The organism is Streptomyces sp. NRRL WC-3742, from assembly GCF_000720635.1.
Taxonomy (GTDB): Bacteria; Actinomycetota; Actinomycetes; order Streptomycetales; family Streptomycetaceae; genus Kitasatospora.
The window spans coordinates 1-82,153 of sequence record NZ_JOCF01000029.1; the positions used below are offsets into that span (position 1 = coordinate 1).

Annotated in this window: 69 protein-coding genes, 1 tRNA gene and 2 riboswitches; of the genes, 45 read left to right on the plus strand and 25 right to left on the minus strand. The window is 72.7% G+C overall.

Features of this window, described 5'->3' with window-relative positions; genetic code table 11:
- Nucleotides 1-46: 46 nt before the first annotated feature.
- The 4 genes from IH61_RS0117385 to IH61_RS0117400 form a co-directional block, all read right to left on the minus strand.
- Nucleotides 47-1,702, minus strand: a complete 1,656-nt coding sequence (locus IH61_RS0117385) for a dipeptide ABC transporter ATP-binding protein (protein ID WP_234327219.1) — start codon at nucleotides 1,700-1,702, stop codon at nucleotides 47-49.
- A 102-nt stretch (nucleotides 1,703-1,804) separates the two neighbouring features.
- The gene (locus IH61_RS0117390; protein WP_031070662.1) at nucleotides 1,805-2,797 is read right to left on the minus strand and encodes an ABC transporter permease; all 993 of its coding nucleotides are present in this window, start codon (nucleotides 2,795-2,797) and stop codon (nucleotides 1,805-1,807) included.
- A 176-nt stretch (nucleotides 2,798-2,973) separates the two neighbouring features.
- On the minus strand, nucleotides 2,974-4,722 hold the full coding sequence (locus tag IH61_RS0117395; protein WP_031070663.1) for an ABC transporter substrate-binding protein: 1,749 nt from the start codon (nucleotides 4,720-4,722) through the stop codon (nucleotides 2,974-2,976).
- A gap of 106 nt (nucleotides 4,723-4,828) precedes the next feature.
- The gene (locus IH61_RS0117400) at nucleotides 4,829-5,824 is read right to left on the minus strand and encodes an ABC transporter permease (RefSeq protein WP_031070664.1); all 996 of its coding nucleotides are present in this window, start codon (nucleotides 5,822-5,824) and stop codon (nucleotides 4,829-4,831) included.
- Between the two features lie 326 nt (nucleotides 5,825-6,150).
- A riboswitch (ZMP/ZTP riboswitch) is annotated at nucleotides 6,151-6,249 on the plus strand.
- Between the two features lie 20 nt (nucleotides 6,250-6,269).
- On the opposite strand from IH61_RS0117400, the gene IH61_RS0117405 reads away from it, so the two are divergent.
- Nucleotides 6,270-7,742, plus strand: coding sequence for a glycine hydroxymethyltransferase (locus IH61_RS0117405; protein ID WP_031070667.1), 1,473 nt, complete (start codon nucleotides 6,270-6,272; stop codon nucleotides 7,740-7,742).
- 130 nt (nucleotides 7,743-7,872) lie between these two features.
- On the opposite strand, the gene IH61_RS0117410 is transcribed toward IH61_RS0117405, so the two are convergent.
- The 3 genes from IH61_RS0117410 to IH61_RS0117420 all read right to left on the minus strand — a co-directional run bounded on the left by IH61_RS0117410 (nucleotide 7,873) and on the right by IH61_RS0117420 (nucleotide 11,527).
- Complete coding sequence (locus IH61_RS0117410; protein ID WP_051837289.1) at nucleotides 7,873-9,318, minus strand: aldehyde dehydrogenase family protein; 1,446 nt, start codon at nucleotides 9,316-9,318, stop codon at nucleotides 7,873-7,875.
- 176 nt (nucleotides 9,319-9,494) lie between these two features.
- Nucleotides 9,495-11,177: an APC family permease gene (locus IH61_RS0117415; RefSeq protein ID WP_031070670.1), complete on the minus strand. Its 1,683-nt coding sequence runs from the start codon at nucleotides 11,175-11,177 to the stop codon at nucleotides 9,495-9,497.
- Nucleotides 11,178-11,442: 265 nt separating this feature from the next.
- Nucleotides 11,443-11,527 (minus strand) — tRNA-Leu (locus IH61_RS0117420).
- A 286-nt stretch (nucleotides 11,528-11,813) separates the two neighbouring features.
- On the opposite strand from IH61_RS0117420, the gene IH61_RS0117425 reads away from it, so the two are divergent.
- Nucleotides 11,814-12,398 (plus strand): ATP-binding protein, encoded by a 585-nt coding sequence (locus IH61_RS0117425; protein ID WP_324607604.1) that lies wholly within the window; start codon nucleotides 11,814-11,816, stop codon nucleotides 12,396-12,398.
- Between the two features lie 65 nt (nucleotides 12,399-12,463).
- Here the strand turns inward: IH61_RS0117425 and idi are convergent, their stop codons facing one another.
- The gene (gene idi, locus IH61_RS0117430; RefSeq protein WP_078911177.1) at nucleotides 12,464-13,108 is read right to left on the minus strand and encodes an isopentenyl-diphosphate Delta-isomerase; all 645 of its coding nucleotides are present in this window, start codon (nucleotides 13,106-13,108) and stop codon (nucleotides 12,464-12,466) included.
- A 543-nt stretch (nucleotides 13,109-13,651) separates the two neighbouring features.
- Here idi and IH61_RS0117435 point away from each other — a divergent pair.
- From IH61_RS0117435 to IH61_RS0117505, 15 genes are all read left to right on the plus strand, one after another.
- A complete protein-coding gene (locus IH61_RS0117435) occupies nucleotides 13,652-14,407 on the plus strand; it encodes a sugar phosphate nucleotidyltransferase (protein ID WP_031070676.1) in 756 nt (251 codons plus the stop codon).
- Nucleotides 14,395-15,456: an iron-containing alcohol dehydrogenase family protein gene (locus tag IH61_RS0117440; RefSeq protein ID WP_031070679.1), complete on the plus strand. Its 1,062-nt coding sequence runs from the start codon at nucleotides 14,395-14,397 to the stop codon at nucleotides 15,454-15,456. Before IH61_RS0117435 ends, IH61_RS0117440 begins: the two co-directional genes overlap by 13 nt.
- A gap of 91 nt (nucleotides 15,457-15,547) precedes the next feature.
- The gene (locus IH61_RS0117445) at nucleotides 15,548-16,285 is read left to right on the plus strand and encodes a CDP-alcohol phosphatidyltransferase family protein (RefSeq protein ID WP_199823339.1); all 738 of its coding nucleotides are present in this window, start codon (nucleotides 15,548-15,550) and stop codon (nucleotides 16,283-16,285) included.
- A complete protein-coding gene (locus tag IH61_RS0117450; RefSeq protein ID WP_031070683.1) occupies nucleotides 16,282-17,181 on the plus strand; it encodes a glycosyltransferase family 2 protein in 900 nt (299 codons plus the stop codon). Before IH61_RS0117445 ends, IH61_RS0117450 begins: the two co-directional genes overlap by 4 nt.
- A gap of 147 nt (nucleotides 17,182-17,328) precedes the next feature.
- Complete coding sequence (locus IH61_RS0117455) at nucleotides 17,329-18,270, plus strand: ABC transporter permease (RefSeq protein ID WP_031070685.1); 942 nt, start codon at nucleotides 17,329-17,331, stop codon at nucleotides 18,268-18,270.
- Nucleotides 18,263-19,072 (plus strand): ABC transporter ATP-binding protein, encoded by an 810-nt coding sequence (locus tag IH61_RS0117460; protein WP_234327220.1) that lies wholly within the window; start codon nucleotides 18,263-18,265, stop codon nucleotides 19,070-19,072. The genes IH61_RS0117455 and IH61_RS0117460 overlap by 8 nt, the downstream gene beginning before the upstream one ends.
- A gap of 247 nt (nucleotides 19,073-19,319) precedes the next feature.
- A complete protein-coding gene (gene hpnC / locus IH61_RS0117465) occupies nucleotides 19,320-20,309 on the plus strand; it encodes a squalene synthase HpnC (protein ID WP_078911178.1) in 990 nt (329 codons plus the stop codon).
- Nucleotides 20,310-20,350: 41 nt separating this feature from the next.
- Complete coding sequence (gene hpnD, locus IH61_RS0117470) at nucleotides 20,351-21,208, plus strand: presqualene diphosphate synthase HpnD (RefSeq protein WP_078911186.1); 858 nt, start codon at nucleotides 20,351-20,353, stop codon at nucleotides 21,206-21,208.
- A 142-nt stretch (nucleotides 21,209-21,350) separates the two neighbouring features.
- Nucleotides 21,351-22,784 carry a hydroxysqualene dehydroxylase HpnE gene (gene hpnE / locus IH61_RS0117475; RefSeq protein WP_051837292.1) on the plus strand — a complete coding sequence of 478 codons (1,434 nt, stop codon included), beginning with the start codon at nucleotides 21,351-21,353 and terminating at the stop codon, nucleotides 22,782-22,784.
- A 239-nt stretch (nucleotides 22,785-23,023) separates the two neighbouring features.
- Complete coding sequence (locus IH61_RS0117480; RefSeq protein ID WP_051837312.1) at nucleotides 23,024-24,112, plus strand: polyprenyl synthetase family protein; 1,089 nt, start codon at nucleotides 23,024-23,026, stop codon at nucleotides 24,110-24,112.
- A 7-nt stretch (nucleotides 24,113-24,119) separates the two neighbouring features.
- Nucleotides 24,120-26,177, plus strand: coding sequence for a squalene--hopene cyclase (shc, locus tag IH61_RS0117485; protein WP_234327221.1), 2,058 nt, complete (start codon nucleotides 24,120-24,122; stop codon nucleotides 26,175-26,177).
- Nucleotides 26,174-26,854, plus strand: coding sequence for a hypothetical protein (locus IH61_RS0117490; RefSeq protein ID WP_051837294.1), 681 nt, complete (start codon nucleotides 26,174-26,176; stop codon nucleotides 26,852-26,854). Before shc ends, IH61_RS0117490 begins: the two co-directional genes overlap by 4 nt.
- A 2-nt stretch (nucleotides 26,855-26,856) precedes the next feature.
- Nucleotides 26,857-27,885: an adenosyl-hopene transferase HpnH gene (hpnH, locus tag IH61_RS0117495; RefSeq protein WP_031070700.1), complete on the plus strand. Its 1,029-nt coding sequence runs from the start codon at nucleotides 26,857-26,859 to the stop codon at nucleotides 27,883-27,885.
- A gap of 111 nt (nucleotides 27,886-27,996) precedes the next feature.
- Nucleotides 27,997-29,907, plus strand: coding sequence for a 1-deoxy-D-xylulose-5-phosphate synthase (dxs, locus tag IH61_RS0117500; RefSeq protein WP_031070702.1), 1,911 nt, complete (start codon nucleotides 27,997-27,999; stop codon nucleotides 29,905-29,907).
- Nucleotides 29,897-31,330 (plus strand): aspartate aminotransferase family protein, encoded by a 1,434-nt coding sequence (locus IH61_RS0117505; RefSeq protein WP_051837296.1) that lies wholly within the window; start codon nucleotides 29,897-29,899, stop codon nucleotides 31,328-31,330. Before dxs ends, IH61_RS0117505 begins: the two co-directional genes overlap by 11 nt.
- Nucleotides 31,331-31,407: 77 nt before the next feature.
- Here the strand turns inward: IH61_RS0117505 and IH61_RS0117510 are convergent, their stop codons facing one another.
- A complete protein-coding gene (locus IH61_RS0117510) occupies nucleotides 31,408-31,680 on the minus strand; it encodes a DUF6343 family protein (RefSeq protein ID WP_031070706.1) in 273 nt (90 codons plus the stop codon).
- 77 nt (nucleotides 31,681-31,757) lie between these two features.
- Between IH61_RS0117510 and IH61_RS0117515 the strand changes: the two genes are divergently transcribed.
- A complete protein-coding gene (locus tag IH61_RS0117515; protein WP_031070707.1) occupies nucleotides 31,758-31,937 on the plus strand; it encodes a hypothetical protein in 180 nt (59 codons plus the stop codon).
- A gap of 21 nt (nucleotides 31,938-31,958) precedes the next feature.
- Here IH61_RS0117515 and IH61_RS0117520 read toward each other — a convergent pair whose 3' ends face one another.
- Nucleotides 31,959-32,639 (minus strand): phosphatase PAP2 family protein, encoded by a 681-nt coding sequence (locus IH61_RS0117520; RefSeq protein WP_051837298.1) that lies wholly within the window; start codon nucleotides 32,637-32,639, stop codon nucleotides 31,959-31,961.
- A gap of 245 nt (nucleotides 32,640-32,884) precedes the next feature.
- A complete protein-coding gene (fabG, locus tag IH61_RS0117525) occupies nucleotides 32,885-33,652 on the minus strand; it encodes a 3-oxoacyl-ACP reductase FabG (protein WP_031070712.1) in 768 nt (255 codons plus the stop codon).
- Between the two features lie 470 nt (nucleotides 33,653-34,122).
- Here fabG and IH61_RS46985 point away from each other — a divergent pair, with 470 nt between their 5' ends.
- Nucleotides 34,123-34,923 carry a MarR family winged helix-turn-helix transcriptional regulator gene (locus IH61_RS46985; RefSeq protein WP_234327222.1) on the plus strand — a complete coding sequence of 267 codons (801 nt, stop codon included), beginning with the start codon at nucleotides 34,123-34,125 and terminating at the stop codon, nucleotides 34,921-34,923.
- A gap of 285 nt (nucleotides 34,924-35,208) precedes the next feature.
- On the opposite strand, the gene IH61_RS0117540 is transcribed toward IH61_RS46985, so the two are convergent.
- Nucleotides 35,209-36,075 (minus strand): aldo/keto reductase, encoded by an 867-nt coding sequence (locus IH61_RS0117540; RefSeq protein ID WP_031070715.1) that lies wholly within the window; start codon nucleotides 36,073-36,075, stop codon nucleotides 35,209-35,211.
- 450 nt (nucleotides 36,076-36,525) lie between these two features.
- Here IH61_RS0117540 and IH61_RS45990 point away from each other — a divergent pair, with 450 nt between their 5' ends.
- From IH61_RS45990 to IH61_RS0117600, 12 genes are all read left to right on the plus strand, one after another.
- A complete protein-coding gene (locus tag IH61_RS45990) occupies nucleotides 36,526-38,316 on the plus strand; it encodes an ABC transporter transmembrane domain-containing protein (protein WP_063763216.1) in 1,791 nt (596 codons plus the stop codon).
- On the plus strand, nucleotides 38,313-40,085 hold the full coding sequence (locus IH61_RS45995; RefSeq protein ID WP_031070797.1) for an ABC transporter ATP-binding protein: 1,773 nt from the start codon (nucleotides 38,313-38,315) through the stop codon (nucleotides 40,083-40,085). The genes IH61_RS45990 and IH61_RS45995 overlap by 4 nt, the downstream gene beginning before the upstream one ends.
- Before the next feature lie 185 nt (nucleotides 40,086-40,270).
- A complete protein-coding gene (locus tag IH61_RS0117555) occupies nucleotides 40,271-40,516 on the plus strand; it encodes a lipopolysaccharide assembly protein LapA domain-containing protein (RefSeq protein WP_031070717.1) in 246 nt (81 codons plus the stop codon).
- 47 nt (nucleotides 40,517-40,563) lie between these two features.
- Nucleotides 40,564-41,292: an amino acid ABC transporter ATP-binding protein gene (locus tag IH61_RS0117560; RefSeq protein WP_031070719.1), complete on the plus strand. Its 729-nt coding sequence runs from the start codon at nucleotides 40,564-40,566 to the stop codon at nucleotides 41,290-41,292.
- 10 nt (nucleotides 41,293-41,302) lie between these two features.
- Nucleotides 41,303-42,229 (plus strand): glutamate ABC transporter substrate-binding protein, encoded by a 927-nt coding sequence (locus tag IH61_RS0117565; protein WP_031070721.1) that lies wholly within the window; start codon nucleotides 41,303-41,305, stop codon nucleotides 42,227-42,229.
- Nucleotides 42,230-42,241: 12 nt separating this feature from the next.
- Nucleotides 42,242-42,886, plus strand: coding sequence for an amino acid ABC transporter permease (locus IH61_RS0117570; protein WP_031070723.1), 645 nt, complete (start codon nucleotides 42,242-42,244; stop codon nucleotides 42,884-42,886).
- Entirely contained in the window at nucleotides 42,883-43,752 is an 870-nt protein-coding gene (locus IH61_RS0117575; protein ID WP_037972938.1) for an amino acid ABC transporter permease, read from the plus strand. Before IH61_RS0117570 ends, IH61_RS0117575 begins: the two co-directional genes overlap by 4 nt.
- Nucleotides 43,753-43,899: 147 nt before the next feature.
- Nucleotides 43,900-44,805 (plus strand): LysR family transcriptional regulator, encoded by a 906-nt coding sequence (locus IH61_RS0117580; protein ID WP_031070727.1) that lies wholly within the window; start codon nucleotides 43,900-43,902, stop codon nucleotides 44,803-44,805.
- 89 nt (nucleotides 44,806-44,894) lie between these two features.
- A complete protein-coding gene (locus IH61_RS0117585) occupies nucleotides 44,895-45,500 on the plus strand; it encodes a cysteine dioxygenase family protein (protein ID WP_078911179.1) in 606 nt (201 codons plus the stop codon).
- An 86-nt stretch (nucleotides 45,501-45,586) separates the two neighbouring features.
- Nucleotides 45,587-46,603, plus strand: coding sequence for a YeiH family protein (locus IH61_RS0117590; RefSeq protein ID WP_037972949.1), 1,017 nt, complete (start codon nucleotides 45,587-45,589; stop codon nucleotides 46,601-46,603).
- A gap of 146 nt (nucleotides 46,604-46,749) precedes the next feature.
- Nucleotides 46,750-47,481, plus strand: coding sequence for a spermidine synthase (locus tag IH61_RS0117595; protein ID WP_031070732.1), 732 nt, complete (start codon nucleotides 46,750-46,752; stop codon nucleotides 47,479-47,481).
- A gap of 33 nt (nucleotides 47,482-47,514) precedes the next feature.
- Nucleotides 47,515-48,549, plus strand: coding sequence for a TetR/AcrR family transcriptional regulator C-terminal domain-containing protein (locus tag IH61_RS0117600; protein ID WP_078911180.1), 1,035 nt, complete (start codon nucleotides 47,515-47,517; stop codon nucleotides 48,547-48,549).
- A 129-nt stretch (nucleotides 48,550-48,678) separates the two neighbouring features.
- Here the strand turns inward: IH61_RS0117600 and IH61_RS42935 are convergent, their stop codons facing one another.
- The 3 genes from IH61_RS42935 to IH61_RS0117615 all read right to left on the minus strand — a co-directional run bounded on the left by IH61_RS42935 (nucleotide 48,679) and on the right by IH61_RS0117615 (nucleotide 52,079).
- Complete coding sequence (locus IH61_RS42935; RefSeq protein ID WP_031070736.1) at nucleotides 48,679-50,493, minus strand: hypothetical protein; 1,815 nt, start codon at nucleotides 50,491-50,493, stop codon at nucleotides 48,679-48,681.
- A 147-nt stretch (nucleotides 50,494-50,640) separates the two neighbouring features.
- Nucleotides 50,641-51,492: a TetR/AcrR family transcriptional regulator gene (locus tag IH61_RS0117610; RefSeq protein WP_078911181.1), complete on the minus strand. Its 852-nt coding sequence runs from the start codon at nucleotides 51,490-51,492 to the stop codon at nucleotides 50,641-50,643.
- Between the two features lie 77 nt (nucleotides 51,493-51,569).
- Nucleotides 51,570-52,079: an NUDIX hydrolase gene (locus tag IH61_RS0117615; RefSeq protein WP_031070741.1), complete on the minus strand. Its 510-nt coding sequence runs from the start codon at nucleotides 52,077-52,079 to the stop codon at nucleotides 51,570-51,572.
- Between the two features lie 91 nt (nucleotides 52,080-52,170).
- On the opposite strand from IH61_RS0117615, the gene IH61_RS0117620 reads away from it, so the two are divergent.
- A complete protein-coding gene (locus IH61_RS0117620) occupies nucleotides 52,171-53,373 on the plus strand; it encodes a serine hydrolase domain-containing protein (protein ID WP_031070743.1) in 1,203 nt (400 codons plus the stop codon).
- Nucleotides 53,374-53,531: 158 nt separating this feature from the next.
- On the opposite strand, the gene IH61_RS0117625 is transcribed toward IH61_RS0117620, so the two are convergent.
- Nucleotides 53,532-55,055 carry an aldehyde dehydrogenase family protein gene (locus IH61_RS0117625; protein WP_031070745.1) on the minus strand — a complete coding sequence of 508 codons (1,524 nt, stop codon included), beginning with the start codon at nucleotides 55,053-55,055 and terminating at the stop codon, nucleotides 53,532-53,534.
- A 254-nt stretch (nucleotides 55,056-55,309) separates the two neighbouring features.
- Nucleotides 55,310-56,257 (minus strand): terpene synthase family protein, encoded by a 948-nt coding sequence (locus tag IH61_RS0117630; RefSeq protein WP_051837300.1) that lies wholly within the window; start codon nucleotides 56,255-56,257, stop codon nucleotides 55,310-55,312.
- 310 nt (nucleotides 56,258-56,567) lie between these two features.
- Here IH61_RS0117630 and IH61_RS0117635 point away from each other — a divergent pair, with 310 nt between their 5' ends.
- The 7 genes from IH61_RS0117635 (at nucleotide 56,568) to IH61_RS0117665 (ending at nucleotide 67,370) form a co-directional block, all read left to right on the plus strand.
- Nucleotides 56,568-59,570 carry an ATP-binding protein gene (locus IH61_RS0117635; protein WP_051837302.1) on the plus strand — a complete coding sequence of 1,001 codons (3,003 nt, stop codon included), beginning with the start codon at nucleotides 56,568-56,570 and terminating at the stop codon, nucleotides 59,568-59,570.
- A 172-nt stretch (nucleotides 59,571-59,742) separates the two neighbouring features.
- Entirely contained in the window at nucleotides 59,743-60,861 is a 1,119-nt protein-coding gene (locus tag IH61_RS0117640) for an aldose epimerase family protein (RefSeq protein ID WP_078911185.1), read from the plus strand.
- A gap of 330 nt (nucleotides 60,862-61,191) precedes the next feature.
- Nucleotides 61,192-62,469 (plus strand): extracellular solute-binding protein, encoded by a 1,278-nt coding sequence (locus IH61_RS0117645; protein ID WP_031070754.1) that lies wholly within the window; start codon nucleotides 61,192-61,194, stop codon nucleotides 62,467-62,469.
- Nucleotides 62,470-62,548: 79 nt separating this feature from the next.
- Nucleotides 62,549-63,550: a carbohydrate ABC transporter permease gene (locus IH61_RS0117650; protein ID WP_031070756.1), complete on the plus strand. Its 1,002-nt coding sequence runs from the start codon at nucleotides 62,549-62,551 to the stop codon at nucleotides 63,548-63,550.
- 61 nt (nucleotides 63,551-63,611) lie between these two features.
- Nucleotides 63,612-64,517 (plus strand): sugar ABC transporter permease, encoded by a 906-nt coding sequence (locus IH61_RS0117655; RefSeq protein ID WP_031070758.1) that lies wholly within the window; start codon nucleotides 63,612-63,614, stop codon nucleotides 64,515-64,517.
- Between the two features lie 107 nt (nucleotides 64,518-64,624).
- Nucleotides 64,625-66,325 carry a glycoside hydrolase family 13 protein gene (locus IH61_RS0117660; RefSeq protein ID WP_031070760.1) on the plus strand — a complete coding sequence of 567 codons (1,701 nt, stop codon included), beginning with the start codon at nucleotides 64,625-64,627 and terminating at the stop codon, nucleotides 66,323-66,325.
- Nucleotides 66,326-66,350: 25 nt separating this feature from the next.
- Nucleotides 66,351-67,370, plus strand: a complete 1,020-nt coding sequence (locus tag IH61_RS0117665; protein ID WP_031070762.1) for a LacI family DNA-binding transcriptional regulator — start codon at nucleotides 66,351-66,353, stop codon at nucleotides 67,368-67,370.
- Nucleotides 67,371-67,464: 94 nt separating this feature from the next.
- Here the strand turns inward: IH61_RS0117665 and IH61_RS0117670 are convergent, their stop codons facing one another.
- The 3 genes from IH61_RS0117670 to IH61_RS0117685 all read right to left on the minus strand — a co-directional run bounded on the left by IH61_RS0117670 (nucleotide 67,465) and on the right by IH61_RS0117685 (nucleotide 70,726).
- Nucleotides 67,465-67,671, minus strand: a complete 207-nt coding sequence (locus tag IH61_RS0117670) for a hypothetical protein (protein WP_031070764.1) — start codon at nucleotides 67,669-67,671, stop codon at nucleotides 67,465-67,467.
- Between the two features lie 168 nt (nucleotides 67,672-67,839).
- On the minus strand, nucleotides 67,840-69,120 hold the full coding sequence (locus IH61_RS49960) for a transglycosylase family protein (RefSeq protein WP_063763217.1): 1,281 nt from the start codon (nucleotides 69,118-69,120) through the stop codon (nucleotides 67,840-67,842).
- 7 nt (nucleotides 69,121-69,127) lie between these two features.
- A riboswitch (cyclic di-AMP (ydaO/yuaA leader) is annotated at nucleotides 69,128-69,293 on the minus strand.
- A 500-nt stretch (nucleotides 69,294-69,793) separates the two neighbouring features.
- Nucleotides 69,794-70,726, minus strand: a complete 933-nt coding sequence (locus IH61_RS0117685; RefSeq protein WP_234327223.1) for a hypothetical protein — start codon at nucleotides 70,724-70,726, stop codon at nucleotides 69,794-69,796.
- A gap of 569 nt (nucleotides 70,727-71,295) precedes the next feature.
- Between IH61_RS0117685 and IH61_RS0117690 the strand changes: the two genes are divergently transcribed.
- A complete protein-coding gene (locus IH61_RS0117690; RefSeq protein WP_031070771.1) occupies nucleotides 71,296-71,559 on the plus strand; it encodes a DUF397 domain-containing protein in 264 nt (87 codons plus the stop codon).
- Nucleotides 71,560-71,893: 334 nt separating this feature from the next.
- On the opposite strand, the gene IH61_RS0117695 is transcribed toward IH61_RS0117690, so the two are convergent.
- Entirely contained in the window at nucleotides 71,894-72,415 is a 522-nt protein-coding gene (locus tag IH61_RS0117695) for an ATP-binding protein (protein ID WP_037972959.1), read from the minus strand.
- A gap of 421 nt (nucleotides 72,416-72,836) precedes the next feature.
- Between IH61_RS0117695 and IH61_RS0117700 the strand changes: the two genes are divergently transcribed.
- Nucleotides 72,837-73,703: a helix-turn-helix domain-containing protein gene (locus IH61_RS0117700; protein WP_031070776.1), complete on the plus strand. Its 867-nt coding sequence runs from the start codon at nucleotides 72,837-72,839 to the stop codon at nucleotides 73,701-73,703.
- A 41-nt stretch (nucleotides 73,704-73,744) separates the two neighbouring features.
- On the opposite strand, the gene IH61_RS0117705 is transcribed toward IH61_RS0117700, so the two are convergent.
- Together IH61_RS0117705 and IH61_RS0117710 are read right to left on the minus strand one after the other, a co-directional pair.
- Entirely contained in the window at nucleotides 73,745-74,350 is a 606-nt protein-coding gene (locus IH61_RS0117705) for a TetR/AcrR family transcriptional regulator (RefSeq protein WP_234327224.1), read from the minus strand.
- Between the two features lie 281 nt (nucleotides 74,351-74,631).
- A complete protein-coding gene (locus IH61_RS0117710) occupies nucleotides 74,632-76,164 on the minus strand; it encodes an MFS transporter (RefSeq protein ID WP_031070779.1) in 1,533 nt (510 codons plus the stop codon).
- An 87-nt stretch (nucleotides 76,165-76,251) separates the two neighbouring features.
- Here IH61_RS0117710 and IH61_RS0117715 point away from each other — a divergent pair, with 87 nt between their 5' ends.
- A complete protein-coding gene (locus IH61_RS0117715; protein ID WP_234327225.1) occupies nucleotides 76,252-76,692 on the plus strand; it encodes a MarR family transcriptional regulator in 441 nt (146 codons plus the stop codon).
- A gap of 39 nt (nucleotides 76,693-76,731) precedes the next feature.
- Here the strand turns inward: IH61_RS0117715 and IH61_RS0117720 are convergent, their stop codons facing one another.
- Both IH61_RS0117720 and IH61_RS0117725 read right to left on the minus strand, forming a co-directional pair.
- Complete coding sequence (locus IH61_RS0117720) at nucleotides 76,732-77,679, minus strand: M56 family metallopeptidase (RefSeq protein WP_031070784.1); 948 nt, start codon at nucleotides 77,677-77,679, stop codon at nucleotides 76,732-76,734.
- Nucleotides 77,680-77,884: 205 nt separating this feature from the next.
- Nucleotides 77,885-78,436, minus strand: coding sequence for a DUF5134 domain-containing protein (locus IH61_RS0117725; protein ID WP_031070786.1), 552 nt, complete (start codon nucleotides 78,434-78,436; stop codon nucleotides 77,885-77,887).
- Nucleotides 78,437-78,772: 336 nt separating this feature from the next.
- On the opposite strand from IH61_RS0117725, the gene IH61_RS0117730 reads away from it, so the two are divergent.
- The 3 genes from IH61_RS0117730 to IH61_RS0117740 are packed head-to-tail and all read left to right on the plus strand — an operon-like array spanning nucleotide 78,773 to nucleotide 82,001.
- On the plus strand, nucleotides 78,773-80,173 hold the full coding sequence (locus IH61_RS0117730; RefSeq protein WP_031070789.1) for a DUF6421 family protein: 1,401 nt from the start codon (nucleotides 78,773-78,775) through the stop codon (nucleotides 80,171-80,173).
- The gene (locus IH61_RS0117735; RefSeq protein ID WP_031070790.1) at nucleotides 80,170-80,928 is read left to right on the plus strand and encodes an SDR family NAD(P)-dependent oxidoreductase; all 759 of its coding nucleotides are present in this window, start codon (nucleotides 80,170-80,172) and stop codon (nucleotides 80,926-80,928) included. The genes IH61_RS0117730 and IH61_RS0117735 overlap by 4 nt, the downstream gene beginning before the upstream one ends.
- Nucleotides 80,925-82,001 (plus strand): threonine aldolase family protein, encoded by a 1,077-nt coding sequence (locus IH61_RS0117740; protein ID WP_031070792.1) that lies wholly within the window; start codon nucleotides 80,925-80,927, stop codon nucleotides 81,999-82,001. Before IH61_RS0117735 ends, IH61_RS0117740 begins: the two co-directional genes overlap by 4 nt.
- The last annotated feature ends 152 nt before the right edge of the window (nucleotides 82,002-82,153 follow it).

An 82,153-nucleotide genomic window follows, 5' to 3' on the forward strand; every position in this document is an offset into this window, starting at 1 on the left:
GCCCGGCCCCGCCCGGCCCCGCCCGGCCCCGCCCCGCCCGCGCGGCTCAGTGCGCGGCCGCCGCCAGCAGCTCCCGGGTGTACGCCGTGTGCGGCGCCGCGAACAGCCGGTCCCGGTCCGTCGACTCGACCAGGCGCCCCCGGTGCATCACCGCCACCCGGTCGCAGAAGTGCCGCACCACCGCCAGGTCGTGCGAGACGAACAGGAAGGCCACGTCCAGCCGTTCGCGCAGCTCCATCAGCAGGTTGAGCACCTGTGCCTGCACCGACACGTCCAGCGCGGAGACCGGCTCGTCCGCGATGATCAGCCGCGGCTCGGGCGCCAGCGCCCGGGCGATGCCGATCCGCTGGCGCTGCCCGCCGGAGAACTCGTGCGGGTAGCGGTCCAGGTGGTCGGGGGAGAGCCCGACCCGCTCGAGCAGCTCCGCCGCCCGCTCCCGCCGCCCGGCCGCGTCGAGCGGGGTGTGCAGTCGTAGCGGGGTGTCCAGCGTCCGGCCGATGGTGCGGCGCGGGTTGAGCGAGGCGTACGGGTCCTGGAAGACCAGCTGGATCTCGCGGCTGAGCCGGCGGCGCAGCTCGCGGTCCGGTCGGGTGACGTCCAGCCCGTCGTAGCGCACCCGCCCGCTCGTGGGCGCCTGCAGCCCGGCCAGGACCCGCGCGGTGGTGGACTTCCCGGAGCCGGACTCGCCGACCAGCCCGAGCGTCTCCCCGGGCGCGATCCGCAGCCCGACGCCGTCCACCGCCCGTACGGGCTCGGCGCGCAGCGAGGGAAGGCGCCGCCGCCCGGGGAAGTGCACGGACAGGTCCTCCACCTCCACCAGCCACCGCCCGTCCGGTCCGGGCGGCGCCACGGCCTCCCGCACCCGGAAGCGCGCCGCAGGTGACGGTGCGTCAACTGTCGGCAGCACACTGCCTGGTACGGAGTCCAGGCGCAGCGCCGCGCCCACCAGCGCCCGGGTGTACGGCTCGCGCGGTGCGGCCAGCAGCTCGGCGGTGGGCGCGGACTCGACCTGCGAGCCGCCGCGCATCACCAGCGTCCGGTCCGTCCGGCCGGCGACCACGCCCAGGTCGTGGCTGACCAGCAGGACGGCCGTCCCGTGCTCGCGCCGCAACTCCTCCAGCAGGTCGAGGACCTGCCGCTGCACCCGGGCGTCGAGGGCGGTGGTCGGCTCGTCCGCGATCAGCAGCCTCGGGTCGTTCATCAGCGCCATGGCGATCATCACCCGCTGGCGCATGCCGCCCGAGAACCGGTGCGGGTGGTCGCCGGCCCGGGCGGTGGCGATGCCGACGCGGTCGAGCATGGCCGCCGCCCGCCGCCGGGCCTCGGCGCGCGAGGAGCGTGGATGGTGCAGCCGGTACATCTCGGCGAGTTGGGCGCCGACGCCGTGGAACGGGCTGAGCGAGGTCAGCGCGTCCTGGAAGACCAGCGCCGCCCGCCCCCCGCGCACCTCGCGCAGCGCGGACTCCCCGGCATCGACCAACTCCCGCCCGTCCAGGCGGATCGAGCCGGTGACGGTGGTGGTGCGCGGATCGTGCAGGCCGAGCACGGCCAGCCCGACGGTGGACTTGCCCGAGCCCGACTCCCCGACCAGGCCCAGGACTTCACCCGGTGCGAGGTCGAAGGAGATGCCCCGTACGGCGGCCACGGGCGCACCGCCGCGCGGATCGGCGAAGCTCACCGTCAGGTCCCGCACGCTCAGCACCGGCTCCGAACCCGAGCCTGTACTGAAGCCCGAACCCGAACCCGAACCCGAACCCGAACGACTCCCCAACAGATCAAGCGACTTCATCGAGATCGACTCCCCTCAGCTCAGGCGGATGCGCGGATCGAGCCAGGCCACCGCCAGGTCGGCCAGCGCGACGAACAGCACCATGAAGCAGGCGGCCAGCAGCACCGCGCCGACCACGGCCGGGAGGTCCTGCCCCTCCACGGCCTCGGCGGCGAACCGCCCGACCCCGTTCAGCCCGAACACCGTCTCGGTGATCACGGCCCCGCCCAGCAGCACCCCGGCCTCCAGCCCGAGCAGCTGCACCAGCGGCCCGGCCGCCCCGCGCGAGGTGTACTTGAGGTGGGCGCGCAGCCGTCCGAGCCCCTTGGCCCGCGCGGTGCGCACGTACTCCTCGTTCATGGTCTCCAGCAGCTGCGCCCGTGAAAGCCGCGCGAACACCGCCGAGTTGACGAACCCGAGCACCAGCCAGGGCAGCAGCATCCCGCCCGCCCAGGCCCCGAGGTCCTCGGCCGGCGGGGTGTACGAGGGCAGCGGCAGCAGGCCCGTGGAGTACACCAGCGCCCACTGGGCGACGTACCCGAGGAAGTAGATCTGCACGCTGGCCCCGACCAGGGTGAAGCCGGCGAGCAGCCGGTCCGTGCGCCGGCCGTGGCGCAGCGCGGAGACGAACCCGGTGCCCAGGCCCAGCACCACCAGCACGGCGAGCGCCCCGGCGGTCAGCGAGAGGGTGACGGGCAGGTGGTCGGCCAGTGCCTCGGTGACGGGCTGGTGCAGCCGGTAGGAGTAGCCCAGGCACGGCGCGTCGCAGTGGATGACCGAGCCGTCGACGTCGCCGATGTCCCGCCCGGCGACGACCCCGCTCAGGTAGTCGGTGTACTGGGTGAGCAGCGGCTGGTCCAGGCCCATGCTCTGGCGCACCGCCGCGACCTGTCCGGCGTCGCAGCGCGGGCCGCAGGCGGCGCGGGCGGGGTCGGCGGGCGCGGCGTAGAAGAGGGCGAAGGCGGCGGCGGAGACCGCGACCAGGACGGCGAGTGCCTGGAGGACGCGCCGCAGGGCGAAGGAGAGCATGGCCGATCCGGGGGTCGACGAGACGGGGGCTGAGGACGAGCGCCAGGAGGAGCGCCAAGGGGAGCGCAAGGACGAGCGCCAGGAGGAGCGCCAAGAGGAGCGCCAAGGGGACCGCCAGGAGGAGCGCCCCGCCCCCGCGCCGGGAACACCGGACGCGGGAGCGGGCGAAGGGCACCTCAGGACTTCAGGTACAGCCAGCTCAGCCCGATCGTCCCGTAGATCGGGTGGATGAACGCCCCGCCCACGTTGGCGCCGCGCAGCTGGTTGACGGTCGGGTACGCGTACGGCAGCACCGGCACGTCCTTCATGACCGTCCGCTCCAGCGCGTACAGCTCCTTGGCCTTGGCGCGCGGCTCGCCGATCCGGTTGATCCGGTCGATCTCCTTGTCCACCTCGGGGTTGCGGTAGCGCGCCGCGTTGAGGTCGGCGCCGGCGCGGCCGTCGAAGGAGAAGGGGATCAGGGTGGAGGGCGTCGGCCAGTCGACGGAGGAGGTCTCCTCGAACAGGTCGTACGGCGAGTCGGCGCGGTGGACCTCGTCCAGGAAGGACTTGGGATCGATCGGCTTGGGGACGACCGTGATGCCCGCCTTGCCGAAGCCGTCCACGAGCACCTGCGCGACGCGCTGCCCGTTCGGCGTGTTCTTGTACCCGTACGTCAGGCTCGCGGGCGCCTGCTTGGCCTTGGCGAGTTCGGCCCTGGCGGCCTCCGGGTCGCCCTCGGGCCTGGCGGGGTACAGGTCGTACTTCTGCCAGTCGATGAGCGCGGGCGAGCTGAGGGTGGTGGCCAGTTCGCCGGTGCGGGAGCCGCCCTGGACCTGCCGGGCCTGCTGGCGCGGGTAGGCCAGGTGGAGGGCCTTGCGCACGGCGACGTCGGACACCCGCTCGTTGTTGACGACCAGCTGGGTGACGAAGGCGCCCTGGCGGCCGGAGACGACGAGCTCCTTGGCCTTCGGGTCGGTGTCGGCGCTCTGGTACAGCTCGGGGGAGAGGGTGTCGGCGGCGGTGGTGGCGTCGGCGCCGCCGTCGCGTCCGGACAGGATCTGCTGGTTGATGCTCAGCGTCTCCTTGCCGTAGGTGAAGACGAACCTGTCCGGGTACTGGTTGCGGATCGGGTCGGTCTCGGCCTTCCACGCCGGGTTGCGCTCGAGCACCATCCGGGTGTTCTGCACGTGCTCGGCGATCCGGTACGGGCCGGTGGCGAACGGAAGCCGGTCGTAGTCGGTGCCGGTGTCCTTGTCCCGGCGCACCGGGGCGGAGGAGGACTGCGCGGCCATGTACGGCACGTCGGCCTGCGGCTGCGGGAAGTGGAAGACGACGGTGCGCTCGTCCGGCGTCTCGATCGCGGCGAGGTCGCCGGACTGCGGGCCCGCGTACTTGGCGACCGCCGCCTCGTAGCCGGCCTCTCCGGTGAGCCACTGCGGCCAGTACGGCGGGCCGACCTCGTAGCCCTTGCCGAAGGTGCGCTCGATGCCGTACTTGACGTCCTGGGCGGTGATCGGTTTGCCGTCCTCCCAGGCGACGCCCTGCTTGAGCCTGTACGTCCAGGTGCGCCCGCCGTCGGCCGAGGTGCCGGTGTCGGTGGCGAGGTCGCCGACCAGCTTGGCCTTGCCGTCGACGACCTGGTACTGGGTCAGCTGGCGCCCCCAGAGCAGGGAGGCGCTGTAGGTGGCGCCCGCGTAGACCTTCTGCGGGTCCAGGTGGCGGAACTCGGTGGCGTTGTACACGTTGACCGTGCCGCCCGACCGGGCTCCGGCCACGGCCGGGGCGGGGCCCGCGCTCTCCTTCTCGGTGCCGAGCGCGGCGGTCAGCGGCGAGGTCTCCTTGGCCTGGGCGCCGCCCGAGCCGCTGTTGCTCGCGCCGGCCGAGCAGGAGGTCGCCAGCAGGGCGGTGGCGATGACGGCGAGCGACGGTTTGGTCCAGCGCATGGCGAATCTCTCCTCGGCCCCGGCGGATCGCGCCGGGGGTCTACTGAAGGAAGGGCGGAACGAGGGGTGGAACGAGGGGTGGAACGAGGGACGGAACGAAGGCGATTCAGCGGCCGCCGGCACGCGGATCGAGCACGTCCCGGACGGCGTCGCCGAGCAGGTTGAAGGCGAGGACGAAGACCAGCAGCGCCACGCCGGGGAAGACCATGTACGTCGGGTCGGCCTGGAAGACCTCCGAGCCGCGGGCGATCATCCGCCCCCAGTCCGGCACCGGCTCGGTGACGCCGACGCCGAGGAAGGACAGCGCGGCCTCGGAGGCCACGAAGGTCGGCACGGCCATGGTCGCGTGCACCAGCAGCTGCGAGCGGACGTTCGGCAGCAGTTCGCGCACGACGAGGTGGTAGCGGCCCGCCCCCTGCGCCCGGGCGGACTGCACGAAATCCCTTTCCCGGAGCGACCGGACGGTGGCCCGCAGGGAAAGCGCGAGCGGAATCCAGCCGAACGCGGAGAAGACGAGAATCAGCACCAGGAACTGCATCCATTCCGGCTCCGCGCTGCCCGGATCGACCAGCCGTGACTGGATGACCGGGCTGAGCGCCAGCAGCAGGAGCAGGGTGGGAAAGGCGAGCAGCACATTGGCCAGGAATCCGAACAGCCGGTCCGCGATCCCGCCGAGGTAGCCGATCGCGACGCCCGCGAGCACCCCGATCGAGGTGGTCACGACGGCGGCGGCGCCCGCGATCAGCAGCGAGGTGCGGATGCCGTACAGCAGCTGGGTGAGGACGTCCCGCCCGAGCCCGGGCTCGAGGCCGAACCAGAACTCGCCCGAGATCCCGCCGTTGGCGGCCATCGGCAGCCCGCCGTCACTGAGCAGGCCGGGGGTGTTCTGGCCGTAGTGCTCGAGCGGGTTCCTGCCGTAGAGCGAGGCGACGAGCGGGGCCGCCGCGGCGAGCAGCAGGAACAGCAGGACGACGGCGAGGGCGGCGGCGCCGACCCGGTCGCGCAGCAGCCGGCGCAGCAGGCCCGGCGCGGCGGACGCGGCGGGCGCGGAGGCCGGGGCGGGGGGCGTGGTGGGATCTGGGACGGTGTCGACCACTGCCATGAGAGGCGTACTCCCCGAATTCTCGGCCGCCCCATGGGTGAGGGTGCGCTGATGGGCATTTCCGGTGGGGGCTTCTGGGGTTTTCCCGTCGGCCTCACGGGCCACATCAGATCGGATACATCGGATGCCAGGCAAATCCCTCCGAGGTGGTCGGAGGGAATTCCTGCCGCATTGTTTCGGGAAATGTGGCGGCTTCGTTTCGCCGCAACACCGCCGATACGGGAGGACATCCAGGGAACATCCAAGGAACGGACATAAGCCCCGAATCCCCCTCCCGTCCCGCATTCTGAGACCTCCGCCACAGCCCCCGCCGGATTGGTACGATCCCGGTGGGCCGCGACTGGCGCGCACGGATGGAATCGACCATCGGGAAGCGGCCCCGTGAATCCTCACGCCTGAAGTTGCCGAGCGCCTGGGCCGCCCGCATCGCCGTCAGGAGACCGCCATGGCCCAGCAATCCCCGCTTCCCGCCCCGCACACCGCCGCCGGCCCGGCCGCCAACACCGCCTTCCGCAACGCCCTCGACGTCGTCGCCGAGGTCGAGCCGCGCATCGCGGCCGCCATCGGCCGGGAGATCGAGGACCAGCGCGCCTCCCTCAAGCTCATCGCCAGCGAGAACTACGCCTCCCCGGCCGTCCTGCTCGCCATGGGCAACTGGCTCAGCGACAAGTACGCCGAGGGCACCGCCGGCCGCCGCTTCTACGCCGGCTGCCGCAACGTCGACACCGTCGAGACGATCGCCGCCGAGCACGCCCGCGAACTCTTCGGCGCCGACCACGCCTACGTCCAGCCGCACTCCGGCATCGACGCCAACCTCACCGCCTTCTGGGCCGTCCTCTCCCAGCGCGTCGAGAGCCCCGCCCTGGAGCGGGCGAAGGTCCGCAACGTCAACGACCTCACCGAGGCGGACTGGGCGCAGCTGCGCCAGGAGCTCGGCAACCAGCGCATGCTCGGCATGTCCCTGGACACCGGCGGCCACCTCACCCACGGCTTCCGCCCCAACATCTCGGGCAAGATGTTCGAGCAGCGCAGCTACGGCACCGACCCGGCCACCGGCCTGATCGACTACGACGCCCTGCGCGAGAGCGCCCGCGAGTTCCGCCCGCTCATCCTGGTCGCCGGCTACTCCGCCTACCCGCGCCGGGTGGACTTCGCGAAGATGCGCGAGATCGCGGACGAGGTCGGCGCGACCCTCATGGTCGACATGGCGCACTTCGCGGGCCTGGTCGCGGGCAAGGTGTTCACCGGCGACTACGACCCGGTCCCGCACGCCCACATCGTCACCACGACCACCCACAAGTCCCTGCGCGGCCCGCGTGGCGGCATGGTGCTGAGCACCGCCGAGCTGGCCGAACACGTGGACCGCGGCTGCCCGTTGGTGCTGGGCGGCCCGCTCTCCCACGTGATGGCCGCCAAGGCGGTCGCCTTCGCCGAGGCCCGCCGTCCCGAGTTCCGGGCGTACGCGCAGGCCGTGGTGGACAACGCCCGGGCGCTCGCCGAGGGCCTGCTGAGCCGCGGCACCGCGCTGGTGACCGGCGGCACCGACAACCACCTCGTGCTCGCCGACGTCTCCGGCCACGGCCTGACGGGCCGTCAGGCCGAGGCGGCGCTGCTGGACTCGGGCATCGTCACCAACCGCAACTCCGTGCCGCAGGACCCGAACGGCGCCTGGTACACCTCGGGCGTGCGCCTGGGCACCCCGGCGCTGACCACCCGGGGCCTGGGCGCCACCGAGATGGACGAGATCGCGGGCCTCATCGACACCGTCCTTCGCGCCGCCACCCCGACCACCACCGCCAACGGCGCTGCCTCCAAGGCGGGTTACACCCTGGAGGCGACCGTCAGCGAGGGCGTCGCCAAGCGCGCCGCCGACCTGCTCGCGCCCTTCCCGCTCTACCCGGGCGTCGACCTGGCCTGACCGGCCCGGGAGCCTGAGTCACAGGGGGTCTGACCGACCCAGGAGCCTGAGTCACAGGGGTCTCGACCCAGGAGCCTGACGGGCCCAGGAAGCCGGGGCGGGAGATGAACCCGCCCCGGCCCCAACCCCCTCAGTACTGCAGCGACTTGTAGGTGAGGAACTCCTCCAGCCCGTGCCGCCCCAGCTCCCGCCCGAGGCCCGAGCTCTTGTAACCCCCGAACGGCGCCAGCGGGTTGAAGCGCCCGCCGTTGAGGTCCACCTGCCCGGTGTCGAGCCGGCGGGCGAAGGCGGCGGCGGTCTCGGTGTCGGCGGCCCAGACGCCCCCGGCCAGGCCGTACGGCGTGCCGTTGGCGAGTTCGGCGGCGTGGTCCTTGTCCCGGTAGGGCAGGACGACCAGGACGGGCCCGAAGATCTCCTCCTGGGCGACGGTCATCTCCGGTGTCACGTCGGCGAGTACGGTCGGGCGGACGTAGTAGCCGGTGGGCAGGCCCTCGACGGGTTCGGAGCCGCCGACGACCAGCCGGGCGCCCTCGGCCAGCGCGCCGTCGAGGTACCTGCGCACCCGCGCCAGCTGCTCGGCGTTGACCAGCGGCCCTATCCGGGTCCGCGGGTCGGCCGGGTCGCCCGGCACGTACTTGGCGCACGCCTCGGCGGCGAGTTCCACCGCCTCCTCGTACCGGTCCTCGTGCACCAGCAGCCGCGTCCACGCGCTGCACGTCTGGCCGGAGTTGGCGAACACGTTGGCGACGTTGACGTTCACCGCGCGCGCCAGGTCCGCGCCCGGCAGCACCACGTTGGCGGACTTGCCGCCCAGCTCCAGGGCGACGCGCTTGAGGGCGCGCCCGGCCGTCGCGGCCACTTCCCGGCCGACGCCGGTGGAGCCGGTGAAGGAGACCAGGTCGACTCCCGGGTGCGCGATCAGCGCCGCCCCGGCCTCCGTGCCGGTGCCCGTCACCAGGTTGAACACCCCGGCGGGGAAGCCCGCCTCGTGCACCAGCCGGGCGAACAGCCGGGCCACCAGCGGGGTGTCCTCGGCGGGCTTGAGCACCACCGGGCAGCCGGCCGCCAGCGCCGGGACGACCTTGGCCACGATCTGGTGCAGCGGGTAGTTCCACGGCGTGATCGCCGCGACGACCCCGGCCGGCTCGGCGAGCACCACCGAGTTGCCGATCCGCTCCTCGAAGGGGTGCTCGGCCAGCAGCGCCAGGTAGGACCCGGCCACGGTCAGCGGCAGCCCGGCGTGGACGGCCGCGGCGAAACCGACCGGGGCGCCGAGTTCGGCGACGACCGTCGCGGTGATCTCCTCCTGCGCGGCGGCGAGCCCGTCCCGCAGCCGGGTCAGCGGGGCGAGCCGTTCCTCCCGCGCGGTGGCGCCCCAGGCCCGTGCCGCCCGGCGGGCCGCGGCCACCGCGGCGTCCACGTCGGCGGCCCCGCCGGCCGGCACGCTCGCGAGCACCTGCTCGGTGGCCGGGTTCAGCACGGTGATCGCCCCGGCGTCCCGGGAGGGCCGCCAGGCACCGTCGATGTACTGGTCGCCGTGCTCCGCGTACCCGGCGTGCTCCGCGTGCTGCTGCACCGCTGGTCCTCTCGTCCGATCAGCCGTCTCTTCAACTACCGCTGCTGGTTGACGGCCAGTCAAGGCGCCCGGGGCCGGTGCGCGCAAGGGTCGATGTCCGAGCGCCGGGTACGCGAAAGGGCCGGTCGGCCCCTGACAGTGCAGGGGCCGACCGGCCCTTCTCACGTACCCGGGTGTCAGCTCCGCTGCGAAGCCGCGCCCGCGCCCGCGCCCACGACCGCGTCGACCGGGGCCGCCTCGGCCGCCTCGGCGGCCTGAGCCTCCTCGATCTCCCGGCGCACCTCGGCCAGCGAGGGGTTCGCCCAGGCGCTGGCGACGCCCCAGTAGTAGAACGCCAGGCCGATGCCGGCCACGATCAGCATGTCCCAGCCCTCGGGCAGGCGCCCGTTGCCGCCGAAGTCCTTGCTGCCGGCCCAGGAGACGCCGGCCATGACGAACAGGTAGGCCACCATCCAGGCGCCGGCCTTGAGGTGCGGCTTGAGCTCGGCGAGCGGCTTGCGCAGCTCGTACCAGGCCCAGATCGGCACGCCGGCGGCCATCAGCAGGATGACCTTGCCGGTGAGCGGCCAGCGGGCCCAGTAGAGCACCAGCGAGCCGAAGACCATGGCGACGGGCGCGATCACCGGCATGGCCCGCAGCTTCACCGGCCGGGGCAGGTCGGGCGCGAGGCGGCGCAGCGACATCACGGCGACGGGGCCGGTGATGTACGAGATGACGGTGGCCACCGAGACGATCTCGGCGAGCGAGCCCCAGCCGCGGAAGACGGCGAGGAAGCCGAAGGCGACGACCAGGTTGAGCACCAGCGCGGGGCGCGGGATGCCGGTCTTGGCGTCGACCCGGCCGAAGAGCTTGGGCAGGTGGCCGTTCTCCTGCACGCCGTGGATCATGCGCGAGGTGGTGGCGGCGTAGATCATGCCGGTGCCGGAGGGCGAGATGAACGCGTCCGCGTAGAGCAGGATCGCCAGCCAGTTGATGCCCCAGGCGATGGCCAGGTCGGCCAGCGGCGAGGTGTAGGACAGGCTGCTCCAGCCGCCCGAGAGGTCCGCGGCGGGGATCGCGCCGAGGAAGGCGATCTGCAGCGCCACGTAGATGACCAGGGCGATGAGGATCGAGCCGATGACGGCCTTCGGCAGGGACTTGCCGGGGTTGCGGGCCTCGCCGGCCATGTTCAGCGGGGACTGGAAGCCGTTGAAGGCCCAGACGATGCCGGAGACGGCGACGGCGGTGAACACCGCGCTCCAGCCGTTCGGCGCGAAGCCGCCGTGGTCGGTGAAGTGGGCGGTGTCGAAGTGGGCGAGCAGCAGCGCGCCGGCGGTCAGCGTCGGCACGACGACCTTGAAGACGGTGATCGCGGTGTTGGTCTTGGCGAACAGCGTGATCGCGAACCAGTTCAGCGCGAAGTAGACGAGCAGCAGCACGCTGGCCAGCCCGACCCCGCTGAGGGTCAGCTCCTTGCCGTCGTACAGCCCCTTGGCCCAGCCGAAGTCCCAGGAGCTCATGTACTGGACGGAGGCGGTGGCCTCGCCGGGGATCACCGAGACGATGGCGATCCAGTTGGCCCAGGCGGCCAGGTAGCCCGCCAGCGAGCCGTGCGAGTACTGGCCGTAGCGGACCATGCCGCCGGCCTTGGGGAACATCGAGCCGAGCTCGCTGTAGGTGAGCGCGATGGTCAGTGCCACCGCGGCCCCGATGACCCAGGCGAGGATCGACGCGGGGCCGGCCAGCTTGGCGGCGCGCTCGGCGCCGAAGAGCCACCCCGACCCGATGATCGACCCGAGCCCGACGGCCGTGAGGCTGATCGTGCCGAGGGACCGGCGGTAGTTCTTGTGTGACGCCGTCGACGTGTCGGGCTCACTCAACGTATCGGTCCCCTCGCTCGTGGTCCATCGGGTGGAGTCGTTTTTCTACGGATTTGCCCGCCTGTTCGGGGCAAACGGAAAGCAGCCTATGGGCCGAAATCGGGCGAATACCTCATGGGAAGCTCAAACGGCTCGATCGTTGCCATCTCGTGTCCGAACTTTTCGAACGACGAAGCGGCCCGGTGCGCGGTAGGTCACGGGGCTGCGGCGGGAAACGAAAAATTCCCCGTGGATTCCTTGGGGGATTCCACGGGGAATTCGGCTGTGTCCGAGGGGGGACTTGAACCCCCACGCCCGATAAAGGGCACTAGCACCTCAAGCTAGCGCGTCTGCCATTCCGCCACCCGGACGGGGTGTGTGCTTCGGGGACTTTCTGTTCGCCCCCTCGGCGACAGAGAGAACATTACCAGGGTTCCGGAGTGGTCCTCACCAGCGTTTCCGCCGGTGGGGACGGTCGGGGCGCCCGGGGTGGGTGGGACGGCTCGCGAACGTGCTCGAAAACGGGCCGAAGCGGTGCGGAGCGCGAAGCAAGCGGTCGACTTCAGTGGTGCGCGCGATCGGTTCCGGACACAACCGGTCCGACACGGGCAACTTGTCGCCGGTGCCACGGCTGCGGGGGCCGCTCTCCTAGCCTCTGTGCACCAAGGGCGCCCCGAGTGGAACGCCTGGTTCCCGGACGGTTCCCGGGTCGCGGACGAAGGGCGGCTGGACGTGGAGCAGATCAGCGGGGCGGCGAAGGCCGAGCCGAGACCCGGCGGCCGGCGCCGCGCGCCCGCCGGGCCGTCCGGACCGGTCGAGGGAGTCTGGCGCTTCCCGGTGCCCGCCGAGCAGGCGTCGGTGCCGCTCACGCGCCACGCCGTACGGGACCGGCTGCTCGCCCAGGGCATGACGGGGGTGCGCTACCAGGAGCTGGTGGACGACCTGCTGCTGATCGTCTCGGAGCTGGTGGGCAACGCGGTGACGCACGCCGCCGAGATGACCCCCCAGGTCACCACCGAGCTGAGCGTGCGCCGGGGCTGGGTACGGGTCTCCGTCGAGGACGGTGACCCGCACCACCCCAAGGCGCAGGAGAGCGACACCGGCCGCACCGGCGGGCGGGGCCTGCTGCTGGTCAAGAGCGTGACCCTGCAGGCCGGCGGGGTCTGCGACGTGGAGCGGACGGGGGAGGGCGGCAAGGTGATCTGGGCCTCGCTGCCCGTCCCCCCGGAGCCCGAGGACTGACGGGCGGCCTGGCGGACGGGCTCACGGACGGCTGGCGGACGGCGTCGGACGACCTGCCGGACGACCTACCAGTCCCGCCCGGCGATCTCCCGGATGCCCGGCAGCGCCGCCTCGAAGACCGTCTCGAACCACACCGAGAACGGCCGCTCGGCCCGCAGCTCCCGCAGCTCCTGCGCGGTCACGAAGGCGAAGTCGTCCACCTCGTCCGGGTCCGGCACCACCGGCGCGGTGACCAGCCCGACGAACAGGTGGTTCCACTCCCGCTCGATCAGCCCGGACGCCTCGTCCGGCAGGTCGTAGCGCACCGTGCCGGCCTCGCACAGCAGCGCCGGCGCGACGCCCAGCTCCTCGGCGGTGCGGCGCGCGGCGGCGACGAAGGGCGGCTCGTCCGGGTACGGGTGGCCGCAGCAGGTGTTCGACCAGACGCCGGGGGAGTGGTACTTGCCCAGCGCCCGGCGCTGGAGCAGCAGCCGGCCCTGGCGGTCGAACAGGAACACCGAGAACGCCCGGTGCAGCCGGCCCGGCTGCTGGTGGGCCCAGAGCTTCTCGCCGGTGCCGATCGTGACGCCCTCGTCGTCGACGAGCTCCAGCAGGATCTCGGTGCCCGCACCTGAGGTGGCAGCCACCGAGACATCGGTCTCCACGTCGAGACCGGTGTCGATCTCCGCTGCGAAGTGCGTCGGGTCGGTCGGCAGACTCTGGGGGGGCATGGGGCCTCTTTCGGGAGCGGGACCAGGAGCGGGACCAAGCGGAACGCGCCCGGCGGACCGGCCGGGCGCGGCGGACGCGGCGGGGGGTGCCGGCGCCGTCACCGGGGGTCAAGTGTGCCGTATGGGTGGTGCCCGGCACCGGCCACACGCACAATCGGGCGGATCATGACCCGGAGGAGTTTCGGTCCGTGCAGAGACGGGCGGAACCTTCCCCCGAACGCCGGATTTCCTTCGAAGATCCATACGATTAACGTTCGAATTCCGTTCGGGCCGCCGCCCTGCCGCCGCCCTGCCACCGCCCCGCCGCCGACCCGGAATCGCCCCGCTGCCGACCCGTCGCCCGCCCGTCGCCGGCGCCCCGCCCGCCCGTCGCGACGCCCCCGGCCGCGTTCCGGCCGGTCGCCCGGGTCGCCTACCATCGCATACGACGCGGTGACCGCATCCGCGCCCGTACGGGCGCGCCGCCGCCCGGTCGGGCGAAGCGGCACCGGTGTCCCTCGGCACACCCCCCTGTGCACCGCACGACGGATCAGGAGACCCCGCATGATCGGCCTCGTTCTCGCAGCCGGCGCCGGCCGCCGGCTGCGCCCGTACACCGACGCCCTGCCCAAGGCGCTGGTGCCGGTCGACGGGGAGCGGACCGTCCTGGACCTCACCCTGCGCAACTTCGCCGAGGTCGGCCTGCGCGAGGCCGCGATCGTCGTCGGCTACCGCAAGGAGGCCGTGTACGACCGCAAGGACGCCCTCGAGGCGAAGTACGGCGTCAAGCTCCACCTGGTCGAGAACGACAAGGCCGAGGAGTGGAACAACGCCTACTCCCTCTGGTGCGCCCGCGAGCTGTTCGCCGAGGGCCTCCTGCTCGCCAACGGCGACACCGTCCACCCCGCCTCCGTCCAGCGGACCATGCTCGAGGGCAACCGCCGGCTGGAGGAGGCCGGCCGCGCCCCCGGCATCCTGCTCGCCCTCGACACGGTGAAGAAGCTCGCCGACGAGGAGATGAAGGTCGTCGTCGACCCGGCCGCCGGCATGCGCCGCATCACCAAGCTGATGGACCCGGCCGAGGCCACTGGCGAGTACATCGGCGTCACCGTGATCAACCCCTCCGCCGCCGCCGACCTCACCGACGCGCTGCGCGCCACCTACGAGCGCGACCCGCAGCTGTACTACGAGGACGGCTACCAGGAGATGGTGAACCGGGGCCTGCGCATCGACGTGCAGCCCATCGGCGAGGTCTCCTGGGTCGAGGTCGACAACCACGACGACCTGGCGAAGGCGCGGGAGATCGCGTGCCGGTACTGACCCGACTCGTCCCGTCGCCGCTCTTCGTCGAGATCCGCCCGGGCGCCCTGGACGCGCTCGGCGGCATCCTCGCCGACCAGAGGCTGTCGGCCTTGGGCCGGATCGCGGTGGCGATCAGCAACGGCTCCGGCACGGCCATGCGCCGCCGCCTGGAGCCGGCCCTGCCCGGCGCCGACTGGTACAACGTGGACGACGGCAGCCTCGACAGCGCCGTCAGCCTGGCCGAGTCGATGCGCGGCGGCCACTACGACGCGATCGTGGGCCTGGGCGGCGGCAAGATCATCGACGCCGCCAAGTACGCCGCCGCCCGCGTGGGCCTGCCGATCGTCGCCGTGGCCACCAACCTGGCCCACGACGGCATCTGCTCGCCCGTCTCCACCCTCGACAACGACGCCGGCCGCGGCTCCTACGGGGTGCCCAGCCCGATCGGCATCGTCGTCGACCTCGACGTGATCCGGCAGGCGCCGCAGCGCTTCGTCGCGGCCGGCATAGGGGACGTCGTCTCCAACATCTCCGCCTGCGCCGACTGGGAGTTGTCACACGCCGTCACCGGCGAGCCGGTGGACGGACTGGCGGTGGCGATGGCCCGCTCGGCCGGCGAGAACCTCCTGCGGCACCCGGGGAGCACGCAGGACCAGGACCTCCTGACGGCCCTGGCCGAAGCCCTGGTACTGTCCGGCATCGCGATGAACATCGCTGGCAGCACCCGGCCTTCCTCGGGCGCCTGTCACGAGATCTCGCATGCCCTGGACGTGCTGCACCCCAAGCGCTCCGCCCAGCACGGCGAACAGGTCGGCCTCGGCGCGGCGTTCGCCAGCTTCCTGCGGGGCGAACGCGAGCTGTCCGGTCTGATCGTGGAACGCCTGGCGCGCCACGGCCTGCCGGTGACCGCAGCTCAAATCGGCTTCACGGATGCGGAGTTCACCGAAGCGGTGCACTACGCTCCGAACACCCGACCGGGGCGCTTCACCATCCTGGAACACCTCGACCTCTCCCCCTCCGCGATCAGGGACGCGTACGCCGACTATGTCCAAGCCGTCAACAGCTGACCCCTCCACCGCGGGCGCCGCACCGCCCCCGGTCGACCTGACCCGCCGGCCCTCGATCGAGGAGCTGCGCGCGGTGATCCACCCGGAGGGCATGCTCCAGCGCCGCAGCGCCGAGCACTGGGCCGGGCGCCTCTACATGCGGAAGATCTCGCTGCGGATCACCCGCGTGCTCTCCACCATGACGGCGATCACGCCCAACGGCCTGACCTACCTGATGATGCTCACCGGCGTCCTCGCCGGCGCGGCCCTCGTCCTGCCGGGCCTGACCGGCGCGATCCTGGGCGCCCTGCTGATCCAGGTCTACCTGCTGCTGGACTGCGTGGACGGGGAGGTGGCCCGCTGGCGCCGCCAGACCTCGCTCACCGGCGTCTACCTCGACCGCGTCGGCCACTACATGTCCGAGGCGGCCCTGCTGACGGGCCTGGGCCTGCGCGCCACCGACCTGTTCCACCGCGAGGGCGCCGGCTCCCACTGGGAGTGGGCCTTCCTCGGCACCCTGGCCGCCCTCGGCGCGATCCTCATCAAGTCCGAGACGGACCTGGTGGACGTGGCCCGCGCCCGCAGCGGCCTGACGGCCGTCGAGGACAGCGCCTCCGTGCCCCGCTCGGCCTCGGTCGCCCGGGCCCGCCGCGCCGCCGCCTTCCTCAAGTTCCACCGCCTGGTCGGCGCCGTCGAGGCGTCGCTGCTCATCCTGGCCGCCGGCGTCGCCGACGCCGTCCACGGCGGGCTGCTGTTCACCCGCCTCGCGGTCGTGGTCCTGGCGGCGATCGCCATGCTCCAGACCGTGCTGCACCTGCTGAGCATCGTCCTCTCGAGCAGGCTGCGATGAGCGCCCCGGCCACTGCGGACGCCTTCCGCCTCGGCGCCGTGATCATCACGATGGGCAACCGGCCCGCCGAGCTCAACGCCCTGATCGAGTCCGTCCGCGCCCAGGAGGGCCCGGCCGTCGAACTGGCCGTCGTCGCCAACGGCGCCCCGCTGCCCCCGCTGCCCGAGGGCGTGCGCACCGTCGAGCTGCCCGAGAACCTCGGCATCCCCGGCGGACGCAACGTGGGCATCGAGCTGTTCGGCCCCGACGGCCGGGACGTCGACGCCGTCCTCTTCCTGGACGACGACGGGCACCTGCCGCGCACCGACTCGGCCCGCCTACTGCGCGAGGCGTTCACCGCCGACCCGGAGCTGGGCATCGTCTCCTTCCGGATCGCCGACCCGGACACCGGCGTCACCCAGCGCCGCCACGTCCCCCGGCTGCGCGCCAGCGACCCGCTGCGCTCCTCCCGGGTGACGACCTTCCTCGGCGGCGCCAGCGCCGTGCGCTGCAAGGTGTTCGAGAACGCCGGGCAGCTGCCCGGCGAGTTCTTCTACGCCCACGAGGAGACCGACCTCGCCTGGCGCGCGCTGGACGCCGGCTGGGCCATCGACTACCGGGCGGACGTCGTCCTGCACCACCCGACGACCTCCCCCGCCCGGCACGCCACGTACTTCCACAACGTGGCCCGCAACAGGGTCTGGCTCGCGAGGCGGAACCTTCCGGCCCTGTTGGTGCCTCTCTATCTGGGAACCTGGTTCCTGCTGACCCTGGCCCGACGCCCCTCCCCGGAGGCGCTGAAGGCTTGGTGGGGCGGATTCCGGGCGGGCTGGCGCGAACCCGGTGGTCCCCGTCGGCCCATGCGATGGCGTACCGTTTGGCGACTGACCAGGCTGGGACGCCCTCCGGTCATCTGATCCATCCGTGATCGGACGACCGATCGCCACGGCCGGTGGCCCCCCGCCGGCCCTTCTCTCCCGTGATCCCAGTGGATCCCCATCGGCGCAAGGCCGGCGGACCCCCGCCGACCGGCCGCCCCGACCGATCCCGCGTGAAGGACGAATGTGTCGACAGTGAGTGAACCCGTCAGCCTCTCAGCCCCCACGGGGGCGGACGCGGGATTGACCCCCAAGCAGCTTGCGGACAAGTACGGACTGTCGGTGAGCGGCGCCCGTCCCGGCCTGATCGCCTACACCAGGCAGCTGTGGGCCCGGCGCCACTTCATCTGGGCCTTCGCCACCGCCCGACTGGTGGCCCAGTACACGGACGCCAAGCTCGGCCAGCTGTGGCAGGTCGTCACCCCGCTCCTCAACTGCGGCGTGTTCTACCTGGTCTTCGGCGTCATCCTGGCGAACAAGCGCGGCTTCCCGGGCAACACCTACATCGCGTGGCTGTGCATCGGAGTCTTCGTCTTCCAGTTCACCCAGAACGCGGTGCAGTCCGGCACCCGGGCGATCTCCGACAACCTCGGCCTGATCCGGGCGCTGCACTTCCCGCGCGCCAGCCTGCCGATCGCCTTCACGGTCATCCAGCTCCAGCAGCTGCTGATCTCGATGGTGGTGCTGGTCGTCACCGTGCTGTCCGCCGGGATCGCCCCGGGCCGGACCTGGCTGCTGATCATCCCCGCGCTGATCCTGCAGACCCTGTTCAACACCGGCGTCTCCCTGGTGTTCGCCCGGATCGGCGCCAGGACCAGCGACATCTCCCAGCTGATCCCGTTCGTGATGCGCGCCTGGATGTTCCTGTCCGGCGTCATGTTCCCCATCCAGGACAAGAGCGAGCACTGGGCGCCGATCATCCAGAAGATCGTGGCCGCCAACCCGGCCTCGGTCTACATGGACCTGCTGCGCCACGCGTTCGCGCCGGTCATCTACGACAAGCACCAGAGCGCCCACCAGGAGCTCCCGCCGCATCTGTGGGCCTACGGCCTCGTGTGGGGCGTCGGGATGTTCGTCGTCGGATACGTCTTCTTCTGGAAGGCCGAGGAGGAGTACGGCCGTGGCTGACACCGACCTGAGCAAGCGCGACGCCGTCCCGGCGGTGGACATCGCCCGCGAACCCACCGTCGTCGTCGACGACGTGCACATCGTCTACCGGGTGCACGGCGCCGGCTCCGGCAAGGGCAGCGCCACCTCGGCCCTGAGCCGCATCATCAGCCGCAGGCGCGCCGCCGGCGTGCGCGAGGTGCACGCCGTGCGCGGCGTCAGCTTCACCGCCTACAAGGGCGAGGCGATCGGCCTGATCGGCTCCAACGGCTCCGGCAAGTCGACCATGCTGTCCGCCATCGCCGGCCTGCTGCCCACCGAGAAGGGCGGCATCTACACCAACGGCCAGCCCTCGCTGCTGGGCGTCAACGCGGCGCTGATGAACGAGCTGACCGGCGAGCGCAACGTCATCCTCGGCTGCCTGGCCATGGGCATGTCCCCGGCCGAGGTCCGCTCCCGCTACCAGGACATCGTCGACTTCTCCGGCATCAACGACAAGGGGGACTTCATCTCCCTGCCGATGCGCACCTACTCCTCCGGCATGGGCGCCCGCCTGCGGTTCTCCATCGCCGCCGCCAAGACCCACGACGTGCTGCTGATCGACGAGGCCCTCGCCACCGGCGACCAGGCGTTCCAGCAGCGCAGCAAGAAGCGGATCGAGGAGCTGCGCGCCTCCGCCGGTACCGTCTTCCTGGTCAGCCACGACAACAACTCGATCCGCGAGGTCTGCGAGCGCACGATCTGGATCGAGCACGGCGAGCTGGTCATGGACGGCCCCACCGACGAGGTCGTCGGCCGCTACGAGCGCGGCGAGCGCCCGTAGCCCCGCGCAACCCCGCCCTGACCAGGGGCCGGTCCCGGAAACCCTCCGGGACCGGCCCCTGGTCGTTGTGCCCCCGCCCGTTGTGCCCCCGCCCGTACCTCCGGCGGGGTGAGCGCCACCGTGCGCCGGGCGGGGCGCCCTTTCTCCGCGCGCCCCGGGGTGCGAGGCTCGTGTGTCGGACGTGGCGCCCGCGCTCGGACGCGTGTCCGAGTCGGACCGCTCATACCGAGCGGTGTAGAACGGGGGAGTGACAGCAGTGTCGGCTTCGGCCCAGCCCAGTGAAACCCCGCAGACCCCGCCCACGGGCCAGACCCTGGCGAAGGCGGCGGCCGAGAACTTCCCGGTCGCCCCGTTCTTCCTGCCCGGGGCCTGGCGCGACGACCTGATGGCGGTCTACGGCTTCGCCCGGCTGGTCGACGACGCCGGCGACGGCGACCTCGCCGACCCGGGCGCCACCGCCGCCCTCCTCGGAGCCGCCCAGGCACCCCCCGCCACCCCTTCGGCCCAGTCCGGCCCGCCGAGTCCGGCCGAGACCGCCTTCCGGCTCTCCCTGCTCGACGCGCTCGAGCGCGACCTCGACCGGGTCTTCGAGTCCGCCCTGCACCCCGCGGGCGCCGAACGGCCCCTCCACCCGCTGATGGCCGGCCTCGTCCCCGTCGTCGACCGGCACGCGCTCACCCCCGAGCCGTTCCGCCGTCTGATCGAGGCCAACCGGGTGGACCAGACCACCTCCCGCTACGCCACCTACGACGACCTGGCCGGTTACTGCACCCTCTCCGCCGACCCGGTCGGCCGCCTCGTCCTGGCCATCGCCGGATTCTCCACCCCCGAGCGCATCGCCCTCTCCGACGCGATCTGCACCGCCCTCCAGCTGGCCGAGCACCTGCAGGACGTGGCCGAGGACCTCGCCGCGGGCCGGATCTACCTGCCCCAGGAGGACCTCGAGCGCTTCGGCGTCACCGAGGAGGACCTCGCGGCCCCCTCCGCGAACGGGGCCGTGCGGGAACTGATCGCCTTCGAGACCGAACGGGCCCGCACCCTGCTCGACCGGGGCGCACCATTGGTAGGTACGGTTCGGGGGAGGCTTCGACTGCTCCTCGCGGGATTCACCGCAGGCGGCTACGCGGCCCTGGCGGCCGTCGAGGACGCCGGGTACGACGTGCTCGCCCGGCAGGCGAAGCCGGACAAGCGCCGCCTCGCAGCGAAGGCGGCGGCAATCTTCGCGAAGGGAAGGTGAACGCCCGCGTGGCGGCATCACCACTGGCGTCGGCCCAGGTCATGGCGGCATACCGGTACTGCGAGGCGGTGACCGGCCTGCAGGCGCGCAACTTCAGCTACGGCATCCGGCTGCTGCCCGAGCCCAAGCGGCTGGCCATGTCGGCCCTGTACGCGCTCGCCCGTCGGGTGGACGACATCGGCGACGGGGACCTTCCGGCCGACCGCAAGGCCGAGGCGCTGCTGCGTACCCGGGAACTGGTCGACGAGGTCCGCGCCGGGACGGTCGCCGAGGACGACACCGACCCGATCAAGGTCGCCCTGGCCGACACGGCCCGGCGCTTCCCGATCCCGCTCGGCGGCTTCGACGAGCTGATCGACGGCGTCGAGATGGACCTCAAGGGCGCCGAGTACCAGACGTACGAGGAGCTCAAGGTCTACTGCCGCTGCGTGGCCGGTGCCATCGGCCGGCTCTCGCTCGGCGTCTACGGCTGCGAGGACTTCGAGCGCGGCGGGCACTACGCCGACACCCTGGGCCTGGCCCTGCAGCTCACCAACATCCTGCGCGACCTGCGCGAGGACGCCCTCACCGGCCGCACCTACCTGCCCACCGAGGACCTCGTCCGGTTCGGCTGCGAGCAGGGCTTCGCCCTGGCCAAGCCGCCCGTCGGCGCGGACTTCACGGGCCTGGTCGCCTTCGAGGCCGCCCGCGCCCAGGCCGCCTTCGAGGAGGGCCTGCGGCTGCTGCCGATGCTCGACCGCCGCAGCCGCGCCTGCACCGCCGCGATGGCCGGGATCTACCACCGGCTGCTCGGCCGGATCGCCGCGGACCCCGAGTCGGTGCTGCGCGGGCGGGTCTCCCTGCCCGGCTGGGAGAAGGCGTACGTGGCGCTTTCCGGGCTCGCCGGGGGGCGTTCTTGATTCTCACCGCACTTCTGTCACGCTGTGTCAGCGGGGAATCACATCCGGGCAGAGCCCTGGCGGACAGGGCCGTGCCGACCACACGCGTGCCGACCGGGGCGACCGCCCCGGGGCGGTCCACCGACTTCGAGGGGGAGGACCGATGACCGGGCGAGCCGCTGCCGCACGCCCGGCCGTCGTGGTGGTCGGCGGGGGCCTCGCGGGCATCACCGCGGCGCTGCGCCTGGCCGAGGCCGACCGGCGGGTCACCCTCGTCGAGGGCCGGCCCCGGCTCGGTGGCCTGGCCTTCTCCTTCAAGCGCGGCGAGCTGACCGTCGACAACGGCCAGCACGTCTACCTGCGCTGCTGCACCGCCTACCGGGGCCTGCTGGAACGCCTCGGCGCGGCCCGGCTCACCCGTCTGCAGGAACGCCTCGACGTCCCCGTCCTGTCCGTCACCGGCCCCGAGGGCGCGCCCGTGCGCACCCTCGGCCGGCTGCGCAGGGCCGCCCTGCCCGTCCCGCTGCACCTGGCGGGCAGCCTCGCCCGCTACCCGCACCTGTCGCCCGCCGACCGGGCCCGGGTGGTGCGCGGCGCGCTCGCCCTCAAGGGCCTGGACCTGGACGACCCGGCGCTGGACGACATCTCCTTCGGCGACTGGCTGCGCCGCCACGGGCAGAACGCCGCCACCACGGCCGCCCTGTGGGACCTCGTGGGCGTGGCCACCCTCAACGCCAGGGCCGACCAGGTCTCCCTGGCGCTGGCCGCGATGGTGTTCAAGACGGGCCTGCTCTCCGACCCGGGCGCCTCCGACATCGGTATCGCCGCCGTCCCGCTCGGCGAGATCCACCACGACCGGGCGCTGGAGGAGCTGGAGCGGGCCGGCGTGAAGGTGCTGCTGCGCGCCCGCGTGGCGGAGCTCAAGCCCGGCGCCCCCCAGCACGCCCTGCGCCTGGAGGACGGCGAACTGCTCACCGCCGACACCGTCGTCCTCGCCGGCGCCCAGGACAGCGCGGCCGCCCTGCTGCCGCCGAAGGCCGTCCCCAACCAGGAGCGGCTGGCCGGGTTCGGCACCGCGCCGATCCTCAACGTGCACGTGGTCTACGACCGCACGCTGATGCGTCAGCCCTTCTTCGCCGCCCTCGGCTCGCCCGTCCAGTGGGTCTTCGACCGCACCGCGCACTCGGGCCTGGCCGGCACCGAACTGGGCCGGGCCCACCCCGGCGCCCAGTACCTGGCGCTGTCGCAGTCCGCCGTCCAGGACGAGATCGACCTGCCGGTGGCCGAACTGCGCCGGCGCTACCTGCCCGAGCTGGCCCGGCTGCTGCCGGCCGCCGCCGGGGCCGAGGTGCTGGACTTCTTCGTCACCCGCGAGCGCACCGCCACCTTCGACCCGGCCCCGGGCACCGCGGCGCTGCGCCCCGGGGCCCGCACCGAGGTGCCGGGCCTGCTGCTCGCCGGCGCGTGGACGGCCACCCGCTGGCCCGCGACGATGGAGGGTGCGGTGCGCAGCGGCCACGCCGCCGCCGACGCGGCGCTCGCGGCCGAGGGCGCCCGGGTGCCGGTGGACGCCGGTGACGGAAGGTGGCCCCGGTGACGGCCGGCCCCCTCGCCGGGGACCCTGCCAGAGCCAGGGGCCCGCGCACCGGCGACGACCCGGGCAGTACCGGCCGTACCGACACCGTTCGGCCCGACACGATCCGCGCCGCGATCCGCACCGCGATCCGCACTGACACGATCCGTACTGACACGATCCGCACCGACACCGGCCGCGCCGAGAACGCCGCCATCCGGCCGCCAGGGGCGGCTCGGCAGGACGAGGGAGAGGGAACGCACGTGGAGTCTCGTACCGGTTTCGCCGACTCAGGCACGGCGCACGCCGAACCGGTCTCCGTGCCGGAGCTGCTCGCCCGCAGCCGTACGCTCTGCGGCCCGCTGCTGCGCGGCGCGGTCGCCCGTTTGGCCGCACCGATGGACACCGTCGCGGCGTACCACTTCGGCTGGATCGACCGGGACGGCACGCCGGTGGAGGGGGACGGCGGCAAGGCCGTGCGCCCGGCCCTGGCCCTGCTGTCGGCGCGGGCCGCGGGCGCCGACGCGGAGGCCGGGGTGCCCGGGGGCGTCGCAATTGAACTGGTGCACAACTTTTCCCTGCTCCATGATGATCTGATGGACGGTGACGAGACCCGACGGCACCGGGCCACCGCCTGGACGGTCTTCGGTCCGGCCCAGGCGATCCTGGTCGGCGACGCCCTGGCGACGCTCGGCACGGAGGTGCTGCTCGACGCCGGTGAGACCGGCGGCGCCAGCCCCGCCGACGCCGCGCGGGCCGTCCGGCTGCTCACCACGGCCACCCGCCGCCTGATCGACGGCCAGGCCATGGACGTCTCCTTCGAACAGCGCGACAGCGTCACGGTCGCGGAGTGCCTCGAGATGGAGGGGGGCAAGACCGCCGCCCTGCTGGCCGCCGCCTCGGCGATCGGCGCCGTCCTGGCCGGGGCGGACGACGAGGTCTCCGACGCGCTCCAGCGCTACGGCCACCACCTGGGCCTGGCCTTCCAGGCGGTGGACGACCTGCTCGGGATCTGGGGCGCCACCGAGGTCACCGGCAAGCCGCACTGGGGCGACCTGCGCCAGCGCAAGAAGTCCCTGCCGGTCGCCGCGGCGCTGGCCGAGGGCGGTGCGGCCTCGCGCCGCCTCGCCGGGGAACTGGCCGACCCGAAGGGCCGCGGCGAGGAGAGCGAGTCCGAGCTCGCCGCCCGGGCCGCCCTCATCGAGGCCGCCGGCGGCCGGGCCTGGACGCAGGAAGAGGCCCGACGCCAGCACACGACTGCCCTCGCCGCCCTGGACGAGGTGCCCATGACCGACGAGGTGCGCGAGCACTTCGTCGCACTCGCCGAATTCGTGGTGGTACGAGAGAGGTGACGTTACGTTGACAGCAACCGCGGACGGCCGGCTCGACCCTGAGTACGATTCCGAGCCGGTCGCGGTGGGCGACCGCCCTGCCGCCCTGCTGGGCGCGGGGCGGTGGCAGCCCGAGGACGCCGGCCCGGCGCGGCCGGCGGGCGAGGGCCAGGGCCAGGGACCGGCCGACGCGCGCGAGGCCCTGGCCCGCGCCACCGCCCACCTGCTCTCGCTCCAGTCCCCCGAGGGCTGGTGGAAGGGCGACCTCGAGACCAACGTCACGATGGACGCCGAGGACTTACTGCTCAGGCAGTTCCTCGGCATCCGGACCGAGGAGCAGACCGCCGCCACCGCCGAGTGGATCCGCTCCCAGCAGCGCGAGGACGGCACCTGGGCCACCTTCCACGGCGGCCCGGCCGAACTGTCCACCACCGTCGAGGCGTACGTCGCCCTCAAACTCGCCGGGGACGACCCGAACGCCCCGCACATGCTGGCCGCCGCCCGCCACATCCGCTCCGCCGGGGGCATCGCGGCCGCCCGGGTGTTCACCCGGATCTGGCTCGCGCTGTTCGGCTGGTGGCCCTGGGAGCGGCTGCCCGAGATGCCGCCCGAGATCATCTTCCTGCCCAAGTGGCTGCCGCTGAACATCTACGCCTTCGGCTGCTGGGCCCGTCAGACCATCGTCCCGCTCACCGTCGTCTCCTCCCACCGGCCCGTACGCCCGGCGCCCTTCGCCCTGACCGAGCTGCACACCGACCCGGCCGACCCCTACCCGACCCGGCCGCTCGCCCCCGCCACCAGCTGGGACGGCCTCTTCGAGCGCCTGGACAGGGTGCTCCACGCCTACCACCACCGGGCCTTCCGCCCGCTGCGCAAGCTCGCCGTCACCCAAGCCTGCCGCTGGATCGTCGAGCGGCAGGAGGCGGACGGCTGCTGGGGCGGCATCCAGCCCCCGGCCGTCTACTCGCTGATCGCCCTGCACCTGGAGGGCTACGAGCTGGACCACCCGGTGATGAAGGCGGGCCTCGCCTCCTTCGACCGCTTCACCGTGCACACCGAGGACGGCATGCGCTGGATGGAGGCGTGCCAGTCCCCGGTCTGGGACACCTGCCTGGCCACCATCGCCCTGGTCGACGCGGGCCTTCCGCGCGACCACCCGGCGCTGGTCGCGGCCGCCGACTGGATGCTCGACGAGGAGATCACCTCCCGAGGCGACTGGTCCGTGAAGCGGCCGGGCCTGCCGGCGGGAGGCTGGGCCTTCGAGTTCGAGAACGACACCTATCCCGACATCGACGACACCGCCGAGGTGGTGCTCGCCCTGCGCCGGGTCGGCCACCCGGAACCGGCCCGGCTGGACGCGGCCGTGGACCGCGCCGTGCTGTGGAACCTCGGCATGCAGTCCAAGAACGGCGCCTGGGGCGCCTTCGACGTCGACAACACCAGCAAGCTGCCCAACCGGCTGCCGTTCTGCGACTTCGGCGAGGTGGTCGACCCGCCCTCCGCCGACGTCACCGCCCACGTGGTGGAGATGCTCGCCGAGACGGGCCTCGCGGCGGACCGGCGCACCCGGCGCGGCATCGAGTGGCTGCTGCGCAACCAGGAGGCGGACGGCTCCTGGTTCGGCCGCTGGGGCACCAACTACATCTACGGCACCGGCTCGGTGCTGCCCGCCCTCGCCGCGGCCGGCGTCCCCGACGAGCACCCGGCCGTGCGGCGCGCCGTGCGCTGGCTGGAGGACCGCCAGAACGCGGACGGCGGCTGGGGCGAGGACATGCGCTCCTACGAGGACCCGGCGCAGTGGGCCGGGCGCGGCGACTCCACCGCCTCGCAGACCGCCTGGGCGCTGATGGCGCTCCTCGCGGCCGGCGAGGGCCCGCGCGGCCGGGCCAACCCGGCCGTGGAGCGCGGCGTGGCCTGGCTGGTGCGCACCCAGCTGCCCGAGGGCACCTGGGACGAGCCGCAGTTCACCGGCACCGGGTTCCCGTGGGACTTCTCCATCAACTACCACCTCTACCGGCTGGTCTTCCCGGTGACCGCGCTCGGCCGCTACCTGGACGCCGCCCCGGCGATCGGAGCGTCACGGTGACCTGCGCGCCCCTGCTGGTCCTCTGCGCCCTCGGCCCCGAGGTCTGGGCCCTGCGCGGCGGCGACTGGCGGGGCGCGGCCGGCGGGCCGCCGGTGCTGGTGCGCACCGGCGTCGGCCGGCGCCGGGCGGCCCTGACGGTGCGCCGGCTTCTCGGCTCGGCGCCCACCGGGTACGGCGCCGTGGTCGTGGCCGGCTTCGGCGCGGCCGTCGGCCCCGGGATCCGGCCCGGGGACGTCGTGGTCGCCGACGGCGTGCGCGACGCGGAGGGCCACCACCACCGCGTCGACTCCGGCCCGGAGCTGGCCCGCGCGCTCAAGGAGTGCGGGATCGTCGCCCACACCGGGGTGCACCACACCGCCGACCACGTGGTGCGCGGCCTGGAGCGGCGGGCCCTGCACGTCCAGGGCGCGCTGGCCGTCGACATGGAGGCGTCCGGCGTCCTGGCCGCTCTGGCCGAGGTGCGCCCGGCGCTGCCGACGGCCGTCCTGCGGGTGGTGGTGGACACCCCCGAGCACGAACTGCTGCGGCCCGGCACCCTGCCGGCCGGGGTACGGGCCTGGCGGACGCTGCGGGCCACCGTGCCCGCCATCGTCGACTGGTACCGGCCCGGTCCCGGGCCCGGCCCCGCTGACCTGAACCACCCGACATCCTCGACGCTCAGCCAGGAGGCGAGCTAGCCATGGCCATGCCGTTGCGCCAGACCGTGCGGGTCGGCACCTACCTCATGCAGCAGAAGCTGCTCAAACGGCGCGACAAGTTCCCGCTGATCGTCGAGCTGGAACCGCTGTTCGCCTGCAACCTCGCCTGCGAGGGCTGCGGCAAGATCCAGCACCCCGCGGGCGTCCTCAAGCAGCGGATGCCCGTCGCCCAGGCGGTCGGAGCCGTCCTGGAGTCGGGCGCGCCGATGGTCTCCATCGCCGGCGGCGAGCCGCTGATGCACCCCCAGATCGACGAGATCGTGCGCCAGCTCGTCGAGCGCCGCAAGTACGTCTTCCTCTGCACCAACGCCCTGCTGCTGCGCAAGAAGATCGACAAGTTCAAGCCCTCGCCGTACTTCACCTTCGCCGTGCACATCGACGGCCTGCGCGAGCGCCACGACGAGTCGGTGGCCAAGGAGGGCGTCTTCGACGAGGCGGTGGCCGCGATCAAGGAGGCCAAGCGGCGCGGCTTCCGGGTCACCACCAACAGCACCTTCTTCAACACCGACACCCCTCAGACCGTCGTCGAGGTGCTGGACTACCTCAACGACGAGCTCAAGGTCGACGAGATGATGATCTCCCCGGCCTACGCCTACGAGAAGGCCCCCGACCAGGAGCACTTCCTCGGCGTCGAGCAGACCCGCGAGCTGTTCCGCACAGCCTTCGCCGGCGGCAACCGGCGGCGCTGGCGGCTCAACCACAGCCCGCTGTTCCTCGACTTCCTCGAGGGCAAGAAGGACTTCGAGTGCACCCCCTGGGGCATCCCCAACTACTCGCTGTTCGGCTGGCAGCGCCCCTGCTACCTGATGGCGGACGGCTACGTGCCGACCTACCGCGAACTGGTGGAGGACACCGACTGGAGCAAGTACGGCCGCGGCAAGGACCCGCGCTGCGCCAACTGCATGGCGCACTGCGGCTACGAGCCCACCGCCGTCCTCGCCACCATGGGCTCGCTGCGCGAGTCGCTGCGCGCCATCACCGAGACGGTGAACGCGGGCAAAGGCCGCTGAGAACGACCAGTCCGGCCCGGGCGGCCTGCCCGGGCCGGCCCCGCCCCCGCCCGGCCCGGCACCTGCCGGCGGGGGCCACCACCGCACCACAGAACGTCGTGAGGTGTACCCATGTCTCTGCTCTCCCGCGTCACCTCCCCGGCCGAGCTGCGCCGGCTCCCGGCGGCCGAACTCCCGCTGCTCGCCCAGGAGATCCGCGACTTCCTGATCGACGCCGTCACCCGCACCGGCGGCCACCTCGGCCCCAACCTCGGCGTGGTCGAGCTCACCATCGCCCTGCACCGGGTCTTCGACTCACCCCGTGACCGGATCGTCTTCGACACCGGCCACCAGAGCTACGTCCACAAACTCCTCACCGGGCGCCAGGACTTCACCAGGCTGAGGATGAAGGGCGGCCTGTCCGGCTACCCCTCCCGGGCCGAGTCCGAGCACGACCTCGTCGAGAACTCCCACGCCTCCACCGCCCTCTCCTACGCCGACGGCCTCGCCAAGGCGGCGCAGCTGCGCGGCGAGCACGACCGCCGCACCGTCGCCGTCATCGGCGACGGCGCGCTCACCGGCGGGCTCGCCTGGGAGGCGCTCAACAACATCGCCGAAGCGGATGACCGGCCGCTGGTCATCGTCGTCAACGACAACGAGCGCTCCTACGCGAGGACCATCGGGGGCCTCGCCCACCACCTCGCCACCCTGCGCACCACCCAGGGCTACGAACGCTTCCTCGCCCTCGGCAAGGGGGCGCTCCAGCGCACCCCGCTCGTCGGCCAGCCGATCTTCGACGCGCTGCACGGCGCCAAGAAGGGCTTCAAGGACGCCTTCGCCCCGCAGGGCATGTTCGAGGACCTCGGCCTCAAGTACCTCGGGCCCATCGACGGGCACGACCTGGGCGCGGTCGAGCAGGCGCTCCGACAGGCCAAGGGGTTCGGCGGCCCCGTCATCGTCCACTGCCTCACGGTCAAGGGCCGCGGCTACCGGCCCGCCGAACAGGACGAGGCCGACCGCTTCCACGCCGTCAACCCGATCGACCCCTACACCTGCCTGCCGATCTCGCCCAGCGCCGGCGTCTCCTGGACCTCCGTCTTCGGCGAGGAACTGCTCGCCCTCGGCGGCGAGCGGCCCGACCTGGTGGCGATCACCGCCGCGATGCTCCAGCCCGTCGGCCTCGCGCCCTTCGCCAAGGCGTACCCGGCGCGCACCTTCGACGTCGGCATCGCCGAGCAGCACGCCGTCACCAGCGCCGCGGGCCTGGCCACCGGTGGGCTGCACCCGGTGGTCGCGGTGTACGCCACCTTCCTCAACCGGGCCTTCGACCAGGTCCTGATGGACGTGGCCCTGCACCGGCTCGGCGTCACCTTCGTCCTGGACCGCGCCGGGGTCACCGGCCCGGACGGCGCCTCCCACCACGGCATGTGGGACATGTCGATCCTCCAGGTCGTCCCGGGCCTGCGCCTGGCCGCGCCCCGGGACGCCGAGCAGCTGCGCGCCCAGCTGCGCGAGGCCGTCGCCGTCGAGGACGCGCCCACGGTGATCCGCTTCCCCAAGGGCGCCATCGGCCCCTCCGTCCCCGCGACCGAGCGCATCGGCGGGGTGGACGTGCTGCTGCGCACCGGGCCGCTGCCGGAGATCCTCCTGGTCGCCGTCGGTACCACCGCGCCCGCCTGCCTGGACGCCGCCCGGCTGCTGCTCGCCGAGGGCTTCACCGCCACCGTCGTCGACCCGCGCTGGGTCAAGCCCGTGGACCCGGCGCTGCCCCGGCTCGCCGCCGCCCACCGGCTGGTGGTCACCGTCGAGGACAACGGCCGCACCGGCGGCGTCGGCGCGGCCGTCGCCCAGGCGCTGCGCGACGCCGACGTGGACGTGCCCGTCCGAGTGCTCGGGCTGCCGCAGGAGTTCCACGGCCACGCCTCGCGCGGGGAGATCCTCGAGGAGGCCGGCCTGACCGGCACCGGCGTCGCGGCCCAGAGCGCCGTCTTCGCCAAGAACCTGCTGCCGACCCGAGGAGCGAACCCGCGCCATGCCGGCTGACCCCGACCGCCCCGACGCCGACCGCCCCGACCCCGACCGGCCTGCCTTCGACCTCGCGGCACTCCTCGCCGAACGCGGGGGCGAGCGCTACGAGTTGAACAGCCGCTACCTCAACCCGCAGCTGTCGCGGATGCTGCACACCATCGGCTTCGACAAGTTCTACGAGCGCGCCGAGGGCCCGTACTTCTACGACGCCGAGGGCCACCAGTACCTCGACATGCTGGCCGGCTTCGGGATCTTCGCCCTCGGCCGCCACCACCCCGTGGTGCGCGCGGCCGTCCAGCAGGTCATGGACCTCGACCTGCCGGACCTCGTGCGCTTCGACTGCTCGCCACTCGCCGGGCTGCTGGCCGAGAAGCTGCTCTCCTACGCCCCCGGGCTGGACCGGGTGTTCTTCGGCAACAGCGGCACCGAGGCGGTGGAGACGGCGCTCAAGTTCGCCCGCTACGCCACCGGGCGGGGGCGCGTCCTCTACGCCGACCACGCCTTCCACGGGCTGACCACCGGCTCGCTGTCCGTCAACGGGGAGAAGGGCTTCCGCAAGGGCTTCGACCCGCTGTTGCCGGACACCGCCATCCCGCTGGGCGACATCGGGGCGCTGGCCAAGGAGCTGAAGCGCGGCGACGTCGCGGCCCTGATCGTCGAGCCCATCCAGGGCAAGGGCGTGCTCGCGCCCCCGCCGGGCTGGCTGCGCGCCGCGCAGGCGCTGCTGCACGAGCACCGGGCGCTGCTCATCTGCGACGAGGTCCAGACCGGGATCGGGCGCACCGGCGAGTTCTTCGCCTACCAGCACGAGGACGGGGTGTTGCCCGACCTGGTCTGCGCGGCCAAGGCGCTCTCCGGCGGGTACGTGCCCATCGGCGCGACGCTGGGCAAGAGCTGGATCTTCGAGAAGGTGTACTCCTCGATGGACCGGGTGCTGGTGCACTCCACCAGCTTCGGGGCCAACAACCAGGCCATGGCGGCGGGGCTCGCGACGCTCGCGGTCATGGAGGACGAGCGGGTCGTGGACAACGCCCGCAAGGTGGGCGACCAGTTCCGGGAGCGGCTGGCCGCGCTCGTGGACCGGTACGAGATGCTGGCCGAGGTGCGCGGGCGCGGTCTGATGATCGGCATCGAGTTCGGCAGGCCCAAGTCGCTCAAGCTGCGCACCGGCTGGACGGCCCTGCAGGCGGCGCGCAAGGGGCTGTTCGCCCAGATGGTCGTCGTGCCGCTGCTCCAGCGCCACCGCATCCTGACCCAGGTGTCCGGCGACCACCTGGAGGTGATCAAGCTGATCCCGCCGCTGATCATCACCGAACGGGACGTGGACCGCTTCGTGGACGCCTTCACCGACATCATGGACGACGCCCACCGGGGCAGCGGGCTGATGTGGGACTTCGGGCGGACGCTGGTGAAGCAGTCGCTCGGCAACCGGCCGTGACGATGCCGGGCGTGGGAGGCCGGGCGGGCCGGCTTCCCACGCCGTGGGAGACACCGCGTTCGGGCGCGGGCGCCGGGTCAGAGTTCCGTGCGGCGGCGGCGGATCACCACCGCGAGGTCGACCGCGGCGAACACCGTCAGCAGGCCGCAGGCCACCGCGAAACCGATCAGGGTGCCGCGGCTCGGCGCTCCGAAGGCGGGGGAGGCGGCCGCCCACAGCGCGAAGCCCGCGGTGGCGAGGGCGAACAGCGGGGTGAAGGTCAGCGAGAGCAGGTAGCGAAGCTTGAGGTCGCTGCGGGCGCTGGCCGGTTCGGTGCCGCTGCGCCAGCGCCTCGGGGTGGTGGTGCGCATGGCCTGGCACCTCCGGACCGCGCGGGTGGGGGCTACGATTCCAGCGTACGTCCGGGCAGCGGGGCCGGGGAGGGTCGATGGATGCCGAGCGGTACGCGGGGATGACGGTCGAGCGGGCCCGGGAGGCCGCCGGGCGGGACGGCTGGGCGGTGGTGCGGGAGCTGGGGCCGCAGGAGCGGATCACCCTGGAGTACCGCGAGGGGCGGCTCAACCTGGTGGTGGACGGCGGCCTGGTGCAGCGCTCCTGGGAGGGCTAGGGCGCCCCGGGCCCTCGGTGCTCAGCGGCCCGGGAGACGGGAGAGCCGCTGTTCGGCGGCGGTGACCAGGGGCTCCAGCAGCGGCAGCGAGAGCAGCACCAGGGCCCCGGCGGCCCAGCCGGCCAGCACGTCGGTGACCCAGTGGGTGCCCAGGTAGACGGTGGTCAGGCCGATCGAGCAGGCGGTGGCGGCGGCGATCACCGCGCCGGTGCGCCGCCAGCGCCCGGCCAGGTAGGCGAGCACGCCCCAGGTGACCACGGCGTTGGCGGTGTGGCCGGAGGGGAAGATGGTGCCGCCGGAGAACAGCTCGGGGGAGCCCACGTACTGGGCGTAGTGGGGGCCGAGGCGGCCGGTGACGATCTTGACCGCGCCGACCGTGACGTTGAGCAGCAGCAGGGCGACGGCCATCACCAGCAGCGGGCGCAGCCGCCCGATCCGGTGGGCGCGCCAGGCCAGCCAGGCGAAGGCGGCGATCGCGGAGGGGCCGCGCTGGCCGGCGACCACCCAGGTGTCGAGCAGCGGCTCCAGGCGGGGCCAGCGCTGGTAGGGGCGCAGCAGCCGCACCGACCAGTCGAGGTCGACGAGCGAGGTGTTGAGCGCCACCCCGGCCAGCACCAGCAGGTAGACCGCGACGGTGGCGGCGAGCAGGGCGGCCTGGCGGCGGCTGGGAGGAAAAGGCGCACGGGTACTTCTGGCTTGCACGGGGGTGACCTTACCCAGGCGGGCGGGGCCCTTTCGGGGGGAATTGTCATTTTCCCGGGAAATCGACAATCGGCCCGCGCGGGGTGTGGCCCGGGGAGTGATTTCCCGGTTTCCGCCATCGAATATCCGTGCCGTTCTCGAATGGTGATGCAAAAGCCCCGGTAAAGGAAACGGAGTGGGCGGCCGGTGCGACCGGCTTCCCACTCCGTGGTAACCCTGTGTGGGTTCCGTGCTCAGGCGAAGCCCTAGTCGAGGGGACCGCCCGCCACGTAGATCACCTGGCCGGAGACGAAACCGGCGCCCTCGCTCGCCAGGAAGGAGATGGTGTGGGCCACGTCCTCAGGCAGACCGACCCTCTGGACCGGGATCTGAGAGGCGGCGGCCCGCTTGAAGTCTTCGAAGTCCATGCCGACGCGGGCGGCGGTGGCGGCCGTCATGTCCGTGGCGATGAAGCCGGGGGCGACGGCGTTGGCCGTGACGCCGAACTTGCCCAGCTCGATGGCCAAAGTCTTGGTGAAGCCCTGCAGGCCCGCCTTGGCGGCCGAGTAGTTGGCCTGGCCGCGGTTGCCCTGGGCCGAGGAGGAGGACAGGTTGACGACGCGGCCGAAACCGGCGTCCACCATGTGCTTCTGCACGGCACGGGTCATCAGGAACGCGCCGCGCAGGTGGACGTTCATGACCGTGTCCCAGTCGGACTCGGACATCTTGAAGAGCAGGTTGTCGCGCAGGACCCCGGCGTTGTTCACCAGCACGACGGGGGCGCCGAGCTCGGCCGCGACGCGGTCGACGGCGGCCTGGACCTGGTCGGCGTCGGAGACGTCGGCGCCGACGGCCAGGGCCCGGCCGCCGGCGGCGGTGATCCGGTCGACGGTGTCCTTGCAGGCGCTCTCGTCCAGGTCCAGCACGGCGACGGCGTAGCCGTCCTCGGCCAGGCGTACGGCGGTGGCGGCGCCGAGGCCGCGGGCGGCGCCGGTGACGACGGCGACCCGGGGGGCGGTGCTCTGCTCGGTCATGCTCGCTCTCGTCTCTCTCGGGGGTGTCTCCGGGGGAGTCCCCCGGGGAGGGTGGCCACACCTTACCGGCGGGTAGGGAGGGCGGCCAGGGTGGAGAGCCCCAGGTGTGACGGTCGGTAAGGACCGACCGGTCGGCTTTCTGCTGAATCCGGGTTACCGGGGGCGAGTCGGAGCGCGTAAATATGCCAATGTTGCCGAACCTGCGTCTACTATCCGCCCCTGCCTGCCAGCAAGGCCCTGCCGTTTGTATAGTGTCCGCCAGCAGCCACCGGCTGCACGGCTGGAGCGCCCTCCCTCATAGCTGGACGCCCACTCGCCGTAACTGCCCCACCCGGGTGTCCCACACACACCGGGTGTGACATCGGGACGGATACATGGTGCTGGGGGAGATCCCGACAACCCGCGTGTCCGCGCGACTGCAGCAGTCGCCCGGACACCTCATTCGTGTTGCTCAACAGGTCCACACGCGGTTGTGGTCCGAGCACGTCGGAGCCGATCTCACGGCTCCGCAGTTCGCCGTACTGCTGGTGCTCGCCCTGGAACCGGGCGCGGACCAGCGGACCGTCGGCGAGCGTGCCTCGCTCGACAAGGCGACGATGGCCGAGATGGTCGCGCGGCTGGTCAGGCGCGGTCTGGTGCTGCGCAGGCGGGACCCGGCCGACGGCCGACGCAAGTTGCTCGCTCTCTCGCAGAGCGGCGCCCAGGCGGTGCGCGAGGCCACCGGAGGAGTGGTCCGCGTGCAGCGCGTCCTGTTCGAGCCGCTTTCGGCGGAGGAGCAGGTCGAGATCGTGCGGGTGATGGCCAAGATAGCCAGGCTTGAACCCGCCGCGGTCGCCGTCTTCACGGACGCGCGGCCGATACTGGACGCCCAGCGGGCGATCGGCTACCTCATCAGGGTCGGTCAGCAGGTGCACACCAAGCTCTGGTCCGAGCACGTCGGGGCCGAGCTGACGGCACCGCAGTACGCGGTGCTGGACGCCCTGGAACAGGAACCGGGCGCCGACCAGCGCACGGTCGGCGAGCTGGCCTCGCTGGACAAGGCCACCATGGCCGAGATGGTCAGCCGGCTGGTGCGCCGCGGTCTGGTGCAGCGTCGGCGTGACCCCTCGGACGGGCGGCGCAACCTGCTCTCGCTCTCACCGGCGGGACAGGACCTGCTCCACCGCTCGGCCGCCGGCGTGGCCGAGGTCCAGCGGCTGCTGCTCGCCCCGCTGGACGAGGACGAGCACGCGACGGCGCTGGCCCTGATCGCCAAGGCGGCCAGGATTTAGCGGTCGTCCCCGAAATCACAGCCAAAACGATTCGCCAACGTAGTGGAGAGTTCCGATCGTTCGGGAATCTTTCGTGGGCGACCGTGGCGGCCGTGGTGACTGCGGGTGTCGTTCGGCCGCCGTGACGCGATCACGGCGGCCGTGCGGTCACGCACGCGGTCGGCCGTCGCGGCCTGCTCGCGGCGGCCCGTGACACACCGAGGACCGCCCACCCCGCGACGGGGTGGGCGGTCCTCGGCATGAGGGCGTGGCGGCCGCTCAGGCCCGGGTGGGCCCGATCGGGCGTCAGTTCCAGTCGAAGCCCTGCGGGTCCGGCCCGATCCGCTTGCCGGTGGCCACGCCGGCGATCGCGGCGAGGTCCTCGGCGTCCAGCTCGAAGCCGGCGACGTCCAGGTTCTCCCGGATGCGGGAGGGGGTGACCGACTTCGGGATGGCGATCACGCCGCTCTGCAGGTGCCAGCGCAGCACCACCTGGGCGACCGTGCGGCCGTGCTTCTCGGCGATCTTCACCAGCGCCGGCTCGGCGAGCAGTTCGCCGCCCTGGCCCAGCGGGCTCCACGCCTCGGTGGCGATGCCGTGCTCGGCGTGGAAGGCGCGCAGCTCCTCCTGCGGGAAGTACGGGTGCAGCTCGACCTGGTTCAGCGCCGGGACGACGGAGGACTCGTCCAGCAGGCGGGTCAGCTGCTCGGTGCCGAAGTTGGAGACGCCGATGGAGGTGGCCCGGCCGTCCGCCTTGATCTGCTCCAGGGCCTTCCAGACGTTGGCGTAGGTGCCGTGCATCGGGCGCGGCCAGTGGATCAGGTACAGGTCGACGTGGTCGAGGCCGAGCTTCTCGAGCGAGGCGTCGAACTCGCGCAGCACCGCGTCGCGGCCCTGCTCGCCCGACCAGTCGCGGGTGCCGGAGTTCCACAGCTTGGTGGTGATGTACAGGTCGGCGCGGGAGACGGTGCCGTCGGCCAGGGCTTCGGTGACGGCGCGGCCGGTGCCCGTCTCGTTCTCGTAGACGGCGGCGGTGTCGATGGAGCGGTAGCCCGCCTCGATCGCCGTGCGGACGGCGGCGGTGGCCTCCGCGTCCGGGACCTGCCAGACGCCGAAGCCGAGCTGCGGGATCCGAGTGCCGTCGTTGAGGGTGATGCCGGGGATGGTGCTCACGGGGAAGCAGTGCCCTTCTGGGGGTGTCCGGTGGTGCGCGCTCGGTGGTGCGTGCGGATTCCATCGGGGGCAACTGGTGTTCCCCCGGGATTGTTCCCGCCGTTCGAGGGAATCTGCTTCGGCCCGTCAGGCTCTTGACCTGCGCATGAAGGGACCGCGTCGGGGCCCCGAATCGCCGGAGGAACTTCCGGTGCGTGGCCGGTGGGGCGGAAGTGCTGTGTGGGTTTGGTGTCGATGGGTGGGAATAACCCCTTGCACTGCTCACAATGCGATTGGCAGTCTCGCGGCCACAGCCTCCTGAGACCCGGGCCCCTTCGCGCCCTGCCCATGCTCACCCGGTGCCCCACCCCGGGATCGATGACGCGCGCCCGCCGCCCCACGCGTTCGGCCGCCGTCCGCAGCTCTCACGACAGAGCTCCCGTACATCCCAACCTTCCGCATCGGAGTGCCATGTTGCTCACCTCCCTGCCATCGGCCGATCCCGGCCCACCCGACCTGAGCTCGCCCGCCGCCTTCCTGCGCCGCCTCAGGCACGGCCAGCGGCGCGGGCAGACGCTCGCCACCTGCTGGGCCCTGCTGGAGATGGGCGGCAAGGCGTCGCTGCCGGTCCCGCTCGGGCTCGGCGTCCAGGCCGCCGCCGAGGGCGACACGGCCGGGATCTGGCGGGCCGCGGGCCTCGTGCTCCTGCTCGCCGTCCTCGGCGCCGCCGGAGCCGTCCTGCTGCACCGTCAGGCCATCTGGAACTGGATCGACGCCGCCTGCCAGGTGCGGCAGTTGGTGGCCCGCCGGGCCTCCGCCCTCGGCGCCGGGCTCTCCCGCCGGATCGCCACCGGGGAGGCCGTCGCCGTCGGCGGCGGGGACGTCGAACGGATCGCCTGGTACGTCGAGCTGGTCGCCCGGGTGCGGGGCGCGGTGATCACCTGGCTGGCCGTCAGTACCACCGTGCTCGTGGTCGAACCCGGCCTGGGCGTCTGGGTGTTGCTCGGGGTGCCGGTGCTGGCCGTCTCCATGTGGCCGCTGATCGGCCCCTTCGAGCGGCGCTACGAGCGCCAGCGCGCCTACGGCGGCCGGGCCACCGAACTGGCCGCCGACACCGTGGCCGGCCTGCGCGTGCTGCGCGGCATCGGCGGCGAGGAGCTGTTCCTGCAGCGCTACCGCGCCGCCTCCCAGGAGGTGCGCGCCGCGGCCGTCCGCTCCGCCCGCTTCTCCTCCCTGATGCAGGCTCAGCAGGTGCTGCTGCCGGGCCTGTTCGTGGTCGGCGTCACCTGGTACGGCGCCCGGCTGGTGGCCGACGGGGAGCTGGCCGTCGGCACCCTGATCGCCGTCTACGGCGCCACCGCCTACCTGGCGGCCCCGCTGCGCATCCTCGGCGAGGCCGCCCACGCCTGGAGCGTGGCCCGGGTCTCCGCCGGACGGGCCGTGCGGGTGCTCTCGCTCAGGCGGACCGGCAGCCCGGGCGACGCCGTGCTGATACGGCCCGAGAAGGGCGACCTGCACGACCCGGAGACCGGACTCACCGCCCGGGCGGGGGAGTTGACTGCCGTGGTCTGCGGGGACCCGGACTTCGCCGGCGTCCTCGCCGAGCGCCTCGGCGGGCACGTCCCCCTCGGCGAGGGCGAGACGCCCCCGCCCTCCGTACGGCTCGGCGGGACGGACCTGGACGCGGTGCCGCTCGCCGAGGCCAGGGAGGCGGTGCTGGTGCAGGACAAGGAGCCGGTGCTGCTCTCCGGCACGCTGGGCGAGCTGTTCGACATCCCCTCCTCGGGGCGGGTGCCGGTGGCCGAGGCCCTGGCCGCCACCCGCTGCGACGACGTCCTGCACGCCCTCGCGGCCGCGGGCGCCGTCCGCGACGGGGACGCCATGGGCGCCCGGATCGCCGAGCGCGGGCGCTCGCTGTCGGGCGGGCAGCGCCAGCGGCTCGCCCTGGCGCGCTCGGTGCTGGCCGACCCGCCGGTGCTCGTCCTGGACGAGCCCACCAGCGCGGTGGACGCCCACACCGAGTCGCGGATCGCCGCCGGGCTGCGCGGCGTGCGAGCCGGGCGCACCACCGTGGTGTTCGCCACCAGCCCGCTGCTGCTCGACCAGGCGGACCGGGTGGTGCTGCTGCGCGGCGGCCGGGCCGTCGCCGCGGGGCGCCACGGCGAGCTGATGCGGGCGGAGCCCGCCTACCGGGCGGTGGTCGCCCGGGACGAGGAACCGGCGCCGGCGAACGGCGCGCGGACCGTGAGGAGGACGTCGTGAAGCCGCCGCTGAGGCACGACCGGGAGCCGGCCACCACCCTGCCGGTCGGCTCCCCGGCCGCCGTGCGCGGGTACCTGCGGGTGCTCACCAGGCGCCACCGCCTGGGGTTCTCCGCCGTGGTGGGGCTGCACTCGGTCGCCACCCTGGCCGGGCTCGTCGGCCCCTGGGTGCTCGGCACCCTGGTCGAGTCCCTGGCCGCCGGCACCACCGAGGCGGCCATCTCCTCGGCCGTCGGCTGGTACCTGGCCGCGCTGCTGGTGCAGGCCGCGTTCACCGGGTGGTCGCGCATGCGCGGCGCCGTCCTCGGCGAGCGGGTGCTCGCCGACCTGCGGGAGGACTTCCTGGTCCGCTCGGTCACCCTGCCCACCGGCGTGCTGGAGCGGGCCGGCACCGGGGACCTCGTCTCCCGGGGCACCACCGACATCGACCGGCTGGACAAGTCCGTCCGCGAGGCCCTGCCCGAACTGGCCGTCGCGCTCGTCTCCCTGCTGCTCCTGCTGGGCGCGCTGCTGGTCACCGCCCCGCCGCTGGCGCTCACCGCGCTCACGGGCCTGCCGCTGCTCGTCCTCGTCACCCGGTGGTACTTCCGGCGCGCGCCGCAGTCCTACCGCAGCGAGTCGGCCGCGCACGCCGAGGTGAGCAACGTCCTCGTCGAGACGGTGGACGCCGGGCGCACCGTCGAGGCGCTGCGCCTGGGCGACCGCCGCGTACGGCTGATGGACCGCAAGCTCGGCGAGTGGGTCGCCTGGGAGCGGTACACGCTGTGGCTGCGCTCGGTCTGGTTCCCGAGCATCGACGCGGTCTACGCCTCGGCGCTGCTGGCCACCCTCGTGCTGGGCGCCCTGTTCACCCTGCGCGGCTGGATCACCGTGGGCCAGCTGACCTCCGGCGTGCTCTACGTCCAGATGCTGACCGGCCCGGTGGACCTGATCCTGCGCTGGCTCGACGAACTGCAGATCGGGCAGGCGTCGCTGGCCCGGCTGGTGGGCGTGCAGGAGGTGCCCGAGCACGAGGGGGACGAGAACCTGCACCCGGACGGCCGCAGGGTCGAGGCCCGGGACGTGCGGTTCGGCTACCGCGAGGGCGTCGACGTGCTGCACGGGATCTCCCTGGACGTCGCGCCGGGCAGTCGCGTCGCCCTGGTGGGCCCCTCCGGCGCGGGCAAGTCCACCCTCGGCCGGCTGCTGGCCGGGATCTACGCCCCCGGCCGGGGCAGTGTGACGCTCGGCGGCGCGCCGCTGGCCGGCATGCCGGCCGAGCGGGTGCGCGCCGAGGTCGCCCTCGTCAACCAGGAGCACCACGTGTTCGTCGGCACCCTGCGGGACAACCTGCGCCTGGCCGCGCCGGGGGCCGACGACACCGAGCTGCGTGCGGCGCTCGACGCGGTGGACGCCGGCGACTGGGCGCAGGCGCTGCCGAAGGGCCTGGACACCGAGGTCGGCTCCGGAGGCGCCTCGCTGACGCCGCCGCAGGCGCAGCAGCTCGCCCTGGCCCGGCTGGTGCTGGCCGATCCGCACACCCTCGTGCTGGACGAGGCCACCTCGCTGCTGGACCCGCGGGCCGCCCGCCACCTGGAGCGCTCGCTCTCCAAGGTGCTGGAGGGGCGCACCGTCATCGCCATCGCCCACCGGCTGCACACCGCGCACGACGCGGACGTGATCGCGGTGGTCGAGGCCGGGCGGATCAGCGAGTACGGCAGCCACGCGGAGCTGGTCGCGGCCGGCGGCCCGTACGCGGCGCTGTGGCGCTCCTGGCGGGACGAGGGGTAGGACCGGGGTCCCGCGGACGGTGCGGCGTCCGCGGAGTTCGTCCCTCGCACGGATTTCAAACCTGCGCATCTCAAACCTGCGCGTCTCAAACCTGAGCGGGGCCGGATTGCCCCGTGCGGGTTACACCTCGGCCCCGGAGGGCGCGTAATCGGGCAAAACGTGGGCAAGGCCCGCAGACTGCTCCGGTGACCAAGATTTCAGACGGTTCGTCCGGTTCCCAGCGCAGCGAGATCGGCGGGATCCCCACCCGGTGGATCGGGATCGGCGTGATCGTGATCCTCGCCGTGTGGTTCCTGTTCGCCAACCTCGACAAGGTGAAGATCCAGTTCTGGGTGTTCACCGTGACGGCGCCGCTGTGGATCGCGCTGCTGGCCACCCTGGTCGCCGGCGCCGCACTGGGCTGGCTGCTGAAGGGGCGGCGCAACCGGTGACCACGGACCCCGGGCCGGCCGCGGCCGGCGCCTCCGCCTTCACCCCGCTGATCGAACTGCGGGGCGTCAACAAGCACTTCGGGGACCTGCACGTGCTGCAGGACATCGAGCTGACCGTGGGCCGCGGCGAGGTCGTCGTCGTCATCGGCCCCTCCGGCTCCGGCAAGTCCACGCTGTGCCGGGCGATCAACCGCCTGGAGCCGATCGAGCGGGGCACCATCCTGATCGACGGCGAGCCGCTGCCCGAGGAGGGCAAGGGGCTGGCGAAGCTGCGCGCCGAGGTCGGCATGGTCTTCCAGTCCTTCAACCTGTTCGCGCACAAGACCGTGCTGCAGAACGTCTCGCTCGCCCAGATCAAGGTGCGCGGGCGGGCCAGGGCCGAGGCGGACACCAAGTCCCGCGCCCTGCTGGAGCGGGTGGGCCTGGCCTCGCAGGCCGACAAGTACCCGGCGCAGCTGTCCGGCGGCCAGCAGCAGCGCGTGGCGATCGCCCGGGCGCTGGCGATGGACCCCAAGGCGCTGCTGTTCGACGAGCCCACCTCGGCCCTCGACCCCGAGATGATCAACGAGGTGCTGGACGTCATGCGCCAACTCGCCCACGAGGGCATGACGATGGTCGTGGTGACCCACGAGATGGGCTTCGCCCGGGCCTCCGCGAACCGGGTGGTGTTCATGGCGGACGGCCGGATCGTCGAGGACCGCGCCCCGGAGGACTTCTTCGGCGCCCCGGAGAGCGAACGCGCCCGGGACTTCCTGTCCAAGATCCTGAAGCACTGAGGCGGGCGCCGTGAACCGTACGAGGACGCCCTCGCGCGCCCGCGCGCTCGCCGCCGCCCTGCTGGCCACCTCGCTGGTCGCCGCACTGGCGGCCGGCTGCGGCAAGGCCGGCACCCCGCCGCCCAAGGGCCCGCAGCCCAGCGCCCTGCCCACCTACCAGGTGCAGGACGCGGCGAGGATCACCGGATCCTCGACGCTGGACGCCGCGCGGAGCCGGGGCCACCTGGTGGTCGGGGCCAAGGAGGACCAGCCGTACCTGGGCCAGAAGAACCCGGCCACCGGCGTGTACTCCGGGTTCGACATCGAGATCGCCAAGATGCTCGCCGCCTCGCTCGGCTTCCCGCCCGACAAGGTGCAGTTCAGGACCATCGCCTCGGCCAACCGCGAGACCGCGCTGCAGAACGGCCAGGTGGACTACTACGTCGGCACGTACACCATCAACGACAACCGCAAGAAGCTGGTCGGCTTCGCCGGTCCGTACTTCGTCGCCGGGCAGTCGCTGCTGGTGCGCAAGAACGACAAGGCCATCCACGGGCCGCAGGACCTGAACGGCAAGAAGGTGTGCTCGGCCGCCGGGTCCACGCCCTACCAGCGCATCAAGTCGACCTACCCCGAGGCGCACCTGATCGGCTACGACACCTACTCGGCCTGCGTGGACAACCTGATCACCGACCAGGTCGACGCCGTCACCACCGACAACGCGATCCTGCTCGGCTACGCCGCCAAGGCGCCGGACGAGCTCAAGGTCGTCGGGCCGCTGTTCTCCTCCGAGCCGTACGGCGTCGGGACCCCGAAGAACGACACCGTGCTCCGCGGGGCCCTGAACGACGCGCTGGCCGCGCACGAGCAGAACGGCGACTGGAAGAAGGCGTTCGACGCCACCCTCGGACTGTCGGGGGAACCCGCGCCCAACCCGCCGCAGATCAACCGGTACTGAGAGGGCCGCTCCGTGAAAACGCTGACCGACAACTGGTCGACCTACTGGGACGGCTTCCTCGGCACGCTCTCGCTCTTCGCGGTGAGCGGCGTGCTGTCGCTGGTGCTCGGCGTGCTGATCGCGGGCTTCCGGGTCTCGCCGGTGCGCCCGCTGCGGCTCTTCGGGACGGTCTGGGTGACCGTCCTGCGCAACACCCCGCTGACCCTGCTGTTCTTCATCGTGGTGCTGGGCCTGCCGAGGTTCCACATCACGCTGCCCTTCTACACCTTCGCGGTGCTGGCGCTGGGCTGCTACACCTCGGCCTTCGTCTGCGAGGCGATGCGCTCGGGCATCAACACCGTGCCCACCGGGCAGGGCGAGGCGGCGCGCAGCCTCGGCATGAACTTCGGCCAGACGATGGGCCTGGTGGTGCTGCCGCAGGCGTACCGCTCGGTCGTGGCGCCGATCGGCAGCGTGATGATCGCCCTGGCGAAGAACACCGCGATCGCCGGCTCGTTCAGCGTCACCGAACTGCTGGGCAGCTACCGGACGATCAACGAGCTGGGCTACAGCATCATCTGGACCTTCTTCTGGATCGCCGTCGGCTACCTGGTCATCACCCTGGCCGTCAGCGCCGTCTTCAACCTGCTGGAACGACGAGTGGCGGTGTCCCGATGACGGTCGAATCCTCGGCGCTGTACGACATCCCCGGCCCGAAGGCGCTGGCCCGCCACCGGCTGTACGGCGGGATCGCGCTGCTGCTGATCGCGGCGCTGATCGGCTGGGTCGTCTACATGCTGTTCCACACCCACCAGTTCACGTACGCCAAGTGGGAGCCCTTCGAGTACCGGGGCGTGCAGGACCTCCTGCTGCGCGGGCTCGGCAACACCCTGCAGGCGTTCGGCTGGACGGTGCTGTTCGCGCTGCCCTTCGGCGCGCTGTTCGCGGCCGGGCGGCTGTCCGACCACCGGGTGGTGCGCTGGTTCTCCGGGCTGGTGGTGGAGTTCTTCCGGGCCATGCCGCTGCTGGTGATGATCTTCTTCGTGTTCGTGGCGCTCAAGGTGCAGCCGCTGTGGGCGCTGGTGGCGGGCCTGGTCCTCTACAACGGCTCGGTGCTGGCCGAGGTGTTCCGGGCCGGAGTGCTCGCCGTGCCCAAGGGGCAGCGGGAGGCCGCGTTCGCGCTGGGCATGCGCAAGACGCAGGTGATGACGTACGTGCTGGTGCCGCAGGCCAACCGGGCGATGCTGCCGGCGATCATCAGCCAGCTGGTGGTGGCGCTCAAGGACACCTCGCTCGGGTTCCTCATCACCTACGAGGAGTTCCTGCACGCGGGCAAGCTGATCGCCACCAACCTGGACTACGACCTGCCGTTCATCCCGGTGGTGATCGTGATCGCGCCGATCTACATCGGCATGTGTCTGCTGCTGTCCTGGCTCGCCCGGTGGGTCGAGCGGCGCAGCCGGCGCAGCCCGAGCATGAAGGGCGGGGCGCCGGTGGTGAAGGCCGGGGTCGCGATGGGGCTGCCGCCCTCGGCGCAGCTGTGAGGCCGGTCCTGGTGGATATGGTTCGCGGCTGAACCATAGGTGCGGGTGGGGTCGGGGCGGCCACCTCCAAATTCCTCTTATGATTGCCCGGGCCGGCCGGTCGCGGGGACCGGCCGTGGACGACCGGGCGGAGGGGCCATGGAGCCGGTGTTCGACTCGCGGCACATCAGGACGTTCCACGAGGTGGTCCGCGCCGGCTCGTACTCGGCCGCCGCCCGGGAACTCGGCTACACCCAGCCCGCCATCACCCAGCAGATGAAGGCCCTCGAACGTACCGTCGGCGTACCGCTGTTCACCCGCGCCGGACGCGGACTGCGGCTCACGGAGGCCGGCGAGGCCCTCTCCCGGCACGCCGAGGTCATCCTCGGCAGCCTCTCCGCCGCCCAGCAGCAGCTCGCCGCCCTCGCCCGGCTGCGCGCCGGGCGGGTGCGGGTCTGCGCCTTCCCCAGCGCCAACGCCACCCTCATACCCGAGGCCATGGCCCGCCTCCTCTCCGAGCACCCCGGGGTGCGCGTCGAACTCCTGGAGGCCGAGCCGCCCGACTCCGTCCAGCGGCTGCTGCGCGGGGAGTGCGACATCGCCCTCGCCTTCCGCTACGCCGGGGCGCCCGGCGAGGTGCCCGAGGGCCTGGACGAGATCCCGCTGATGGAGGACCTGCTCACCGTGCTGCTCCCCGTCGGGCACCCGCTGGGGCGACGGCACGCCGTACGGCTGGCGGACCTCGACGGCGAGCGGTGGATCGCCGGCTGCCCGCGCTGCCGGGCCAACCTGCTGCACGTCTGCGCGGAGGAGGGCTTCGCGCCCGACATCGTCTTCTCCACCGACGACAACCTCGCCGTGCAGAGCCTGGTCGCCGCCGGGGTCGGCATCGCGCTGATGCCCGCGCTGGTGCTCTCCTTCATGTGCCACCGCAAGGTCACCGGGCGGGCCGTCGAGCCGCACCTGCGGCGGCAGGTGAGCGCGTACGTGCTGCGCGAGCACCGGCGCATCCCCGCCACCGCCCTGGTGCTGGACCACCTGCGGCGGGCGGCGGCCAGCCGGGTCGGGTGCTGAAGCCTCGCCGCGACCCATAAGCGGCGATGGGGGTTCGGCTTAGAAACCCTCCTTGGACGTGATAGGTCGGCCAGGCCGAACCTGCTCGCATGACACCCTCAGCGATCGCCGGCAGCGACCGGCTCACCGAGCGGATGACCGAGCAGACGACCGAGCGGATGACCGCGCTCATCGGCGAGATCCGTGCCGTGGTGGACCGGGGCCTGCCACCGGAACTCACCGCGTACCTCGTCGGCGAACGCCTCGCCCCCCACCTGCGCGCCGAGGCGGACGGGCCCGGCGCGCTGCTCACCCCCGCCCAGTGCGAGGGCGACCCGCAGCGCTACCGCCAGCACGTCCTGCACGCCGAGGAGGACGGCAGCTTCTCCGTCGTCGCCCTGGTGTGGCTGCCCGGGCAGCAGACCCCGATCCACGACCACGTCTCCTGGTGCGTGGCCGGCGTCCACCGCGGCCAGGAGAGCGAGACCCGCTACCGGCTGGTCTCCGACGGCCGCACCGCCCGGCTCGTCGAGACCGAGCACGTGGCCGGCCCCACCGGGACGGTCGCGGCCTTCGCCCCGCCCGGGGACATCCACCTGGTCCGCAACGCCTGCACCACCACCGCCATCTCCATCCACGTGTACGGCGCCGACGTCTCCCGGCTCGGCACCAGCATCCGGCGGGTCTACCGGCTGCCCGCCGACCAGGGCCGGTGAGGAGCGGCGTGGCGCCCGGACAAGCACTGGCCGCACCCACCCGGCGCCTCGCGCGCACCCGCGCCCGGGCCCGGTTCCTGCCGCCGATGCGCGGGGACGCGCCCGGCCTGCTGCTCGCCGCGCTCGGGGTCGCCGCCGCGCTCGGCGTCCACGCCGCGGTACCCGCGGTGCCCAAGCTCACCGCCGCCGTCGTGCTCGGCATGGCGGCCGCGCACCTGCCCGGGCTGCGCCCGGTCGTCAAGGGGGTGGCGCGGCCCGGGCTGTCCACGGCCGGCAAGCGGCTGATGCGGATCGGGATCGTGCTGCTCGGGCTCAAGCTCAGCCTCGGGGACGTCCTGGGCCTCGGCTGGACGACCGTCGCCATGGTGCTCGCCGTCGTCGCGGCCACCTTCGCGGGCACCCTCTGGCTCGGGCGGCGCCTCGGGCTGCCCGGGGACCAACCGCTGCTCGTCGCCACCGGGTACTCGATCTGCGGGGCCTCGGCGATCGGCGCGGTCAGCCAGGCGGCGGGCAGCGACGAGGAGGACGTCGCCGCGTCCGTCGCGCTCGTCACCCTCTGCGGGACGCTGGCGATCGCCGTGCTGCCGCTGCTCCAGCACCCGCTGGGGCTCGGGGAGACGGAGTTCGGGCGCTGGGTCGGCGCGAGCGTGCACGACGTGGGGCAGGTGGTCGCCACCGCGCAGACCGGCGGGGCCGGGGCGCTGCGGGAGGCGGTGCTCGTCAAGCTGATGCGGGTGGTGCTGCTGGCGCCGCTGGTCGCGGGCGTGGCCGTGGCGGTGCGGCGGGGCGTGCGGGCGCGGGGCTCCCGGGAGGCGGGGGAGGAGGGGGAGGCCAAGGGCGGCCAGCCGCCGATCCTGCCGCTGTTCGTGGCCGGGTTCCTGGCGATGATCGTGCTGCGGACCACCGGGGTGCTGCCCGAGCGGGCGCTCGGGCTGGCCGGGGACGCGCAGGAACTGCTGCTGGCCGCCGCGCTCTTCGGGCTCGGCAGCGCCGTGCACCTGCCGACCATGGCCCGCACCGGCGGGCGGATCGCGCTGCTGGGGCTCGGCTCCTGGGTGGTCGTCGCGGGCGTCTCGTACGCGGGGGTGCTGCTCACCACCTAGGCCCGGACAGGGCCTGGTAGCCGGGGCGGCGTGCTCCTCGGCCGGGCTCCGCTATTGTCGGGCGGGTACCCGGTGTCGGGCGGGGTCCGCGTGCGTGATCCGTCCGGTCGGGACGGCCCTGCACCCGAGTTCGTCGAGGAAAACGGATGAGCACCGCACTGCCCGAACGGGACGGCCACGCGGCCGTCGTCACGCTCGACCGGCGGGAGGGACCGTACGGCGAGGTGGTGTTGCGGCAGCGCGGGCAGGACTTCGAGATCATCGCCAACGGCTGCTTCCTGATGGACACGGCGGACGGGCGCTCCGAGCGGCTGCTGATCCAGGCGGCGCTGGACGAGCTGGACCGCACCGGTGCGGTCTCCGCCTCTGCTTCCGCCTCCGCCGGGGGCCCGTCGGTGCTGATCGGGGGGCTGGGCGTCGGCTTCTCGCTCGCGTACGCGGCCGCCGAGCCGCGGTGGGGGCGCATCGCCGTCGTCGAGCGCGAGACGGCGATCATCGACTGGCACCGCGGGGGGCCGCTCGGCGCCTTCTCCGCGGGCGCGCTGGAGGACACGCGGGTCGAGGTGCTGCACACCGACCTGCTGGAGTACCTGGCGGCCGCCGACGGAGAGCGCTACGACGCGCTGTGCCTGGACATCGACAACGGGCCTGACTGGACGGTCACCGAGTCCAACGACGGGCTCTACGGGGCGGACGGGCTCGCCGTGCTCTGGCACCGGCTGCGGGCGGGCGGGGTGCTGGCGGTGTGGAGCGCGCAGCCGTCCTCGGCGTTCGAGGAGGCGCTGCGGGCGGCCGGGTTCTCGGACGTGGTGACGCACGAGATCCCGGTGAGCCGGGGTGTGCCGGACGTGGTGCACCTGGCGCGGCGGGCGGGCTGAGGGCCGACTCGGCCGTGAGGGCGGGGAGTTGAGGTGACGGAGTCGGGCTCGGCGGGATCGGCGGGTTCATCGGGATCGTCGGGATCGCCCTCGGAGAGGATCGCGGCCGAGCTGCGACGGCGGATCGCCGCGGGGGAGCTGGCGCCGGGGGCACGGGTGCCGTCCACGCGGCGGATCACCCAGGAGTGGGGCGTGGCGATGGCCACCGCGACCAAGGTCCTCAACCGGCTGCGGGAGGAGGGGCTGGTCCGGGCCGTACCCGGGGTCGGGACGGTGGTGGCCGGGCAGGCCCGACGGCCCGGCGCAGCGACGCCGAAGCGGAAGCCGGCTCCGGCCGCCGCCGTGAAGGCCGAAGCCGGTGCGCGGCGCGGGGGAGGGGACGGGGAGCTCGGGTCCGAGCGGATCGTCCTGGCGGCGCTCCGGCTGGCGGACACCGAGGGGCTGGCGGCGCTGTCGATGCGCCGGATCGCGACCGAGCTGGACGTGCCGACGATGTCGCTCTACCGCCATGTGCCCGGCAAGGACGAGCTGTTGAGGCTGATGACGGGCGTCTGCTTCGCCGAGCAGCCGCTGCCCGCCCCGCCGCCGCCCGGGCAGTGGCGGGAGGGCCTGGAGGCGGTCGCCCGGCTCCAGTGGGCGATCTACCGGCGACACCCGTGGCTGGCGTCCACGATGTCCTTCACCCGGCCGGTGCTGGTGGCGGACGCGGCGCTGCACACCGAGCGGTCGTTGGCCGTGCTGGCGGGGCTGGGGCTGAGCGGGGAGGAGATGGCCCATGCGGCCGTCACCCTGGCGGCCTTCGCCTGTGGGCTGGCCGTCCACTTCGAGCGCGAGGTGCAGGCGGAGCAGGACAGCGGGATGTCGGCGGACGAGTGGATGGACGGCCAGCACGGCGGCGCGGACCACACCGAGCTGATGTCGGACGCGGAGCGGTTCCCGATGTTCGAGTCGCTCCACCGGGGGCCGGAGATCGACATGAGCCTGAACGCGCTGTTCGAATTCGGGCTGGTGCGGATGCTGGACGGGATCGGGGCGTTGGTCGAGCGCCGGGGTGGGGCGGAGGGCTGACGGAAGTCGGCGGACAGAATTCGGCGAACAGAATTCACTGAACATGGTTCAGCGAACAGATGACGGCTGACAGATGATGAAATCTGTCAGCCGTCATCTGTTCGCTGTGATGTGTTCGCGCGCCCGGGCTCAGCCGAACGGGCGGTGCTCCGGTTCCTGGTCGGCCTCGGGCGCCTCCTCGGGCTCCGGGGCCGCGGTGGACTTGGCAGGCATGCTCTCCGGGGAGAACGGGTTGAAGTCCGGCGGAGGGATCATCACCGGGGTGCCCTTGCGCGGCGGCGCGTCCTCGGAAGCCTGTGCGACGGGTTCGGCCTGGGCCGGGACGAGCGGCGGGGTGGAGGGCGGTGGCGGGACGGCCGGGCCGTCGGCGGCGATCCTCGTGCCGAACGGGTCGGGCTTCTGCTCGGCCGCCACCGTCGTGCCGAACGGGTCCGGCGCGGAGGTCGCCGCCACGGCCGCCGGAGCGGCTGCGGTGGTGGCGGTCGGCAGGCTCTCGGGGGCGAAGGGGTTGAAGTCCGGCGGAGGGATCATCACCGGGGTGCCCCTGAGCGCGGGATCCCGCTCGGCGGCCTCCTCGGCCGTCTCCTCGGTCGCGTCCGCAGCCGTCTCCGCGGCCTTCCCCTCCTCGGCGATCGGCGCGAAGGGGTTGAAGTCCACGGGCGGGACGCGCACCGGGGTGCCGCGCAGGTGGACCGGCAGCTCTTCGGGCTCCCCGGCCGGCACGGGCACCTCCACCGGAGCCTCGACCGGAACCGGAACCGGTGCCACGGCGACCGCCCCCGCCACCGGCACCCCGTCCCAGCCGAACTGAACGCTCTTCAGCAGCTCCGCGAACGCCTCCGTGTACAGGTCCCAGTCCTCCGGCTGCGCCGTCGACAGCTGCACGCACAGCACCGTCCCGCCGTCCGGCAGCGGCACGAACGCCTGGACGGCGGAGGTGACCACCCAGCGCCGCTGCCCGTCCCCGGCCAGCGGTCCGGGCACCGGGACGGTCCGCCCCTCGACCAGGACGGCGGCCGGTCCGGCGGGCAGCAGCACCGTCCACACCTCCGCGTGCCGCCGTACGGTGGCCAGTTCGGTGGCGAGTTCGGTGATCGGCAGCGGGTGCCGGGCGAGGGAGACGACGAGCGCCGCGTCCGTGCGGCGGCCCTCGGACTCCAGGGCGCAGACGCCCGCGTACACCGTGCCGGAGTCCTGCAGCACGTCGGTGAGGGTGGCGCAGATCACGGCGAAGTCGCGGCGCTGCTCGCGGCCGGCGGCGCTGAACAACTCCTCGGTGACCTCGGCCAGATGGCCCGTCAGCTCCGCGGCGGCCGCGAGGGTGGCCGGGTCGGTGCCGTCCGCGTCGGCGGGCTGCGCGGGCACCGTACGGGCGGTGACCCCGGCGGGGCCGCCGGGGGAGGTCAGCGGGTGGAAGCCGGGCGGGACGACGAGGCGGACCTCGGTGCCCGCGCCGGTGGGCAGTTCGACCGGCTGGCGGGTCTGCTGACCGGCCGCCAGCGCTGCCAGCGCGGGGGCGAAGGGCGGGCGCAGCTTGGCGTCCGCGTACTCGCCGTTGACGGGCAGGTGGAACAGCGCGGCCGAGGTGGTGCCCCGGTCGGCGATGGCACCGCGGACGGCTCCGCCGCCGTAGCGGGTGTGCAGGGCGGTGGTCACCCGGTCGGCGAGCCGGGCACCGGTGCCCGGGCGGGCGGTGCCGGCGGTGACGACCGTGCCGAGCCCGTGCAGGGCGGTGTGCACCGGGCCGTTGGGTGCCAGTGGCAGCCCGAACAGGGCCTCGGCGTCGGGGTGTTGCGCCGTGCGCGGGGCGCTCAACGAGGCCGCCGGGTGGCGGGAGGCGTGTTCGTCGAAGAGGGCGTCGGTGAGCGTGCCGAGGGTCGCGCAGACCTGCTCGGCCGCGGCGAAGGGGTTGGCCTCCGCACTGAACTGGACGTCCTGGGTCACCTGGTGAGCCCCCCGCTCTGCTCCGTGCCGTCGGTGGTTCGGTCGTTCGAGTGGGATGCGGCCCGTCGTCCGATCCCCGCCCATTCCTATCAGAGCGCGCTGCTCCGGCAGAACCGGTGGATCACCCGATGGTGGATCATGCGGGGGTCAGGCGGAGCCGGTCGTGGCCTGGGTGGACGGTTCGCCGTCGGCAGCGGTGTCGGCAGCGCCATCGGCACCGGGTTCGGCGGTGGCGAGGGCCGTGACGGCCTCGACGATGCCGGGGACGGCGAGGAGCGCGGCGAGGTCGCGCACCAGCCGTCCGGTGGGCCCGTCGGGGCGCTCGTCGGCGAAGAAGCCGGCCAGTTCGGCGGCGAGCGCGGGCTCCCGGGCGGCGGTGAGGGTGAGGGAGGCGACGAACTCCTGCACCAGGTGCAGCTGCAGTTCCTCCAGCGGCAGCGACCGCTCGCCCAGCCACTCCAGCGAGGTGATCTCGGCGTTGGCGATCCAGGCCCGGACGGTCAGCCGCAGGCCGGGGCTCGGCGCGGGGATCGCCAGGTGGGTGAGGATCTGGTCGTGCGCGGCCCGGCGGACCTCGTCGATGACCGCCGAGGTGCCGGGGCTGGCCGCGACCGAGCCGCCGCGCAGCAGCGCCGCGAAGCCGGGCCCGTGGCTCTGCACGAAGTCCAGGTAGCGGCCCATGACCCGGTACAGCCGCTCCGACAGCGGCCCTTCCATCGGCTCCTCGAACCGCGCGGAGAGCTCCCGCCCGGCCCGGCGCAGGGACTCCTCGTACAGGGCCTGCTTGCCGGGGAAGTAGTGGTAGACCAGCGGCCGGGAGGCGCCCGCGGCGGCGGCGATGTCGTCGATCGACACCTCCTCGGGCGCCCTCCTGCTGAACAGCTCCAGCGCGACGGCGATCAGCTGCTCGCGCCGCTCGTCCACGCTGAGGCGCCGGCGCGGCCGGTCGGCGGTCCGGTCGGCGCGGTCGGCCGTCGTCGACGGCGTACGGGAGGCCATGCGCGCCACCCTATAAGGCCGCGCGTTCGAACCCGCCGTCGCAGGCGCTTCCCAGCCGCTCGCCTGAGGGGCGCCCCTCAGGCGGCCCGGAGCTCCAGGTAGCGCCGGTACGCCTCCAGGCCGTCGGGCACGAAGGTCTCCCGGGCGAGGAGGCCGTCCAGCTCCTCCGGCGTGAGCCAGGTGTGCCAGGCCACCTCGGACTCCTGCGGGTGGACGGGGCCGTCCCACTCGGCCTCGTACATGTCGCACCACCAGGAGAGCTTCTCCTCCCGGTACAGGAACTTGAACAGGTGCCTCGGCGCGATGCCGCTCACCCCCAGCTCCTCCTCGGCCTCGCGCACGGACGCCTCGGCGTACGTCTCCCCGGTGCCGACCACGCCGCCGACGAACATGTCGTAGGCGCCGGGGGCGAACAGCTTGGTGTCGGTGCGGCGGTGGACGAAGATCCGGCCGGCGGGGTCGCGGACGAGGACGAAGACGCACCGGTGGGTCAGGCCCAGCCGGTACACCTCCCCGCGCGGGGAGGTGCCGAGGACCCGGTCCTGCTCGTCGACGACGTCCAGCACTTCTTCGGAAGGGTTGCTCATGGGGGACACGTTAGGGTTTCGGGGGCCCGATCAGTATGAAGATACGAAGAGCGGGATGTCATGGCGGAATCCGAGGGTAGGGCGGCGCGCGGTGGTGCAGATCTGGGGTGACACGGCCGAGGGCTTCGAGCCCGTACGGGAGGCGTTCGCGCGCAACTTCGCCGCGTACGGCGAGCTCGGCGCCGCCTTCGCGCTCTACGTGCACGGCCGCAAGGTGGTCGACCTGTGGGGCGGCGACGCCCGGCCCGAGGTCGGCAGCCGGCCCGCGCCCTCGGCGCCGTGGACGGCGGACACCGCCCAGGTGCTGCGTTCCGTCACGAAGGGACTGACGGCCACCGCCGCCCTGCTGCTCGCCGAGCGCGGGAAGCTGGACCTGGACGCGCCCGTCACCAGGTACTGGCCCGAGTACGCGGCCGCGGGCAAGGGCGCGACCACGGTGAGCCACCTGCTCTCGCACCAGGCCGGGGTGCCGGCGCTGGACGTGCCGCTGCGCCTGGAGGACGTGCTGACCTGGGAGCCCGCGGCGGCCGCCGTCGCCGCGCAGGCGCCCGCCTGGGAGCCCGGCACCGCGCACGGCTACCACCCGTACACCTTCGGCTGGCTGGTCGGCGAGGTGGTGCGCCGGGTGAGCGGCCGCACCCTCGGGCAGTACTTCGCCGAGGAGATCGCCCGCCCGCTCGGGCTGGACCTGTGGATCGGGCTCCCGGCCGAGGCGGCGCCGAGGGTCGGCCGGCTGGTCGACCTGCCCGCCCCCGAGGCGGCCCGGACGGGGCCGACCGGGCTGCGGCTGCGCCCCAAGCAGAGCGTCCGGGACGCCTACCGGGACCCGGCCTCGCTGACGGCCCGCTCCTTCGCCTCGGTGCGCGCCCGGGTGGACCTCAACGACCCGGCGGTGCAGGCCGCCGAGATCCCCGGCGCGGGAGGCATCGGCACGGCTCGCTCGCTCGCCCGCTTCTACGCGGCGCTGATCGGCGCGGACGGCTCGGCGGCGCCGCTGCTCGGGGACGAGGTGCTCAAGCGCGCGCTCGGGCCGGTGGTCAGCGGACCGGACCGGGTGCTGATCGTCAACTCCACGTTCGGGCTGGGCTTCTGGCGCCACGGCCCGACCGCACCGATGACCTCCCCGGCGGCCTTCGGCCACCCGGGCAGCGGCGGTTCGCTGGGCTTCGCCGACCCGGACCTGGGGGTGGGCTTCGGCTACGTCACCAACGGCATGCAACCGGGCGTCACCGGGGACCTGCGCTCGCGCAGCCTGATCCGCGCCGTCCGCTCCTGTCTCGGGCTCGACCGGTAGGGCGGGCCGGCGGCGCGTCGGCGGCACATCTGAGCGCCTGCCCGATTCCTGTGCTTTGATCCCGAAAGCGGGCGATTCGCCCGACGAGCCCGCCGCGGGGAGTGGCGATGGAGCGGGAGACCAGACAGGTCTCCCGCTCCACTCACGTCATGCGGCGCCTAGAACAGGCCCGTCGGGTCCGCGGAGTAGCTCACCAGCAGGTTCTTGGTCTGCTGGTAGTGCTCCAGCAGCGCCTTGTGGGTCTCGCGGCCGATGCCGGAGTTCTTGTAGCCGCCGAAGGCCGCGTGGGCCGGGTAGGCGTGGTAGCAGTTCGTCCACACCCGGCCGGCCTGGATGGCCCGCCCGGCCCGGTGGGCGGCGTTGACGTCCCGCGTCCACACGCCCGCGCCGAGCCCGTACTGGGTGTCGTTGGCCAGCGCGACGCCCTCCTCGAAGCCGTCGAAGCGGGTGACGGAGACGACCGGGCCGAAGATCTCCTCCTGGAAGACCCGCATGCTGTTGACACCTTCGAAGACGGTCGGCGTCACGTAGTACCCGCCCGCCAGCGCGCCGCCGAGGTCGGCGCGCTCGCCGCCCGCCAGCACCTTGGCGCCCTCGGCCTGCCCGATCTCGAAGTAGGAGAGGATCTTCTTCAGCTGCTCCACGCTGACCTGGGCGCCGATCTGGGTGTCGGTGTCCAGCGGGTTGCCCTGGCGCAGGGAGCGCACCTTGGCGAGGCCGTCGCCCAGCAGCCGCTCGTAGACGGGGGTTTCGATCAGCGCCCGGCTCGGGCAGGTGCAGACCTCGCCCTGGTTGAGGGCGAACATCGCGAAGCCCTCGACGGACTTGGCGTAGAAGGCGTCGTCCTCGGCGGCCACGTCGGCGAAGAACAGGTTGGGGCTCTTGCCGCCCAGCTCCAGGGTGGCCGGGATCAGGTTCTCGGCGGCGGCGCGGGCGATGAGGCGCCCGGTGGAGGTCTCGCCGGTGAAGGCGAGCTTGCGCACCCGGGGGCTTGCGGCCAGCGGGGCGCCGGCCTCCTCGCCGAAGCCGGTGACGATGTTGACCACGCCGGGCGGCAGCAGGTCGGCGGTCAGCTCGGCGAGCAGCAGCACGGAGGCGGGGGTCTGCTCGGCGGGCTTGAGCACCACCGCGTTGCCGGCCGCGAGGGCGGGGGCGAGCTTCCAGATCGCCATCAGGATCGGGAAGTTCCACGGGATGATCTGGCCGACCACGCCCAGCGGCTCGTGGAAGTGGTAGGCGACGGTGTCCTCGTCCAGCTGGGACAGGCCGCCCTCCTGGGCGCGCAGCGCGCCGGCGAAGTAGCGCAGGTGGTCGACGGCCAGCGGCAGGTCGGCGGCCAGCGTCTCGCGCACCGGCTTGCCGTTCTCCCAGCTCTCCGCGACGGCCAGTTGCTCGAGGTTGGCCTCGATCCGGTCGGCGACGCGCAGCAGCACCTGGGCCCGCTCGGCGGCGGGGGTGCGGCCCCAGGCGGGGGCGGCGGCGTGGGCGGCGTCGAGGGCGGCCTCGATGTCCTCGGCGGTGCCGCGGGCGACCTCGGTGAAGACCTCGCCGGTGACGGGCGTCGGGTCGCCGAAGTACTCGCCGCGCACGGGCGGGCGCCACTCGCCGCCGATCCAGTGCTCGTAGCGGGGGCGGTAGGCGACGATGCTGTCGGGCGCGCCGGGGGGCTGGTAGACCGTCATGCTCTGGTGTCTCCTCGCGACGTCGGGCGCCGCCGGTGGCCGCGAGGGCCCGGCGGCGCGCCGGACCGCGCCCGGTGGGGCGGTCCGGCGGGAGGGTACGGGCTCGTGCGGCGAGCCCTTGGACACGCGTGCGGGTCGGGCACCCCGTGGGGGCGTCCACCGTCGAGCACGATAGCCGCCGGGCGCCCGCGCGGCTACGGTCCGTACCTCTCCTCCGTACGGACGGTGCGCGTTCGGGCCGTCCCCGGGGGGCCTCAGGCGGCCTGGTAGCGGCCGGTGCGGGCCTCCCAGCTGAGGTAGCCGGCGAGCCAGGTGATCAGTCCGTCCGCGTACCGCTGGGCGACGGCGCGCTCGATCCGCGAGAGGCCCAACTCGGTGTAGACGTCGGGCAGGGACTCGTGCAGCGAGCCGCAGCGCCCGATCATCAGCTGGGCCTCCTCCAGGACCAGCGCGCACGCCTCCTCGGCCGAGCAGTGGCGCTCGCGCTGGACGATCATCACGAGGTTGTACACGTCGCCGCGCGGGGCCTCCAGCGGGAAGGAGCGCACGTCGTTGCTCAGCGAGGGTATGTCGGCGGCCAGTTGGCGCAGCTGGCGCAGGACGGGGTGGTGCAGCACGGCGGCGGGGACCTCGAAGCGGCCGAGGCGCTCGACCATGTCGAAGACCGTCTCCATCGCGGCGGTGCCCCGGCGCAGCACCAGGTAACCGTCCCTGTCCGGCGGGCGGTTGGAGATGCGGCCGGCGGCCTCGGCGGGGTGGCTGGCGAAGTACCACTCCCAGTTGTAGGCGGCGCGGGCCTGCCAGCGGGCGGACATGCCCTGGACGCTGCGGCTCCACAGGTCGGCGAAGGCGGTCTCGGCGGCGGAGGACTGCTCGGGCGTGGCGCCGTGCAGGATGGCGATGAGCCGTTCGCAGATCGGTGCGACCTCGCTGGGGCGTCTGCCGAGCGGGCCGTCGAACTGGTCGTCGAAGAGGAAGTAGAAGCCCATGAGGTCGGCTCCCAGCGCGATGTCGTCCGGGCCGGCGTCGGGGTAGCCGAGCGCGGCCAGGTCGACGACCTCCCAATGGGCGTAGCCGGGGTGGTCGGCGTCGGGGAGCAGGGGGTGGCGGGTCAGCCAGTCCCGGTGCAGCCCTGCGGCGTAGGGACCGTGCAGGCTGCGGCGGTACGGGAACGGAATCTGAAGTGAGGTGTCGTCAGACATCGGACTCCCGGTGCGGCGGATGGTGGGGGTGGTGGGTGTTCGGGCACTGAGGGTGGGGGAGTTGACGGTGCGGGCGCCTTCGGGGGAGGGTGGGTGTACAAGATCATCCGCACCTCGTGGGCCGCAGGGTATCGGATGCAATGATCGGACGTTAGGGATATAGGGCAAATGCCCCTGGCAAGCCGTTCGAACCCTCCCCGTCCGTCCCAGCCTGCGCGAATGCCCCACGGCGGACCGTACGCAGCGCTAACCTCTGCTGCACGAGCAGTGATGGAACTGTGAGGCGAACGGGCGAGGCGGAGGCGCGACGGTGACCGAGCAGGACAACGAACTCCGGACGGGGACCGCTCCCGGCCAAGGGGGCGACGCCACCGCGCCACGCGTCAGGCTCCGCGACCGCGACTCCGAACTGCGCTCCGTGGACGCCGCCGTGGACCGGCTCTGCCGTGAATTCGCCGCCGGCGGCACCGAGATCGGCGACCTGCTCGCCTTCACCGGACGCCCCGGCATCGGCAAGACCAGCCTGCTGCACGAGGTCCGACGCATCGCCAGGCTCCACGAGGGCGCCACCGTGCTGTTCGCCCGCGGCGGCGAGCGCCAGTTCAAGGAGCCCTACCACGTCCTGCGCCAGCTCCTCCAGCCCGTCCTGACCACCCTCGCGGACGACGAGTTCCGCCAGGTCATGGGCACCTGGGAGGAGGTCGTCGGACCGGCCATGGGCCTCAAGCAGCCCAAGGCCGGCGCCCGCCGCCTCGACCCCCAGGGCGTGCGCGACGGCCTCGACTACGTCATCACCCAGCTCGCCCCGCGCCGCGCCCCCATGGTGATGATCGTCGACGACCTGCACTGGGCCGACGCCGAATCCCTCGCCTGGCTCACCAAGTTCGCCGTCCGCTCCGGCGAACTGCCCGTCCTGCTCGTCTTCGCCTTCCGCGAGGACGAGAACGACTGGCCCGGCGAGACCCAGCAGCTGCGCCGCGAGGTCACGGGCCTGCGCGGGCGCAAGCACGAGCTCAACCGCCTCAACCTCGGCTCCGTCACCGACATGATCCGCTCCGAACTCGGCGACAAGGCCGAGGACGCCTTCTGCTACGAGTTCTGGAACGTCGTCAACGGCAACCCCTACGAGGTCGTCGCCCTCCTCGACCAGGTCCGCGACCAGGACCTCGAACCCGTCGAGGAGAACTCCCGCCAACTGCGCGAACTCGCCGTCGACGCCACCGGGATGACCCTCAAGTCCTGGCTCGACCGCCTCGGCGCCGCCACCCTGCGCTTCGCCTGGGCCTGCGCCATGCTCGGCACCGACGTGCGCGTCGACCTCGCCACCCGCATCTCCACCCTCAGCACCGAGGGCGCCCGCGAGGCCATCAAGCAGCTGCGCAAACAGCGCGTCCTCATCCAGAGCCCCAACGGCACCCTGGAGTTCGTCCACCCGCTGATCGCCAGCTCCATCTACAACACCATGCCCGACGCCACCCGCCTGGGCATGCACGGCATCGCCGCCGCCGAGATCGAGAACGCCGGACTCGGCCTGCTCGCCGCCTCCCGCCACCTCGTCGAGACCCACTCCGGCGAGGGCGACGACCGCATCGTCAAGAAACTGCGCCGCGCCGCCGTCGAACACCAGCTCATCGGCGCCCCCGAGGCCGCCCAGCGCTGCCTGCACCGCGCCCTCAACGAGCCGCCCGCCGACGAGATCAAGGCCGAGGTGCTGTACGAGCTCGGCTGCTCCGCCCTGCTCACCGACCCCGTCGCCACCGTCAACCAGCTCAAGCTCGCCCTCGACCCCGACGAGGGCCCGCTGCGCCCCGAACTGCGCGTCGACGCCACCTTCCGCCTCTCCGAGGTGCTCGCCCACAGCGGCGAACTCGGCCAGGCCGCCCTGGTCTGCCAGCAGGAGGCCGAGGTCACCCGCGACCCGGCCGGGCGCCAGCGGCTGCTGGCCGCCTCCTTCATGTGGCACGCCTTCCGCAAGTCCGAGACCGACGGCCCCGGCCGCTCCCAGCGCCTGGAGCAGATGTGCCGCGGACTGAGGGGCCGGGACGCCTCCGACCGGGCCGTCCTCGCGATGCGCGCCTGGGACCTCACCCTGCGCGGCGAACCCTCCGTCGACGCGCTCGCCCTCGCCGACGAGGTCCTCGACGGCGGCCGCCTGCCCAAGGGCCTCGGCTGGACCGACACCGCCTGGGGCTTCGAACTGCCCGCCATGCTCGGCCTCACCTACATCTACAACGACCGCATCGCCCAGGCCGAACGGCTGGCCGCCGACGCCATCATCCAGTTCGAGATCGCCGGCTGGAGCGGCGCCCACCGCGGCTTCGCCTACTTCCTCATGGGCCTGGCCCGCTTCCGCCGGGGCCTGCTCGCCGAGGCCGAGGACTTCCTGCGCCGCGCGCTGCGCATCTCCAACCGGATCGGCGAGCGCCTGCCACTGGCCTGGGACGCCGTCGGCGTCCTGGTGGACACCCTCATCGCCCGCGGCCGGATCGCCGAGGCGTCGGAGCTGGCGGAAGGCTTCGGCTTCCACCCGCCCTACCACGACACCGCGATGGTCCTGCCCGACGCCGCCTCGCTGTACGGCAAGCTGCTCGTCGCCAAGGAGCGCTACGCGGGCGCGGCCGCCGCCCTCACCGAGGCGGGCGGCCAGCTGGAGGTACGCGGCTGGCGCAACACCGTCTGGGCGCCCTGGGCCGGGCACCTCGCCGTCGCGATCGCCGACGACGAGCCCGAGCGCGCCCGCACGTACGCCCAGAAGGCCGTCGCGGACGCCCGTAAGTTCGGCACCGCCTCGGCGATCGGCACCGCGCTGCGGCTGCACGCCGCCATCGAGGACGGCCAGACGGCCGTCGACCTGCTGGAGAAGGCGGTGGGCCACCTCGGGCAGTCCCCGGCCGGCTACGAGCACGCCGTCGCGCTGGTCGACCTCGGCGCCGCGCTGCGCCGCGTCGGCCGCCTGGAGGACGCCCAGGAGTACCTGTACCAGGGCATCGAGCTGGCCCAGCACTGCTCGGCGGAGGGCCTCGTCGACCGGGCCCGGCGCGAGCTGGCCAACTACGGCCTGCGGCCCAACCGGCTCGGGCCGCGCGACCTCGGCGAGACCCTGGAGACGCTCAGCAACCCGGAGTGGGAGGTCGCCAAGCTGGTGGTGCAGGGCGTGCCGCCGCAGCGGATCGCCGACGAGCTGGGCGTCTCCCTGAGCCTGGTCAACCGCCGCCTCGCCGCCGTCTACCGCAAGGCGGGCAGCGGGCCGGACGGCCTCGCCTCGGCACTGGGCCTGCCCCAGCAGCACCGCCGCGAGGACGGGCAGGGCTGACGCCGCCTACGCGGGAGGACGGGCAGGGCTGACGCCCCCCACACGCGAGGGCGGATGGTGGTGACCGGGCGGCGCGCGAGTGCACGGAAGCGCCCCCGCGACCGCCGCGATCGCTAGGCTGCCGCAGGGACGGGGCGCGACGCGTCCGTCGAGGAACGAGGAGGAGCAGGCCATGGCCACCAGCGCCACCAGCGTGCGGCACGAACCCCTGACCCCCTCGGGCGCGGGCGCCGCGATCGAACGCTGGACGCTCACCGCCGGCCCGTACGAGGCGAGCGTGCTCACCCTCGGCGCCACCCTGCACACCCTCACCGCCCCGGACCGCTCCGGCGACAGCGCCCAACTGCTCCTCTCCACCGACGAGCTGGCGAAGATCCTCGGCCCCGCCCGGCACTACGGCACGATCGTGGGCCGCTACGCCAACCGGATCGACCGCAGCTCCGTCACCATCGACGGCGAGGAGCACCCGCTCGCCCCCACCGGCGGCGGCGTCACGATCCACGGCGGCCCGGACGGCTTCGCCAACCGGATCTGGCGCGCCGAGCCCGTCGACGGCGGGGTGCGGCTGCGGCTGCACAGCCCCGACGGCGACCAGGGCTTCCCCGGCGCGATGGACGTCACCGTCACCTACACCCTGAGCGCCCTGAGTGCCCCGGGCACACCGGGCACACCGGACGCACCGGACGCCCCGGGAGCCGGGGCCGAACTGGCCATCGACTACCACGCCGTGACCAGCAGGCCCACCGTGGTCAACCTCACCAACCACGCCTACGTCAACCTCGCCGGCGAGGGCCGCGGCGACGTCCTCGGCCACCTGCTCACCCTGGACGCCGACGCCTACACCCCCGTCGACGAGCGGCAGATCCCCTACGGGCGGATCGAGCCCGTGGCCGGCACGCCCTTCGACTTCACCACCGCCACCCCGATCGGCAAGTCCGTGCACGAGGACCACCCGCAGCTGGCCGGGCCCGGCGGCTACGACCACAACTGGGTGCTGCGCCCCCGCCCGGCCGACGGAAGCCCGGCGCGGGCCGCCCTGCTGGAGGACCCGGCCAGTGGCCGCACCCTGGAGGTGCTGACCACCGAGCCGGGCGTGCAGGTGTACACGGCGAACACCTTCCAGGGCGCCGTCACGGGCGCGAGCGGCACCGCGTACGGGCCGTTCGCCGGGATCGCGCTGGAGACCCAGCACTTCCCGGACTCCCCGCACCACCCGGAGTTCCCCTCCACCGTGCTGCGGCCGGGGGAGGAGTTCCGCTCGAGGACCGTGCTGCGGCTGGGCGTCAACTAGACCGTGTCTTTCGGCTGACGCCGGGCGGGCGCCCTTGCAGGGCTTGCAGCCACGCAGGGTGGCACGGCCGGGCCCGAGGAGCCGGGGGAAATCGGACGAACCGGGGCGCTTCGCCCTGCCGTCAACTACCGTGCGGCAACGTCCAGGACACGCGGCTGTAACGATCCCCGTTTCTTGCAGAAACTTGCTGCAAGGACTTTCCGTCGATCTTTCGCCGCTGTTAACTTCCTTCCCGAGCCCGACGACAGCTTCGGTGCGGTCGGACGAGGCAGCCCATTATGCGCCTGCCTCCGAACCATCTCGGGCACCCCCACCCTCCAAGGAGTTCTCATGCGGCGTGGCATCGCGGCCTCTGCCCTCGTTGTGGCCCTCGCGGTCTCGATGGCTGCCTGTGGCAGCAGCGGCTCCAGCTCCGACGGCAAGGCCGACGGGCCGGTCACCCTCACGTACTGGGACACCTCGAACGCCACCAACGAGGCGCCGAACTACAAGGAACTGGTCAAGAAGTTCGAAGCGGCCAACCCGAACGTCAAGGTCGACTTCGTCAACGTCCCCTTCGACCAGGCCCAGAACAAGCTCCAGACCGCCATGGGGGCCAAGGGCGCTCCGGACGTGTTCCGCTCCGAGGTCGGCTGGACCGCCGCCTTCGCCAAGGCCGGCTTCCTCGAGCCGCTCGACGGCACCCCGGCGGCCGCCGACACCGCCGCCTTCCAGCCCAGCCTCGTCCAGCAGGCCAAGTACCAGGGCAAGCTCTACGGCGTCCCGCTGGTCACCGACACCCTCGGCCTGATGTACAACAAGGACCTCTTCGCCAAGGCCGGCATCACCGAGGCGCCCAAGACCTGGGACGAGCTCAAGACCGACGCCGCCGCCGTCAAGGAGAAGGCCGGCGTCGACGGCTTCTGGATGAAGGCCGCGGACGGCTACTACGCGATGCCGTTCCTGTTCGGCGAGGGCACCGACACCGTCGACGCCCCCGGCAAGAAGATCACCGTCACCTCGCCCGAGGCCGTCAAGGCCGTCGAGACGTACAAGACGATGTTCACCGCGCCCGGCACCGCCAAGGCCGACGTCACCACCGACGCCTACGCCCACATGATGGACGCCTTCAACAGCGGCAAGGTCGCCGCGATCATCCAGGGCCCCTGGGAGATCACCAACGTCTACAAGGGCTCCGCCTTCGCCGACAAGAAGAACCTCGGCATCGCCGCCGTCCCCGGCGGCTCCGCCGGCAAGTCCGGCGCCCCCACCGGCGGCCACAACATCTCCGTCTACGCCGGCGCCGACAAGGCCCACAAGGCCGCCGCCGAGAAGTTCGCCGCCTTCATGACCTCCGCGGAGAGCCAGGCGTTCATCGCGCAGAAGAACTCCACCCTGCCGACCCGCTCCGACGCCTTCACCGCCGAGGTCAAGGCCGACCCGGGCATCGCCGGCTTCCAGGCCATCCTCCCCAGCGCCAAGCCGCGCCCCGAACTGCCCGAGTACAGCTCGCTGTTCTCCTCCCTCGGTGACAACCTCGGCAAGGCCACCCAGGGCACCGGCACCCAGGACGCCCTGAACACCGTCGCCACCGACTACGCCAAGCTCCTGCCGGGCTTCGCCAAGTAGTCCCCCGAGCCCGGTCCGCCACCACCACGGCGGGCCGGGCCCTTCGGCAACCCCGAGAACTCCCCGAGAAGGTGTGAAGATGTCAGTCGCCGTGCAGGGCGCCGCCGGCAAGGGCAGCCGGGACCGCGAGCAGCGCCCCGGCCCGTGGGAACGCCTCAAGCGCTCCTACGCCAAGAACTGGTACGCCTACGCGATGACCGCCCCGGTCGTCCTGGTGCTCGGCGTCCTGGTGCTCTACCCCCTCGGCGAGGGCCTCTGGCTCACCCTCACCGACGCCAACAGCCTCAACATCGCCCGCACCATCGGCGTCAACGAGATCCCGGCCAGCTACGAGTACGTCGGCTTCCACAACTACGCCGACATCCTCTGGGGCCCCGGCTCCTACGACCGCTTCTGGTCCCACTTCGTGTGGACCATCGCCTGGACGGCGATCTGCGTCCTCCTCCACTACACCCTCGGCCTCGGCCTCGCCCTGCTGCTCAACAAGAAGCTGCGCGGCCGCTCCGTCTACCGGCTGCTGCTCATCCTGCCCTGGGCCGTGCCCACCTTCGTCACCGTCTTCTCCTGGCGCCTGATGCTCGCCGACGGAGGCGTCGTCAACGGCCTGCTCGGCGCCCTGCACCTGCCCGAGCCCGGCTGGCTCACCGACCCGTGGGCGCAGAAGGCCGCCGCCATCCTGGTCAACACCTGGGCCGGCGTGCCGTTCATGATGATCTCCCTGCTCGGCGGCCTGCAGTCGATCCCCGCCGAGCTGTACGAGGCCGCCGAGATGGACGGCGCCACGCCCTGGCAGCGCTTCCGCCACGTCACCCTGCCCGGCCTGCGCTCCGTCTCCTCCACCGTCGTCCTGCTCGGCGTGATCTGGACGTTCAACCAGTTCAACGTCATCTTCCTGCTGTTCGGCTCCGGCGCCCCCGACGCCCAGCTGCTCGTCACCTGGGCCTACCGCCTCGGCTTCGGCCAGATCCCCCGGGACTACGCGCAGTCCGCCGCGTACGGCGTGATCCTGCTGTCCATCCTGATCGTCTTCACCGCCTTCTACCGGCGCTGGCTCGCCCGCAACGAACAGGCCAACGGCTGAGCCGCCGGACCGAGTCGACCACACGAAGGCACACGAAGGCAGACGAAGGCAGGTAACGCCCATGACCACCACCACCGAACTCCCCGCCCCCGCACCGGCGAAGGCCCCGGCCACCCGGCCCGCCGGGCACCGCCGGCGCGGCGAGAGCAGCCCCCTGGCCCGCGCCCTCTCCCACGGCGTCCTGATCACCGCCGGACTGATCGCGCTCTTCCCGGTGGCGTGGATCCTGTTCGTCTCCCTCGGCCCGGACAAGAACGACTACCTCCACCCGGGCAAGATCCTCGACAAGATCACCTTCGCCAACTACCAGCACGTGCTGTTCGACACCGACTTCTTCACCTGGTTCGGCAACGCCCTGCTGGTCTCCGGCGTCACCACCGTCTTCGGCGTCCTGCTCGCCGCCACCACCGGCTACGCCGTCTCCCGGATGAAGTTCCCCGGACACCGGCCCCTGATGTGGTCGCTGCTGCTCACCCAGATGTTCCCCATCGCCGTGCTCATCGTGCCGATGTACACGATGCTCTCCTCGCTCGGCCTGCTGGACAGCTACCTGGGCCTGATCCTGGTCTACTCGACCACCACCGTGCCCTACTGCGCCTGGCTGCTGAAGGGCTACTTCGACACCATCCCGGTGGAGATCGACGAGGCCGGCCGCGTCGACGGACTCACCCCCTTCGGCACCTTCTGGCGCCTGGTGCTGCCCCTGGCCCGCCCGGGCCTGGCGGTCGCCGCGTTCTACTCCTTCCTCACCTACTGGGCCGAGGTGCCCTTCGCCTCCACCTTCATGCTCAGCTCCGACAAGTACACGCTGGCCGTGGGCCTGCAGACCTTCGTCAGCGAGCACGACGCCCAGTGGAACCTGATGGCCGCGACCGCCGTGCTGATCGCCATCCCCTCCGCCGCCTTCTTCTACCTGGTGCAGCGCCACCTCGTCACCGGCCTGACCGCCGGCGCCGCCAAGTCGTGACGCACCGAGTCGTGACGCAGCAAGTCGTTACGCACCGAGCCGTTACGCACCGAGTCGCGACGAACCCGCACGCCCAGCACTCCTCCGATCCCCGAGGGATACCGTCCATGACCCAGAACCTGGCCGACACCTCCCGGCCCGCCGCCGACGCGACCGCTCACGAGGCGAACGCCGGCGCGCCCAGAGGCTGGTGGCGGGACGCGGTCATCTACCAGGTGTACCCGCGCAGCTTCGCCGACTCCAACGGCGACGGCATGGGCGACCTGCCCGGCGTCCGCAGCCGCCTGCCCTACCTGCGCGACCTCGGCGTGGACGCCGTCTGGCTCTCGCCGTTCTACGCCTCCCCGCAGGCGGACGCCGGCTACGACGTCGCCGACTACCGCGCCGTCGACCCGATGTTCGGCACCCTCCTCGACGCCGACGCCCTCATCCGCGACGCCCACGCCCTGGGCCTGCGCATCATCGTCGACCTCGTCCCCAACCACTCCTCCGACCAGCACGAGTGGTTCCAGCGCGCCCTGCGCGAGGGCCCCGGCTCCCCGCTGCGCGAGCGCTACCACTTCCGCCCCGGCAAGGGCGAGAACGGCGAACTGCCGCCCAACGACTGGGAGTCCATCTTCGGCGGCCCCGCCTGGACCCGCACCGAGAACCCGGACGGCACCCCCGGCGACTGGTACCTGCACCTGTTCGCCCCCGAGCAGCCCGACTTCGACTGGGACAACCGCGCCGTCGCCGACGAGTTCCGCTCCATCCTGCGCTTCTGGCTCGACATGGGCGTGGACGGCTTCCGCATCGACGTCGCCCACGGCCTCGTCAAGGCCCCCGGCCTGCCCGACCTCGGCGGCGCCGACCAGCTCAAGCTGCTCGGCAACGAGGTCATGCCCTTCTTCGACCAGGACGGCGTCCACGAGATCTACCGCAGCTGGCGCCAGATCCTCGACGAGTACCCCGGCGAGCGCATCGGCGTCGCCGAAGCCTGGACCCCGACCGTCCAGCGCACCGCCAACTACGTGCGCCACGACGAACTCCACCAGGCGTTCAACTTCCAGTACCTGGGCACCGACTGGGACGCCGCCGCACTGCGCGAGGTCATCGACCTCTCCCTCGACTCCATGCGCCCCGTCGACGCCCCCACCACCTGGGTGCTCTCCAACCACGACGTCACCCGCCACGCCACCCGCTTCGCCAACGAGCCGGGCCTGGGCACCCAGATCCGCACCCCCGGCGACCGCGCCCTCGGCCTGCGCCGCGCCCGCGCCGCCACCCTGCTGATGCTCGCCCTGCCCGGCTCCGCCTACGTCTACCAGGGCGAGGAACTCGGCCTGCCCGACGTCACCGACCTGCCCGACGAGGTCCGCCAGGACCCGTCCTTCTTCCGCCAGGCCGGCCAGGACGGCTACCGCGACGGCTGCCGCGTCCCCATCCCCTGGTCCGGCACCGAGGCCCCGTACGGCTTCGGCCCCGCCGCCGGCGGCCCCTCCTGGCTGCCCCAGCCCGCCGAGTGGGCCCACCTCAGCGTCGAGGCCCAGACCGGCGACCCGACCTCCACCCTGGAGCTCTACCGCAGCGCCCTCGCCCTGCGCCGCTCCCGGCCCGAACTCGGCGCCGGCACCGAGGTCGAGTGGCTGGACGCCCCCGAGGGCGTGCTCGCCTTCCGCCGGGGCACCTTCGTCTGCACCGTCAACACCACCGGGCAGCCCGTGCGCCTGCCCGCCCCCGGCGACCTGCTGCTCGGCTCCACCGACCTGGCGGTCGACGGCGGCGAGACGGTCCTCGCACCGGACAGCACCGGCTGGTGGGCGGTCTGACGTGGGTGCAATAGGCTCTGGGCCCGTGACTACGGCGCGACTCTCAGACATCGCGGCGCAGGCGGGGGTCAGCGAAGCCACCGTCTCCCGCGTACTCAACGGCAAGGCGAACGTCTCGGCCGCCACCCGGCAGACCGTGCTGGCGGCCCTCGACGTGCTCGGCTACGAGCGGCCGACCCGGCTGCGCCAGCGCAGCGCCGGACTCGTCGGACTGATCACGCCCGAGCTGAGCAACCCGATCTTCCCCGCCCTGGCGCAGGTGATCGAGCAGGCGCTCGGCCGCCACGGCTTCACCCCGGTGCTCTGCACCCAGACGCCGGGCGGCTCCACCGAGGACGAACTGGTGGAGATGCTCGTCGACCGGGGAGTGGCGGGCATCGTCTTCGTCTCCGGCCTGCACGCCGACAGCACCGCCGACCACGACCGCTACGCCCGCCTCGCCGGGCGCGGCGTCCCGTTCGTGCTGATCAACGGCTTCAGCGAGCGGATCGACGCGCCGTTCATCTCGCCCGACGACCGGGCCGCGATGTGGATGGCCGTCCAGCACCTGGCCGAACTCGGCCACGAGCGCATCGGGTTGGCGATAGGCCAGCAGCGGTACGTGCCCGTGCTGCGCAAGATCGAGGGCTTCACCGCCGCGATGCGCGAGGTGCTGGGGCTGAGCGCCGAGGAGGCCGCGGGGCTCGTCCACCACACGCTGTTCAGCGTGGAGGGCGGGCACGCGGCGGCCGGAGCGCTGCTGGACAAGGGCTGCACGGCGATCGTCTGCGGCAGCGACATGATGGCGCTCGGGGCGATCCGGGCGGTGCGCCAGCGCGGCCTCTCGGTGCCGCAGGACGTCTCGGTGGTCGGCTTCGACGACTCGCCGCTGATCGCCTTCACCGACCCGCCGCTGACCACGATCCGCCAGCCGGTCGAGGCGATGGCCACGGCGGCGGTGGACGCGCTGCTGGAGGAGGTCGGCGGGAACTCCGCCCAGCGTGGGGAGTTCGTCTTCCAGCCGGAGCTGGTGATGCGCGGCTCCACGGGGGCGCGCACCCGCTGAGCCCCCGGCAGGGGAAGGCCCACAGGACGGCGTACGGGAGGGCCCCGGAGAGCGGTTGCTCTCCGGGGCCCTCCCGCCGTGTGTTCAGCCCTGCTCAGCCCTCCTGGGCGGTGGGGCGGTCCCGGTCGACCGTGAGCCGGTGGCCGTCCGCGCCCTCGCCGGTACGGGTCTCGGTGCGGCGGCCTCGGGCCAGGTAGTCGCGAAGGACGAGTTCGACGGCGTCCTGAGGGTTCTTGGTACCGGCGAGCATCATCACGTCGATCGCGAGATTGGCGTCGAGCGTGACGGTGACCTGGGCCATGGTGACTCCTCCTCGGGTGCAGAGCAGCAGCATGCCCGTTGGCCCGGGGTTTGACCATGCGAATGCCGAAGCCCCCGGGGAGAGCGACCGCACTCTCCCCGGGGGGCTCTTCAGCGCTTCACCGCGCGGTGCGCGGCCGCCGTGCGCCCGCCGTGCGCCCGCTGTTCGTCAGACGCGGCCGGCGAAGTCCGGCGCCCAGTTGGCGACGGTCTGCACGCGCACGCCCGAGGACGGGTTGGCGGCCTCGACGTACTTGCCGCCGCCGATGTAGATGGCGACGTGGTAGACGCCCGAGTCCTGGCCGTTGTTGGACCAGAACAGCAGGTCGCCCGGCTGCAGGCTGTCCAGCGAGACGTGGGTGCTCGCGGCGGCCTGGTCGGCGGCGACGCGCGGGACGGAGATGCCCGCGGCGCGCAGCGCGGCCTGGGTCAGGCCGGAGCAGTCCCAGCCGCCGTTGCCGGTGCCGCCGTAGACGTACGCCTGGCCGACCTTCGACTGGGCGAAGGAGACGGCGGCGGCCATGCTGCCGGTGGCGGCCTGGGTCTGCGGGGCCTGCGGGGCCTGCTGGGCGGGGGCGGCCGGCTTGGAAGCCTGCTGCTGGGCGGCGGGCTTGGCGTTCACGGCACCGCCGTTCGAGGAACCGCCGTTCGAGGAGCCGGACTTCTGCGAGCGGTCGAACCAGGAGAAGTCCGAGCCGGACTGGGCGGCGGTGCCGGCCTCGTCGAAGTTGAGCTTCTGGCCCGGGTAGATGGTGTCCGGGCCCTCGGTGAGGGTGGAGCGGTTGAGCTCGTACAGGTGCTGCCAGCCGCCGTGCACGTTGTGCTTGTCCGCGATGGCGGACAGCCAGTCGCCGTCGACCACGGTGTAGTCGCCCTGGGCGGCCTGCGGGGTCTGCTGGGCCTGCGCGGCGGGGGCCTGCGGCTGGGCCTTCTTCTGGGCCCAGGCGCCCTTGCCGCCCTGGGCCGGGGCCTGGGTCTGCGCCTGGGCCTGGTCCTGCGCGGGGGCGGCCGGGGTGGCGGGCTTCGCGGCGGGCGTGGCGGGCTTGGCGGCCGAGGTGTCGACGGCCGGGGCGCCGCCGCCCTTGGTCAGGCCGGCCTGGACGGAGCAGACGGGCCAGGCGCCGGGGCCCTGCGAGGCGAGGACCTTCTCGGCAATGGCGATCTGCTGGTCCTTGGTGGCCTGGTTGGCCTGCGGGGCGTACGAGGTACCGCCGAAGGCGGCCCAGGTGCTGGAGGTGAACTGCAGGCCGCCGTAGAAGCCGTTGCCGGTGTTGATGCTCCAGTCGCCGCTGCTCTCGCACTGCGCGACCTTGTCCCAGGTGGCGACGGAGGCTGCGGAGGCGGTGGTGGTGGTGAGGCAGGGGATCGTGAGGCCGACGCCCGCGACGCCGAGGGCGGCGATCACGCGACGGGTGCGGCTGGACAGGCGGGTGCCGTTGGTGGGCAGCATGAAGACGCGGTCCTCTCCTACGCCTGCGAGGTGAGCTGTCGGATTCGGGCTGGAGTTGCCCGGCCGCGCGCTGCGCGGCTTCACCCCTAGCCCCTGGCCGTTCCGGAGAACGGCCGAGGGCGACTTACCTGGTTCCCCCGCTCCTGCCGTGGTGCGTTTCGCGCTGCCAGGACATCCGACGGCAGGACTCGGCGTCGCGGATGAACTGGGTCCGTGTGGTTACGAACGGGGAGCACGTTAAGCAGACCGAACTTCAATCCGCAAATAGCTGTGATGCGCATCACGGGGAATCGGAAATTGCCGAATGGGTGCATTTCAAGATCGGAAATGATCGTTTATCGGCAAGGTGGCGTCGAATTCCCGGAACTGGCTCCGCCTCAGGTCGGGAGTGACGGAGTGTCGGAGCGCGGCGGGGGAGCGCCCTTCGCGCCGGGGGAGCGTCCACGATGCGGGCGCCGGATCATTTCCCGTATTCATCGACAAAAGAGACCAGAACGGACATCACGCCCTCCGGCCGCCTTCATCCGCCGTCATCCGTCCTCATCCGACTTCGACTGTCCTCGGCTGTCTTCGGTCGACTTCGGTGGTCTTCACCGGCGCCGGAAATGCGGAAGGGGGTCCGGAACGGCTTTCGGCCGTTCCGGACCCCCTTCGAGGGGCTTGTCGCGGACTCTCAGCCCTCCACGGGCGCCTGGGCGGCCGCGTGGGCGCCACGGGAGCCCTGGGAGGGCTCCGCGGCCGCCTCGGCCTCGGCCAGGGCCTCCGGGGAGGGCGCGGGCAGCGCGGCCAGGTAGGTGGAGGCGATCAGCTGCCCCACGCTCGGGTACGCGCCCAGCGGGGCCGCCGACGGGCAGCCGGTCTCCTCGGCGGCAGCGGCGAGCAGCTCGGAGTCCGCCTCCGGGCCGATCACCAGCGGGGCCAGCGCCGGGCGCTGGGAGCCGGTCTCCTTCAGGTGCTCGACGGCGCCGGCCACCGAGCCGGGCACGTCCAGCGCGGCCGCGACGACCGGCACGGCCAGGCGCGCGGCGAGCAGCACACCGGTGATGCCCGCGGCGGCCGCCGCCTCCTCGCCGCCGACGACGGTCAGCACGACCCCGTCCGCGGCGGTGGCGATGGCGAACAGCCGCGCCCGGTCGGCCCGGGCCAGCCCGGCCTCGGACAGCCGCACGTGCACGGCCTCGGCCAGCAGCGGGTGCGGGCCGAGCGCGTCGGTCACGCTCGCGCCGTACTCGGCGGCGACGGCGTGCAGGTCGGTCAGGAATCCGTGCGCGCCCGGCACCAGCGGCACCACGACGGGCGTGGGCAGGCCCGCCTCGGCGGCCGAGGCCAGCAGCTCGGCGACGGTGTGCTCGCCCTCGGCCTGGGTGCCCTCGCCGGGGAGGTAGCCGACGGCCGTCTGGACGCCGTTCTGCTCGCTGCGCACGATCGAGAGGAGTTCCTCGACGACGGAGCGGGAATCGGGCCCTGCGGTCGCGGGCACGGCCAGCACCAGGGCCGGGCTGCCGGTGGGGATCTCGGGGCGCTCGGGACGGCGGTGGCGCCCCCGCGCACGGGAGCCTGGAGTACGGACGGGCAGTGGCGCGCCCGGGATGGCTGCGGTGCTCATGCCGGAGATCGTAGGACATCGCCCCGTCAGGCCCGCAGTCGGCTGCCGTACGCGCCACCTGGGAGCTCGTAGGCCGGCCCGCGCGCCCGCCTCGACCGCTCAGGGAGGAACGCCTCCAAAACGGACGAATCGCCACGGGTCCCGCGACCGGGGCCATAGACGTCTGACGCGGCCGCAGGGGTCGGGCGTTGCACCTGGGGCGAGTGATGTGTTTCACAGCCCGGATGTGTGGACGAACGGGTCTGACACAGGGTCACGGTGGTGCGACTCGGGGCGTCCGAAGATCAACATTCAGCGGAGGGATGCTCACGGTCGGTGGCCGGGCCGCCCCCGATTCAATCGCGTATGTCCGTTTACGCACCGTCAGGGGAAGGGTCCGTGAAGAGTTCGCGGCTGCCGGTGAAAGGGCTTGTGCACCTGCAATGTCCCGTGCTGATGCACGTGCACTGCGGCTATCATCACGTCAAGTGAGGCGTTGTGCCGGGCCGGTACGGGGCCGGTCCGTTCGTTCGGCGGGTGCCGGGAGCGCCGCGCTGGACGACAACTCCGGATCTCTTCGGGAGATTTCTATGCACGACTCGCAGAACAAGCACGGCTCCTACGGCCCCTACAACGGGATGGCCGCCACCGAACTCCAGGGGGTGGTCTGGCAGAAGAGCCTGCACAGCAACTCCCAGGGCAACTGCGTCGAGTTCGCGGCCCTGCCCGGCGGCGAGGTCGCGATGCGCAACTCGCGCTTCCCGGAGGGGCCGGCGCTCATCTACACCCGGGCCGAGATCGAGGCCCTGCTGCTGGGGGCCAAGGACGGGGAGTTCGACCACCTGGCGGTCTGACGGCCGCTGCTGCCCGATCATCTGGGGGCCGTCGTGGGTGCTGACACCACGACGGCCTTTGTCTTGTCCGGAACCCCGTCCGGAACTCGTTACGGGGTCCTCGCCCGGGCGCCTCGCGCCGCGCCGAAGGGCGGCGGGCCAAGCCGGGGCGGTGCGTGCGGACCGTTCCGCGCACGCGGGTCGAGCACGACGTACAGGTGGAGCAGTGCGTACGGGTCGATCGGGGCGTTCGGGCAGGGAGTCCCAGGGCGCCCGGGGTGTGGTCCTCCCGGGGCCTCGCCACGACCGTCCGCACCTCGGACGGCTGCGCGTCCGGCGGTGCCGCGGTGTCGGCCTAGGCCGAACGGCGGTGTCGTCCACCGAGTTCGGAGCCGCTCGCTGGCTCCGCCTCGAACATGGCCCAGACCACCTTGCCGCTGCCCAGGGGGTGCCAGCCCCAGGAGCGGCTGAACGACTCGACCAGGTGCAGCCCGCGGCCGGACTCCGCGACGAAGTCCGCCTCCCGGGCCACCGGGCCGACGTTGCTCGGGTCGCTGACCGCGCACACCACCTGCGGGGCGCGGTGGACCAGGCTTATTCGGATCGGCAACCGCCCCTCGGGCGTCGGTTGTATGGGAAAGTCGACCTCGCCCAGGGCACCGCCCGCAGGGTCGGGCCGTGCGCCGATCGCATGCCGAAGCGCGTTGGTGACCAGCTCCGAGGCGACCAGCGCGACATCGTCGAACAGTTCCGTCAGATCCCAGCGGTCGAGAGCGGTTCTGACGAAGTCGCGCGCGGTTCTGACAGCTTCGTAGCGAGGTGCGAGCGTACAGGTGACCACAAGGGGGTCAACCGCCAAAGCCGTACCGGTGCTCATGAAGAGCTCCTCCCATAAGGGGGCGGACACGGCTGGACCCGCCGGGGTCATGCCGGTCACCTCCGACTCGCTCGGCCGCTCGGCCGCCCCCTCGACGCCCAGGCGCGCGCGCACTCGAACGCCCGCCGGCGCGGGGGACGCCGTCGGCCGGGTGCACGGAGTCGCGCGTGGGGTCGACGCGGAGCCCGCGGGATTGCCAGGGATGTGCAGGTGCACGTGCACCATGGTGGTGTGCGCTCACTGCAGATGCAAGAGTCGATTCACGTGCAGTCGCACTATTGGCATATGCAAGCGCCGTTTGCACGTGCATCCTGGTGCGGATAGTACGGAACTGATAGGAACATCCGTCAGTATCGGCACCGTGAGCGCTCAACTGATGGCAGACTGTGCGCTGTTTGCCCTACGTGGAGGTTTGGACCGCATGACCACAGTTCAGCCGGGCGGCGGCTCGATGGTCCGCCGAATCCTCCTCGGCTCGCAGCTGCGCCGCCTCCGGGAGGCGCGCGGCATCACCCGCGAGGACGCGGGCTACGCGATCAGGGCCTCGGAGTCCAAGATCAGCCGCATGGAGCTCGGCCGCGTCAGCTTCAAGGAGCGCGACGTCGCCGACCTGCTCAGCCTCTACGGCGTCGAGGACGGCCTGGAGCGCGAGGCCCTGCTCGGACTCGTCCGCGAGGCCAACAAGTCCGGTTGGTGGCACAGCTTCAACGACGTCCTGCCGGGCTGGTTCCAGACGTACGTCGGCCTGGAGGAGGCCGCCCAGCTGATCCGCACCTACGAGGTGCAGTTCATTCCCGGACTGCTGCAGTCCGAGGAGTACGCACGGGCGGTTTTCGGCCAGAGTCGGCCCGTCATCTCCGACGAGGAGATCGAACGGCGCGTGAGCCTGCGGCTGCGCCGTCAGAAGCTGCTGACCGAGGGCACCAGCCCGCGGCTGTGGGCCGTGATCGACGAGGCGGCGCTGCGCCGGCCGGTCGGCGGGCCCAAGGTGATGCGCGGTCAGGTCCAGTACCTGATCGACGTCGCCGAGCAGGCCAACGTGGTCATCCAGGTCATGCCGTTCCGCTTCGGCGCGCACGCGGGCGAGTCCGGGGCGTTCAGCATCCTGCGCTTCCCCGAACAGGACCTGGCCGACGTGGTCTACCTGGAGCAGCTGACCAGCGCGCTCTACCTCGACAAGCGCGACGACGTCGACGCGTACGTCCAGGTCATGGAGCGGCTCTGCGTGGACAGCCTCACGCCCGAGCGCACGATAGACCTGCTGGCCTCGATCCTGAAGGAGCGCTGAGCCCCCTCGGGCTCACCGACCTCGCAGCCGCCCACCCGCCGTCAGCCGCGGGCCGGCGGCCGTTCGCGTTCCGGGGGCTGGGCCTGCGGCGGCACGCCCAGCTCCCAGGGGAGGTCGTAGCGGCGGAAGAGGTCCGCCCGGATCGGCGCCAGGGAGAGCTCGGCCCCGGGCAGCAGTACCCCGATGCAGCCGCCCATCAACGCGCTGCGCAGCACCGCGTGTTCGGCGATCGGGTCTGGCGCGCCCCATTCGAGCAGCAGGCCCTGGAGGATCGCGCCGAGGCGCTGCTGCTCCGGGTCCTGGACGAAGGCGCCGGTGTCCGGGTCGAGGATCAGCGCGAGGTGGGAGCGCATCACCCGGGGATGCTCCAGGGCGAGCGTGAGCACGGCGTCGATCGCGCGGGCCAGGCGGGCCTCCGGCGAGGAACAGGGCGGGAGTTCGGCCAGTGACGAGGCCAGGGCCTGGTGCATCAGCCGGTGCGTGGCGGACTGCATGAGCAGCCGTTTGCCGTCGAAGTAGTACGAGAGCAACCCGCGTGCGAGTCCGGCCCGTTCGGCGATGTCGGTCAGCGTGGTGCCCGCGTAACCGCGCTGGTCAACGAGTTCGACGGTGGCCCGCATGATGCGCCGCCGCGAGCGCTGCCGCATCTCCTCATTGACCGAATCCCCGCGAGGTGCCATCGTGTCAGCTCCGAACGTTCGTTGGCTCCGGGCCAATATACTGGCGGAGCCGGCGGGCGGACCGCGGAAGCGCTCCCGGGCGGTCGGCCGCACGAAGACTGCCGGCTCCACCAACACGGGGGTTTGGTGGAGCCGGCGCCCGTGGGCGTGTCCTTCGGATCACGCCGGGCGGGCTGATCCGAAAGACACGCCCTTGCTCGTTCACGCCCCACCCGTCGACCGGGGGTCGGTCAACGGGCGTTCGCCGCTCAGGAGTTGGAGAGGACCTCGGTCCGCGCCGCGGAGAGGGCCGGGGCCTGGTCGGCCTCGATCGAGGGCTCATCATAGTGGCGCTCCGGCGCGGCCCCGCCACCGCGGCGGCGGTCCACCAGGGCGCCCAGGGTCGCGATGACCAGACCGAGCAGCGCGACCGCCGTCACGAGCACCAGCGCCGGGCGGTAGCCGTCCAGTTGGGCCTGCGGGCTGTCGCCGCCCGCGCTGCCGGCGGTGATCATCGCGGTGGCGCCGGCCAGGACGACGGCGGTGCCCACCTGCAGTGCGGTGTTGACCAGGCCGGAGGCCAGCCCCTGCTCCTCGTCGGCCACGCCGTTGGTGGCGGCGATGTTCACCGAGGGGAAGGCCAGCGCGAAGCCCACGCCGAGCAGCAGCATCGACGGCAGCACCAGCACCGGGTAGGAGCTGTGTGCGTCCAGCCGCAGGAACAGTGCGAAGGCGACGGTCAGCGAGAGCAGGCCGACCGGCAGCAGCCGGCTCGGGCCGAACCGGTCGATGACCGGGCCCATGAACGGGGCGGAGAGTGCGATCAGCGCGCCGGCCGGCAGCAGTCCGAGCGCCATCTGCAGGGCGGACCAGCCGAGCAGGTGCTGCAGGTAGAGGGTGACGACGAACTGGAAGCCGCCGTAGGCGCCCGCCATCGCGAAGGTGACGATGTTGGCGCGGGCGACCGCGCCGTTGCGGAAGATGCCGAGCCGCACGAGCGGGTGGGCGGCGCGGCTCTCCGTGATCAGGAAGGCCGTGATCAGGACGGCGACCGCGGCGAGCGAGCCGAGGGTGCGCGCGCTCAGCCAGCCGGCGCCCTGCGCCTCGGTGACGGTGAAGACCAGCAGCAGCACGGCCGCGGTGCCGGTGATCGCGCCGAGCACGTCGTAGCCGCCGTTCCGGCGCTCCTCGACGGGGCGGGGGAGCAGCCGGACGGCGAACACCAGGGCCAGCAGCGCGACGGGGACGGGCATCAGGAAGGTCCAGCGCCAGCCGACCGAGGTGAGCAGACCGCTGAGCACCAGGCCGAGCGAGAAGCCGGAGGCGGCGCAGGTGGTGTAGATGGACAGCGCGCGGTTGCGGGCGGGGCCCTCGGCGAAGGTCGTGGTGATGATCGACAGGCCGGCCGGGGCGGTGAAGGCGGCGCTGACGCCCTTGAGGAAGCGGGCGCCGATCAGCAGGGCGCCGTCGTCGACCAGGCCGCCGATCAGGGAGGCGGCGGCGAAGGCGCCGAGTGCGACGAGGAAGACGCGTCGGCGGCCGAGGAGGTCGGCCGCGCGGCCGCCGAGCAGGAGCAGGCCCCCGTAGCCGAGCACGTAGCCGGAGACCACCCACTGGAGGGTCGAGGTGGACAGGTGCAGTTCGGAGCCGATGGACGGCAGGGCGACGCCGACCATGGAGACGTCCAGGGCGTCCAGGAACATGGCGGCGCAGAGCACGATCAGGGTGCCCCAGAGGCGGGGTGTCCAGCTCTGCACGCTGGTTGACGAGGCGTCGGGAGACGTGACGGTCGCGGTGGTCATGGGGAGGACAGTACATGCACGTGCATCAAATGCAAATGAATTAGATGTGAACGCATAAGATTCATGTGCATGTGCTATCGTGGCGGGGTGGCTGAACTCGACGTTGCTGGACTCGACTCCCCGGCTCAGGCCGCCCTCGTCGCGCAGTGGCGCGACCTGCTCGCCCGCCATGCCGCCACCTCCTGCGCGCTCGACCGCGAACTGGGGGAGAAGTACGGGCTCGGCATGAGCGAGTTCGAGGTACTGGAACGCCTGGTGGAGGCGTGCGGCGAGAACGGCCCGAACCTACGGGTCAGCGACCTCGCCCCCACCGTCCACCTCAGCCAGAGCGCGCTCTCCCGGCTGATCGCCCGGCTGGAGAAGCACGGGCTCGTCACCCGCTCGATGTGCGAACTCGACCGGCGGGGCGTCGTGATCACCCTCACCGAGAGCGGACGCCAACGCTACGAGCTGGCCCGGCCGCTGCACCGCGAGGTACTCGGACGCACCCTCGCCGAGGCACCGGCGCCCAAGGGCTGCTCCGGCTGACGGTCCGCCGGCTTCCCGGCCCCCGGCTTCCGACGTTCGTCAGAGCAGAGAGCCGAGCCCCGGCGCGACCGCCAGCAGGACGGCGGCCGCCGGGGCGCACAGCGCCACCACGGTCAGCCGCAGCCGGTGCGGGACGGTCAGCCGCGGACGGCCGGCGAGCAGCCGGTCCACCCGCTTCGGCGACTGCGCCAGCCCCGGCGGACAGGACCCGAACACCCCGCGGTCCAGGTTCAGTTCGGCCAGCGCCAGCGCGGTGGTGTGTCGGCCGTGACGCCGCGCGGCCCGGTCGTCGGCCGCCAGCTCCACCAGCTCCTCCACCTGGTCCCGGAACTCCCGGAACACCCCGACACCGGGAAAGCCCGAGGCGAGCGCCCGGGCGAACTGCTGCAGCCAGTGGTGCCGCGCCCGCACGTGCCCGCGCTCATGGCTGAGCACCGCCGCCAGCTCCCGGTCGGTCAGCTGCCGCATGGCACCCGTGGTGACCACCAGCCGGGAGTCCGGCCCCGGCAGCGACCACGCCTCCGGCCGTACGCTCTCCAGCACCACCAGTCGCTCCCGGCGGCCGCGGGCGGCCTCGATCGACTCCGGCAACTCCGGCGCCCGACTCTCCAGTTGGGCATGCCTTCGGGCCCGCGTCGCCTTCGCCGCCCGGACCTCCCGGGTGAGCGCCAGCACCGTCTGCAGCGCACCCGCCGCCAGCACCGCGGCCGACAGCCGGCCCCACCCCTCGGAGTCCTGCAACCCGTACGCGGCCTCCACCCCGTGCGGCGCCCCCGTGAACACCAGGGCGCGCAGCTCGGGCATCGCGGCGGAGGCGGCCAGCAGCAGACCCAGCGCACAGCACAGCAGCACCGCCACCACCAGGCACTGCCACACCAGCAGCGCCAGCACCGGTTCACGCTCCACCCAACGCGCCCGGGCCAGCAGCCGGGGCACGGCGGTCGAGAGCAGCAGTCCGAGCAGCAGCAGGCCGATCAGGGCAGTCATGGCAGGGGCTCCCCGAGTACGCACGGAACGCGACAGCGCGCTCCCCGCCAACCTATGCGTCGGCGACGCCCGGTGGAACGGCTTTCGACGCCCCAGTGACCAACGCCACGCACCACAACGGCCGTTGGCGTACCCACCTCCAGCCGGCCCGGACCCGCTGCCCGGCGGCGGCACCCGGAGCCCGGCGGCCCCTCACACGGTCAGCTCACACGGTCAGCAGCATCGCGAACATGCCGATCCCCATCGTCAGCCGGCACGCCTGCGGCAGCCCCGCCGTGCCCACGGCGAGCGACCCGGAGGGCGTGCGCAGCAGGCGGGTGCCGGTGCGCAGGGAGTAGGCGCCGAAGTAGAGCAGCAGCAGTCCCGTCAGCACCGGCGTGCCGAGGGAGGCGGCCGCGTGGTGGTGGCCGCCGGGGGAGGCCGCCATCGCGAGCGCCGTGTACGTCATCGCGAGCGCCCCCACCGCGTGGTGCAGCCGATGGGCGCGACCCGCCGGGGCGTGGAGGGCGGCGAGCAGGAACGCGACGGCCGGCAGGCCGAAGATCCAGGCCCACACGGCGGCCGGCACGGTCGCACCCGCGAGGGCCATCGCGGCCATGCCGAGCCCCATCAGCGCCTCGGCCGCATCCGACTCCCGGGCCAGGCGCCCGGGCGCGACGACCGGACAGGGCGAGCGCCGCAGCCGGGCGAGGCAGTGCGTCCCGGCGGCGGCGGTGAGGAGGGCGAGGAGCCAGTTGACCAGGACAGGTCCGTGCAACGGAAACCTCCCGGGGCGGTCGTTGCGTCCACGATCACCGCCGGGGCCTTGGCCGGGCCAGGGCGCGTACGGGGGCGCACTGTGGTGACCGCCGTGGTGAACCCCCGCCACGCACGCCCGAGCGGTCACCTCTCCTCGCTTTCCCCCGGTGGCGGCGGCCCACCGCACGCGGCATGGTCGGCGTAACGGGCCCCGCCCCGGCCCCCTCCCACAGGACGATTCACGGCCTCACGGGCGCCGCGCCGGAGCATTGTCCGTCCGACCCCTCTTGAACAGGAGAACCTTTCGTACTTATGGTGTCCTCGTCGAAATAACTCCTGTCGAAGTGAGTCCACGATGCAGAATCTTTCGCCAAGGCTCGCTACGGCGGCCGACGCCCCGGTCTCGACCCTCGCCACCCACCCGGCCTGGCTGCGCCTGAAGGAAGCCGTCGAAGCACTGCGCCCGCTGCAGTCCAAGGACGGCTCCATCGACCTGTCCACCGTCCAGCGGCACACCGTCGACCCCCTGGTCGCCACCGTGCGCGCCGCCGTCGCGGAACTGGCCCCCCTGTTCCCCCACGACGCCGCCTACCTCGCCGCCGTCGACAGCGACCTCGCGAAATGGGCCGACACCGGCTACCGGGAGCCCGACTTCCTGGACTCCCTGCTCGCCTTCCAGCCCGCCGACCAGCGCCAGGACGGGCTCGAGCACCTCGTCGTCTTCGCGATGTACACCCAGAACGGCAACCCCAACCGCAACCTGGAAGCCGTCCTGCTGCGCGTCGTCTGGCCCGACTGGCTGGCTGAGCTCGAGAGCTCGCGCTTCGACAACCCGATGTTCGTGCCGATCACCTTCACCGACTTCACGGCCGGCTACGACACCAACTCCGCCGTCCTCTTCCCCGAGACCGTCGCCGTGCGCAAGGCGCCGGAACGTTTCACCTGGGGCGGCATCTTCTGCGACCGCGAGGCCGCCCGCTTCCGCGCCGTCACCACCAGCGCCGTCCGCCAGCTCGGCCTCGACATCCCCGCCGACGCCGAGGGCCTCCTCCAGGACCAGCAGCGCGCGCAGGAGACCTTCGTCCTGTGGGACCTCGTCCACGACCGCACCCACAGCCACGGCGACCTGCCGTTCGACCCCTTCATGATCAAGCAGCGCAGCCCGTTCTGGATGTACGGCCTCGAAGAGCTCCGCTGCGACCTCACCACCTTCAAGGAGGCCGTGCAGCTGGAGACCGAGGGCAACCCCCACGCCCGCGACGTCCAGTACGCCATCCTCTTCGACCGCCTCTTCCGCTTCCCCGTCAGCGGCGACCGCGTCCGCAACTACGACGGCATGGGCGGCCAGCTCCTCTTCGCCTACCTCCACAAGCACGACGCCCTGCGCTGGCGCGACAACCGCCTCAGCATCGACTGGGAACGCGCCCCGCAGGTCACCAACGCGCTCTGCGCCGAGATCGAGACGCTCTACCGCGACGGCATCGACCGGCCCAAGCCGGCCCACTGGATCGCCGCCTACGAACTCGTCTCCCGCTACCTCACCCCGCACCCCGCCTCGAACTGGGCCAAGGGCCCCGAGGCACTGCCGCTCGACATCACCGACGGCAAGGCCCTGAACAAGGCGCTGTGCGACGCCGTGCTCCCGGACGAGTTCCCGCTGAGCATGTTCTACGAGGCCCTTTCCAAGAAGCTCGGCGGCGTCATCGCCGCCACCGCCGGTATCACCGGCACCGGAATCCAGGGAGCCGCCGCGTGACCACGTCCCCCTCCACCGAGCTGGCCGGCAAGGTCATCGCCGTCGCCGGCGCCAGCGGCCCCGCCGGGCGCGCCGTGCTGCGCCGCCTCGCCTCCGCCGGCGCCACCGTGGTCGGCGCCGACATCGACGCCCAGCGCCTGGAGTCCGCCCTCGACGCCACCCGCGTCGCCGTGCGCGGAGCGAAGGTCAGCGGCCAGGTCATCGACCTCCTCGACCCGCAGGAGGTCCACGACTGGGCCGACCACCTGGAGGCCGAGCACGGCCACGTCGACGGCGTCTTCCACCTCGTCGGCGGCTGGCGCGGCAGCAAGACCTTCTTCGACAGCCGCCTCGACGACTGGGACTTCCTGCACGACACCGTCGTGCGCACCCTCCAGCACACCTCCCTCGCCTTCCAGCCCGCACTGGTCCGCAGCGAGGCCGGCCGCTACGCGATGATCTCCGCCGCCGCCGCGCACAAGCCCACCGCCGGCGGCGCCGCCTACGCCGCCGCCAAGGCCGCCACCGAGGCGTGGACCCTCGCCATGGCCGACTCCTTCAAGAAGGAGACCACCTCCCCGGACGGCGAACCCACCGCCGCGGCTGCGATCCTGGTCATCAAGGCGCTGGTCAGCCCCGAGATGCGGGCCGAGAAGCCCGAGGCCAAGTTCGCCGGCTTCACCGACACGGCCGACCTCGCCGACCACCTCGCGGGCCTCTGGGACCGCCCCGCAGCAGAACTGAACGGACAGCACCTGTGGCTGACAGCCCGATGACCGACCCCACCCGCACGGACGCGGTACGGCGGCACGACCCCGCCGTGCGCGGCTTCGCGAGCGACAACTACTCCGGTATCCACCCGGAGATCCTCGCCGCGATAGCCCTCGCCAACGACGGCCACCAGGTCGCCTACGGCGAGGACGACTACACCGAGCACCTGCAGGACGTCTTCCGCCGCCACTTCGGCGACAAGGCCGAGGCGTACCCCGTCTTCAACGGCACCGGCGCCAACGTCGTCGCCCTGCAGTCCCTGCTCCCGCGCTGGGGCGCCGTGGTCTGCGCCGAGACCGCTCACATCAACGTGGACGAGGGCGGCGCACCCGAGAAGATGGGCGGCATCAAGCTGCTCACCGTCCCCACCCCGGACGGCAAGCTCACCCCCGAGCTCCTCGACCGGCAGGCGTGGGGCTTCGGCGACGAGCACCGCGCGCAGCCGCTCGCCGTCTCCCTCACCCAGAGCACCGAGCTGGGCACCCTCTACACCCCCGACGAGATCCGCGCGATCACCGAGCACGCCCACCAGCTGGGCATGCTCGTCCACGTCGACGGCTCCCGCCTGTCCAACGCCGCCGCCTCCCTCGGCCTGCCGATGCGCGCCTTCACCACGGACGTGGGCGTCGACGTCCTCTCCTTCGGCGGCACGAAGAACGGCCTCATGTTTGGCGAGGCCGTGGTGGTGCTCAACCCCGAGCGGGTCCGCAACATCAAGTACCTGCGCAAGACCTCGATGCAGCTCGCGTCGAAGATGCGCTTCGTCTCCGTCCAGTTCGAGGCGCTGCTCTCCGGCGACCTCTACCTGCGCAACGCAGGCCACGCCAACGCGATGGCCAGCCGGCTCGAGGCGGCCGTCCGCAAGATCGACGGCGTCGAGGTCGTGCGTCCGGCCCAGGCGAACGCGGTCTTCGCGATCCTCCCGCGCGAGGTGAGCGAGCGCCTGCAGAAGCGTTACCGCTTCTACTTCTGGAACGAGCACACCGGCGAGGTGCGCTGGGTCTGCTCCTTCGACACCACGGAGGCCGACATCGACGCCTTCGCGGCGGCGATCGCCGAGGAGATGGGCCGCGTCTGACCGTCCGACTGACGGCCCGTGAGCCATGGATCGCCCCCGTCCGGATACCCGGGCGGGGGCGATTTGCATGTGGCGGGCCCGTCCCCGTACAGTTCCGGAGTCGCCGCGGGAGACCGGGGCAACAAGGCGGAAAGTGAATCCGATGAATGAAA

Bases quoted from the DNA above. Each gene is read 5' to 3' on its own strand.
- IH61_RS0117700 (WP_031070776.1), top strand. From the start codon at position 72,837: ATGACCACAGTTCAGCCGGGCGGCGGCTCGATGGTCCGCCGAATCCTC.
- IH61_RS0117515 (WP_031070707.1), top strand. From the start codon at position 31,758: ATGGATGCCGAGCGGTACGCGGGGATGACGGTCGAGCGGGCCCGGGAG.
- hpnE (WP_051837292.1), top strand. From the start codon at position 21,351: ATGACCGGGCGAGCCGCTGCCGCACGCCCGGCCGTCGTGGTGGTCGGC.
- fabG (WP_031070712.1), bottom strand. From the start codon at position 33,652: ATGACCGAGCAGAGCACCGCCCCCCGGGTCGCCGTCGTCACCGGCGCC.
- IH61_RS0117695 (WP_037972959.1), bottom strand. From the start codon at position 72,415: ATGAGCACCGGTACGGCTTTGGCGGTTGACCCCCTTGTGGTCACCTGT.
- IH61_RS0117670 (WP_031070764.1), bottom strand. From the start codon at position 67,671: ATGGCCCAGGTCACCGTCACGCTCGACGCCAATCTCGCGATCGACGTG.
- IH61_RS0117705 (WP_234327224.1), bottom strand. From the start codon at position 74,350: ATGCGGCAGCGCTCGCGGCGGCGCATCATGCGGGCCACCGTCGAACTC.
- dxs (WP_031070702.1), top strand. From the start codon at position 27,997: ATGTCTCTGCTCTCCCGCGTCACCTCCCCGGCCGAGCTGCGCCGGCTC.
- IH61_RS0117390 (WP_031070662.1), bottom strand. From the start codon at position 2,797: ATGCTCTCCTTCGCCCTGCGGCGCGTCCTCCAGGCACTCGCCGTCCTG.
- IH61_RS0117615 (WP_031070741.1), bottom strand. From the start codon at position 52,079: ATGAGCAACCCTTCCGAAGAAGTGCTGGACGTCGTCGACGAGCAGGAC.
- IH61_RS45990 (WP_063763216.1), top strand. From the start codon at position 36,526: ATGTTGCTCACCTCCCTGCCATCGGCCGATCCCGGCCCACCCGACCTG.
- IH61_RS0117655 (WP_031070758.1), top strand. From the start codon at position 63,612: ATGACCACCACCACCGAACTCCCCGCCCCCGCACCGGCGAAGGCCCCG.
- IH61_RS0117510 (WP_031070706.1), bottom strand. From the start codon at position 31,680: ATGCGCACCACCACCCCGAGGCGCTGGCGCAGCGGCACCGAACCGGCC.
- IH61_RS0117595 (WP_031070732.1), top strand. From the start codon at position 46,750: ATGAGCACCGCACTGCCCGAACGGGACGGCCACGCGGCCGTCGTCACG.
- IH61_RS0117740 (WP_031070792.1), top strand. From the start codon at position 80,925: ATGACCGACCCCACCCGCACGGACGCGGTACGGCGGCACGACCCCGCC.
- IH61_RS0117590 (WP_037972949.1), top strand. From the start codon at position 45,587: ATGCGCGGGGACGCGCCCGGCCTGCTGCTCGCCGCGCTCGGGGTCGCC.
- hpnD (WP_078911186.1), top strand. From the start codon at position 20,351: ATGGCGGCATACCGGTACTGCGAGGCGGTGACCGGCCTGCAGGCGCGC.
- IH61_RS0117625 (WP_031070745.1), bottom strand. From the start codon at position 55,055: ATGACGGTCTACCAGCCCCCCGGCGCGCCCGACAGCATCGTCGCCTAC.
- IH61_RS49960 (WP_063763217.1), bottom strand. From the start codon at position 69,120: ATGCTGCCCACCAACGGCACCCGCCTGTCCAGCCGCACCCGTCGCGTG.
- IH61_RS0117710 (WP_031070779.1), bottom strand. From the start codon at position 76,164: ATGACCACCGCGACCGTCACGTCTCCCGACGCCTCGTCAACCAGCGTG.
- IH61_RS0117640 (WP_078911185.1), top strand. From the start codon at position 59,743: ATGGCCACCAGCGCCACCAGCGTGCGGCACGAACCCCTGACCCCCTCG.
- idi (WP_078911177.1), bottom strand. From the start codon at position 13,108: ATGCCCCCCCAGAGTCTGCCGACCGACCCGACGCACTTCGCAGCGGAG.
- IH61_RS0117650 (WP_031070756.1), top strand. From the start codon at position 62,549: ATGTCAGTCGCCGTGCAGGGCGCCGCCGGCAAGGGCAGCCGGGACCGC.
- IH61_RS0117690 (WP_031070771.1), top strand. From the start codon at position 71,296: ATGCACGACTCGCAGAACAAGCACGGCTCCTACGGCCCCTACAACGGG.
- IH61_RS0117685 (WP_234327223.1), bottom strand. From the start codon at position 70,726: ATGAGCACCGCAGCCATCCCGGGCGCGCCACTGCCCGTCCGTACTCCA.
- IH61_RS0117450 (WP_031070683.1), top strand. From the start codon at position 16,282: ATGAGCGCCCCGGCCACTGCGGACGCCTTCCGCCTCGGCGCCGTGATC.
- IH61_RS0117435 (WP_031070676.1), top strand. From the start codon at position 13,652: ATGATCGGCCTCGTTCTCGCAGCCGGCGCCGGCCGCCGGCTGCGCCCG.
- IH61_RS0117505 (WP_051837296.1), top strand. From the start codon at position 29,897: ATGCCGGCTGACCCCGACCGCCCCGACGCCGACCGCCCCGACCCCGAC.
- IH61_RS0117660 (WP_031070760.1), top strand. From the start codon at position 64,625: ATGACCCAGAACCTGGCCGACACCTCCCGGCCCGCCGCCGACGCGACC.
- IH61_RS0117610 (WP_078911181.1), bottom strand. From the start codon at position 51,492: ATGGCCTCCCGTACGCCGTCGACGACGGCCGACCGCGCCGACCGGACC.
- hpnH (WP_031070700.1), top strand. From the start codon at position 26,857: ATGGCCATGCCGTTGCGCCAGACCGTGCGGGTCGGCACCTACCTCATG.
- IH61_RS0117645 (WP_031070754.1), top strand. From the start codon at position 61,192: ATGCGGCGTGGCATCGCGGCCTCTGCCCTCGTTGTGGCCCTCGCGGTC.
- IH61_RS0117730 (WP_031070789.1), top strand. From the start codon at position 78,773: ATGCAGAATCTTTCGCCAAGGCTCGCTACGGCGGCCGACGCCCCGGTC.
- IH61_RS0117720 (WP_031070784.1), bottom strand. From the start codon at position 77,679: ATGACTGCCCTGATCGGCCTGCTGCTGCTCGGACTGCTGCTCTCGACC.
- IH61_RS0117630 (WP_051837300.1), bottom strand. From the start codon at position 56,257: ATGTCTGACGACACCTCACTTCAGATTCCGTTCCCGTACCGCCGCAGC.
- IH61_RS0117445 (WP_199823339.1), top strand. From the start codon at position 15,548: ATGCTCCAGCGCCGCAGCGCCGAGCACTGGGCCGGGCGCCTCTACATG.
- IH61_RS0117405 (WP_031070667.1), top strand. From the start codon at position 6,270: ATGGCCCAGCAATCCCCGCTTCCCGCCCCGCACACCGCCGCCGGCCCG.
- IH61_RS0117395 (WP_031070663.1), bottom strand. From the start codon at position 4,722: ATGCGCTGGACCAAACCGTCGCTCGCCGTCATCGCCACCGCCCTGCTG.
- IH61_RS0117575 (WP_037972938.1), top strand. From the start codon at position 42,883: ATGACGGTCGAATCCTCGGCGCTGTACGACATCCCCGGCCCGAAGGCG.
- IH61_RS0117585 (WP_078911179.1), top strand. From the start codon at position 44,895: ATGACACCCTCAGCGATCGCCGGCAGCGACCGGCTCACCGAGCGGATG.
- IH61_RS0117400 (WP_031070664.1), bottom strand. From the start codon at position 5,824: ATGGCAGTGGTCGACACCGTCCCAGATCCCACCACGCCCCCCGCCCCG.